Below are 115,343 nucleotides of genomic sequence, written 5' to 3' on the forward strand. Positions count from 1 at the left end.
TGCCCGCGTTACCCTGGAACATGTTCCTGACCGCGGCGGCATCGAAATCCTTTTTCCTTTCCATGAGGGAATTGAAGGCCGAGTGTACGGCAAGCAGCAGTCTCTCCATCTTTTCATTGGTCTCCACCGCTTCCCGGCTCTTGCCGTTCAGCCGGCTCTCACACACATTCCATAACTCGGGGGTACAGGAGAGCTTGCAGCCGAACTGTACCATCGTGCGGTTGAGGGTGATCCGTCCCATGATCGGGGCCTTGCCGGTCTTGTCCGGATCGCTCTTTTTCAAGTAGAGCAGCACCTTGAATTTTTCCACTTTCATAAACGCTCTTTTTTAGGTTGTAAAAATACTACTTTGAAAAGCGTCCTTTGGTATGCAAAACATTGATAAACAGTGAATACAAATCCACTTTGTTCCTATTGGTAAAAATTCGGTTACCTGTCGTCGTTTCCAAAACAGGTGGCTAACAGTCTGGTAACTGAAACGTCGCAATATTTTGTTTTCTTTTACAGGTCAGCCTATTATGCAATTCTCGCAAAATACTTAATTATAAACGTTTTATGTTTAATTATCGCCGCTCTGTTTTTACTGCATTTCTAAATATTACTTATGTGGCATGGAATACATTCGCAACCACAATGATATCTTGATTTATACTGTTGATTATTATAGTCTTACAAAACACAAAATCAAAATAAGGAACGGATTTGAAATGAGCGAACTACTTTGTTCCGCAGTTTTTTTCTATTGTTTCAAATAACTCTTTTGTAAAAATAGAGAAAATATTTTCCAATACATCTATGAATGTTTTTGTTATATTTTCATTATGAAGCAACAAGAAAAATCAGAAGCTACTCGTCAATTAATAATTGATACTGCATATGATCAGTTTTATACAAATGGATTACAGCGAACAAGTATGATTCAATTACCTCTAAAATCGACTTATCTCGTGGTACTTTTTATCTTCATTTCCCATTTTAATTTTGTGCAACACGTTTTCTGAACGATTAAATTTATTCATGAAAAAAGAAAAAGAACCAGGTTACCCATTAAATAAATTCATTACAGAATTAGGGAATGCTAAGCAATATAGTTTTGCATTGATGCCAAATACAATCAAGGGATACCTACGGGTTCTTTCCCGTTTCCTCGAACCGGGCCATCAACACCTGTCTCAAATTGAATGACAAGACGGCATATTTCAATTTCCGACAGGATCAATTCGGGAAAGACCTCGGACAAATGGTATTGTTCCATTTCTTTGGCGGTTACCGCTTCCTTTACATTATGGATTATGTTATTCAGGGCTTCGACACCCAGCATCTCAAGCAGGTTGTTCGTTTCAACCGTCCCATACCGTTGTTTTGCCAACTGTGAAGGTTCGTTTTGAATGGCCGACAGTGAACTTAAAAGGAACACCCTCGAAATCTTGAATTTTATCTTTATAACTATTTTTAGCGCTTTCTATGAAGAAAAAGTATTGTTTTTCTTTCAATTTTAGTGTAATTTATAAATATAAAAATTAGGGAATTAATCAAATTCGCTTTAAATTTGTGTCAGCAAACTGAAAAAACTATATAATGGACAACCGTTTTACCTACAAACCGGCAATCACCGTTGAGACTTCGAGGGAAAAGAACGGTGGGAGATTTACCAAAATCTCCGGTTACGGTAGTCATGTCCCGTCTTCCCGCATTGTAGAAAACAATATGCGTGAAATGAAAACGATCCGAAAAAACATACAGTTGTGGATGCTTGCCCTTCTGTCACCGCCGCCGATGGTACAAGAACAACCCTAAAATTAAATTATAAAAAAGATGAGAAAGAATTGTTTAAAACTGAAGAACATCATTTTGGCAGCATGCTGCCTTACGACAATGACCGCCTTTACGGGCTGTGACGACAACAAAGACAAGGACAGCGAAACAGGCATCCTAAAACCTATTGCCGAGCACATCACCGGCAAGTGGAACATCGAAACCAGTTTCCTGAAACAAGACGGCAAGTGGGTGGAAGACCCCATGCCCGAAGGCCAGGGGCAGACCTACACCATCCGCACGGACGGTACCGTGATGAGCACAATCACGGCAGCCGACGGCTACACCACGCTCAACGCGGGCGAGTGGAAGACCGACGAAGAGGCCAATACGCTGACGCTTGCCACAATGACCGTCAACATATACAGCTTGAATGCCACCTCGTTCGAGATGGGCGAATACGGAAAGCTCACTGACACGGAGACGGGTGAAGAGGTAGAGGGAGATTTCAAGTGGAGACTCACCCGCATGGACGAAACGGTGAAGACCCCTGCCGAAAAGCTGGTAGGCAAGTGGATATTCAAAACCACTTACCAGAAGAAAGACGGAGAGTGGAAAGAATACAACCAGTATGAACCCGACGAGGCTTGGGTGGAATACCGTGAAGATGGCACCGGAACGAACTACTACAAGGCAGGCGACAAAGAATATGAGAGCGGCGGTAGATGGAGCATAAACAACACGACCTGCGAGGTGCGCACCACGAGCGAGGACGGCCAGACAATAAATACCACTCCCGCCATCACCTTCGAGGACGACAATACCTATTCGTTCATCTACCCCGAATGCTACGACCCCGCGACCGGGCAGATTGTGGCGAAAGGCGAGTTCAAGGACGTATATGTACGCTCGCAACAATAAGGGATAAAACACCCGAAGCCACCCCGTGCATCAGGCGTAAAGCACGGAGAAGACGATTACCTCTACGGGACATGGAGCGTGGCTGGACAGGCCGGAAACACCACGCTCCATGAAGCAGAAAAGATATCACAGAAAAGATGATATTCACCAGTGATCAGACTACGGAAAAATAACCAGAGATAGATTCCCTTTTTATAGTAATAAATCACTGATCGTGAACACATACATCCTAATTCGTGACAAAACTATATACATCAACTTAGTTGACTTTATCAACTAAGTTGATTATCTTTGCGCCATGAAACAAGAAGATATTAATAGCATAAGAGCCTTTAATAGGTATTATACAAAGTTATTAGGCGTACTCAACAAGTATTATTTAGGAAGTGAATTTGGACTTCCCGAGATTCGCGTCATTCAAGATATCTATTTGCATCCGGACAGAAGCTCTAAAGATATATCCGGCGAGTTAAACATGGATAAAGGCTTGCTCTCCCGCCTATTAAAGCAACTGGAACAAAAAGGGTATATATATCGAAAAGGAACAGAAAGAGATAATCGCATGGGGTTGATAAATCTTACAGAAAAAGGATGTGAAATTTATCATCATTTAGATGCTACAGCTAACCAGTCTGTAGAAGAAATCTTCGCGCACCTGAATAATGCCCAGCTACAAGACCTCATAAACAGTATGGACTCTATCTATAATATAATGAATGAAATAGAAACAAATATTGCCCCTAAGAATGTTGAGCCAATTATTATACGTTCCATAGAGGAAGAAGATAATATTCCGATTGCCCGTATACTTCGTGCCTCGGTCGAAGAACATGGCGCTCCTAAGATAGGTACTTTTTATGATGATCCGCATACAGATATGATGTTCCAGACCTTTGATATAAAAAACGCGGAGTATTGGGTAGTTGAATGTAGTGGTGAAATATTGGGCGGTGGTGGTTTCTATCCAACTAAAGGTCTGCCCAAAGGGTATGCCGAATTGTCAAAATTCCATTTTAGACCGGAGCTCAGAGGAAAGGGTATTGGAAAACGTTTACTCCGACTAATAGAACAACGGGCAATAAAGGCCGGGTATACACATATGTACATTGTTTCTTACCATCAGTTTGGAAATGCCGTTGCTATGTATGAAAAATATGGATATGAACATATAAACAGGTCATTAGACGAGTCTGGACTGTATCAAGACGCGCCTTTTCATATGGTGAAGAAGTTGCTGAAAAAAGTGTGATCGTGATTTTTCAGGAATCACATAGTTATCAACTGATTAATATTTACTAGAACGATTAAAGCGCTAAGACTATTTGCGGATATGGGAAAAGCTCCCTATATTTGCGTAATCAATTACGTATTCACTTAAATAAAATCGAAAGAATATGGATTTTTTCAATCAAACAGGTAAAATGGCAATTGGCAGCAGGCTACGAATGTTAACCGATAAAATAACTAACGATGCCGAACTTATTCACAAAATGTATGGAATAGATATTCGCGCGAAATGGTTTCCAGTCTTTTTCGTATTAGCACATGGTGAAGCCAAAACAATTACTACCATCGCAAAAGAAATAGGGCATTCACACCCTTCGGTCAGCAACATCGTAAAAGAAATGGTTGCGAGAGGGATTGTAAAGGAGACAAAAGATAAGTCCGACGGAAGAAGAAACTTGATAATGCTATCTCCCAAAGGGAAAAAAATGTCTGAGATTCTCATAGAGGAATGCTCCGATATGACCGTCACCATAGAAAACATCTCATCCGAAACGCATAATGATTTATGGCAAGCCATTGAAGAATGGGAATGTTTATTATCCAGTAAATCATTGCTGGAACGTGTAAAAGAGGTAAAAAAGCAAAGAGAAAGCAAGGACATTAAAATAGTACTTTATGAACCTTGCTATCAAGAAGTTTTCAAATCGCTCAATGAAGAATGGATAAGCAAATACTTCAAAATGGAAGATACCGATTACGCGGCAGTCAATAATCCCCAAGAGCTTATTTTAGATAAAGGAGGAGAAATTTTTGTAGCACTTTACAAAAACGAACCCGTCGGTGTCTGCGCCCTGCTTAAAATGAATGATGAACATTATGATTATGAATTATCCAAACTTGCCGTTAGCCCTAAAGTACAAGGGAAAGGTATCGGGCAACTTTTAGGGCAAGCTGCCATAAATAAAGCGAAAGAATTAGGGGGGAAAAATCTGTACTTAGAAAGCAACACGGTTCTAAAACCGGCAATTCATATATATGAGAAATTAGGTTTTAAAAGAGTTTTCGGGCATAACACATCCTATCAGAGATGTAATATTCAAATGGAATTGGCAATAAACGAATGATAGCGATATATCGTGATGTTCACAAGGATGGAAACAGCCATCCCTGTGAACAGACGATCATCGACGAAACCGATTCTGCCGCACGTCGATTACAAATATCATTTCATCATATAGTGGATTCGCACTTTCACGCAACGGTTCAATTTAGCGTTCAGCCCTCGCGTACTCTTGTCTGTAACGGTGCGGATAGGCCCATTCAAGCTGTTGACCATGAATATCTGGGAGGCTACATCATTTAGGCGTTCATTTTCCTTCAGCCAAGAGATAACCGTGTTCGCACGGTTTTGAGACAAGGCCGTGTTGCGTTCTATACCCACATTCTCGGCATCCGCTCCCGTAAAGTTATCCTGGCTGGTAGCCAGCCCTTCTGCCTGGATCAAGGTGATGACTCCTTCGTCCAATACCCGCTTGATAAATTTCACGGTATTCTCGTCCGTGAATCGTGAGATATAACCCTCGTCGGATTTCATGGCGGCATATACATCAGCAAAACTTACCAGCTTGTCTCCGCTATCCACATCCATATTCTTGCGAATGATTTCCAAGCCACGATGGGCGTTCAACCCGAATGACGCGGTTTCCATGTAGTTGTCGTTACTTATTAGTTGCTGCTTCAAGGTCTCATTGTCGATGCGGTACCGCCAAGTGTGAAGCCCGTCGAAGATAGGAGCATAATAGAATCCCGCCTTCTCACGGAACGCGGTCATCTTCTCTCCGTCCAAACTGAGGGACAGGGGGACATCGGACATTTCATATCCTCGCGGTACATAATCTATCTCGAAATCCCGGTTGGCTTCCTCCGTCGGGATATCCTTGATGGCAAGACCGTTCAGCGAGGCTCCTTTCAAGATCTTATCGGCCACCTCTCCGTTATTGACATATTGCTTTTGGGTGAAGATACCACCGGCCAGATAATCCAGCGCATTGACAGTCGCACCCTGAACTTGCGGCGCATCGTTTCTTCCGGAATAGTTGTTGGGATAGAACACATAGAATGTGACAGTTCCGTATTGTACCGGTTTCTCCTTTACTTTCACGACCATGATCTTGCGTTCACGATAATCCCGCTGGTAGAATTGGGTAGTAGAGCGTCCCCAGCCGTTGGAACGCTGTTTGTCCAGGTAGAAGGTGAAGCCGATGTCTATGCCCAAGTTGCAGTCCCATTTGAAAGCGGCATGGTCGGCCTGTCCGTATTCCAGATCGAAGTTGGTCTGGTAGAAAATGCCACGAGCCTTTATGTCCAGCGAGAAACGTTTCTTGCGGTTGAAGAAACGGCTGTATTGCAGCTCCATATGTCCGCTCCATTCGTTATCCGAACCATGACTGTGTTCATATCCCATATGGTGTACTCCCCCGATTCCCAAATTGAGCATGAACTGGTTCATGCGCTTAGGGCTGTCGTAGCCCTCATACCCCAGGAACAAACGCGAAAGGTTCAGTATGGCGCTCCCGCTTATGTCCCACCATCCTGTCTTCATCTTGCGGTAAGGAGTACCATCTGCCGTGTACAGCAAATCCCCATAGCCATAGTGCCCGTTCTCATAAGCCGTGTATCCGCGTGAATTCGAACGGATAAATTCCATTTTCAGACCGATACCGGGAGTAAACCATTTACCCACACCAATACCCCAATCAGGAGAAAGAGTCCCTTTGAATTTGCCCCAATTGGAATAATCTCCCCTGAAGGAGTGTACTCCACCAGTAGCAAAAACAAACCAGTTCTTGCCGAATCTATTCGTCACCACACGCAAGGGATCCAAGATGGAATCCTTGTATACATTCAACTCTGTAGGAGCCACATAATCGGTGGTGTCACGAAAAACTTCCCTGTAATCCTTGTACTTGTCTTCCTGCGCGAAAACGGATGAACCGCAAGTTGCCATAATCCCGACAACAAGAAAGGCGACAGTTCTGCGTACCAAGTTAGTTAGTTTCATTTCCATACTCATATTTTTACTGTTTATATTATCAAAATGTATTGTTGTTATATTCCGGGACGATTTGTCTCATCCGCAAGAGGATTTTCTCCGAATCGTATGTACGGGCTGTTTCAATCAACTTATCGATCTGCTCGCTTATCACTTTAAAATCATACTCCTGCGCTTTGGCGACCTTTATCCTGCAATAAGATACGGTCTGACTTTCCTCTTCCTTTTTCAATAAATCCTCGTGGAGTTTCTCACCAGGACGAAGCCCCGTATATTCAATCCGGATATTTCTCCTCCCGCTCAATTCGATCATTCTTTTAGCAAGGTCGGCAATGCGTACCGGGTTACCCATGTCAAATACAAAGATTTCTCCCCCATGTCCCGAAACACAGGCCTCCAGTACCAGTTGGCAAGCTTCGGGTATCAGCATGAAATAACGTACCATATCCGGGTGTGTTACCGTCACCGGACCTCCGCGACGTATTTGTTCACGAAAGATGGAGATGACCGAGCCGTTTGAGCCGAGCACATTGCCGAAGCGGGTCGTGATGAATTTGCATCCGCTATTTTCTTTCCCGGATTTGGACAGACTCTGGCAATATATCTCGCAAATACGCTTGGAACATCCCATCACCGAGGTCGGGTTTACCGCTTTATCCGTACTGACCATGATAAATTTATCCACATCATACTTCACGGCCAATAATGCAAGCTTCCGCGTCCCGTCCACATTGTTGAGTATGCTCTCCACCGGATTATCTTCCAGCATAGGCACATGCTTATAAGCCGCGGCATGAAAAACGATTTCCGGACGATAAGTCCTAAAAAGATGTTCCATGCGGTGGCTGTGGCATATATCGGTCACTATGGTATGGCATTTGATGCCGGGATAGATGCGGCTCATGTACATCCGCATCTCATGCATGGAGGTCTCCGCTTGGTCTATCAAGACAAGTTCCCCTACGTCGCAAGCCGCAAGCTCCAGACTCAACTTACTCCCGATACTACCGGCAGCTCCCGTCACCAGAATACGTTTGCCGCATAGTTTTTCCTTGATGGGAACCATGTCCGTATGAATAGGGTCGCGGGGCAGTAAGTCTTTCATCTCCAAATTCAGCAACACATCATTGCTCCAGCCGTATACACCACCGGCATGACGCTTAAGATAGAGACCGTAAAATACTTGTGCCGTAATACGAAGGCCACACATACCTACGATGGAAAGAAGTACTTGAAGGAACAAATCCTGAAACCGGAACGCAGAAAACCGGAAACCTACCGGAAAAAACGACCACAACAGCAGGATAAACGCCATACCAACCAATAATGCCAATACAGAGCGGAGCAAGTCCGGGAATGAGGATTTCCGTATGATACCACTGTACGTGTGGAAAACACGGAATCCTATCAGGAAACAGAATTGGCAGGCAAACAGTGTGCAAAGCAGCCTTTCCCAGTTCAACATACAGTCTGAAAGCCCGTGATTAACGGCGTATGCGACAATCCCTGAAACGAATACGATACAGCAGTCGGTCAGTAACACATACCAATAAGGTAGGGCTTCCCGCGACAGATACCAGCTAATTACTTTCTGATACATTTCCTTATCTCATTTACAATTCGTACAAGGTCCGGCTCACTCACCCAAGGACCGCTAGGGAGGCATAACCCCTTGGCAAACAAATTCTCGCTGATTCCATTGACATAGCACGGCATATCCTTAAAGACCGGTTGCAGATGCAGGGGTTTCCATAACGGACGGCTTTCAATACCTTCCGATTCCAGATGCCTATGTATCTCCACACAGTCTGTTCCTGTTATCTCCGGATCGATGAGAATGGCATTGAGCCAATAATTGCTATCATGCTTGGGGGTAGGATTGCCATGCACGGATATGCCTTTTACGTCTGCCAGTAATTCCTGATAAAGCGCGGCCAGCCTCCTGTGATGCCTTATATGTTCGTGTACCACCTCCATTTGCCCGCACCCGATTCCGGCGCTTACATTGCTCATACGGTAGTTGTATCCGACATGTTCATGCTGGTAGTAAGGAAACGGCTCTTTGGCCTGGGTAGCATAAAACAAAGCCCGTCGCTTGTCTTTTTCCGTCGGAGAGATCAAGGCTCCTCCGCCACCGGTAGTAATCATCTTATTACCATTAAAACTGAAGATCCCATAGTTTCCGAAAGTTCCGCATAATTTCCCGTCGTATTCCGCTCCCAAGGCTTCGGCAGAGTCTTCCACCACCGGAATACCATAACGCCCGGCGACCTCCATAATCCCGTCCATCATGGCAGGCATCCCATAAAGGTGTACCACAATGATGGCTTTAGGCAGATGCCCCGTTATCCGCATACGGTCGTTGACAGCCTGTTCCAGCAACACGGGCGACATGTTCCAGGATTCCGGCTCGCTATCCACAAATACGAGAGTCGCACCCTGATAGACAACAGGGTTCGCGGAGGCGACAAAAGTAAAACTGGGACAAATCACCTCATCCCCGCCCCCTATCCCCAACAGGACGAGCGCCAGATGGATAGCCGCCGTTCCGGATGAAACCGCCGTGACATATTTTTCATTGTCAAGGAACTTTTCCAGTTCTTTCTCGAACGCCTCCACGTTAGGGCCCAATGGGGCGATCCAGTTGCTTTCAAAGGCTTCACGGATATATTTCATCTCTCCTCCCCCCATGTGGGCGAGGCATAAGTGTATTTTTGATTTAGTCATGTAATAAATATAATGTCTTAAGAATAATACGAATATCTCCGATGAATGTGTGATTTTCAAGATATTCCAAATTAATACGCACTTTATCGGGATAAATAACCTCATCATTGTAACGTCGCGGATCTGGCTGGGCCGCTAACAATTCTTCTTCATTCCTGTACTTCAAGGTGGCCTCACAAGTTATACCGGGTCTTAACTTCAAAATCCCACGAGCCTTACCTTGCAGACGATCAGCGTAACCAGGAACATCGGGACGAGGGCCTACAAAACTCATATCCCCAATCAGCACATTCCATAACTCCGGCAATTCATCCAACTTATACTTTCTCAGGACAACCCCTAAAGGAGTAATACGACTTTCGCCGGCAACACTCACCGTTGATCCGTCATACCCCATCTTCATTGTCCGGAATTTCACCAGCGTAAATAGCTTTCCGTACCTGCCCACTCTTTTTTGACGGAACAGGACAGGACCATCCGGCATCTTCATACGGATAAGCAGGGCTATGAACAAAAAAACGGGACTAAGCACCAATAGCCCGATTAAAGCCATCAGGCGGTCAAACAAAAACTTCTTCATGTATCCCGTTTGGATGTACACTCTATTAGCCGATAGTCACCGGGAAGCTCTTCCATGATAGTGATACGGGTCGCTTTGGAAACCGAATGTAACGAGGCTATATTATGAATCGAAACCGAAGTAAACATACGCAGATTCATTGCCCGGCAGATTTCCATTGCTAATGCACACATGGAGGAACCAAGGCCTTGGTTACAAAAATCCTTATCGACCAGAAGCCCTTGAAAGGCCTTCCCCACAAAAAAACAACGTAAGAAGAAATACCCCACGATAGGCCCCTGTATGTTTCTTCGGGTTACCTTCATCATTAAAAAAGCCTTGTTCTCAACCAATCTTCTTAATGTTTTCTCATTGAATGCATGCGGATTGAAATAAGCCAGATGTTCCGCCGGTATACCATTTAAAAATCGGCTAAGAGCCGGAATATCCGTCTCTTCAACAAGGGCATATTTGAAATCCCGCGAACCATGTTCCTTCAGTATCTCCCCGGCCCGAACCGACAAATCCGGATAAAGCATATCGAATAACCAACCGTTCACTTGTTCCACCCATTCCCAAAACCACGGGCAATGGTGCTTGATGTATATTAATAACGATGTCATCGCAAGATTTCTTTATAAAATTCTTTCAGACACAACCACACGTATTTTTGCTCATATCGGGAAGCGATCAACGGACGGGCATTCGCCCCATAACGTCTCACCTCGGACGGATGTCCTATCATCCACTCCATGGCATTGTAAAGAGCTTCTGAATCACGTGCTGGAACAATCATCCCGTTCTCCCCTTCCCTGATAATCTCACGGGAACCATTGATATCGGTCACAATAGATGGTAGTTCCAAGGCACCCGCCTCTATGACCACATTCGGGAAACCTTCACGGAAACTGGGAAAGACCAACGCGTCAGCAACCACATACCATGGACGTACATCCGTCTGCCATTCCACAATATGGATATGGCCGGTTGCAGTGATTCTATCCCGTATCGTTCTCACAAAAAGATCATCCTCTCCTTTTCCTTCGCCAACCAAAATCAGATGGATTTCAGGATGTACAGCTTGTAAACCGCAGAAAGCCTCCACCAGTTCCTTAATCCCTTTTTCGCGCACCAATCTTCCGACAAAAACAAAAGTGAACTGCCTTTCCCGGATATTCAGCCTTTTCCGGATAACGTCAGTCATTGCCATAACTTCCGGAGTACGGGAATACCATTGCAAATCAATACCCCGAACATTACCATTCCCCAATATGCCGATATTTTTCCGGGTGATGCCATGACCGGCCAAGTCTTTTTTCACGCCTTCCCCCTCTGCCAATACGTGAGTGGAGCAGATACAGGTAATTCTGTCGGCCAGCATGAGTAGTCGCCTCTGCCACCCGTAGGCCGTAGGAAACAACAGGCCGGTAAAGGTATGCACACGTACCGGGACTCCCGCTATTCTGGCAGCCAGCATAGAGAGCAAACCTGCTTTGGGAGTGATGGAGTGCACCAACATCGGACTTTCCTTTTTGAAAACCCAGATAAGCCGGACCAGTGAAAGCAGGTCATGCCACGGGGCAATCTGCCGTTTCATCGGAACAGAAACCGTCCGCACTCCTTCACGTCGGGCGATAGCCTCCAACTCCTCCCCCGGAGAAGAAAGAGCTATGACCTCATAGGTTTCCGATAGTTCACGCAACAATCCCCGGCAAAACAGGTCGAGTGACAGGGGAACTGTAGAGATGCGGATTATTTTTCTCATACTGATCAAAAATTGAATGTAAGTGTCATGGCCGCTCCGTCCGGTAAGGCTGCCGGAGTGATATATAAATGCCGTTCTTTGGGCTTTTTGATGACGACATGCCGGCTCCCTTTGGTTACGGCCGCATCAATCAGGTTATAGAGATACAGCCCTCCGGCCAATCCGATACACAGGTTACGCATCTGCCTCCATCCTCTTTCTTTGCTTTTCCAACTGTCCCTAACTTCCCATTGTTCATTGGCTTTCCGACCGCAATAATGCTTCTTCATCTGAAAAGCAATAGTTGAGACTACCAGCGTGGCTTCCGTTCCCAAAATAGTGTAACCTTTTGCTTTCTGTCCTTTGTAGATTTGCCCCATACCGGGAATCAATGACAGGAACAACGCCTTATGGTTATATGTCCGTGTCAATTCAAATTCATCGAAAACAGGTACGGAATCTCTTTCCGAGATAGCGTAGAGCTGGTAATACTCAAACTGATAAGTGTTGTCCACATAGTCCTCAAAAGCTAAGTATTCATCTACTTTCCGGGCATGAACCACCCCTGCCATTCCTAATGTGTCAGTAAACTCAATGCGATAAGTTGTCAGCGTATCATTGCCCACATATAGTACACTGTCCAGCTCCATCTGCTTGAAATTCGCTCCGTAACGTTCACGCACATAAGTCAGCAAAGGCCGGAAGCGTTCGGTCTTCAGCCTGTTCGCATCCACATCGTATGTGTTGAACACTTTAAAATGATAAGTCTCATTAGTTCGTTCCTTGTTCAAGGGTTTCTCTCCTTTTTGAATCCAAAGCGGTTTGGTTTGCTGTGCCATTATCGGCATGGAAATAAACAGGCAAGCCAAAAGCAACAGGCATTCTACCGCTTTCTTAAAACCTTTATTCATATTTTATCTATGTTAGTTATTTATTTGTAGTACAACAGAAAAAATCTTGTCAGATAAATGAATGGATAAAATGCCCGTATATAAGGTGGCCTGCTTTCTCCTCCAAATCTCATCACATAGCATGTATGGGCAAGATGAAGAATGGCGTATAGTTGTGAGGATAAACAACAACAATCCAAATTTTTCACCCAATCTTTAAGAATGATATCTTTGCTTTCCAGTCTTTTATGAAATTGTGTATATGATATTCCATTTGGATTAAATCTATAGTAATGAATATTTTTTTTACATAAAGCAATACGTCTTACACACTTTGCCGCAAAAAAATCCCAATGATTATCTTCATATACAATACCTTCTTTAAAGAATAGCTGATATTCTAATAACCATTTACGTTTAATTAATCTATTCCAAATCCCTATTGGAAGCAAAGAATAACTTAAAATCATTTTTTTTATTTTCCTCCTATCATCATAAAACACGTTTAAATCAATCCGACTTACAATATCTTCCGGAATAGGTCTTTCCGGAATTGCTTTTGACGAACCATATACCATATCTGCTTCAGGATATATTCCGGCTATTTGTGCTAAACAAGACAAACAATAAGGTTCAATGTAATCATCACTATCCAGAAAAAAAAGATAGTCTCCCGTAGCCTGTCTTATTCCAGTATTTCGTGCGGCCGAAAGTCCTTTGTTGGAATGATGCCTGAGTATGGAAATATCCCTTGAACTATTAAAAACCATATTTTCAACCAATTCCATGCTGTTATCTGTTCCGCAATCATCCACAATGATGATTTCCAAATCTTCATAATCTTGCTCCAGTACGGAACGGAGACATTCTTCCACGTATAGAGCTACGTTATAGATGGGTATGATAACGGAGATTTTCATGCGTATATCTTATTTTTAATTGTAAGAATATACTTCACGAAGATTTTATTATATAAAAAGCAAACAGGTTTATAGGTTATAGGAAATTTCATCATCATATTAATGACAAAACGACTTACTCTACATTTAATACCGCTTCCTATGACTCCAAGCGGAAGAAGTTGAAGGGATACAAACTCACTTACAATTTGTTTGTATTCTTTTATGTCGTATTCAGCACACAAAATTTTCTTATACATGTAAAAGGTTAAATCATTGAACATTTTTGTATATCGTCTGAATAAGTCCGAATTGTATTTTTCAAGCTGATACTTTTCAAGCAATCCATACATTTCTTTTACAGAAGAAATGTGATCATTGATACATTTTCTATTATGAGTTCTCTCTCTTGTAGTACAGATACTATTATCGTGTATAACATATCGGTAAAAATTACACGATAGGCACAAAATGAAAGGGTTTAAAAGTAATAAAGAAAAAGTAAATAAAATATCTTCATTTATCATATAATTAGAAAACCTCAAATGATATTTTTCCAAAAAACTCCTTTTTACAAAAAAAGAGTATCCAGAGCTAGGCGGTATTCTATATTTTAGTATAAAGTCCCATGCTTGTCCCTCATACACGATTTCCCCTTCTGGCTTTCCATAGCAAACATATTCTTTCACTATTGTATAGCCGAATGTAATTAAATCAAAATCATGTAGATGAATAAAGTTCCTGCAAATAAAAGACAAGCCATTCGGAATAAGATAGTCATCTCCATCAACCATATAAATATATTCACCTTGTGCTAAGTCTAACCCAAGATTTCTTGCAAGTCCCGGTCCTTTATTGGATTGACTTCTGACCGTGATATTTTGATGTTGTTTTTCGTAATTGCGACAGATTGACAATGAATTATCCGTTGAACCGTCATCAATGATAATTATCTCATATTCATTTGGAGTCAGTCCTTGTTCTAATAAAGAATTAATACATCTTGCTATGTATTTCTCAAGGTTGTAAACAGGAACAACAATGCTTAAAAGATACTCTTTATTCATACTGTTGTTTTTTTATCAGACTTTTAAATAGTCCCATCCATACAGATATAATATACTCTAATGTGTACCTCTCAGACTTTTCTTTAGCAGCTTTTCCCATTTCCATACGTCTGCTTTCATGCTCAATCATATAACTTAGTTTTTCGGCTAATGTCTTTTCATCATTTACCGATACTAAGAAGCCGTCTTTACCATCAGTGATAATATCTTTAGGCCCACACGGACAGGCATAAGATACTACCGGAATACCGCATGACATCGCTTCTACAATAGCAAGTCCGAAACCTTCGAACAAGGACGAAAATACAAAGCAAGAAGCATGTTGTATCTTTTCCTGTACTTGCGAAGTATAACCTCTTAGAAATACGTTAGAGTTTAAATTTAATTGAACTATCATATTTTGCAGTAACCCTCGTTCTTCTCCTTCACCATAGATTTCCAATATCCAGTCCGGATGTCTACCTGCCACTAATCGGAAAGCACGGATCAATGATATATAATTCTTTTGTCGTGATAATCTGCCTACAGCTACGATTCTTTTCTCTTTTAATGGAGCTATCGATGTTCTGGAGAAAGACAGGGGATTAGGAATAACGGATAAACGATTATTTCCATTCCAATTATTTTCTTTATCTTCGTTGGTCAAAACTACAATATGGTCATACTGTTTTATTTTATAGTAATAATCATATAAATCACTACAAAAAGCCATTATTTTATCTTTCAATGAATGAGCATATAACATTCTGTAGTTTTTAGTAAAATGCATTTCCCTTATACTTGCCCAGTCCCCTTTAATAGAAGGTAATAAATACTTTTCAGATTGCCCCACGGATATTACAATATCAGGTTTAATTTGATAAAGCACTTTAGACAATCTCTTTTTATGCACCTTCCTTTTTATAAGAATCTCATGCAGTACATACCAACGGGATTTCCAATCATTTTGATAATAGTTAACATCTAAATCAATCAAGTGTACTTTGGAAGATAACGGATGAACCAAATACCCCTTTTTATTATCAGTTACAATGATATAAATTTCATTTCCTACTATTTCTGCCAGCGCATTCGCTTTCACTATCGTCACTCGCTGGATTCCTCCCAAGTAACGTATGCTATTCAGACAATAAACGATTCTCATAAATCATTCATTTTTATTATTGCACTTTCATAAATCCATTTATAACTTGCGACCATATTCAGAATATCATACCGCATAGCACGCTTTCTGCACCGTTTGGTCACTTGCTGATACAAAATCTTGTCCTCACACACCTGTTGTATCAGTGCAGATAACCGACAAGCATCCCCACATGGAAACAGCATTCCCGCACCACCGACAATCTCGCTCAATGCCGGAACATCACTGGCAATACAAGGTTTGCCCGATGCCATTCCTTCAATGCTTGACAACGAAAATCCCTCATAATGAGAGGACATCACCACAATATCAGCAACAGCAAGCAAAGACGGCACATTTGTACAGTTACCAAGAAATAAAACTCTATCTTTTAACCCTAATGATGCCACCTTCATCTCACATTCATATCTGTTCTCTCCCTCACCGACCAGCCACAATACATACGTTTCGGGAAGTTGTTTCATGGCACATATCAATGTTTTTTGATCTTTCTGTTGACGAAATGCCGCAACCATAATCACAATATGTTTACCCGTATATTGTCTTCGCAAATTTTCATCCGGAACAGCATTGCGGTATCGTTCCAGACTAATGCCATTTGGGATAGTAATAATCCTTTTGCAAATACTATCATCTTGCAGATAATCTATTAGTTTTTCTTCCGTCGATTGACTTACGCAGACAATACGTGCATATTTGCCATACATCCATCTATCAACAGCACTCCACCCTTTCCAAGTGCGGCGGCGGTTAAAAGTATTGTGCTCTGTAGTGACCAACAAAGGTGTTCTTCCACTTGCTATTGCGGCCAATAACTGGCAGGGTGTGTTATGGGTATGCACTACATCATATTTTCGCATAATTCTTTTCAACTGAAACAGATGCAGGGGATTATACATGGAATACATCCCATGTCCTAAAGAATATATTTCAATACCTTGCTCTTCTAATTGTTCATAGAAAGGAGTGTATGTTCCATCAAACAGCAATAAGTCTACTTGATGTCCCGTGCTTTTCAACTTTGGTAATAAATCGACAAGCAGGTGTTCCGCTCCTCCTGCACGCAAGGAAGTTATGACATGCAATATTCTCATAGGTTCAAGATTGTCGTATCACGTAGTTGGGAAGGAAACGGAAGTATGTGCTGTGTACAAAACACCATCCGTCCATCACACCTTTTATATAATGAAAAATGAAACTTCTATTCTTTCCTATTACAGCAGCAAGGCAAACAATGAAAAACAACCAAACCGTTTTTATGCCAAAAGCAAGTAAAGCAAGTACTCGTTCCACCAATGAAGTGTCTCCCGGTTTGTAGCATGTGCGCCACCAAATGACGAATGAAGCCTTCGTACGAATATACATCCATTGCGGACTCTTCCTAAAAGCACTACTTGACGAGCCTCCATTCAAATGTGAGATGCCGGAATCATAAAGAATCCCCAAACGGAAACCGTTTTTATACAGTTTATAGAACCCTAAAACATCATCTCCATAAGCAAATTCTAAATTGTCGAGCCACAGCTCATCTTCCAAGTGAAGCTGGTGGTATATGTTTTTCCTCCATAAAGATGCAGGACCGGCACAACTTTGCGACCAATAGAAAGATTTCACCGGATGATTATTGTAAGAAAATGAGCCATTCTGATGTATTTTGAAAGCCCATTTTCTGCTATAATGCGGAAATACGAGATTTGTTACGGCAACATATAATTTACCTTTAAACGGCATATCCTGATTCCTGAATGTGTCTGCTCCCACACAATCAGCTTTATATGTTTCCATTACAGCCAGCATTCGTTCCGCACTATCCACAGCCAAACAAACATCATCGTCCAGCATCAGGATACAATCACTGGTAATTTCATTATAAGGCAATATGCGTTGTGCCATCATTCCTTTTTTCACCCATATATACTTTTCTTTTCCGATGGTAAAATTAGGACGGGAATAGCCTTCCGCTATATAAATCAGTACCTGTTCGGGCTGTACACTCTGTTTGGTGATAGAAATAAGTTCTTGTCGGAATTTATCACCTCCTGTACCCAAAGTGCGTATGACTATGGAATAAGTCTGCATGCCTTATATTTTGTATATACTGATAACAGCCATCCTAATGGAGCAACTGCAACCGTAATCAATTTATAAGGTGATTTGCTCAACCACTCACCATCTTTAGCCAAAATACAACCAGATACATAATGGATGATACTACGTACCCGGTTTATCCATGTAGAACGTTTCAACTGCATCTCCAATAAACGCATTTTGGCAAAACTGCGGGAACTATCCGCATATTGTCTGAAAATGTTCCTTGACATACTTCCATCTTCCTGATATTCCACAATGCAAAGGTTTTCGTTTAGAACCAGCAGTGGATAATCATCGCACACTTGCAGCAACATATAGACGGGATTGAAGTTCTTCTCACCCGGAAAACCGACCTGCGGGGCTACACTTTGCATCAAATCAGTACGCATCACCAGTTTAGAGTCTCCTACATGTATTCGCTTTGTATAGAGGTCTAGAAAGAAACATTCCGTCATCGTATCCGGAAACCTGCCGCCAATGGGACGGTTGCTTCCATAATAATAATCCAAGCCGATAATACCGACATGGTTTTCACTTCCTCGTTCACGCCATGTTTTTACTATCAACTCTACTGCGTTGTCCGGCATAAAATCGTCACTGTCAATACAAACATTTAGTTCGGTCTGTATATTGGCATAAGCTGTATTATAACCGGTATAAAGCCCTCCATTTTCTTTGTATATGTAACGGACGAGGATTGCCCTTTCGTCTATCCAACCTTGTACCAAACTATAAGTTTCATCCGTAGAACCATCATCTACAACCAGCCATTCAAAGTCCTTGCAAGTCTGTCGGCACAGACTTCGATAGGTACGCTCAAGTGTATGGGAGCGGTTATACGTAGGGGTAAATATGGTCAATGTCTTCATTACCAATAAACCAATTGCATGAACAATGTGAATCCGCAATATGTTAATAGGATAATCCCGGTTTTCCTGTCTTGGTCTTGCCAAACAGGAAGATTCACCAGCGGATATGCTATCAGAATAGGATAAAGGAACCATGACAAATAGGCAAAACGGTTGCTGAACGAGGAACGGATAACCAGTATCCAAAAAGCATTGCACAAGCAATAGGTTACACAAAGCGCATTGTACCAATTGTCTTGAATCTGTCGTTTGCCACATACATACCATGCCATGAGGACAGGCATGGCACTGTAAAGCAGAAAGTCCCAACGAAAACCGGTTTGTGAGAACTGAGACATATTGTTGTCACCAAGGGTGTAACTCGACATTCGGTCATCAAAACCAAGCGATGCTAAAAAAGAAGTGGCGGCATCGCCTGCCACTATAGAAACTCCAATAGAGGCAAACCAAATATAAATAGCTGTTTGTGGATTCTTTATCAAAAAAATCCCTGCCAGCGTAGCCACTATAGGTAACATGACACTGCGATGTATTCCGAATGCTACCAAACAAAGGATGCCTCCTATAACATACTTATCATCATATAAGAAAGAAATAGCAAGCAATATGAAATGGCAAGCCAGCCCGTTCCGCAATCCATTCGTACCGAAAGAGAAAAACATCAGCGACGCCCATACAAAAAGCATTCCCAACATGGGATTGAACGGTAAAAACCGCTTGACGGCCCACAGAGCCGAAAGGATATATCCGGCTTCCACGATGGTAAAGAATACATGCACGCTCATTCCCGTTCCCTTGCACATCATCATCAGCCATTGCCAAATCCACTCGCTATGCCAATCCATTTCTACAATACTTACCTCTTTGTTTATATACTCCCTTGCATAATTAGCTGTATCGCCAAAATAGACTCCACTAATGGGGCGCATTCCTATCCAGAACACAAAAAAGATACTCATGAGAAGAGGCGTAAGAATATTTCCCGGCCTTTCTTGCAACTGATAATCAGGCGAAGACAAATAACCAAAACCTATTATCAAACAGAATATTGCAATGATTGCCAGAAATAGAGGCTGATATAATGAAGCATCCATCAAATATGTATATACTTTTTCAATCTTTGCAAACTATTTATTCCAAAGATCCGATGTACCCACCGAGTCACCCAAATTCGTACCGGCCCGTAGTTGTCACACCAGGTCTTGGCATACCAATGTATGCTACGGGTATTTGGAGTGATGTACAACCGGCCTGTGGCATCATTCAATGGATTAAAGTAATCGTTGGGATATATCCATATACCCGCCACTTGTTGCAGCTCATTTTTCAGAACCAATCCATGCTGTTGCAACAAGTGGGTGGTATGGCTTACAACTGTTCCGGGAAATGGATCTCCATAATTATCTATATAATGCAAACGCTCGTAATATAAGACGACCTCCTTGTAAAATTCACATAAAGGTTCAGTTCCTAAGCCCAATCCCGGATTGACCCCATACAATAATTCCATACCCATAAAAGCACCATGTTCCACAACATCGGTCATAGGACGGATTACCTCCACATCCGTATCAAAATACAAACCGCCATAGTGATACAGAATGTGGAATCTGGCATAGTCGCTTACAAAAGCATACTTTTTCCGTTCGTATGCCTCACGAGTATAAGGAATGCTGTTCACATCGAAATTATCTTCATTCCATTCCTTTATTTCGTAGTCTGGAAAATATTTTTCCCACGAAATAATACACTTTCTGGCAGACTTCGGAAGAGGATTACGACCAAACCAACAATAATGTATTATCTTGGGTATCATTTCTTATTTTAAACAATCAACGAATAAATTTTATCAACCTCCGATTCGTTTCCATAATCATGGGTTGAGAGATAATCCACAATCCTATTTTTAAGTTCCTCATTGTTTAATGCCACAGCCATTTTATCCGCACACATCGAAACGTCCAAAGGAACAATAATTCCATCTATCCCATTCTTCACTTGTGAAGTTGCCGTAGGATACGCCGTGATAATAACCGGTTTCTGTAATATCTGAGCTTCACGTACCACAACCGAATTTCCTTCGTAACGGGATGGCTGTATATACCAATCGCACGCCTTGATATATGGATAAGGATTTGTTCTTTTTCCTAATAGAATTACTTGTTTCTCCATACCTTCTTGTGTAATAACCTTTCGGATATACTCATCACTTTGTCCATAACCTATGATATACCATTTTACTCGTATTCCTTTCTCTGTTAAAAGACGACATATTACAGGAATTTCCTCCATCTTTTTGGGGTAAGAATATCTTCCTATAGTAAGAAGTAATATTTCATTCTGTTCCTTGCGTATCTCTTTGGGTATAGGTTCTACCTCTGCTCGCATCCTGACGAATGTAGGTAGCAGAATATTTTCTATTTCAACAATTTTATCCCTAAGGGCCGGAAATGCTGCACAAAAATTAGTTGTCACACTGGCAGATATACTGGCGATATAATCATATCCGCTCCATACGGGCAGTTCTAATTCCTTATTTACATCAATATGAGAATAATCGGTGTGTATCCAACAGATTTTTTTCTTGGCATTTACCTTGTTTAGGATAATGTTATGAGGAGTCAGGAATGAAATTGCCAAGTCATAATGTCCAAACTTGTTCAATGACGGAAGAACGGGAGTAACATACTTGCCTACATACCCAAAGATCGCACTGCCATCTATCGGACATTTTCGCTTGACGTATCTGTGAAACTTATATTTCGCCCAAAGTCTTGCCTGCACAATACGAAAATAACCTTTCCGTAGAGCTTCGCTTATTGGACGCTCTATCATAGTATATGCAGATATTGAAGGTAATATATTTACCCATTCAGGAATAAACTGCATCATTTCGCCATGATGGTCATTTAGAAATAAATCCACCTCTACCCGTTTCGGATCAAGAGCTTGCAACAGACCGATAAGACTGGTTTCGACACCACCGATTTCGAGATAGTGGAGATTGATGAGTATGCGAAATCTCATAAACGAAACACTATCTTGAAAAAGACTTAGCGATATTTAACGGAACTCGTTCATTCAAGTTCAAGTAACCAAATGAATGCAAAGATCCCCGTTCACTAACAGGCAAAGGAGTCATGTAATCTCCATAAACTCGCGTAAGATATTTGTCAATTCCTATTGGTAATCTTACTTGAAAATCTTCGAATGGAACATAATAATAATCATTGAACCATTCCCTTTTTGAAATACCGTTTATTCCTTTATTTGTTCCAAAATAAGCTACATATTCAGATGTTTCATAAGGATATCTCATAAGATAGTTATCACATTTTATATATATATCATTATCTTTGTGCAATAGATGATAAAAATGACTATATATTTGACTCTTAATACCTATTATGTCCATATGATAAATAGCTCCAAGTAAATCTCGAAATGAATAATGTGTATTAATCGCCTCAGCTATTCTACGCATCTGGTAATAAGTAAGAAAATAGTCTATACGTCCCCGCTCATTGGTATCAGGCATTCCGTCCATTGGAAAAATATCAATAAACGCTCCTAATACACAATCATACCTCCATGAATCCAAATATGATGTATTAGCATCACACATCTTGCAGATGGATTGATGAAAAGATTTATTCATACGATGTTCAAAAATATCATATTGCGAAGATAACTCTTTTTTGGATAGCATTAAAAAGCGTTCATAGTCTGGGCGAGGCATAACAAAATCAATATCATCATCCCACGGTATCATTCCGTGATGCCTTAACGCACCAATAGCTGTTCCACCAATAGCAAAATATCGTAATCCATGTTTTGAACAAAAATTATCAAAATACTTAGCTATCTCCAATATTTTTTCCACATAAAGTTCCTTTTGCTCTATAGATAATACCATAATAATTATAATATCAATTTCTTAATACGCTCACGCAAGATAGAGGATGATATATCTTGAGTATAAGGGAAATAAATAACATCCACTCCTTGCATTCTCAGAAAAGTTTCCGTTTCCTCAAACAATTTACTGCCACGCCAATCATCCCCCACAAACATTACATCAAATAAGATTCGCTGGTATGCTTCAATCTTATTCCTATTTACTTGAGGAACCACTTCATCTACATATCGGCAAGCCCGAAGGAGCTCAATACGTTCCTCATAAGGAATAATTGGAAGTTTATGCTTATATTCTTTTACCAAATCATCAGTACTTACACCAACTATCAAATGTTCACACATCATTTTAGCCTGTCTCAATATGTTCAAATGTCCTATATGAAACATATCAAATACACCGGTAGTATATCCTATTTTATACATCTGTTTCATTTTTTACTATGCTTATATATCCACCAAGACATGATTTTCAATAAAAAAATGATTTCAATATGCCGATGCCATTTCAACAAGATTTTGAGTAATTGGAAGCTATAAGGTCTTACCAAATAGCTATTCAAACAGGCAGAATATAATTCCTTGGAATGGAGAATATTTGCCAACTTTTTTCTGTATTGATTATCACTATATACTACAAAGAGCAAATAGTAAAAGACTTTTGTAATCCATTGTGTATTGAATGATTTATCATCAATCCGAAGCCTATACTTTTCTATGATATGATGCCATATATTCCTATTCTCAATCCATAATTCAAATTGTTCTGGTAAATAAGCAGTCATGGCACTATCCGCATGCCTCACGTATATATAAAGCGGTAACGGAAGATAATATATATTCCTTATACGTTGGAACAGCTTGATATTCAACAACCAATCTTCGCCACGCCTACGGTTCTCAAACCGAATGTCATTATTCAGAAAGACTTTTCTTCTATACAATTTTGCACATACGGAATTTAGATTACAACCTCCGTTAAACCATAAAGGGTATAATCCATTCATAATAAAATCATGTTGCAACACCCGATAAGTAGGGATGTTAAGTTTTATATCAGAAGAAGTTGTTACCCCACATAATACAACATCTATATTATATATTTCTGCCGGATACAACATCTTTTCTAATATATTCTCTGCCACATAATCATCTGCATCAATGAACATGAGATACTTCCCTTTAGCCAGTTCTATTCCCTGATTTCTTGCAGAACTTACTCCTTGATTGACTTGGTGGAAAACCCTGATTCTATTGTTCCTACTCGCATATAAATCACAAATAGTGCCAGAGCCATCTTTACTACCATCATTTATAAGTAATAGTTCCCAATCTGAGAATGTTTGATTAAGAATACTATCTATGCAACATGAAAGATAACTCTCCACATTATAAACAGGAACAATTATGCTTATTATTGGAGTTCTCATTATTGTTTTATTTATCAGTTTATCAGATTTCCAAGTACGATAACATCTTATCATACTATCATACAGATACCATATTTTACACCACGAAATAAATTTTAAGATACCATAACAGTAGCCATTGGCATATTTGATTAGATTTTAATCCTGTTGTTCATATAAATACCAACCTTTTCATTTAACTGTCGATCTACCAACCAATCTTTAGGTGCAATCACTACTATAGTGCACATAATCACCTCGGCGCACATGTATTGCAACGGATATTTTTTTACTTAAAATTTCATCTTTCAACACTTGGCTATCCGAAGAGATAGCTCTTTTCAGTCTGAAATCATTCAATAAGAAGTCTCTATACTTATTGAAATAGTTAGGATTCTGAAAAAAAACACTTACATACAAAGAATGAGTTGCTGGCTTTAAAAGGAACGCATTATAAATATAGGAGTCCTTAATATCGGTTACATCTTTACATACCACTGTACCTAATTTTCTTAAGAGAAAGCCGACAATATGTTCTATACCATTGCGGTAATGAAAAGCACAACGATTAAATACATTTAGAGGTATCTCATTTAAATGCAACTGAAAGGCATCTAAAAACATATCGCACTTCGTTCCTGATTGCAGACTCCTATCTCGTGCCTTATACGTATCAAGCATGACAGGGATTCCTGTCTTATGTTGATAAGCAATACCAAAAGCATATTGAAACATCTGATTACCAAGTCCTCCCATAATATTTATAATGTATTTTTTCTTAAATCCATTCATGCTACACCTCATATCAAACAGTCTCAAGTCCCATAAATCCTTCTTCATTCAATCTTAATGGTCTACCATAATTTTCTTGATAACCATCAATATGTATTTCTGCGCAATGAGGGGCCTTCAACTGGTACTCCACCATAGGATGGTGAAGATACAGGTCTATAAAATAATCACCTGTACTTATATATTTCGGAAACTTAATCGTTCTTTCTATTTTAAATTTCCCTTTGGGAATTCTTTCTATGATACCTCGGCAATGCCCATCAGCCAAAGCAGCTACAGGAATTTCATTACGGGTTTTAAAAATCAACATTACATCTGTCATCATATCTTCGGAAATTTCGCCTTCAATAATGACGTTCATTGTCTGCTGGCCGGAAGAGACAACAGAATAACACTTTTCGGTATGATTTAATTCTATCCGTGATATATTTATTCCGCTTTTTTTATAGCGTATGCCGTTGATGATGTATTTATCATCTTTCAAGGTAGAAGATTGGAGGTAATGGTCTATGGTTTCGTTGGCACTGCCTTTAAATACAAGTATTCCGTTTTCCAACACAACACCTCTATTGCATAAACTCTTCACTGCCGCCATATTATGGCTGACAAACAGTACCGTCCTTCCTTCACCTCTCGATACATCCTGCATCTTACCGATGGCTTTCTTTTGAAATTCGGCATCGCCCACAGCCAATACCTCATCCACTACTAATATCTCCGGTTCCAAAAATGCGGCAACGGCAAATCCTAAACGGACGGTCATACCACTGGAATATCGTTTTACGGGAGTATCCAGATAACGCTCTATTCCCGCAAAATCAACAATGGCATCCAACTTTCCGGAAATCTCATGTCGGGTCATTCCCATGATGGAACCGTTCATGTATATATTTTCACGTCCGGTCATTTCGGGATGAAATCCGGTTCCCACTTCAAGCAATGAGGCGATTCGCCCCCGTGCACGAATGACACCCGTTGTAGGCGAGGTTATACGTGAAAGGAGTTTAAGCAGAGTGGACTTTCCGGCACCGTTTTTACCTATTATTCCGACCACATCACCCTGTTGTACATCAAAAGTAATATTTTTCAATGCCCAAACATAATCACTTTCTCCTTTCTTGCTGCGGTCATTGGTAGCTCCTATTCGTAAATAAGGGTCTTCCTGACGAAGTATGGCGGTCTTCCACCAGCGGTTCAAGTCGTGTGATAGAGTTCCCGTACCGACTGTCCCCAGCCTGTATAGTTTTCCTACACTGTCAAATTGAATGGCTATATCACTCATTTCTTTTATTACTTAAATGGTGTCCATAAAATTGCGTTCCACACGGGTGAAAATAATCACGGCAAGAAACATTGAGACTAACATGAACACAGTACTGTACAGCAAGCCTCCCCAATCTAAAGTACCACACCCCATACAACTATACTTGAATGCTTCGAAAATCGAAGTCAATGGATTAAGTAATAATATATCATGGTATTTAGCCGGAGTGGCACTTAATGGATAAATAACCGGTGTGGCATACATGAACAACTGGATACCAAAAGTTACCAATAAGGTCAAGTCACGATACTTCACTGTCAAAGCTGAAACAATCAATCCTCCGGCCATAGCATGAAAAGCTATCAGAATTACTAAAAGAGGGAACAAACAAATACTCCAATTCATGCTCAGAGATACACCTTGAAAATAAAAATAAAGATAGATGGTTGCAAACAAAAATAACTGGATTCCCAATTTTATCAAATTAGAGGTTATTCCGGAAAGAGGAACTACAAGACGAGGGAAATAGACTTTACCAAACACTCCTGCATTCTTTATAAATACATTAGATGATTCTGTAAACGCTGAATTGAAATAGTTCCACAACATAATTCCTGACATATAAAACAGCGGTTGTGGTACACCATCGGTGGATATGCCGGCAAGACCGCCGAATACAAACATATACATGATGGTAGTGAGTATAGGTTGTACCAAAAACCACAACGGACCTAATATAGTTTGCTTATAAACTATGACAATATCACGCTTCACATACATATAATAAAGGTCGCGGTATTGCCAAAGTCCTTTCAGATCTATATCCAGCCACTTTTTCTTTGGCTTTATTTCTATCGTCCAGTTTTCTTTCATCTAATCGAGTTTATGACAATGACTAATATTTTGAAAACCACTCCTCCTTACTTTTATTGGAATGTCCCCATTCAACACCTTTTTTCTTTGGATTGCAATAGCGGCAAAATGGCCTGGGCTGAGTGACAAACTCAAAGAAAATCTTTCTATTCAATTTATTAATATTAATAAAATCGCCCTTTGCATATTCAAAATTTAATCCAAAAGCATTGTTTATTTTTTCGATATAAGCTATTCTTGCACAAGAATACAATCTACCATTCCTTAATTGTAAACAAACTCCTCCATAGGAACAATTCTCATAACTTTTCAATGGATTTTGCCTTCCGGAAGGATCAAGAGGATAGTGAAAGAAATGTGAAATCTCAGAAGAAGAGGTATATCGTATAGACCATTTATCCATAATGTCATACACTTGCTTATGATGTATATTTATAGGATATTTAGATATACTGATTTGAATAGAGTTAATAGAACATACCTTCCAAAAATTTTCCTGCATAGACCGTAACTTTATACCATTGGTAAAAAGCACTATTTTCATTTTAGGGAAATAAAGCCTTGTTAAAATCAGAATCTTCTCTATATCCGGATGAAGTAGTGGCTCTCCTCCCAACAAATATATTCGATTGAAAAAGCGATGAGCAATCGGGCTAAGAAGTTTAAAGTCCTCTTCTAACTTCTGTAAATCGACAAAATACGGTTCTGATAAAGGAGAAAAATGATCACAACTCCGGCAATCTAAATTACAATGGTCGGTTACATGAACTTCAAAGGTATTTAAATTCGTCAAGCCTTTTATATAACGAAAACGCTTTATATTCATGAAAGAGAAAAATCTTCTCTTTACATTTTGTACAAATCTATCCATTTTAAACTCCTATTTTACACATTTTTATTTTACATACCCATTCCCATGAGAATACCCATATTTATGGTGTCTGTAATATCCTGAAAAACCTTTTGTTGCATTCAATATGATAGACAAATTATTATATCTCTTTTCATCATACCAGCTTTCTACATCAGATAAAAGGTTACGTTCAAACATTCCGGCACGAATGATAAAGAGTGTCTGGTCCGCATACCGATTGACGATAGCGGCATCAGCTACAATCTCCACAGGAGGGCAATCGACAAACACATAGTCATACTCCTGTCGAACTTCTTCCATCATTTGCTGGAAGCGAGGCACAAACAACAACTCCGTAGGATTAGGTGGAAGAGTGCCACAAGGCAGAATGTCTACACAATTTTGTCTGATAACCAATTTCCGATAATCAGCCTCCTGACCACTCAAATAATTAGATACTCCATGCTGAGGGCTATCAACATATTCCGACAAAGTTCCTTTGCGCAAATCAAGGTCAATGGCCAAAACTTTTTTATCCTTGATACCCAATGCATTTGAAAGGTTAGCCGTAATAAATGTCTTTCCGCTGCCCGGATTGATGGAAGTCAGCATAATCACACGGTGGGAATCCTCAAATCCCAACACGAACTCCAAATTGGTACGTACCACACGGAAAGCCTCATTTATAAGGTCTCTATTCTCCTTTTCCACCAATATATGAGGAGAAACAGCCTTTTGCTTTACGCTCTTCGTGGGCCATTGTACCTTTTTCCTCTTGTCGACAAACGGAATTTCCCCGATAAACGGAATACGGAGGTTCTTCAAATCATCACGTCTGCGCACAGAGGTATTGAAGTATTCTTTACCGAATAATATACATATCGGCAACCCTAAACCAAAACAAAAAGCGTAAAATAAAATAACACTACCAATCGGTTCCGTGGGAGCCATACTACCATGAGGCGGTTCTATTAACCGTGTATTATAGGCGGTAAAAGCCTGTGAAAGCTCGTTTTCTTCGCGTTTCTGTAACAGAAAGAGATAAAGAGACTCCTTTACTTTCTGCTGACGTTCCACAGAAAGCAGGTATTTGGCTTGTTGGGGGTTAGAAGCAATCTTCGCCACCGCATGGTCATAGTTGGAACGTATATTTTGCTGTTGGACATTGAGAATGGCCAATTCATTGTCCAACGACTGAATGATGGTATGGCGTAGAGTAGCCAAGTGTTGGTTTAAATCCATGACCAACGGATTCTGAAGAGAGGAGTTGGCCAGATGATTGTTACGACGTAGCAGTATTTCATTGTATTCCTCGATTTGCCTGCCGATGGTGGAGCTACCGACACCTGAATTGGAAGGCAATAATTGATTCTCATGTCGTCCGTCCATCAGATAACTTCGGATGTAACGTACCATGTAAATCTGATTACTGAGCGTATTAGACTCCTGTTCGGCTGTATTGGCTTGAGTCATTGCAAGACTTCCCACTTGCTGAACATCGGGCATCAGATTCTCGGACTTATAATTGGATATATCTTGTTCCACACTTCCCAGTTCCTGCTCTATCACTTCCAAACGGTCTTTGATGAACTCGTTGGTGCTGACGGTTATCTGATTACGATCTTTTATCCAATTCTCATTATATACGGAAACGAGCGTGTTAAGCACGTCTTCCGCACGGGCAATAGATACATCCCGGTAACTGATGTCTATGATGGTAGAGTTTTTATCGCGCAGTTGGGCTGAAATGCGCTTTTTGACAGAATTTGCCGCATCATCTATGCCAGAGCGGGTTATCTTGACCCGTCCGTCTTTATAGTAGGGAGTAGGCAGTACGGTTATGTTTCCGCATGGAGTCTTCCGGCTTTCTCCCAGTTTCATTTCGATGATAGTTTCGTATGCCTTGTCGTTACGCCGCAAGTCACTCAGTGTAACGGTACTGTCTGAAGTTGACGTTACCGACAGGGAAGCGGTTTCATTGTCATTCAACTCCGTGAAGATAACGCTAATTGGCCGGTCAATGCCATAAAGGACTTCATCATGAAAAGAGTTTTCATGCAAATAATTTATCTCCAGATTCAGCCGACGAACAATTTCCCTAGCCACGACCGTATTTTGCAAAGATAGTATCTCATTGGTTATATTTGAGGAGTTTTGCATGATACCCAGTTCTTTTAACTGCTGTTCCGACGCATTTCCACTGTCATCCTTTGCCTTGATAAGGATGGAAGTCGTACGTGTATATACCTTAGGTGTCATTTTTAAGTATAAGACCGCTCCCCCCATTGAAATAAGGAGTGATAAGGCAAACCATTTCCAATGATTTACACACAGGAAAAACCAATCTTGTACATCTAATTTGCTATTGTTGGATGCCGGTTGTCGTTTATCTGTGGCAGGAATGTATCTTTCCATTTTTCTTGTAGGCTATTTGATGAAAAGTAAGATGATGGATAACAAAAAAGAGGATGTGCTAAACCAAAAGCTGGGTGTGCGCAATGTGTTTGCGTTAAGGCGGGATTGGTTGGCACGCATCTCATTAGGTTCCACATAAATCAAATCATTCTGTTGCAGGTAATATACCGGTGAACCGTATAGACTTTCCGTCTGTGTTATATCTACCCGATAAGGTGTCTGTTTACCGTCTTCCGTACGCAAGACAAGGATATTGTCGCGGCGTCCCTGGATGGTGAGATCTCCGGCCTGCGAGAGAGCTTCGAGCAACGTGATCTGGTCACGGTCTATCAGCTGGCGACCGGGATTGCCCACCTCTCCCATAACGAAATAACTAATGCCGGCATACTCTACCGTGACGGTCGGATCACGCACCAGCTTTCCGGATAACAACCTGAATTTTATCAAGTCGGCTACTTCCAGCCGGGTAAGTCCTTCCACACTAATAAGCCCCAGAACCGGCATATCGATCTTTCCATCCTTATTGACTGTATAGTATGAATTTTGATTGTTATGGTCGACAGTTGACATATTGAAATTATTGAGATTGAACATCTGTACAAGTTCCCGGTCACGACTATATACCACGATACGTAACCTGTCACCGGGTTTCAACGTTATCTCTTTTGCCTCCTGCAATGCAACGGTCACATTGGGCTGTACATCCTGCAAATACACGACTTTGGTAGGCGTAGCACAGCCTGACAGAATGAATACGCACGTAACCAACACGAATACATGGTATATGAAAAATTTTTTTAACTGTATCATGATTGTCTGTTGTTTATGATTCGTTTATTAAAGAACGTAAGGAATCCAACACGCTTTTCCTTACCGGTATGCCAACCATTCGAGCAAAGTTTTCCGGGTGATGTAAATCACTGCCGAGCATGGAATAATAACCTTTCTTCAGCAGGGTATGGGCTTTGGCCTGTACCTCCGTCCCGTATGCACCCACAACGGAAGTAAGGTTTAACTGGAATTTGATTCCCCTGTCATGTAAATCCCGGTAGTCACTCATCGACATATAACGATAGCGTTCCGGATGTGCAAGTATAGGCATGTATCCCTTATATGCTATTTGGTCAAGTAAATTTTCAAACCCGAACGGGGGATTGCAACAAAAGGTCTCAACCAGTATTTGACGCCCGTCTATAATGGGAAGTAGATCGCCTTCGTCAAGACGTTGAAAGAACAAGGAGTCCAACATATTCTCGGATGCCAGATGCAATGTAACCGGACGCTCTCCACAGTTGTTCCTATACGCAGCAGAAAAAGCAGAAAATTCCCGTTGCAAATCCGTTGTTTGATTGGGATAATCTTCCATGATATGAGGAGTCAGCCATAAATCCCGTACTCCGATTTTCTCGTAAAAATTTAATGTATGGAGAGCTTTCTCCAAAGTCACAATTCCATCATCTACCCCAGGGAGGACATGGGAATGATAATCTGTCATTCCGTCCATTATACCACTTTCCAACAAAGTTTGACGTGAAAATAGAGTCCACATGAAATTAAATCATAAATTACGTGAAACTACGATAATTTTAGAAGAAACCTTATCTTCCGATCTCACAGTAACTGGACAAACTCCGGTTTCACTTCCACGGACACTGCCAACAAAGTCGGCAATTCCACCAGCAGACGCTTTACCCTCGAACCGCGCACGGTGAGTAGGAAGCCCTCATAACCGTCTAAGTTGCCGCCCACGATGCGTATCCTATGACGGAGCATGTCCTGGGTAATCTCGTCGGGGCGGTAGAAACGGGGAAACTTGGTGGATTCTACCGCCCGGACGAACCGTTTCATGTCGACCTCACGCACGGTCATAGGTACGCGCCTCTTCAGGTAACGGTATTGGAAGGTGCGTACATTTTCCACGATGGGATCAAGGGCTGAACGGCTTTCATGCACGAATACCAAATCCTGTATGTAGGGTGCTTTTTCTTTTTCTCGCCTCCCGTTGCGAATAACCAATTTCTGTACCATAGGTGTAAAGTAATCCATTTCCAGTTCTTCCAATATCTTCCAAGCAGGTTCCTTGGCATTAGAACGGCTCAGGTCGCGCATCACAAACCATTGTGCCATGTCATCCCCCGTCACTTCAGGTACAGGAACGTACACCGTTCCTTTGTTGTCTGACGCATATGTCTCCATTTTCAGTAAAGGCAAAATTTTCTAATCCTGCAAGCATCTGTATCTATCAGAAAAACATGCAGTTACAAACATATCATCTAAAAGTTCGGGCTTTATCCCCGTCATCTTCTTATACATATTTGCCGTCAAAAGATTCAATGTACCATCCGTCGCTTCCAGTCGAAAGGTATATCATCTCCGTAAGAGATAAATAATACGACATATATGAACAAAACAGCTCGACAATAAAGACTTCGATTTTTTTATCAAGTCTTGTTTGCTCAATAAATAGCTTTACGGTTTCAAGAATTATTCCATTTTGTAATTATTTTTTACTCATTTTTGTAGTCGCTTTTTATGTAATTTACACCATGTTATTCATCTCTTACGGAGAGACTATAATTTCCGCTCCACATTATTATCATCTTTGAGCACTCTTACATCTAAGATTATTCCTTAAAATAAGTCTTCCTTATCAGGAAAATTCTTTTTTGTACTTCTCTTCTCAAGAGATAGGTTATCTTGTTATTTTTAATCTAATCATTTAATTATCAAAATACTTTTTGTTTCATTCTATTTAATAGAATCCATTTTTACTCAACAAATATTTCTTTTCGCTCAACTGTTTTTGAGCGTGAAACATATTTTTTGTCATTTATTGGGTGATTTTCTATATTTTGTATAATTTTGTAACGAAAAATTCATCTCTTGAGAAGAGAGCATACATTCGCTCAATATGTTAGACTCCGTATAAAGATCTTAAAATCAACCTGTTTGCTTTATCAATAGTAGTAGTATCTAATGAAGCCAGATAGATTCTTGTAGTAGTTTCCGAGCCATGTCCCATACCTTCGCTGATTACTGAAATCGGAATATTTTTACTTCGGGCTGCACTGGCCCAAGAATGGCGGGCGACGTAATGAGTCAAAGGAACCGACAAGCCCAGTTCTTTCCCTATGGCTCTCAAACATCTGTTAATACGATGGGAAGCATTGATATATTGCTTTCTTTCCTCCACACCCGGTCTGACAATGATGGGAAGAAGGTATGGGGATTCGGAGATATTATAACGATCCACGATCTCTTGCATGCATGGCTCCCATTTTACAAAAAGTTGTTGCCCGGTTTTCTTTCGCCGGTATGAAAGGATACCGTTGTCAATATCCTTCTTTCTTAAAAATGCCATATCGATCATGGACATCCCCCTTGTATAAAAACTGAAAAGCAACATGTCCCTCGCAAGTCTTCTAGCCGGATGAAGTGACAGGTCCAGTATTCTGAGCTGTTTTATCACATGCAAGGGAAGGGCCCGTTTCGCTGTCTTCTCGACTCCTGTGTAAACATGTTTGAAAGGGAAACGCTGGACAACAAATCCTTTCTCCACGGCACGGTTATAGGTAGCACGCAAAATACGCATGTAAAAGGATATCGTGTTCATGGAGATTTCTTTAGACTTCAGCCATGCCTCGTATGCGATCATCAGGTCGGAATCCATTTCTTCGAGCGGTACGTCCTTTCCATCCATAAATCGCATGAAACTACTTAGCGTGGAGCTATAGGTCTCGACAGTCCGTATCTTCCCCAGACGTTTCAAACCATCTATAACCTCCCGCATGAAAACAAAAAAGAAAAGGCCGCAATGCTTACCGTGAAAAGCGGAAGTCACATCATCGGTGGTGAAAACACCTCCCCTCTGTTCTAGAGCAGCGATGACATTCTTTAACCTTTCAGTATCTTCCGCTATTTTCCTCTCTAATAGCAATAGATATTGCCGCCTGTCCTCATCCGGCGATGTGATGACAATCCGGGAACGCAGCTTACTCCACTCGGCAGGAAATAGTTTGTAGGAAGTGTTGATCTGTCTTACCACACGTCCGTGAATTACTTGATAATAAACCGTACCTTCTCTACCATCCACGGAGGAAGGTCTGAACTTAATTTTTACTGTAGCCATAAACTCTCTGATTTAAAATTTTACAGGATGCAAAATTATCAGATACATATGCTTATTAGTTTACACAAAACATTGTATTTCAGAGAATAAGAATCTTATGATGACTAAATATAAAAAAGAAGGAAATGCTACGTTGCTTTTTGCCGGAAAAGAGTGTTTTTTTCATAAGATAGGGAGGTCATGAAATCAGACTTTCTTTTTATATGTCTGATTTTAAGATATTTAAGCAGCATAAAACACTTGCTTTTATCGCTAGTAAAACGTATATTCGCAAAGGAAAAATCGTTCTTTGACTAATGCAAAAGAAAACCGAATATAGCAATTCGATCGTTTTTAAATCGAGCATTCTAAAAGCAAGATTGCAACGATCAATGTAACTCTCTAAATCACACGTGTAAACATCCTAATTCCTCAGTTTGCTACTAAGTGACAAAATGCAAAATATAGCGGACATATGCAGACTTTCCGTTACGAATATATTACCTGTCTATCGTAAAAGGGAATACTCTTTTCGTCCTGATACGTGACTGTCATACAACTGTTTGACAAGATCATCAGGTGTTTTATAAAGAACAGGCAAAAATAATAATCTGACGAATTGCACTTAATAAACCATGAGCTTCATCAAATAAAATTATACAATCTTCTTCTACCACAGCTTCAAATAGGGATGTTATATTTTTTCCGTATTTCTTTGAAGACTGCCCATCAGACTGGAGTATGAAACTTGAATAACACGTTTGCCCATAGCTTTTGTTATTGCTTCTGTAGCAATACTTTTTCCTGTTCCAGGCAATCCCTAAAAGTTAATGGAAATGCAATTACCAGCATCTTTAAGAAATCTATGAAGTCCCCATTCCTCTACGGTTCTAGGTTTATTGAGACAAAATGAAATGACATCCTTTAATGTGTTGCGCAATTTTTTAGATAAGATTATTCCGTCAAGACTCCATTCCGGTTCTATTGGATAGAATGAAACAGATTGTTTTCTCTTTCCTTATTTTGGATGTATGGTCGGGTAGGTCAGCACCCTTACGGGTGCTTTCCCCCCTAAGAACCGTGCGTGAAAGTTTCCCCTCACACGGCTCAAGCAAACAATATTCCTTTTTAAATAGAAATACGCTCATACTTACTTCTTCTTTTTATGTGTAACACCTTGATAACAGCCATCATGAACTAAGCAGAGGTGTTTTTTCCCATTCTTCTGCTGGCTCATGATGTGCCATGAGGTTTCTGCTGTTATCGGCTGTCCGCATAACATGCAGTTACGATTTTGTCTTTCCCACATTGAGATAAGTGACCTCTTGCCTTTCAAGCTCATTCTCATTTTGGCAGTTCTCCTTTTTTCAAGGTATTGCTTCCATTCAGGGTCAAAAGGATTGACATCACATTTCAGTTGGGGGTATCTTTCAATCTTCGTATTGAACAGAATAGTGATTGGAATAAAATATTCCTCATGCTTTTCGTTCTTCCTTTTAACTGCAAATACCCAGTCACGACCATCAATTCTATGGAAATATCGGTTCTTAATCCACCCTTTGCATTTGTTACCATGCCTGCGGAGTGCCCACCGCCATAATTTCTTATAGATTTGATAATCTGTTTTACGAAAGACATTTGAGGCTGCACTATATTTGTAATAGTTAGCCCATCCGTTAAGTATCGGGTTCAATCGCATAATCAGTTCATGTTGAGCATCGCCACGAAACCGTTTGATTTCATCTTTGACTTTACTCAACATTCGTTTTTTCCTATCTTTAGAAGGTTGTGTCAGCAGGGTATCTCCAAATTTCCGTACATTGAAACCAAGAAAATCGAAACCATCCGTTATACGTGTGATTTTAGTTTTCTCTTCGGATAGTGTCAGTCCTCTTTCTGCGAGGAAATCAGCTACCAAAGGTTTTACACTATGTTCCAATATTTCTTTAGTATCACCTGTTATAATGAAGTCGTCTGCGTAACGTACCAATCTAACTTTCGGGCAGTACCATCCTGATTTTCCTGATACTCGTTCCCACGGGAAATGAGTTTCCAATAGGTTCTGTAAACCGTCAAGCGTCATATTGGCAAGTGTCGGTGATATGATACCTCCTTGCGGTGTACCTTCTTCTGTCGGGAAAAGTTCTCTGTTATATACGTATCCACATTTCAGCCATTTTTGTAAGATGGATTTATCCATAGGGATATTCTTCATCAACCATTCGTGGCTTATGTGGTCGAAACAGCCTTTAATATCTCCCTCCAATATCCATCGGGCGGATGTTTTCTTGGACAGAAGCGAATGGCAACGAGCCATAGCGTCTGCCGTGCTGCGGTCTTTCCTGAAACCGAAGGAATAGTTGTCTGCTGTAGTTTCAGACACTGGTTCCAGTGCCATCAGATAAAGTGCTTGCATGACTCTGTCTTTCATTGTCGGTATTCCCAACGGGCGAAGTTTGCCATTACTTTTCTTGATGTTTACTCTTTTTAACGGTTGAGGTTTGTAGCCTCTTCTTCTTAGTGTCACAACGGCTTTGAACTTCGATTGCGGAGTTGACCAAAGAATTTTATCAACCCCTGAAGTCTTCTTTCCATTATTGGAAGTAACTCGCTTGACTGCCAATGCTTTGGCATAAAACGAGTGGGTAAGTGTCCATTGCAAGGCTTTTACCTTGCCGAACTTACCTGCTTTCTGAGCTTTTACAATACGCGCTTGCAGCTTATTGACCGCCTGCTCGCACTTGTTCCAGTCTATGCTTTCCCAAGTCCGACCATTGCGGTCAGAAGACGCACACGATTTTTTGTTTTCGTACATTTGCTTTTCTTCTTTCATAAGTTCTAAAAGTTATCTTGTAAAACGTCACCATACCGGAAGTCTGCTCGTTTTCACGTAGGATAATGTTGTCAAAAACAATTCATGGTTTCGGCTCAATCCCTATCCACCCGATTACAGGATGGCATTCGCTTTCTCCGGTTCTCCTTTACCCACATATCCGTCAGATTACCTTGCGGTTCTCCTACCCTCATGGGAGATATATGGGCTTACCGTGTTTTACACCAGTACCGGGAATGGGTTAGGTCTTGCCTCTTCGCCGATGGCTCTATTGTTCACGTGTCCCCAAAATTCACAGGGACAGCCAGCCATTTTACCTTTTGGTTCAAGCCTGATAGCATTAGTAGGCTTGTTCGACTTAACGACGTTTATTAGCAATTCACTTGCGTTGACCATACCTTCCGAGCCAAGCTCCCCGACCGCATAATGCTTGCGACCTTTGAACTTCCCTCACGGTTCGTTCTTACCCTTTCGGGAGGGCTACCTTGTCCGAGCAGCTTGATACCCTTGTACAAGCGCACCTGCTCGTAGGCTACTATTGGTGAAACAATAGGTCTGTTCTATCGGGAAACGATTGACAGACAGCTACTGGCGTAACTTTTCACGTCACACAAATTTAAAATCAAAAGATGTATTTCCTATAATTATTTTTTTGTTTCAGTATTATACATGTGAATTTTGAAAATCTTACAATTTTCTTGTTTTATATATAATGAGATTAACCCCTCATCATTCTATCGCCTTACAATAAAATATGTTTCTCAAAAGACTCTACTAATTTGAGTAAATCAAAAGTTTCAACTTTTTTATGAATATAGTCCCTATTTGAGAACGCTTTGATTTCACATTCTCTGTTACGGGAATATCTATGCCTAATAAGCTACAACAGTTACTTCTGAAAATATTATATGCATTCTCTTTTTGTTGTTTTGTTAATAACGGAGATGTAGACAACAACAGATCTAAATGTTCTTTAAATTTTTTCGAAGCTAGTAATTCTTCATTTATAGCCTCTAATACAACTTTATTGTATTCTTGAGAAAAAAGACCGGATTTTTACCACACCCCTCCGTAATATGCAATATGGTGAGACTACTGAGTATTCCAATACTGTTTACAAGCGGCTTCCAGTTGTATGTCCATATCCGTATATACCGCTTCATTTAACCGATTACAGTTCAATGGGATTAATATAACATAAAGAGTAATGCTTTTTGTCCCATTAAAAAAGGTTCCAAAAGATTCTCCACACATTACAAACGGCAAGACTTTCAGAGGCCACTTTTTCATGGCAATTTCTGTAGAGTATTGCTAGGCTGGGGGCTGGTACTCTCGGCGGCGCTAAGCAGCCTGGGAAAAACATACGGCATACTCTTTTAGCGACCCCGGAACCCAGGGAAAAATCCATGAAACAGCCCTAAACTCACTAGAAAAGATATGGATATCCCTGGTACTAAAAAAAACACCGGAGCTAAACAGTTGTTGAAAATTATACGTACTTTTGTAAAAAAAACGGATGAAGCTGTTAATCTACCTAGATGTAGCCTTATTTACCTTCATAGCCTTTTTCATAGGCTATGACCTATTTTTCACACTTACCTCTTTCTTCACGAGAAAGCGGCGGAAACCACATAACAAACGCTTCCTGAAGTTTGCCATCGTTTTCGCCGCTTACAAGGAAGACGATGTCATCGTGGATTCCGTAGAGCATATCCTCCGGCAAGACTACCCCAAAGACAAATACCGTGTCATCGTGGTATCGGACCATATGCGGGAGGAGACGAACCAAGCGCTCGCCAAGCTCCCGATCGAGCTCCTCACGCCGGATTTCGAGCGTAGCATGAAGCATAAGTCCATCACCTACGCCTTGGAATACCTGAAAGAGGGAATCGATAAAGTCGTCATCCTTGATGCCGACAACCTCACGGATACGGATTTCCTGACCCGGGTCAACGATATCACGCAAGGCAACGTCGCCCTGCAAGCGCACCGTACCCTTAAGAACGACAATACGCCGATAGCGGTATGGGACGGTATCTCCGAGGAGATCAACAACACCATCTTCCGCAAGGGGCGGGTCAACGCCGGGCTCTCCTCCTCCTTGATAGGCTCCGGCATGGTATTCGACTTCGGATGGCTGAAATCGCGTATGCCCCGATGCGGCACTTTCGCCGAGGACAAAGAGCTGGAGATCTATCTCGCCACCGAGAATATCTTTGTAGACTACGCCGAGGACATCCTCGTGTACGACGAGAAGACCTCGCGCCAAGAGGTCATGGCACGGCAAAGATCCCGCTGGTTCCACGCCCAGCTGCTGGCCTTCTCGCTGATCATACGCCATCTCGACCTCCATGCCGTTAACTGGAACTATATAGACAAGGCGATCCAATGGTTCCCGTTCCCGAGGATATTAAAACTGATCATCCCGCTCATCCTCGCCTTGACATGGGGCTTCACGTCCCTCCCTATCGCCCTAAAATGGTACGGGCTTATATTGGCCGGTACCCTGACGTATACGCTGGCTATCCCCCGGAAGATGCGTACCCGGAAGTTCTATATGAACCTGCCGAGACTCCCTTTCCTCTTTCTCATCTTGATAAAAGGATATATAGCCTCCTTGCGCCGGGTGAAGGAGAAAGACACCAGCTTCCAGAGTACCCCTCACGGCATAACGACAAAAAAAGAGAAACATGGCTAGACAGGTATCCATTATCACGATCAATTACAACGGGCTGAAAGATACCGGCGAGATGATCGAGGCTTTCAAGGCACACGAGACTTTCCCTTACGAGATAATCGTGGTAGACAACGCCTCCAGGGACCCGGAGGAATATGCCATCCTGAAAGAGAGGCATCCCGCCGTACGGGTGATCCGTAGCGAGAGAAACCTAGGATTCGCCGGGGGCAACAATCTCGGTATATCCCATGCCAGCGGAGATTACCTGCTTTTCCTCAATAACGACACGCTTATAGACCGGCCGGTATTAGAGAACCTGGTGAAAGTATTGGACCTAAACCCAAGGATCGGGGGCGTATCTCCCAAGATAGCTTGCTGGCCCGATAAAAAAAGACTGCAATACGCAGGCTCCACACCGATGAGCCCGGTCTGCCTCCGCAACGAGAGCATCGGGTTCGGCCAGATAGACAAAGGCCTATTCGACCGATCCCGCGAGACAGCGTTCACCCACGGGGCAGCCATGATGATACGTACCTCGGATCTCAAGAAATTCGGGAAGATGCCGGAATTTTATTTCCTTTACTACGAGGAGCTGGACTGGTGCGTGCAAATAAAGCGGGCCGGGTTGGCGATCTGGTATGAGGCCACCGCCACCGTCTACCATAAAGAAAGCATGAGCGTAGGGAAACAAAGCCCGCTCCAAGTCTATTACCATACCCGCAACCGCCTTTTATTCGCCAAACGATCGATTGATAAAAGGGATGAAAGGATTTACTCGTACATCTACCAAACCCTGGTGGCTTTCCCCAAGCGCTTCCTGGCCTATCTCCGGAAAGGCCGGTTCCAGTTGCTCGGGGCGCTAAGCAAGGGGTTAATAAACGGATTAGTCGCAATCAATAAAGACATGGATTATGGAAAAGAGCTACCAAGTTACTGAGATCCTCTTCTGGATCGGCGTCGGGATCGTTTTCTATACATATCTCGGATATGGGATATTGCTATACCTCATGGTCAAGATCAAGGAAATATTTGTCAAGCCGAGAACGTTACGGCTGCCCGAGCCGCTGCCGGAAGCCACGTTATTGATAGCCGCCTACAACGAGGAGGCGATCGTGGCAAGCAAGATGGAGAATTGCGAGGACCTGGACTATCCGGAGGATAAGCTGAGACTGGTCTGGATTACCGATGGAAGCAAAGACAACACGAACGAGATATTAAAAGAGTACCCGGAAACCACCGTACTATACCAACCGCGGCGGCAAGGGAAGACCGCCGCCTTGAACCGGGCCCTTCCCTACGTCGAGACCCCCTACGTGATCTTCACCGACGCCAACACGATGCTGAACAAGGACGCCATCAGGGAAATCGTACGCCAGTTCAGCGACCCGCGGGTAGGCTGCGTGGCGGGAGAGAAACGGGTGGAGATACAGGCCGAGCAGGGAGCCACCGCCGGGGAAGGCATATACTGGAAATACGAGTCTGCCCTCAAGCGGCTGGATTACCGCCTATACTCCGCCGTCGGGGCGGCGGGCGAGCTGTTCGCCATCCGTACCTCCCTCTTCGAGCAGATGCCCCCGGACACCTTGCTGGACGATTTCATCCTCTCCCTGCGCATAGCGATGAAAGGCTACAAGATCGCCTACAGCAAAGAGGCGTACGCCCTCGAGAGCGCCTCCTTGAACATGCGGGAGGAGGAGAAACGGAAAGTGCGCATAGCGGCCGGCGGATTGCAATCGGTATGGCGGCTACGGGGATTATTGAACATTTTCCGGTACGGGACACTGAGCTTCCAATACATCAGCCACCGGGTATTACGATGGACACTGACACCGGTCGCTCTTTTCGCCCTCTTGCCTCTCAACCTATTCCTGGCCTGTACCGGGCATATCCTCTATACGGCCATACTATTCCTGCAACTCGTATTTTACCTGATGGGATACGTGGGGTATAAAATGGAACGGAGGAATCTCCGCAACAAGCTACTATTCGTTCCCTACTACTTTTTATTCATGAATATCAACGTTATACGAGGATATAGCTATCTCTCTAAACACAAAGGCACAGGTACCTGGGAAAAAGCCAGGCGGAAAGCGGGATAAAAAAATAAAAAATAGATGAGCAAATAGTATATAATATCGACTTTAATTAATACTTTTGTGTTATTGATATTATTTGAATATCAATAATACTAGAATACAATTTAGATACAATGGATAAATTGGCCTCAGAGTATAAAATTCTTATCGTAGATGATGTCCCTACAAACGTCATGCTAGTACAAGCCATACTAAAGAAAGAGGGATATATGCTTTTGACGTGCGACAACGGCAAGAAAGCGTTACAGATAGCTAACGAGAAACACCCCAATCTGATACTACTTGATATCATGATGCCGGAGATGGACGGATACGAAGTCCTCCAGCGCCTGAAAAGCAACCCCGATACCACGGATATACCCGTGATTATCATGTCTGCCCTAAGCGATATGCAAAGTATCGTGAAAGGTTACCAACTAGGCGCTACCGAATACGTCACCAAGCCGTTCCAACGCGAAGAACTGGTAAAAAGGGTAGCTCACCGTTTCGAGCTCTACAGTATCAAACGCATCAAAGCCGAGTTGGAGAATACGATCGAATCCAGGGATACGCTATACTCCGTCATCGCGCATGACCTGCGCTCTCCGCTAGGCTCGTTGAAAATGATGAACAACGCCATCTTGATGATGGTAAATAAAGAACGAGTAGGTGACGAGGTATATGAGATGATCCAGATGATGAATAAGACCTCGGAAGAAATCTTCTTGCTGCTCGACAATCTGCTGAAATGGGCCAAGAACCGGTTGAACAAGCAACATGTGTACAAGCAGCAGACCGACATAAACAGTATCATCGACAGTACCGCCGAGATGTATATCCCGATGGCGGCGCAAAAAGGCGTGAGCATCATCCTAGAGAATCTGGACAAGGAACTGTTAGGCTTGGTCGATATCGATATGCTCAAGACGATTATCCGTAACCTGATCTCCAACGCCATGAAATTCAGTTTCGAGGGGGGTACGATCACTTTATCTTCACGATCCGAAGGGGATTTCGTGATTGTCAGCGTGAAAGATACCGGAAAAGGGATCAAGAAAGAGGATCAAGATAAGCTCTTGAAACAAGACTCGCATTTCACTACCTACGGGACGAAGAACGAGAAAGGCTCGGGATTGGGATTGATGCTTTGCAAGGATTTCGTGGAACTTCATGGAGGAAAGCTTTGGTTCGAGTCTGAGGGCGAGGGCAAAGGAACTACTTTCTTGTTCTCGATGAAAGCGCTGAATCAAGAGGTATAGTCCTATAGGATCATACAAATTATTCAACATTGCCGATCGTAACAAGCACCGTACAAATAAACCAAATATTTTATATCTTCGCGTCCCGGATAAATATCCGGGATTTTTTTATGTGCCGAGGTGACATTAGGTACATCATTATTTATCGTATAAAACAAATATTTTATCGTATGTACACCGTCATTAAACGTATGGAGATCTCCGCTTCCCACAGCTTGAGATTGTCCTACCCCAGCAAATGTGAGAATCTACATGGTCACAATTGGATGATCACGGTTTATTGCCGCTCCACGGAATTAAACGCCGATGGCATGGTGATAGATTTCAGCCATATCAAGAAAGAGGTGGAATCCAGATTGGATCACCAGAACTTAAACGATATCCTGCCCTTCAACCCGACAGCGGAGAACATAGCCCGTTGGGTATGCGAGCAGATCCCGTCTTGTTTCAAGGTAGAGGTAAAAGAGTCTGAGGGAAACACGGCGATCTATGAGGAAGATTAACGAGATTTTTTATAGCTTGCAAGGTGAGGGGTTCCATACGGGAACTCCCGCCGTATTCGTCCGCTTCTCCGGATGTAACCTAAGATGCAGCTTTTGCGACACCCGCCACGAGGAGGGCGTGATGATGACGGACGAGGAGATCGTGGAGAAGGTATCTTCCTTCCCCGCACGGATGGTGATCCTGACGGGAGGAGAACCTAGCCTGTGGATCGACGAGGCGCTTATATCCCGCTTGCGTGAGACGGGGAAACGGATCTGTATCGAGACGAACGGCACACGCCCCCTGCCTGACGGCATCGACTGGGTGACTTGCTCGCCCAAGGAGAACGCCCCGGTGGTATTGGAAAGGATCGATGAGATAAAGGTGGTTTATACCGGGCAAGACCTGTCTGCCTATGCGGAAATCCCCGCACGGTATCATTTCCTGCAACCCTGCTCCTGCCGGAATACCGAAGAGGTGGTGGATTACATCCTACGGCATCCCGGGTGGAGGCTAAGTCTGCAAACCCATAAACTGATCGATATCCAATAGATAGGAGAAGGCGTATCACAATTCACGGTATGGTACACCAATTGAGCGGATAACCACAGATAACTTATTTATATTCAATATATATGATCTGTGATTATCTGCTAGACCTGTATCCTCTGTGTGCCATTTGGTATTTTGACACATTTCCTACCGCTATAGATAACGGACTTCCTTGCCTCTCACGGCATCATTCACCTCGCCGTCGCCATAGGCCAGCTCGCCATTCACAAAAGTCTTCCATACGCCATGATGGAAGGTATAGCCCTCGAAAGGAGACCAACCGCATTTGTACAAGATATTCTCTTTCGATACCGTCCAAGCCCGCTCCGGATCGATCAATACGATATCCGCGTAGTATCCGGGACGGATGTATCCTCTCCTATCAATATGGAACAAGTCTGCCGGCATATGCGCCATCTTCTCGACCACCTTCTCGTAGGTGAAACGGCCCTCCATCGCCAATTCTAACATAACGATCAAGGAATGCTGGATAAGCGGACCTCCGGAAGCCGCCTTCAGGCAAGAGCCTTGCTTCTCCTCCGGCAGATGCGGGGCATGGTCGGTAGCTACGATATCGATCGTATCGTTATTGACCGCCTCACGCAGCGCCGCCCGGTCCTCGATCGTCTTGATAGCGGGGTTCCACTTGATGCGGTTGCCGAATTGGGCGTAATCACCGTCGTGAAACCATAGATGGTGCACGCAGACCTCGCCGGTTATCTTTTTCTCGCTCAAGGGAATATTATTACTGAGCAACGACAATTCTTTCTCCGTGGAGAGATGCAGGATATGCAAACGGGAATTTAGGCGGGCAGCCAACTCGACCGCCTCGGCCGAGCATTGGTAGCAGGCCTCCTCGCTACGGATCTTGCTATGGAAAGAGATGTCCAGATCCTCGCCATACAGGTTCGTGTAATACTGGATATTACGCCGGATCACCTCCTCTTTCTCCGCGTGGATGGCGATCAGCATACCGGCCTCGCCGAAGATGCGTTCCAGGGTGTCTTTCTTGTCTACCAGCATATTCCCCGTAGACGAGCCGAGGAACAGTTTCAGCCCCGGCACACGGCTACGGTCCAGCTTGCGTATCTCGTCCATATTATCGTTCGTACCACCGAAGAAGAAGGAGTAATTCGCACGGGAGACCTCGGCGGCACGGTTGAGTTTCCATTCCAGATCGGCGATCGTCGTGGTCTGTGGCTTCGTGTTCGGCATATCCATGAAGGTCGTCACGCCACCGGCCACGGCCGCACGGCTCTCGGTCCCGATATCTCCCTTATGGGTAAGCCCGGGGTCCCGGAAATGCACCTGATCGTCGATAACGCCCGGGATCAGCCATTTCCCCGTAGCGTCGATCACTTGGTTCGCCCCGGCACGCACGTCCCCGGGAACCTCTCCCTCGAACACCGCCGCTATCTTATCCCCCTCCACCAACACCGAGCCGACAAAAGAACGGCCCTCGTTGATGATTCTCGGATTTTGGATTAATATTTTATTCATCTTTCTTATTCTTTGAAATTGTCAAACTCTGTTCTTATAGGATATGGCTCGCATGTTTCTTCGGATACTTCCTGAAGAAACTCCACCATTTCAGTTGAAGGACGCCGAATAAGGCTTCCCCGAATATAGAAGAGTTCATCTTGGAGACGCCCAAGGCACGGTTGATAAAGATGATCGGCACCTCCACGAGCTTGAAGCCGCATTTATAAGCCGTAAACTTCATCTCTACCTGAAAGGCGTATCCCTTGAAATGAACACGGTCCAGATCGATCGTCTCCAGCACCTCACGACGGTAGCATTTGAAGCCCGCCGTCGTATCCTGTATCTTCATACCCGTGACGATACGGACATACACCGAGGCGAAATAAGACATCAGCACACGGCCCAGCGGCCAGTTCACCACATTCACCCCGTTACAATACCTCGACCCGATGGCCACGTCTGCTCCTTGCCCGGTACAAGCGGCGTACAGTTTCGGCAGGTCATTGGGGTTATGGCTGAAATCGGCGTCCATCTCGAAAATAAAATCATATTTATGCTCGATAGCCCATTTAAAACCACGGATATAAGCGGTACCCAGTCCCAGCTTCCCCTTACGCTCCACGATAAACAGACGCTCCGGGAACTCTTTCTGCAAGCCCTTCACGATAGCCGCCGTCCCATCCGGAGAGCCATCATCGATCACCAGGATATGAAACGCTTTCTCCAGCCCAAACACGGCACGAATGATATTCTCAATATTCTCCTTCTCGTTGTATGTAGGAATAATGACGATACTGTCTGACATAATCTTTAATTAATTATTGGGACGAAGGTACATATTTTAATTGATTTAGGAGAACACGGCTTATTTTTTTATACAAAAAGGTTACCTTCGCGGAAACAAGATATCGCTTTGGAAGTACAAGAATTATTGAAACTATATGCCGCTCACCCGCAGGTGACGGCGCTGGACACCCTACTGAAAAACGATACGTCCCGCAATATATTCCTAAAGGGACTGAACGGCTCGGGTCCGGCGATGACGATCGCCTCTCTTTTCACGAAAGGAAGGGGAAGCTATGTGTGTGTGTTGAACGACCAAGAGGAAGCCGGTTATTTCTATCATGACCTGATGCAGCTTACCGCCAACGATGAGGTATACTTCTTCCCGTCCGCTTACCGGAGGGCCATCAAGTACGGGCATGTCGATCCGGCGAACGAGATCCTGCGTACCGAGGTGCTCAGCCGGTTGCAAGACCCGGACGCTTCCTTCGTGATCGTCACGTATCCGGACGCCTTGGCAGAACGGGTCGTGGCCCGTGAGGTATTGAAGGAGAATACCTTGAAGATCAGCGTGGGCGAGAAGCTGGATAATATGTTTGTCTCCGACGTGCTGGACGAGTATGGCTTCGAGCAGGTCGATTATGTATATGAGCCGGGGCAATACGCCCTCCGGGGCAGTATCCTCGACGTTTTCTCCTTCTCCTACGAGTTTCCCTACCGCATCGACTTTTTCGGCGACGAGGTGGAGACCATCCGTACGTTCGACGTGGAGACGCAACTCAGCAAGGAGAAACTAGACAGCATCTATATCGTCCCGGAGATGAGCAAGAGCGCCAAGGACAGCACATCCCTGTTAGGCTCCCTACCCCGGAACACCTGTATAGCGGCGAGAGATCTCGCATGGTGCAAGGAGCGTATCGGAAGCGTATGGAACGACGATCCGGTGGTTGCCGACGAGGAATCCTTCGCCGATATCGACCAGATGCGGAAGAAATTAGTCCAGGCGGACGACTTTCTTCGGGAGATCCTGGATTTCCGTCGTATTCATTTCGGGGCACGGCCGATGGGGACGGCAGACGCTACCATCCATTTCTCCACGCAAACACAGCCGATCTATCATAAAAATTTCGACCGGGTGAGCGAGTCGTTCCATAAATACCTCGACGAGGGCTATGCGTTATACATATTGAGCGACCAAGAGAAACAAGCCAACCGTATCCGGATGATTTTCGAGGACCGGGACGACAATATCCCTTTCACCGCCGTGAACCGCACGATACACGAGGGATTCGCCGACGATACGCTACGCATCTGCTTTTTCACCGACCATCAATTGTTCGACCGTTTCCATAAGTTCAACCTGAAGAGCGATAAGGCACGAAGCGGAAAGATCACCCTTTCGCTCAAGGAACTGAACCAATTCTCGCAAGGGGATTATATCGTACATATCGATCATGGCGTAGGACAGTTCGGAGGCTTGGTACGCACCGAGGTGAACGGTAAGATGCAAGAGGCCATCAAATTGATTTATCAGAATAACGATATCATCTTCGTCAGCATCCATTCCTTGCATAAATTATCGAAATACAAGGGGAAAGAGAGCGGCGAGCCGCCTAAGTTGAGCAAGCTCGGCACGGGCGCTTGGGAGAAGATGAAGGAACGTACCAAGGCGAAGGTGAAGGATATCGCCCGAGACTTGATCCTCCTTTATTCCAAACGCAAGCAGGAGACGGGGTTTGCCTACTCCCCCGACAGTTTCATGCAGCACGAGCTGGAAGCCAGCTTCATCTACGAGGACACGCCGGACCAGATGAAGGCGACCGCCGAGGTCAAGGTGGATATGGAAAGTACCCGTCCGATGGACCGGTTGATTTGTGGAGACGTTGGTTTCGGAAAGACCGAGGTTGCCATCCGAGCGGCATTCAAGGCGGTATCGGACAACAAGCAGGTGGCCGTGTTGGTACCCACTACCGTACTGGCTTTCCAGCATTACCAGACGTTTTGCGAGCGTTTGAAGAATTTCCCTTGCAAGATCGATTACGTCAGCCGTGCCCGTACGGCCGCACAAATCAAGGCTACGTTGAAAGAGCTGAAAGAGGGCGAGGTGAATATCCTGATCGGCACGCACCGGATTGTCGGCAAGGACGTGCGCTTCAAGGATCTGGGCTTGCTTATCATCGACGAGGAACAGAAGTTCGGGGTGTCCACGAAAGAGAAACTCCGGCAACTGAAAGTGAACGTAGACACCTTGACAATGACGGCCACCCCGATCCCCCGTACCTTGCAGTTCTCCCTGATGGGAGCCCGAGACCTTTCCAGCATCACCACGCCTCCCCCCAACCGCTATCCCGTGCAGACGGAGGTAGAGCGTTTCAATCCCGATATCATCCGGGAAGCGATCAATTTCGAGATGAGCCGGAACGGGCAGGTATTCTTCATCAACAACCGTATCCAGAATATTTACGAGATGGAGGCCTTGGTACGGCGGGAAGTCCCCGACGCGCGGGTAGCCGTGGGGCACGGGCAGATGGAGCCGGAGAAGCTGGAGAAGATCATCCTCGATTTCGTGAATTATGAATACGACGTATTGATCGCCACCAGCATCGTGGAGAGCGGTATCGACGTACCCAACGCCAATACGATCATCATCAATAACGCCCAGCAATTCGGGCTCAGCGATCTCCATCAGCTACGCGGACGGGTAGGACGAAGCAACCGGAAAGCCTTCTGCTACCTCCTCTCCCCACCCCTCAGCTCGCTGACGCAGGAGGCACGGCGCAGGTTACAGGCGATCGAGAACTTCTCCGAGCTGGGTAGCGGCATCCATATCGCCATGCAAGACCTCGACATCCGGGGAGCCGGGAATATGCTGGGCGCCGAGCAGAGCGGTTTCATCGCCGACTTGGGCTATGAGACCTACCAGAAGATCTTGGAGGAGGCGGTAGACGAGTTGAAGAGCGAGGAATTCGCCGACCTTTACGCCGTGGGCGACGAAGGGCACCGGGATACGGGTAGCGAGTACGTCCGGGAGACGTATATCGAGAGTGATCTGGAATTGATGTTCCCACCCACCTACATCCCCAACGACTCGGAACGTATCTCCCTATACCGGGAGCTGGATAATATGGAGGAGGAACGTGATATCCTCGCCTTCACGGAACGCCTGAAAGACCGCTTCGGCAAGGTACCGAAGGAGGGTAAGGAGTTGATCCGGATCGTACGCCTCCGTCGTATGGCCAAGAAACTGGGTATGGAGAAGGTGATCTTGAAGAAAGGGCAGATGAGCCTCTTCTTGGTGAATAACCCGGATAGCCCGTATTACCAGAGCGAGGCGTTCGGCAAGCTGCTAGGTTTCATCCAGAAGCATCCCCGCGAATGCAACCTCCGTGAGCAGAACGGCAAACGGAGTATCGTGATCAAGAACGTCCCCACGGTGGAAGCGGCATGCGGCTACCTGCAAGAGATGGAAAAAATAAACTCATAAGAGAGTGCGTCAAATCGAATAGACCAGACGCAGACAACACAGAACACATCCTCCTACAAATACGAAAAGATATGGAAAAGAAAACGATTATAGACCTTTTTGAGAGTTCAGTCAAGCGCTTCCCCGGTAATCCCTTCTTATGGGAGAAGACGGGCAAGCGGTTCGAGCCGACCACTTACTCCGAGGTTCGAGACCTCGTCTATGAGGAAGGCGCCGGCCTCGTATCATTGGGTGTACGGAAAGGGGATAATATGGCCTTGCTGAGCGAGGGCCGCAACGCATGGATCATCGGAGAGCTGGCCATGTTTTACGCCGGGGCCACCAATGTACCCCTATCTATCAAGCTGGAGGAGGCGAACGACCTCTTATTCCGTCTCGTCCACGCCGACGTGAAATATATCATGGTATCCGGACAGCAACTCGGGAAGATACGGGCGATCAGGGATAAACTACCCGCCGTACGGAAAATCATCGTACTCGACGAGCAAGCGGAATACCAAGACCGTGAGATACCGTTGTCCGAGATACACCGGATGGGAAAAATCTACCTGGGTATCCATCCGCTAGAGGAGTTCTTGGCGATCGGGCAATCGCTGGGCAACAACGATTACGCCACCATCACCTACACCTCCGGCACGACCGCCGATCCGAAAGGCGTGATCCTTACCCACCGTAACTATACGGCGAACGTGGAGCAAGCGCTCACCTGCGTGGACATAGACGATACGTGGCGTACGTTGGTGATCCTCCCGCTGGACCACTGCTTCGCCCACGTGGTAGGATTCTACATCTTCATGTCGAAGGGAGCCTCGGTAGCTACCGTACAGGTAGGGCGTACCGGTATGGAGACCTTGAAGAATATCCCTATTAACATAAAAGAGTTCAAGCCGTACCTGATACTGAGCGTACCGGCCTTGGCGAAGAACTTCAAGAAGAATATCGAGCAGGGTATCCGTGCGCAAGGGAAGAACGTCACCCGCCTTTTCAACCTAGCCTTACGGATCGGTTATATCTATAACGGGGATAGCGATAAGGAGGAAGGAAAAGGCTTCCGTATCCTCTTGAAGCCACTGGTACGTTTGTTCGACAAGCTATTGTTCACGAAAGTCCGAGAGAACTTCGGGGGCGAGCTGAAGTTCTTTATCGGAGGAGGTGCCTTGCTGGATAAGGACCTGCAACGGTTCTTCTACGCCTTGGGAATCCCGATGTATCAGGGATACGGGCTGAGCGAGGCGACACCGATCATCTCGACCAACGGCCCCCGCCGCCATACCTTCGGCAGTAGCGGCGTATTGGTGCAGCCCCTCGACCTGAAGATCTGCGACATGGACGGCAACGTACTTCCTCCGGGAGAGAAAGGCGAGATCGTCATCCGGGGAGAGAACGTGATGGCCGGCTATTGGAAAAACCCCGCGTCGACGGCCGATACCGTGAAGGAAGGCTGGCTGTACACCGGGGATATGGGATATATGCGTGACGGGCTTCTTTATGTGCTGGGTCGTTTCAAGAGCCTGCTGATCGGAAGCGACGGGGAGAAATACAGTCCGGAAGGTATAGAGGAAGCCTTGGTAGAGCATTCCTCTTGCATCGACCAGTTGATCCTGTATAACAACCAGAGTCCGTACACGACCGCCCTGCTGGTTCCTGCCAAGGAGCGGTTACGGAAACATCTGGCCTATCAAAACCTGGACCTCTCGAGCGACCAAGGCCGGGAAGAGGCCATCCGTATCATCCAGCGCCAGATCGACCGTTTCCGCAAGGGAGGCGACCTGTCTAGTATGTTCCCGGATCGTTGGTTGCCGACAACCTTCGCCATCCTCCCCGAGCCTTTCACCGAGCAAAACGGCATGGTAAACAGCACCATGAAGATCGTACGGGGGAAGGTGGAGAAAGCCTACGCCGACCGTATCGCCCAGCTCTATACCCCCGAAGGAAAGAACCCGCTGAACAAGTGGAACAAGGAGGCGTTGTAGAGACGCGGCGTGCCGCGTCTCATCCCCTTTAAACGGCAACTTAAAAATGCGATCAGACGGTATTGAGACGCGGCACGCCGCGTCTCTACAACTGGGGATTAATGATTATTAATAGCCTCTCTTTCCTTCCTCCCGCGAAAAAAGCATACCTTTGCCTGTTGTATTATCCGTGAAGGAATAACGAGACATTTACATGGTAAGATCTATTCGCTATATCACTTTGCTAGTCCTGTTACAATTCGTGACTGGCATTTCTATCCTATACGCTCAAAGCATAACTTCTGCATCAGGAATCGTAAGAGACTCGGTCAGCGGGGAACCCCTATCCTACGTATCCGTCATGTTCGAGAACTCGACGATCGGGACGATGACCGATGACGACGGGGCTTTCAGCCTCCAGAACGACAAAGGGCTCACCAAACTGGTCGTATCCTCGCTTGGATACGACAATAAGGTCGTAAGCCTAAAGGCCGGGCAGAAGAACAACGCCCTCAACGTGCTCCTCCGGCCTACCTCGTTCGAGATAGCCGAGGTAGTTGTCAAGCCTAAGCGTGAGAAATATTCCCGCAAGGATAATCCCGCCGTGGAGCTGATCAAGAAAGTCATAGAGCATAAGGACGATAATCGTATCGAGGCGAAAGACGAATACCAAAGCGAGGTGTACGAGAAGCTCAGCATGTCGCTGGACGACTTCAACCCCAATCTCGAGAAGAATAAGTTCCTGAAGAAATTCAAATTCATCAAGAACTACCTAGACACCTCGGAATTCAACGGAAAACCAATTTTGACGATCTCCGTCCGCGAGACAATCTCCGATCAATACTACCGCAAACATCCTAAGTCAGAGAAGACGATCACCAAGGCTAAACGCCAACAAGGTATTGACAAGACCTTGGATGATGGTGGCGCCATCACCTCCAACCTGGAGGAAATATTCAAGGGTGTAAACATCTTCGACAACAATATCAATATCTTGTTGAACCGCTTCGTAAGCCCGTTATCCTCTACGCTAGCAGTCTCCTATTACAAGTATTATATCATGGATACGGTAGACGTGGCCGGAGACCGGTGCGTAGACCTCGCTTTCGTACCCGTAAACAGTCAGAGCTACGGATTCACGGGACGTTTGTACATCACCCTGGATGGCAACTATGCCGTCAAGAAATTCCTCTTGAACACCCCGGCGAACATCAACCTCAATTGGGTGGACAAACTCCGGATCGAGCAAGAATTCAAGCGTATGCCGGATAGTACCTGGGTGCTCGCCAACGAGAATACTTATGTCAATTTCTATATCGTAAAAGGGGCTCAACAGCTCTATGCCCACCAGTTAAGGAATTTCGACAAGTATCAATTCGACGTGCAGAACGCCGACTCGATCTTCGGTCTTCTTGGTCCGATCCACGAGCTTCCGGAAGCGACCGCCCAAACCGACACATTCTGGATAAACAACCGCCACGTCCCCTTGAAAGAGAAAGAAAGCGCATTGGATGACTTGTTGGCACAACTCCGCAAGGTACCGGCCTTCAACGTAATTATCAAGACCGCCGAGATATTAATCACCGGTTATATCCCGACCACGGCAGACAAGGAGAAGAGCAAGTTCGATTTCGGCCCGATGAACACCACTTTCAGCGCCAATCATCTGGAGGGCTTCCGCATGCGTGTGGGAGGTATGACAACAGCGAACCTAAACCCGCATTGGTTCGCCAGCGGCTATCTGGCCTATGGCGTAAATGACCGCAAGTTGAAATATAACGCGAAATTGACGTATAGCATAGACAAGAAGAAATATCACGAGGGAGAAAGCCCGGTAAATAATATCTCCGCTATCCAGGAATACGACGTATATACACCTGGTCAAGATTTCCTTTTTACCAGCAAGGATAATATGTTCGTAGCATGGAAAGTGGGCGAGCCTGTCACCATGATGCAATACATCCGTAAGACCATGCTCCAATACCAGAAGGAATGGCTGAATGGCTTGACCTTTACCACTTGGGCACGCAACGAGAACAACGAGGCAGCCGGAACGCTCCGCTACGACCGTTACAACGCCGACGGAACATTGACGAACCTGAAGAGTTTCACCAATACCGAGCTAGGGGCCCAGCTTCGTTTCGCCCCGGGCGAGCGTGCCTATAACGGACGGGAAGGTAAAAACTCGCTTTTCAACCTCTCGAAAGACGCTCCCGTATTCAAGCTCTCCCATCAGATGGGTTTGAAGAACGTGTTGGGGGGCGATTTCAACTACAACCATACGGAACTCAGCGCCGAGAAACGGATCTGGCTCTCTTCCTTCGGGCATATCGATGCCTTGGTGACGGCGGGCAAGGTATGGGACAAGGTTCCTTTCCCCTTGCTCATCATGCCGAATACCAACCAATCCATCACCATCCAGCCGCAAGCCTTCAATATGATGCGTGCGTTGGAGTTCGTTAGCGACCAGTATGTCTCGTTCTACTTCACGTATTATATGAAGGGATGGATCTTAAACCGCATTCCGGGTGTGAAGTGGCTACGTTTGCGTGAGGTGATATCGTTCAGCGGTTTCTACGGAGGACTGACCGATAAGAATAACCCGGCCTTGGACCCGACGGGGTTGTACCGCTTCCCCGAGGGAACCTCGCCGATGGGCCGTACGCCTTACCTAGAGGCCAGTGTCGGTCTGGAAAACATCTTCAAGATACTACGAATTGATTATTACCGCCGGTTGACGTATCTGGATCAACCGAATATCAAGAAGGGGGGCGTACGTATAGCGTTGCGGTTCTCCTTTTGAGAATTAAAATCGTGAATTGAAAATTGAAAATTAAATGGGGGAGTTGGAACGTAGACCGAATGCTTGGGCGTTGACACCGCTGGTGGTATTCTTATTGACTTATTTGGTGGTATCTATCGTGGCGGGAGATTTCTATAAGATGCCGATAACGGTAGCCTTCGTTATCTCCTCGATCGTAGCGATAGCGATCTCCAAGGGAGGCAAATTAAGCAACCGTATCGAGCAGTTCTGCCGGGGGGCGGCCAATAGCAATATCATGCTGATGGTATTGATCTTTATCCTCGCCGGGGCTTTCGCGCAGACCGCCAAGGCGATGGGTGCCGTAGACGCTACCGTGAACTTGGCGATGTCCATCCTGCCCGGAAACCTGTTGGCGGCCGGAATCTTCCTGGCTGCTTGTTTCATATCCATCTCGGTCGGGACGTCGGTCGGAACGATCGTGGCCTTGGCTCCGGTAGCCGTCGGTATAGCGGACAAGACAGGGATGCCGGATGCCCTTATGCTGGGTGTCGTGGTGAGTGGCGCCATGTTCGGCGATAACCTGTCGTTCATATCCGATACGACCATCGTGGCTACCCGCACGCAGGGTTGCCAGATGTCCGATAAGTTCAAGGTGAATATCCGCATCGCCCTACCGATAGCGATACTGACCGGATTGATATACGTGCTGGTGGGAAGCGGCGTGGAGAACGCTTATACCCCAGACCCGATCGAATGGATCAAGGTGATTCCTTACCTGGTGGTGTTGGTAACCGCCGTTTGCGGGATCAATGTCATGCTGGTGCTATTCATCGGGATCGTCCTGTCCGGAATAGTCGGCCTGTGGACCGGCAGCTTCGATATCTGGGGCTGGAACGCCTCCATGGGACTAGGTATCACGAATATGGGCGAACTGATTATCGTGACGCTTCTGGCAGGAGGCATGTTGGAGATGATCCGCTATAACGGGGGTATCGACTGGATCATCCGCAAGCTTACCTCCCGCATTCATTCCTCCAAGGGGGCCGAGGCGAGTATAGCGGCCTTGGTAAGCTTCGCCAACCTTTGCACGGCCAACAATACGATCGCCCTGATCATGGCCGGACCGATCGCCAAGGACATAGCGGACCGTTTCAAGGTAGATCCCCGCCGCAGCGCCAGCCTATTGGATATCTTCTCCTGCTTCGTGCAGGGAATCATTCCCTACGGTGCCCAGATGCTGATGGCCGCCGGACTCGGGCACGTCTCTCCTATCGAGATCATGCAATACCTTTACTATCCGTATCTATTGGGGGCAGGTACCTTGTTGGCGATCTTATTCAATTATCCGAGGAAATATACACTCGTATAGACTACCCGTCCTTACGAAAAAAACACAATAGTATCCAACGCAAAAAGACTACTGTGTCTGGATTTGAATACTATCGTGTTCACTGATGAATACTACTGTGTTCAGGTAGAAACACAATAGTGTCTGGGAGCGATGGAAGTACGGCTGTCGGGAGTTAACCGAACAAATCCAGCGTAAGTTGCTTCTTCTCGGCTTCCAGTTTACGGAGATGGCGCTTGCCTTGAGGGGTGACGATCTCCATCTTATCGAAACGGGTACGGATCACCGTAGTCACGGTATAGCTCACGTTGACCACCTCTCCTAGCTCCGACAGGCGGCGGGCGATCTCCAAGACACAATCGATGCACATGCCGCTCGTGAACGAGATCTTGTCCTCAAACATCTGCTTCTTGAAATCCTCGTCCTGCATATAGAAATCGATCGTCTCGCCTCCCTTGTTGTAGATACCTTTCCAGCGATACTTACTATCCTTCAGTACCGGCGATATGATCTCTATCGTAGCCTTATTATCCTTGACCGTAGGCAGGTCGTCGCTACGCAAGATAAAGTAATCGAACTGGTCCCGTCTCACCTCCAGCGAACCGGAACGGCTGCGATCCTTCTCGTTCAGCTCACGCACCGAGATTTTCGTCACCTTCGGATACCCTTTCAAGGCCTCGTAGAAATTAGACTTGCACTTGCAGAAGCGAGGCGAGGCGTTCAGCAGGTCGATCAAGCGGTGGGAAGGTGTCGCCCCCGGAGTCTTCAACCGCAACTCCCGGCGAAGCTTGGACAACTCACGCTGCATCTCTTCCTCATCCGCAGGCGTACGATCCATCAACGGTTGTCCGCCCACCGACAACGAAGGACGGGTCAATACCTGCATCACCAGGTTCAACACGATGGAAATAGAGCGGCTATTCTCCCCGGCCACGCCCAGCTTCTCACGGAAACCACCCTCCTTGTCGTAAGGCTCATTGTAGACTGTCATCTTCACGTCCAACATATCTGCCAGCGAACGTATCAAGGTAAGAATCTCCTTCTCACACCGGTGCTTGATCATGGCATCTATATAATTGGATTTATTATTGAAGGAGTAACGTAGCTCCAGCTTATTCGCGAATTTTAGAATAGAGTCACTCATTTGTTCTAGTTTTTCGGTTCTTCTTTCGGTTTACGATCAAAAAAAGGATTCTTCGACGAAGCGCTGACCGGTATTGCCATCACACATTTGCAGTTCCCCAGCAATCCCAGTCGCTGGGCCGCCAAACCTGCGCTAAACATGACACGGGTATCCACACGCAAGTCTGCCGCCGTAGCGCAAGCCGATCCGATAGCGATACCCAGATCCACGGAATTAATAGCGCACGGAACCAGTTCCGGCTTCTCCACGCAGGTATCGAAACCACAATGGGCGCAGTTCAAGCCCTGCACTTTCTGGGAAGTACCGATAATCACCACGGCATCCGCACTCTTTATATTCTCGGCATCACGGAGCAAGAACTTGAATCCGGTCTCTCCGGCGATACGGATCATCTCATCGGATACACGCAAGATATCCCCATCCGTCACCATCGCTATCTCTATGATATCAATACCCTTGCCTTTAGGAGCAGTGCGGGCGGCTGTCATCATACGGCGTGCGGCCTGTAACACAAGCTCATGCCTGATCTCTCTTTCGTTCTGTATCATATCCTTCTAAATTCAGTGAAACAAAATTAAGCAAAATATACGAAACCAAGGCAAACACATGAAAATAGAATTCATAATTCGTAAGTTATTATAAAATCCCCCCCCCACCTCATATATCTGTACCCAGTTGTAGAGACGGGGCGTGCCCCGTCTCAGCACCGACTGATAGTATCTTTAAGTTACCATTTTGCTGGGTAGAGACGGGGCACGCCCCGTCTCTACAACTAGGTATATGGTTATACGAACCGAAGGTACACAGCTATACAGACCGAAGGCACACGGCTACACGAACCGAAGGTATACGGCCATACGAACCGAAGGTACACGGTTATACGAACCGAAGATATACGGTTATACCAACCGAAGGTACACGGCTATACGGACCGAAGACACACGGCTATACGAACCGAAGGTACACAGTTATACGAACCGAAGATACACGGCTATACGAACCGAAGGCACACGGCTATACAGACCGAAGGCACACGGCTACACGAACCGAAGGCACACGGCTACACGAACCGAAGGTATACGGCCATACGAACCGAAGGCAAACGGCTATACGAACCAAAGACACACGGCTATACAGACTGAAGGTACACGGCTATACGAACCGAAGGCACACGGCTATACAGACTGAAGGCACACGGCTATACGAACCGAAGATATACGGTTATACCAACCGAAGGCAAACGGCTATACAGACCAAAGGTACACAGTTATACGAACCGAAGATATACGGCTACACGAACCGAAGGTACACGGTTATACGAACCAAAGATATACGGCTACACGAACCGAAGGCACACGACTACACAAACCGAAGGCACACGACTATACGGACCAAAGGCATACGGCTATACAGACCAAAGGCATACGGTTATACAAACCGAAGATATACGGCCATACGAACTAAAGGTACACAGCTACACGAACCCAAAACACACGAATGTATGAACCGAGGAAATGGATTCATTCTTTCGTAGTTCTGAATTGTCTGTCTGATAATTCAAGATTAGTCATTCGGGCCGTGGCCTTAAAGGGATAAGCCGGGTATTCATAAATACTGAAACGAGGCTCGGTCTCTCCCTCGCAGTAATTCCAGATCGTCCGATACTCATTGACATCCTCTCCCATCTCTTTCAACTGTCGCAGATAAGCGGCCACTGATTTATTCTCCACGATATAAACCTCGCCCATCCGGTCAATAATCGGACTATGCAGACGGCTCCCGTCGTGATCGAACTTAAGAATCCGCTTTCCCTCGGAAGTCAGGCCTATGGTACGGAAAGTCATGCTCTTGCCAATAGCAGGCAGGTTTAACACGTTACGATCCGTCCCGGCAAACAACAGCCCGTTCTCCTTCAAGAAACGAGCCAAGCGCTTACCTAAAGGACGCCGGTTACGGATCATATCATACAACTCCGCTTGTTTCTCCCCCGGAACCCGGCCAAAGATTTTCTCTTCATGAGCCTCTTGCAACGAACGGCAGTTCGGGGTATAAACCGCATAATTCTCCCGGAACCCTTTCACGGAAAACGTATAATAGCAAACCACCCCAAGGGCGTTTAAAGTCTGCCGTAATTTCGCCGTATGCCCCCTACGGGAAGCCGAGACCGTATAAACCAACTGGTTCGTGATCGTCCAGCCTGCCGCCAAGATCGCCTCTATAGCGTGTCTCGCCTCCGGTGTTACCTCCAACGGAGACTGGAAATGCGTTTGTATATAGAACTGGCTCACACCAACAGCGGAAGCCTTCTCCCTGAACTCCCTTAATATATCGACCAACTCGCCGGTCACACGCAACGGAAGGTAAGCCAACAACCGGGAACCTAGCCGTACCCGTTGCAACTCGGCGTACTTCTCGCCATCCGGACGGCTCTCGTTCGCCTTCCGTTTCCGCACCGCCATCTTATATACCGCCTCCAATATCTTACGCAAGGTAGCGTTCTGGCTCATCAAGGCATCCCCGCCCGTTATCAGGATATCCCGCAGCTGGGCGTCTTCCTCGAAGTAACGCATCAAACGGCGTAACTTCCGGTCCCAACTCTCCTTGGGCTTCAGGGCCTCGAAATCGAAATTCAAACGCTCGCTCTGGAAGTCGTACATACGCTGGCAAGAAGCGCATAATCCACCACAAGCACGCCCCATCGAATCGGGGATCAAGATCGCCACCTCCGGATATCTCCGGTGAATATTATGTCCCTCCGGCAACAGCCAGCCCGCGGCGTTCGGCTCCTCGGCAACCACTATATCTTCCTTCTCCCACGCCTTGATACTTCCATACGTATCTACCAGCTCATTCGAGTACAGGATATACGACCGTACCGTAGCATCGTCGTACCCCTCATGTTCTATATTTAGCAGGGATAAGTAATAGGGAGTCACGAAAAAGGGCATCCCCTTCTTCTTGGCACGGGCCAATAAACCCATTGTCTCGTCCGAGAGAGAATATCCCAAAAAGAAATTCAACTCCGTAGGGCTCTTGATCGCCATCGATAAATGGAAACGGGCGGTATTCCACCACTCACGCACCTGGACCTCTTTCTCCTCATAGGTGATACCCTCCGCAAACTGAAAACGTGATGAAGGGCTATGGCGTCTCTCGATCTTCTTGATCAAACAAGCGATAATACGCTCCTTATTCCTCTCACGGATAGCGATCACCTCCGGATCAAGTCCGGTAGGCCAACGCCCCATCTGCCTTTTCACCAACGCCCGGTCCGGCAGGATCTCTACCGGATGCTCCAACAAATCAAACTGGTGGTACAGATCAATAAATAAATCGGGAGAGAGCTCATTCCCTAAACGACCCGTCAGGAATTGCCAAAGGTAAGAGACCGTCCGTACCGGAAGACGCTCACCCGTAGACAACTCATCCACGAAAGTATCATCATGCTCGATCAAAAGAAGGATACGCCTCGCCACCGCTATTCCTATACTACCCCGGGGATTCTCTTTTTCCGTGAGCCGGGATGAAATAAGAGAACGCAAAGCATCCTTAAAATACTTTGCGTTCTCGCTTTCTTCCGCCAAGGTAACCAACCAAGGGAAGCTCTGGTTATATACTTTTCTCAGTTTAGAAATATCGGCTACAAGATGTTCTTTTTTTATCATAAGCATGTCATTTTTGTAGATATCCTTACCATACGATCGATGGGCAATACTGCGATATCGTACTTTTCAATATCTTCAGATTGATCGGCTTCGTAATAAAACCGGAAGCCCCGGCTTCTTTGGCGGCTTCCATATCAGAGTCGAATACATAAGCCGATTGCATGATCACGGGGATATCTTTCGATAGCTTCCGGATTTCTTTCAAGGATTCGATACCCGTCATCTCTGGCATCTTTATATCCATCAAGATCAAGTCCACCTTGTTTTCCTTGAAGAGAGCTAAAGCTTCCAAGCCTGTCTTAGCACGGATCAAATTACAATATTTATGTAAAATGGTCTTCAGAAGTAAATAATTACTTTCCTCATCCTCCGCGATTAGCAACGTGGGCCTACCTCCACCCAAATCATTTCTCACATCCATATCATATAGTGTTTTATTCTTTAAAGCGAAACTTACTAAACTCCGATGAAGCAAAGATAAAACAAATATCAGAAAGTATACATAAAATTCAAGGAGATATGAGCATTCAAGGGTGTTCTTTTTCCACTCGTGTTAGAAAGTAACATCTATCCCTCCCATGAATATCGCCTTCGGCATCGGGAATCCCTCGTTGATGGAATACCGGGTAGCCGTCAGGTTCTCTCCTTTGACAAATAGGTTCAAGCCTTTATCACGTGTACCGAAACGGTAAGCTACTTTTGCGTTCAAGGTAGTAAAATCTTCCTTCTCCGTACAACCTTCATTGGTATATAGATCAAAGATAGATTGTACATTTACATTTAAAGTAAAACGTCCCGGTTTATAAACAGCCCCTACATAAAATTTTTGACCGGGGGCACCCGGAATAGGCTTACTCATATGCAGATAACTATAATTCAGGTTCATACTTAAATTCTCACAAATTTGATAACGAGTTTCAAACTCAATACCTTTATTCGTAAATGTACCCGTATTCAGGTTCTTGAAAGGAGGCTGATTATCTCCATTCACGCTCACCGAATATATCATATCTTTTCCATCAATAAAAAACGCGGTTAACTCAGTATATAAATCACCGCCCAAAAAAGATTGTCCGACAGCTACCTCATAATTCACCATGCTCTCCGGTTTCAAATCAGGATTTGCGGCTCCCCACATATACATTTCACGAATATTAGGGCTACGAAAACCTTTAGATACAGAAGCCCGGATCGTATTTCCCTCAAACGGACGGACAGTCACTCCCCCTTGAGGAACCCATTCTCCACCATAAGTGCTGCTGTGCTCGTAACGGACACCTGCATTCAAGCTTAACATATCAAACAAATCCTGTTGCATAATGACATATCCGGCCGTTTCATTCACGGTTTTGTCGACCAATTCTTGTTTAGAGCCATCGTTATTATCATTCCAAGCATGTCCACCCCAGTTTTTATAATCAATACCTACGGTAAAGTTATTCCCTTTAAACAAACGAAAAGACTCATATAATAAGACACCGACATTGTGGTCATTAGATCGGAATAGATAAGTCAATGGTTCCTCTCCCGGATCATAACCATCATTAATCTTATGATTTCCCCAATTGTAAAACACACGTAAAGCACCACTCATTTTCCCATAATTATTTTCTAAAGCCATAGATGCCGTACCACGCAGGATATCCATCTTATTATCTAATACAGGAGCCGAGATCTTCCCTGGATTTTGAAATTTAGATTTGGCCAAGCTAACATCTCCTGTCATCTTATAATGTTCATTGAATGTATATCCCAAATTAGCGAAACCATTGGTAATGTTAAAATCCGAATTCGGACGATGTCCGTCGGTACGATCATGGTTAATTGAGACAAAGCTACTGAACTTCCCAACGTTAAAACCATTATTCACCATATATTTTTGTGTGTTATAAGAACCATACATCACACGGGCCTGCGTACGCCTTCCCTCTTGTTTATGATGACGAGTGATAATATTGACAACTCCTCCCATAGCGTTCGAGCCATATAATAAAGAACCCGGTCCACGGATAACTTCCACCCGCTCAACATCCGATGCAACATATGTATCTGGTAACGCATGTCCGAACACACCCGCCCATTGCGGTTGTCCATCAAACAACATCAAAACCTTATTTCCACTCCCTACACCACGAATATTCACGGTTCCGGCCGCACCTTCCGAAACTCCAAATCCTGTGATTCCTTTTTGTGTCACAAATAATCCCGGCACATGTTCCGACAATACAGGAAGCAACGCCGATTCACTGCTAGCCTCAATCTCCTCCCGCTCTATGACCGAGATAGATAACGGCACACTGTTCCGGTTCACCTGGATCTTATTGGCGGAAACAACCACCCCTTTCAAGTTGATCAGACTGTCAATCTCTGCCGGATCTATCGCGAATGCCATGGAGCCTATCAATAGTCCGGAAACTAGTAAAAGTTCTTTTCTCATATACTACTTATATCTATTATCATTTTAAACATCCTATAGTAACACGACTACAAAAAAACGTGTTACCAAACCCGCAAAAAAAAGGATTAATCCGCCCGGCTCATCACCAACTTGCCATGCTTAATGCCTTTGATCGTCGTCAGCTTATCCGACAATTCCGTCAAGCGGTGGGCCGTTCCCATCACCGTCACTATATGCAAGCAAAAATTCTGATTGATATAATATTGGGAAGACGACAAGATCACGTCCTTATAGTTTTGCTGGATACTCGTAATCTTCAACGAGATCTCTTTCTTGACCTGGTCATACATGATCACGATCGTCCCCGCCACGATATGGTTGCATTGCCATTTACGTTCGGCTACATTCTTCTCTATCAGAAAACGAATCGCTTGCGAACGATTGGCGAAGCCATTCTCATTCACATATTGATCCAATGACTCCAACAGATTGTCTTCCAAAGAGACACCGAAACGTTTTAAAGACATAAACCCTTTTTTTATAATTTTCGATGTCAAAGGTAGTATTTTTTCAAAAATCCCGGTATTCTATCGGCGGGAAGAGGAAAAATTAGTCGCTAATCACGAAAATTCACTCCGGTATCCCACCATAAACGGGTACCTCCGGTATCCGGGCCTCCCAGATACTCACATAAGGCGGAATACTGAGCCGGGTTACCGGAAATAATGCTAACCGGGAAATTCAAGCGACGAATCATCGTTCGCGTATCGATCTTCCCATTACTTTTATTCACCAGAACCGGAAACAAACGGGGATAACCGGTACGCCTCTGCTCTGCCCAAGCCTCGCAGCCCTCGGGATAACAAGCGATCCATTTTTGGGTAATGATCTTCTCCAGCTTGATCTCCCTAGAGGCTTCCTCATCCCATGCCGGAGACACCAAGCAAAGCGCTCTCGCCGAATACTCGGGAGTAAACGTATCCACGAAATCGGCGGCTATAAGATCACTTCGTAAATAAGCGCTCGCCTCTCCCACCCTCCATTGGTTGAATGATGATCGTACGCCTCGCGCATAGCAAGTCCCGGCGTCCTCCCCGGACCAGCCCCGCAAGGCAGCCTCCGCACGTAAGAACCAAACTTCCGCAGGTGTCATTAATATAGCGTCCGTTCTCTGGGTAATCATGCTTCTCGAATGCTCACTATAGCGGGAATGATTAAATCCCGTCCCTTGCCGGATTCCCCGGTACTCCCCGGAATATCCCTGTCCGGTAGCAGGCTCAAAATAACGGGATAACCGGGGGTCCTTATATCCCTTAAGGATCGATTCCATATTAGCGTTCATGAAAACCTCTCCCCACGCCTTATTGATCTCCCCCAGCGGGTTCGAGTAGCCGGTTCCGGCGGTAGCGACCGCGACCACCTCGTAATCATCCTCCAGCAAACCGGCTGGATGCGTCAACGATTCATGCGCCTCGTCTCTTGCCTTATCAGAGTCAGCCGTGGCGATACGAATCGCCAAGCGCAAACGTAATGAGTTGGCGAAACGTACCCATTCCCCAAACGTCCTGTAATTCTCCGGCATAATCATATCGAAACGGGAAAAGGTTTCCTCCCCGTCATATTCGGACAACAGGCGGATAGCCTCCCCCAAGTCCCGGAAAAAAGCATAATAAGCGTCTTTCTGGGAATCCGGCATTACCCCGGCATCCGACTCCCCGAACTTCGTATACACGATCGGGCCATAATAATCCGAGATCCGATGCATGATCTCTACCTTCAGTATCTTGGCGATCGCATAGAAAGCCGGATATTTATCACGGGAATGATCTTCCGTCTGCTTTATCTCCGTCATGATATATCCATACGTATTATCCCACATCGTGCCATTCCAACCATCCTGCAAATTATAGACCGTATTCCCCAATCCGGCGTTGAAGGGCTTAAAATCATGCATATAGCCGGAAAACATATCCGCGTTCAGGTTTTGCATCGTCTGGAAATGCCAGTTCTTGCCGCTTCCCCAGTCATAATTAAAATAAATCCCCATCTGGACTACTTTTAGCCTGACACCAAACGTATTATAATCATACGTTTTCTGCTCATCGGTAAAACCCGTATTATCGGTATTATACTCCTCGAACTTACCCGTACAGGAAAAAAGGAGTAATACGGCCAACAGCCCTGCCATCTCATTCAGAAATCTCGTTTTCATACGCCTAGAATGAAAGTTTCACATTAAAGCCGACACTTCTCGTAGTCGGTATCCCGAATATATCGATCCCTTGATTGCTATTGCTCGCCGAAAGCACGGCATCCGGATCAAATGGAGCCTTTTTATAAATAAAGAACAGATTCCGGGCGACAAAAGACAACTCCGCCTTTTTGACAAATTGTTTCCTCCCCAACAACCTCCTCGGAAGCGTATATCCCAACGACAACTCCCGCAGACGGACATTGGTGGCATCGTACATATAATATTCGGTCACGCCGTTTCGTCCTCCCACTTGCTCATAAAATCCTTTTATGTTATAAATATGATACCCTTCCAAATCCACGTACCCCATCGTACGGGCCTCTCCGGAAACCTCGCTCACTCCCGTTTGGTCAAGCACCGCCTGAGTCTGGGCCAGCACGTCTCCCCCAAAGTGCCCGTCAATCAAGAAATAGAACGAGAAATCCTTATACGTCAAACTATTCCCCCACCCCAATAAGAACGCCGGATTGCAATTACCCACCTTAGCCGTATTCCCGCTACCGATCTCTTGAGGCAAGCCGTCCCGACCGTACACGATCGCGCCATATTTGTCCCGCTCAAAAGCTTTCCCGTAGATATCACCGAACGAGCCGCCTTCCACCAAGCGCATCGTATAGCTTGAGGAGAAGCCCTCGTCTCCTTGAATGAAGCTGGCCAAATCATCATGCAGTTTCTTCACCTCATTTTTATTCCGGGAAAAGTTGAGTACCGTATTCCATTTAAACTGATTCATTAAGACGGGAACCGCACCGAGCGTCAGTTCCACTCCCATATTCTGTATATTTCCCGCGTTCACAAAATAATACTTGTAAGCGGCGCCGGCGGAAGAAGGCAAAGAGAAGAGTTGATTTTTCGTATTGGTCTTATAGAACGTAAGATCCACGTCCATCCGATAATCAAAGAATTTCCATTCGGTACCTATCTCAAAAGAGCTGCTCATCTCCGGCTTCAAGGTACCGAACGGGGCCGTATCATTCGGCTGGGGAATCCCTCCGGCGGCGATATGGCCTACCGTATTACTGACGAATAAGGGTATATCATTACCCACCTTACTCCAAGAAGCCCGTACTTTTCCAAAAGATATCAAGGAAGGTATCAAAAAGGATTTAGGGATAATCCAGGAAAGACCGACAGAAGGATAGAAAAAACCTCTTGATTTACGTTCCGTAAACGCAAGGGTAGACGACCAATCATTACGGGCGGTCACATCCAGGTAAAAGCTTCCCTTATACCCTAACTGCGCCATCGCAAAAAGGGATTGTATTTGCCGGCGTACATCATCCGATTCCTCGATGTAGGCATTGGAGGACATATTGATATTAGTGATCGTAAAGACATTCGGATAATACAAGGAAGCTGTTTTCGAATCCAGCCTCAACGCACTGACACGTGTGTCTGTTATGCTCGTACCGATAGCGGCGTTCAAGGAGAAATCATCCCAGTTTTTATTCAACTTAGCCATCAAGTCCCCATAGACCAATGTAGTCTGATAGGTACAATAAATATAACGCCCATTCTCACCGGCGATGCCCGGAGAGGTAGAAGCATAGATTTTCTGCTGATACTTATCGTTCACATAATCGATATTTCCACGGCCCTGTAACGTAAGCCAATCAGTCACCTTGAAACCAGCGGAAGCCAATGCCAGCACACGGGCACGCTTGTCCTCGTTTTCCGTACGGTTGACCAACCAATAAGGATTCTGCTCAAAATCGGTAATCGTTGTATACCAGTTCTGGACGTTCATATTCCGTTTCTCGTTATATACCTCAAAATTCTCCTTATAAGGTGTCATATCCATCCCTCGAGGAAACGTATACAAACCTTGTAACGGGTTCATATAAAATCCTCCGACCGTAGGTTTTCCTTTGACCGTTTGAAGTATCAAATTCACCTGTCCATCCAAGATCAAACGATCCTCAAAGAAAGAAGAGCTTTCACGGAGATTAAAATTATGCTTGCTTAAGTTGTTTTTAGGAACGATGCCCCTCGCAGTCGTATTGGCATACGAGAAATAATTTTGCACATGGCTATTTCCTGCCGTAAATACCAATGAATTAATAGCGGTAATACCTGTTCGGAAGAAATCACCTACGGAGTCATAAACCGGAAGGGAAGCCCGATCCCCCCAACAAGTTTCCGCTCCATCCGTCCGTCCGAACTCATTCTGGAACCTAGGGAGACTGATCGCTTGATCGACAGTCAGCGACGAGGAGAAATGAATATTCCGCATCCCGGCCCTGCCTTTTTTCGTCTTGATCAAAATCACACCGTTCGCCGCTTGTCCACCATATAAAGCCGAGGCCGAAGCTCCTTTCAAGACGCTCAAGCTCTCTATATCATCAGGATTTAGATTAGAGATACCATCCCCCGCGTCCCGGTTACCGGCATCGGCCGTACCTCCGATCGTTGTCAAGGCTTGCTCGCTGCTAATGCTCAAGATCGGAACACCATCTATCACATACAAAGGCTGGTTATTCCCGGACGCCGAACGACTGCCCCGGATAATCACCCGGGAAGAGTTACCCAGGCCGGCAGAAGTCCGGTTAATCTGGAGTCCGGCCATCTTTCCGGAAAGCGTACTCATAAAATTAAAATCCCTAACCCTTACCAACTCCTCTCCAGCAACCAATTGAGTGGCATAAGGCAAGGAAGCTCCTTTCTTCTCGATACCCAGGGCCGTAACGACCACCTCTTCCAAAATCTGGGCGTCATCCTCCAATCGCACATCCAACGACAATTGCCCCTCATACTCAATTTCCCGTGAACGATAACCTATATAAGAAAAAACCAGAGTAGCCTCCTCGGGAAGCTCCAACACAAAGGTACCATCCATATCCGTAATCGTACCGTTTCTCGTTCCTTTTTCCACCACATTTACGCAAGCGATAGGTTCTCCCTTAGAATCGATCACGATACCTTTTACCTTACCATCCTGCTTTTGTTGTATCTGGATTATCACCTCTTTCTTATTCAGGATGATCTGGTCATTCATAACCGTATAAACAATCTCCGTGTCCTTAAATAATAAATTTAAGATCTCGAAAACCGTACGTCCGGATAGAGGTTTACGCACTTTCTCAGACAAATTGATCACCTGGGCATCATAAATAAAAGAATAGTCGGTTTGGCTCTCGATCTCATCCAAAGCACCAGCCAAGCTAACCGAGGCAGAGATACGAATATAAGATTCCGGATGTTCTTGTTGGGCATCCAACCGGAATATACAGAATAATAATAGAATAAAGATATAAATATACAATCTCATAATTTACACACACACTATTTACCACAAGTAAACACAACAATTATTAATCAAAACTATTCAAATATAACAAAATTCTCGTTTAGAGTACTGTTCTTCACAGATAAGTATCTCCAAACGAGAACAACCATCAGCTTCTGTTAAAGCCCAATGTAATCAATCTCAATCTGTTTGTCTATTTTAAGGATGTGCAATAATTAGAACTCTTATCCCACCACAGCGGAGTAGATACGATATCACCTTTACCGCCCAACATAGATTTGCCTTTCTCATACTCAACCGCATTAATCAAACTTTCCTTTGTCGGATACTTCATTCGTTTGATAAAATTAGCTGATTTCAAGATATCTGTATCGTTGTTGTTGTAAACGGCTTGGTCACGATAGACAGCGACATCCAAACGAGGTAAGTTCAAACGACGCTTATCACTCCAGCCTTCTTGCGCCAAATCGGGTATACCTGCGATATATTTCTGGGTAATGATCTTTTCCAGAGCCGTATTTCCTGCGCCTTGCTGATCATCATATTTAGCGCTTGTACCAGCCTCATTCTTCTCCGTGGAAGCTAAATAGTCATCTGCCTCAGAAGCAACTCCCCAAGTAGTGAAAGAAGCACGGACACCTGCCTCATATTCCGATTTAGCGTCACCAGCGATAAAACCACGGGCATATAACTCAGCCTTCAAGAAATGAACCTCTTCGGAAAGGAGTAAATCATACGGGCGAGATTTATAGGGAGCGCCATCCTTGATAATAAAGCCTAGCTCGGCGCATTGTTTCGATTGATAAATACCGGTATTGGCTTCCTCGGCTTTAGGTCCGTATACCAAACCTTTCCAATCTCCATTCTCTATACCCGGCTGGAAAATCTTCGGGGCACGAGGGTCTACCTTTTCCGGATGTACGCTAGAGACAGCGACTCCGGATGTCTGGTTCACCACACCTTGAGGCCAAGCCACGCCACCAATATTCGTCACCAGCTTCTCAACCGATTTAGACATACAGATCGGACCGCTCCATGTGATCTGGAACATCGTATAATTGTAATCCTGTCCCCAAGAACCATCAGCCTTCGGCGGCATATAAGCGTTATCAGCCTTATCCGAGATCAAACCTGCCGGTGAAGAAATAGCGGCATTCGCCTCAGCGATACATTTCTCCCGATCCACCTCCGTCAAACGGACAGCCAAGCGAAGACGCAAGGAGTTGGCAAAACGTTTCCACTTCGATACATCATTCTTATAAACCAAGTCGATACCCGCATCGGAGAAAATAGGTTGCGCGCTATCGCTAAAGCCATTTACGGCAGCATCAAGTTCCTCGAAGTACTCATCATAGATATCCTTCAGCGATTTATAAGGAGGATTCGCCTCAACAGTCTCATAAGCCGGGAAAGGCATCGGGCCAAACTTGTCGGCAGCCAGCGTATGTACATATACACGCCAGATCCGGGCGAAAGCGATCGTATTCGCATAAGTATCCTTATCTTTTTCCGTCAGGCTACGGATCACGATATTGAGAGAAGCGATTTGTTTCAAATATTCCTCCCATGTGAGGTTATTCCATTCATCGTTCTGGATATAGTTCTTGGTACTCCATCCACCGCCATCGATTGTCATCTGGGAATAGAAATCAAGCTGCAACGGTTTCAGACGTTGTTCCACGTTACCATCAATGATCACGCCACCACGCAATGTAGAGGCCAGACGGGGTTCGTTCATATTATAGTTCACGTCGTCCGTTGGTTTATCCGGGTTCTCATTTATACCCGTCAGGTCGCAACTAGTCACACCTAGCATCATTAACGAACAAGCTGTCAATATCTTTATACTCTTCATAATAATTCCATTTTTAGATTTATGTTTCCTTAAAAAGCTAGATTAATGTTGAAACCTAAGCTTCTCATTGTCGGCATAGAACCGTACTCAATTCCTTGGGCGTTACCGGATGTATAAGCAGCTTCCGGATCAAAGCCTTTAGTCTTACTATAGATCATGAATAAGTTACGAGCCACGAAGCTCAAGCGGGCAGAGGTAAACGGAGTCTTAGCCAACATGGTTCTCGGGAAGTTATAGCCCAAACTCAATTCACGTAAACGAATGTTTGTAGCGTCGTACATATAAGCCTCTGTCACGTTATTACTTGAAAGGCCGTTCCAATAGGCCTGAGAGGTTATTTTCTTCGTATTCGGGGTACCGTCTGCCAATACACCCGGTACTATCATACCGTCACGACCATCCAACGTCATCTCCAAGTTACCCGATGAAGCGCCCGCACGGATAGAACCCATGTAAACATCGCCACCGTAACGCATATCAAACATAAAATTCAATACGAAATTCTTATAAGACAAGGTATTGCTCCAACCCATCATCCATTTCGGCTGGTTATTGCCCAACAGCTCCATATCACTCGTACGCAAAGGCACGCCATCCTCGCCGATGATAACATTACCACGATCATCACGTTGATAAGCATATCCATAGATATCGCCGTAAGCGCCTCCTTCATGAGCCACGATCTTCAAGAAAGTAACCGAACCATCGCTCAGGATTTGCTCTTTCGTATCATCCGTCAATGAAACTACCTTATTATTATTCTTCGACCAGTTCAATTGTGTATCCCATTGGAAGCCCGTTTCCGAGATATACGGGGTAGCGTTGATCGCGATCTCGACACCCTTATTCTCGATATTACCGGCGTTGATCATCTTCTTCTTGAATCCGGTAGCGGACGGAACATCGATCTTTAAGATCTGGTCCTTGGCATTCTTCTTATAGTAAGCGACATCGACACCGACCCGGTTATCGAAAGCCTTCAACTCAAGACCCAGCTCCCATGAATTGATCGTCTCGTTCTTCAAGTTCGGATTGGCCATCCAGTCCTCATTGTTCGCGCTGAAAATACCGCCCTTGATATCGTAATCTATCTTATAGTAATCACGCAACATATAAGCGTCCGTATCATTACCTACCTGAGCCCAAGACGCACGGACCTTACCGAAAGATAGAATACCGGTGTTATGCCCCATCTTATTCAACATCTGGGTGAAAATCCAGCTAACACCTACCGACGGATAGAAATAAGAGTCATTGTTTTTCGGAAGTGTTGAAGACCAGTCGTTACGAGCCGTTAAGTCCAAATACAAATAGTCGTCCCAAGACAATGAGGCCGTAGCGTATAGCGAGTTGATTTGTTTACGGTTGCGAGTATACTCACCACCATGTGTCTTTCCGTTGGCGATCGCATGGAAATCCGGGATCACGAACTCACCGGATGATTCCTTGTACCATGTAGAATTACGGTACATCATATTGCCACCTACCGTACCTACGATACCGAATCGATTCCAGTTACCTTTAGCGGTCAATAAGAAATCGGAGTTGATCTCGGTGAATTTCTCCATATTGGCAGTCATGCTACCATTATTCTCCCAATACGGGTTACCTGTCGCACGAATCGTCTCATATTGGATCGTATAATTATCCATACCGGAACGAAGTTTCAAGCTCAGCCAATCCGTAAACGTGAAATCCAAAGCGGCGAAACCGATAAAACGGTCTTTCTTATCTTTGTTCGTATTGCGGTACGCGGACCAATACGGGTTATTAGCGTTAGCCCCGGTGTCGATCAGATAACCAGCGGGCTTTCCATCCGCACGTTTCCAATCGTTATCCTTATAAGTGTCATAATCAGAAAATCCCACACTTCGGGGCATACTTAAATAATTAAGGAAGATATTATCCGGGTCGCCCGCTAATTTCACACGGTTGTTCGTATGCTGGCTTACATAGTTCACCTTCACGTCGGCCGATAACCATTTAGACAATTTAGCCGTAGAACGCAAGTTGATAGACGTACGGTCCATTCCGCTATTCGGAACAACTCCCTTATTATCCAAGCGTGTCACGCCGGCGCGGAAAGTGATATCCTCGGAACTCTTGCTCAAATCCACGCTGTTCGTCCAAGTGGAACCTGTACGCAAGAAGTCCTTATACAGATTATTATCTCTCGCCGCATAGGGATAAACCCCCATCGCCATATCCTTAGAAGAACCGTCCATAGCGGCACCCCAGCTCGTCGCTTTATTATTATCGAAAGCGCCGTCGATACCTTGTCCGTATACATCTTGGAACTTCGGGGTTTGCATCGGGTTCTCAGCCGTGAAATTCGAGTTGATACTTACGCCCCAGCCTTTACTCTGGCTACCTTTCTTGGTCGTGATCATCACGACACCGTTACCCGCACGGCTACCATACAACGCAGCGGCCGCCGGGCCTTTCAAGACAGACATACTCTCGATATCATCCGGGGAGATATCAGAGATACCGGAACCCTTATCCACGTTACCGTTACCCCAATAGTCATCCGTACCACCGCTAAAGTTATCGATAGGTACACCGTCTACGACGATCAACGGCTGGTTATTACCCGTAATAGAGTTATTACCACGGATCACGATACGGGAGGACCCCCCCACGCCGGTACCATTTTGCTTGATCTGCAAACCAGCCACCTTACCGGCCAAGGCATTGGCCACGTTCGCATCACGAGTTTGCGTCAGAGACTCTCCTTTCAATTCGGACATAGAATACCCCAAGGCCTTTTTCTCACGTTTGATACCCAAGGCGGTTACCACAACCTCATCCAAGGCTTGCGTATCATCTGCCAACTGAACCTCGATAGAAGGTTGTCCGGTAAAGGCGATCTCTTGTGTATTAAAGCCGATATAGGAAATTTGTAAAATCGCGTTATCAGGAACATCCAGCTCGAAACGGCCATCCATATCCGTGATGGTACCATTGGTAGTTCCTTTGATAATCACGTTAGCGCCGATAATAGCCTCGCCCGTTTTATCCGTAACGATACCGACCGCTTTTCGTGTTTGTTGTTGAGCATTTAAAACAGTGGCTTCATGCGTGTTCTCCGCGAAAGCTATGGCTGGTATCAAACAGAATGCGCATACCCCCATATTGATCATTAACGGAATTTTTCGAAAAAGAGAATAACTATTCCCCCCTAAAGCATTTAAGGTTACAATTTTATTCATATTTTTGTAGTATTACTATTTATAATAAAGTTATTTCATAGCTGTGCCAACAGCTTTTTTTGACTTTTCGTACGGGAGAATACGCCAATATTCTTCCGTATGTTTTTATCCTTATTTATCGTTCTCTCATGGGCAGACATATTTTAGACGGTTACACATTATTTATCATTTTGATATTTCTATGACAGAGATTCCCGGCCCGCCGCTTTTGGCGGTAGGTTTATGTACCGCATACTGGATTCCCGACGCCAACCTCAGATATTCCAGCACTTGTGGCAGTTGCTCGTCCTTGAAACGGGCTGTTATTATAGACTTGAGTATATCGTTATCTTTCACGTCGAACACGACATGATAATGACGTTCCAGCGTTTTCAAGACCTTATTCATCGGATGGTTCCTGAAAATGATCTCCCCGTTCTTCCAGGCCGTGTCATATTCGGTATTCACGTCAACCACCTTTATCTTACCCGTTCCCTTCCGGTATTTAGCTTTCTCATTAGGCCTCAGCATTTGCGTCATCTGTTTTCCTCCGGACAAGACGTTCAATTTTACCGTACCCTCTACTAAAGTAGTCTCTATCATGTTCTCATCTTTATAAGCGGATATGTTAAAAGAAGTACCTAACACCTCCACTGAATAATTTTTATCCACCGTTACGATAAAAGGTTTATGCGCATCCTTCGTCACCTCGAAATATCCTTGTCCCGTTAATTCCACCCTACGGGTATCCGCATCGAAGTCCGACGGATATCTCAATTCACTGTTGGCATTCAGCCAGACTTTAGAACCGTCAGGTAAATCGAAAGCCGAAACGACTCCTGGATTCGTGCGTACGGTTAGCATACGCACGTTCCCTTGACTCTGCTGTATGAACAAATAAACGGATAAAAGGAAAAAAGGAATGAATAGCATGGCCGCAAGTTGCTGAATGCTATTTAACGCTCTTCTTAAAGCTAATTTTCTCTTTTTCTTATGGATTCTTGATTTGAAGCGAGACAACGCCTCGTCCAAGTTCACGGTCTGCATAACTCTTAGGCGGCACGCCACTTGAGTCGTGAAATAGACTTGTTCCAGCATTTTCTCGTTTGCCGGAGAAACGGCACGCCAGTCTTTTATCTCCACGGCTTCCTCCTCTGTCAACATCCCATCAATATACCGAATCAATATGTCTTCGTTTATTTCCATTTTTCTTGTTTCTATAATTAATACAGTTGAGACAAAGGATATACTAAACAAAAAATGATTTTAAAATTAAATAATGGAAAAATACCGTTCTTGAAGGAAGGCTCAACAATATCCTTCCGTCCTCTGTTTTATCAAGAAATGAGAATCTTAAAAGTAAAAAGAGCAATGAAAAGTATCGTATTGCTTCGCCACGGCGAAAGTGTATGGAATAAAGAGAATCGATTCACTGGTTGGACCGATGTGGATTTAACAGAAAAAGGCGTAGCCGAGGCTTATAGGGCCGGCAGTCTGTTGAAAGAAAAAGGATATGTGTTCGATAAAGCCTATACCTCCTACCTGAAACGGGCTGTCAAGACCTTAAACTGTGTGCTGGATCGCATGGATCAAGATTGGGTCCCGGTGGAAAAGAGTTGGAGATTGAACGAGAAACATTATGGCTCGCTACAAGGGTTGAACAAAAGCGAGACCGCCCGGAAGTACGGAGACGAGCAAGTATTGATCTGGCGCCGCAGTTACGATATAGCTCCTCTTCCCCTATCGGAAGACGATCCTCGTAACCCTCGCTTCGATATCCGTTACGGAGACGTGCCGGATAAAGAGTTGCCCCGTACGGAATCCTTGAAAGATACGGTAGAGCGAATTCTCCCTTATTGGAAAGAGGTTATCTTCCCGACGCTTCGCACAGCCGACCATATTCTTGTAGCCGCCCATGGAAACAGTTTGCGGGGAATCATTAAATACTTAAAAAACATCTCCGACGAAGAGATCGTTCATCTGAATCTCCCGACAGCCGTCCCATACGTGTTCGAGTTTGATGATCGCTTAAGGCTCGCAAACGATTATTTCCTCGGCGACCCGGAAGAAATCAAGAAGCTCATGGAGGCCGTAGCCAACCAAGGAAAGAAAAAGTAACGAGATTAATGCTCCTTATCCGGATTTATTCGCTAAGTTTGCAACCAAACAAACTTAAACACTTGTGGACGAGAACGCAGAACGAATTTCACTAGAGCTTATCACTGGAGACGAACAAGCGTTCGACACCGTGTATAAACAATATTACCGGGGATTGTGCGCCTTCGCTTCCCAATATGTAACGATACCAGAATCAGAGGAAATCGTACAAGACGTGATGATGTGGCTGTGGGAAAACCGAAAATCCCTAGTGGTGGACATGTCCTTGAAATCCCTCCTTTTCACGATCGTCCGTAATAAATGCCTCAATACGATCAGCCACGTGCAAGTCAAGCAGCAAGTACACGAGAAACTGTACGCCAAGTTTCAAGAGCAATTCGAGAATCCGGATTTTTATATAGGAGAACTGATGGCCTTGGCCTCCAAGGCCATCCGGGAGCTCCCGGATGAATATCGTAAAGCATTCGAGATGAATCGCTTCGATGGTATGACCTACAACGAGATCGCCGAGCGGACAGGTGTATCCCCCAAGACGATCGCATACAGAATTTCACAAGCGCTCAAAATATTACGGACGGAATTAAAAGACTATATCCCGTTGTTGGTATGGTTGCTTTACGAGCAAACACACTCATAACGGAAAAGATGTCCCATCGTTATGAGCGTGTTTCTTTATACAAGGCCTCGCTTAACGGCGAGGCTTGATATCCAATTTCACGGGCTTGATCATATTCTCCGGGCTTAAGATCGTATCCAGTTCCTCCTTGGTCAAGATACCATGATCCAACACCAATTGATAAACGCTAACACCGGTCTCCAACGCTTCCTTGGCGATCTTGGTCGAGTTTTTATAACCGATTACCGGATTCAAGGCTGTCACCACGCCGATGCTATGGTGCACTTCCTCACGGCAACGATCCTCGTTTGCGATAATACCGTCCACGCAACGGGTGCGCAACGTATCGAAACCGTTGATCAGCAGATCCACGGACTCAAAGCAGCATTGTGCCATCACCGGCTCCATAGCGTTCAGCTCCATCTGGGCGGCTTCTCCGGCCATGGTCACGCATAACTCATTCCCCATTACCTTGTAAGCGATCTGGTTCATCACCTCCGGGATCACCGGATTCACCTTACCCGGCATGATAGACGAACCCGGTTGCATAGCGGGCAAGTTAAACTCACCCAAGCCGCAACGAGGACCGCTTGCCAACAGGCGAAGGTCATTACAGATCTTATTCATTTTCACGCAAACCCGTTTCATGGCGGAAGCGTAGCCTACCAAGCAAGAAGTATCCGAGGTAGCTCCTATCAAATCGGAGGAAAGACGGATATCCCATCCGGTTATCTCACGTAAGGCCACGATACATTTCTCGGCGTATCCCGGCTCGGCGCAAATCCCCGTACCGATGGCGGTAGCCCCCATGTTAACCACCAGGAAGTCGGCGGCCGCCTCATTCAAGTGAGCGACCTCATCCTGCAAGATACTGGCGAAGCCATTGAAGGTTTGCCCCAACGTCATAGGTACGGCATCCTCCAACTGCGTACGTCCCATCTTGATAATCCGCGAGAACTCCTCTCCTTTCTTACGGAAAGAGGCAATCAATTCCTCCAGATGGGGAAGCAATTGAAGGTGCTTAAAATACATACCGATATGGATAGCGGTCGGATATGCGTCGTTCGTGGATTGCGAGCAGTTCACATGGTCGTTCGGCGAACAGTATTGGTATTCGCCCCGCTCATGCCCCATCAACTCCAAGGCACGGTTGGCGATTACCTCATTCGCGTTCATATTTGTAGTAGTACCCGCCCCGCCTTGGATCATATCCACCGGGAACTGGTCGTGATGCTTGCCATCGATGATCTCACCGCAAGCGGCGATGATAGCCTCTTTTTGCTCTACGGTAAGCAAGCCTAACTCAAAGTTAGCCTTGGCAGCCGCCATCTTTGTTATAGCTAATCCTTTAATGAATAAAGGATATTCGCTCAAACGGAATTTACTGATCGAGAAATTCTCGATTCCTCTCAAGGTTTGAACTCCGTACAATGCTTCGGCGGGAATTTCACGAGCGCCGATCAAATCGCTCTCTATGCGAGTTTTTCCAGTTAATTTAGTATCCATGTCAAAAATATTAATCGTTCTTTATTGTTCCCACAAAGGTAGAAACTATTATTTTGAAAGCAAATTATTCTTTGAAATAATAAAAACTAATACCAAAAACGTCCATACAAGCTAAAATAAGAGCGAACGAATTACATTTTGTCAATAAAACAGTTTTCATCGGTCTTCTGATCTTTTTTATCTCATTTATAAAAAAAGTACGATTTCATTTGCTGTTTGTCAAAGATTCCCTATATTTGCCGCCGTAATAACAAAACAGAGTCATGAGAACATTCGTAGTAAATACATATTGGTGGTGGCGCTCCGTACAACTCAAAAGGTCGTAAGGGACGAAGACTCATATGTATATATAAACACTACATAAAGATATAAAGAGGTCTGTCGCACTTGCGGCGGGCCTCTTTTCTTTTTATGGCAAATTCAAAACGGAAACAACTAAAATAGATAAAAGATAAAAGATGAAAACGTATCAAGTTGACAAGAATGGTTACTATGGAGAGTTCGGCGGGGCTTATGTTCCCGAGATCCTTCATCAATGCGTGGAAGATTTACAGAATACCTACCTGAAAGTATTGGAAAGCGATAGTTTCAAGGAAGAGTTCAATCAGTTATTGCGTGATTACGTAGGTCGCCCCTCTCCTCTTTACCTAGCGAAACGGCTGAGCGAGAAATACGGATGCAAGATCTACTTGAAACGGGAGGACTTGAATCATACCGGAGCGCATAAGATCAACAACACGATCGGACAGATCCTTCTGGCCCGCCGCGTGGGGAAGACCCGTATCATCGCCGAGACTGGCGCCGGACAGCATGGAGTGGCTACGGCTACGGTATGCGCCTTGATGAATATGGAATGTATCGTTTACATGGGTAAGACAGACGTGGAACGCCAACATGCCAACGTGCAGAAGATGGAGATGCTGGGAGCTACCGTCGTGCCCGTGACCTCGGGAAACATGACCTTGAAAGATGCCACGAACGAGGCGATCCGCGACTGGTGTTGCCATCCTTCGGATACGTATTATATTATCGGTTCTACGGTAGGGCCTCATCCTTATCCGGATATGGTAGCCCGGCTGCAATCCGTTATCAGCGAGGAGATCAAGAAGCAACTGCTGGAGAAGGAAGGAAGGGATCACCCGGATTACCTGATCGCTTGCGTAGGCGGGGGAAGTAACGCCGCCGGTACGATCTATCATTTCGTGGACGACGAGCGGGTGAAGATCGTCTTGGCCGAGGCCGGCGGTAAGGGCATCCACTCCGGCATGAGTGCCGCCACGATTCAATTGGGTAAAGAGGGCATTATCCACGGGGCACGTACCTTGGTCATGCAGAACGAGGACGGGCAGATCGAGGAACCTTATTCTGTTTCCGCCGGCTTGGATTACCCGGGCATCGGCCCGATTCACGCGAACCTCTCCGTAGAGCACCGTGCGCAAATCCTGGCTGTCGATGATGACGAGGCGTTGGATGCCGCTTTCGAGCTGACCCGTCTGGAAGGAATCATCCCGGCCTTGGAAAGCGCCCATGCCTTGGGAGCCTTGGCCAAGGTGGACTTCAAGCCGGAAGACGTGGTGGTACTGACTGTATCGGGCCGAGGCGATAAAGATATGGACACCTATATTAAATATAAATTGAGAATTGAGAATTATTAGTTCTCAGGTTTCAGGTTTCAACTTTTGATTTTCAAGTTCTAATTTCTTATTATTATGAATTATTCTTTTAAAACGATAAGCAAGAAGGTGATGGGCGACCTTCATACACCTGTAAGTATCTATCTGAAGGTGCGGGATATTTATCCGGAATCGGCTTTGTTGGAAAGCTCGGATTTTCATGGAAACGAGAACAGCCTTTCTTTTATAGCGCTTCGCCCTTTGGCGAGCATCGGTATCAACAACGGGGAATGCACGGCGACCTTCCCGGACGAGCCCCGGGAGGTTACCCCGCTTTCCGAAACCTACAACGTACCCGAGGCGATGAACGCTTTCCTCGGTCGTTTCAAGGTGGAGGGAGCGGATAAGAAGGTTTGCGGATTATTCGGCTACACGGCTTTCGATGCCGTCCGTTATTTCGAGAACATCCCGGTCATGGAAGTTCACCACGAGGAGAACGATGCTCCCGATATGCTATACCTATTATATAAGTATGTCCTTGTCTTCGATCATTTCAAGAATGAACTGACACTGGTGGAGATGGTTCAAGACGGCGAGGATAGCGGGTTGGAAGAGATTCTTACGCTGATAGAGAACCGTAACTTCGCTTCCTATAATTTCCAGACGGCAGGTCCCGAGACCTCCTCGATCTCCGGCGAGGAATATAAGGCGATGGTTCGCCAAGGTATCAAGCACTGCCTGCGGGGGGATGTCTTCCAGATCGTATTAAGCCGTCGCTTCGAGCAGCCGTTCAAGGGTGACGACTTCAAGGTGTACCGGGCTCTCCGCAGCATCAACCCTTCTCCTTATTTGTTTTATTTCGATTTCGGAGGTTTCCGTATCTTCGGTTCTTCCCCCGAGACGCATTGCAAGGTAACGGGCAGACATGCCAGTATCGACCCGATCGCCGGGACCGCTTTCCGTACCGGGAATATCGAGGTAGATAAACAACGTACCGAGGCTCTGCTAGCCGATCCCAAGGAGAACGCCGAGCATGTGATGCTGGTAGATCTCGCCCGTAACGACCTAAGCCGTAACGCCCACAACGTACAGGTGGATTTCTATAAAGAGGTACAATATTATAGCCATGTCATCCACCTCGTATCTCGTGTGAGTGGTGAGATCAATGCCGATAGTAACCCGGTAAAGACCTACGTCGATACCTTCCCCGCCGGTACGCTGAGCGGGGCTCCCAAAGTACGGGCCATGCAACTGATCACCGACATCGAGCATCATAACCGGGGTGCTTACGGTGGCTGTATCGGTTTCATCGGTCTGGACGGCGACTTGAACCAAGCGATCACGATCCGTACCTTCGTCAGCCGCGGCAACGTACTTTATTACCAAGCAGGAGCCGGAATCGTAGCCAAAAGTAACGATGAACGTGAATTGCAAGAAGTAAACAATAAACTGGGAGCCTTGAAGAAGGCGATAGATTTAGCGGAGAAATTAATTAATTGATGCCTGGTTGCAGAATTAATTGATTAATTGTCCGGTTACAGAATTAATTGATTAATTATCTGGTTGTAAAATCAATTGATTAATTATCCAGTTGCAAAATTAATTGATTAATTATTCGGTCGCAAAATCAATTGATTAATTATCTGGTTGCAAAATTAATTGATTAATTACCCAGTTGTAGAGACGGGGCGTGCCCCGTCTCCCACAGTCTGATAGTATTTTAAGTTACCATTTTGAGGGGATGAGACGGGGCACGCCCCGTCTCTACAACAACAACAACAACAAAAATAAAACATACATATAAAATGAAGATATTATTATTCGATAATTACGATTCCTTCACCTATAATTTGCTACATATATTGAAGGAACTGGGAGCGGACGTAGAGGTACACCGCAACGACAAGATCTCCCTGGAAGACATAAACCGTTTCGATAAGATCTTGCTATCCCCAGGGCCGGGCATCCCCGAGGAAGCCGGCATCCTCCTTCCCTTGATCCGTACATACGCCCCGACAAAGAGCATCCTAGGTGTCTGCCTAGGCGAACAGGCCATCGGCGAGGCTTTCGGCGCCACACTGATAAACCTTACCGACGTACATCACGGCGTTTGCTCCGATATACGGATCATCGCTAAAGATCCTATCTTCGAGGGGCTGGAACCGGGTATACGTGTAGGGCGTTATCATTCTTGGGCGGTCTCCAAGGAAAACTTCCCGGATTGCCTGGAAATCACGGCAGTCGATACGGAAGAAGGACAGATCATGGGCTTGCGCCATCGTGAATACGACGTACGAGGTATCCAGTTCCATCCGGAATCCGTATTGACCCCCAAAGGGAAAACGATCATAGAGAACTGGCTAAAACACTGACGCTTCCTAAAGGAATTCTAAATTCCTCCGGAAAGTACTCCAGTTTCTTAAGCAAGGTACCAGAGTTTCTCTTAGAGGAAACTCTAGTTTCCTCTAAGAGAAACTAAAGTTTCCCAAGCAAGAAACTACAGCTTCCTGTACATTAACGTTTTTAGTTGACTACTTAGCGTCTTATTTATAAAGCAGGTTTACAGGTTTACGACTTAGTAATATACGACTTAGTAATAAAAGAGGTTGACCATGTTCTATCTTATTCATGAACGAGGTTAACCCGGACAAAAATCATTACAATCATGAAGCAAATATTATACAGATTATTCGAACACCAATATTTAGGCAGGGAAGAAGCCCGGAATATCCTTCAAAATATAGCGGAGGGGCGCTACAACGATTCCCAGATCGCCAGTCTGATCACCGTATTCTTGATGCGCAGCATCTCCGTAGAGGAACTAACCGGATTCCGGGAAGCATTGCTGGAGATGCGTGTACCAGTAGATTTAAGCGAATACAAACCGATCGATATCGTAGGTACCGGAGGCGATGGGAAAAACACGTTCAACATCAGCACTTGCTCTTGTTTCGTAGTGGCCGGTGCCGGTTACAATGTCGTAAAGCACGGTAACTACGGGGCGACCTCGGTAAGCGGCGCCAGCAACGTGATGGAGCAACACGGCGTGAAGTTCACGAACGATATCGATAAACTACGTACCTCCATGGATACCTGCCATATCGCCTACCTCCACGCCCCCTTGTTCAACCCGGCGCTGAAAGCGGTAGCCCCGGTACGGAAGAGCCTCGGCGTACGCAGCTTCTTCAATATGCTCGGCCCGCTAGTCAATCCGGTCATGCCTACTTACCAATTGCTAGGTGTATATAACCTCCCGCTACTACGTCTATATAATTATACATACCAAGAGAGCGGCACCCGTTTCGCCGTGGTACATAGCTTAGACGGTTACGATGAGATCTCTCTCACGGCCGATTTCAAGGTCGCCATGCCGGAGAAAGAGAAACTTTATACCCCGGAGATGCTCGGATTCAAACGTTGCACGGAAACGGACCTCGACGGCGGTGAGACCCCGGAGGAAGCGGCCCGTATCTTCGACGCCGTATTAAGAAATACGGCTACCGAAGCCCAAAAGAGCTGCGTGATCGCCAACTCAGCCTTCGCTATCCAAGTGATCTGTCCCGAGAAGAAGATCGAGACGTGTATCGCCGAGGCATGCGAATCATTGGAAAGCGGAAAAGCGTTGGCTACATTCCGTAAATTTATATCTTTGAATAATTAATCAATGTGACAATCGAACAATGTACCAACGTACCGACTTTGACGGTACATCTTCTATTGATACATTAATTAATGTAACGCATTATTCAATTGACACATTATCTAATTGGCACATTATTTATGAAAGACATCTTACAAGATATCATCGCCAATAAGCGTATCGAGGTAGCCCGGCAAAAACAGGCCGTGAGCTTGCAAACCTTATTGGCTTTAGGTAGCGACCGTATGGAGTGTGACACACGTTCCATGCGTGCGGCGTTGGAATCATCCCCTTCCGGTATTATCGCCGAGTTCAAACGTAAAAGTCCCTCCAAAGGCTGGCTGCATCCGGGAGCGAATATCGCCGACGTGGTACCCGCTTACGAGGCCGGAGGCGCTTCTGCCTGCTCGATCCTTACGGACGGGGATTTCTTCGGAGGTTCCTTGGGCGACTTGCAAAAGGCCCGTAGGCTGGTGGATCTCCCGTTACTTCGCAAGGATTTTATCATCGATACCTACCAGCTTTTCCAAGCACGGGTGATGGGGGCCGACGCTGTCTTATTGATCGCCGCCGCCCTTACGGAAGAGGAATGCCGGATACTTGCCGAGACCGCCCATAGCCTGCAATTGGAGGTCTTGCTGGAAGTTCATAGCGAAGACGAGCTCAAATACCTGAACCCGGATATCGATATGCTCGGCGTGAACAACCGTAATCTCGGCTCCTTCCATACGGACGTAAACAACTCATTCAAGTTGATCGATAAGATGCGAGGCTTCTCCCCTCTTTTGGTATCCGAGAGCGGGATCTCCGAAACCGATACCGTACGCCGATTGCGTGAGGCCGGTTTCCGTGGCTTCCTGATCGGAGAGACTTTCATGAAAACCGAGAGGCCGGGCGATACCTTGGCCCACTTTATAGGAGGACTGGCATGATCATCAAAGTCTGCGGAATGCGGGAACCCCGGAATATCCGGGAAGTAGCCGCCCTAGCCATCAACTGGATCGGCTTTATCTTCTACGAACGCTCCAAACGTTTTGTCGGGCAAAGCCCGGCGAGGCAGCAGGCAGCGGACAGCGAACAACAGACAGTTAATACCGACGCAAAGCAACTATCAACTGTCACTGGCCAACTGTCTACTAAGAAAGTGGGCGTTTTCGTCAACGCTACCATCGAATCCATGATGGAGAAAGCCTCTGCCTACAAGCTAGACTATCTCCAACTTCACGGTAACGAGTCGCCGGAAACCTGCCACACCCTACAGAAAAGAGGATACTCCTTAATCAAGGCCTTCCCGATCGCCTCCAAAGAGGATTTCGAGAAGACTAAAGAGTACGAGGGGCGAGTGGATTATTTCCTTTTCGATACCAAATGTGAAAGCTTCGGAGGCTCGGGCCGGCAATTCGACTGGTCTATGCTGGCCGACTATAAAGGCGAGACCCCTTTCCTCCTCAGCGGAGGCATCCATCCGGAAAGCGTGGAGGCAATACGCAAATTCCAGCATCCCCGTTTCGCGGGCATCGACCTAAACAGCGGCTTCGAGATCGAGCCGGGATTGAAAGACATTGATAAACTAAAAAAATTCATCCAGCAAATACAAACCTAAATTTGTTTCATCATACGGATATAAATGTAGGTTTGTATCCCGCTAGTTGTAGAGACGGGGCGTGCCCCGTCTCCCACCGTCTGATAGTATTTTTAAGTTACCATTTTGAGGGGATGAGACGGGGCACGCCCCGTCTCTACAGCCTTAAATTATAAAATAGAATTCAAAATGAATCGCATCACAAACTTATTCCAGACCCAGAAAGACGGGATACTCTCCGTCTATTTCACCGCCGGTTATCCGAACTTAAACGATACGGCAAACATCTTAAAGGCTTTACAGGCTAAAGGTATCCACATGGTAGAGGTAGGAATCCCCTTCTCCGATCCGATGGCAGACGGTCCTGTCATCCAAGAGGCCGCCACGCAAGCGTTGCGTAACGGGATGTCGCTGCATCTCCTGTTCGACCAATTGAAAGAGATCCGGAGAGAAGTACAGATCCCGATCATCCTGATGGGCTATCTGAACCCTGTCATGCAATACGGCTTCGAGAAATTCTGCGAGAGTTGCGTAGAGGTCGGCGTAGACGGAATGATCATCCCCGACCTGCCTTACGCCGATTATATCGCCGACTACAAGGAGATCGCCGACCGGCACGACCTGAAAATGATCATGCTGATCACCCCCGAGACCTCCGAGGAGCGTATCCGGCTGATCGACGCCCATACCAGCGGGTTTATCTATATGGTATCCAGCGCCGCCACGACCGGGGCCCAGCAAAGCTTCAACGAGCAGAAGCAAGCCTATTTCCGGCGTATCAACGCCATGAATCTGAACAATCCCCGCTTGGTAGGTTTCGGTATCAGCAATAAAGCTACTTTCGAGGCCGCGGCAGCCAATTCTTCCGGTGCTATCATCGGCAGTAAGTTCGTACAATTGCTAAAGAGCGAACCTACTCCCGCCGAGGCGGTCGATAAGTTGCTGGATGCCCTGAAACAATAGGAACTTTATTTGTGTTCTATCGCGGTAAAGATCCCGGACTTATCGTATCTTTACCGCGAACATAAAAACATGAATAGTCCTATGAATAATTTCACTTTTCACAACCCTACCCGTTTATTATTCGGTAAGGGCATGATTGAGAAACTGAGTACGGCCATCCCGATGGTACATCGCATCATGATTACCTTCGGAGGAGGCAGCGTAAAGAAAAACGGTGTGTACGACCAAGTAATCAAGGCGCTAAAGGATCGCGATTATATCGAGTTCTGGGGTATCGAGCCTAACCCCACGATCGAGACCTTGCGAGAAGCTATCCGGATAGCGAAAGACAAGCAAGTGGATTTTCTACTGGCGGTAGGCGGTGGTTCCGTAATAGACGGAACAAAGCTGATCTCCGCCGGTATCCAGTATGACGGTGATCCTTGGGAACTGGTACAGAAAGGGGGCTACTATCATACCGTGCCGATGGGTACCGTATTGACCTTGCCCGCCACGGGTTCCGAGATGAATAACGGGGCGGTGATCTCCCGGAAAGAGACGCAAGAGAAATATCCCTTCTACAGTAATTTCCCCGTATTCTCCATCTTAGACCCGGAAACAACTTTCAGCCTGCCTCCCTATCAAGTGGCTTGCGGTATCGCCGACACCTTCGTACATGTGATGGAGCAATATATGACTACGACCGGCCAATCCCGCTTGATGGATCATTGGGCGGAAAGTATCTTAAGTACCTTGATCGAGATCGCCCCAAAGATCAAGGAAAATCCGGGGGATTACGATCTGATGGCAGATTTCATGTTATCTGCCACGATGGGCTTGAACGGTTTTATCGCTATGGGCGTAACGCAAGACTGGGCTACCCATATGATCGGACACGAGCTGACCGCCCTTCACGGATTGACGCATGGAGCGACCTTGGCGATCGTCTTCCCGGGGACCTTACGTACTCTTCGCAAGCAGAAAGAGGGGAAGATCCTGCAATATGGCGAACGGGTATGGGGTATCAATAGCGGAACGACGGAGGAACGTATAGAGCAAACCATCGAGAAGACCGAGCAATTTTTCCAAAGCCTCGGTTTATCCACCCGCCTCAGCCAAGAGAAGATTGGCGATGCGACGATCACCGAGATCGAGAATCGCTTCAATGAGCGTAACGTTGCTTTTGGAGAGGCGAAGAATGTAACGGGTAGCGTGGCACGGGAAATATTGGAGAGTTGTAAATAGACATTCAAGGCATTCACGGCCCTAAATAGAAAATTATCGTATAAAGCTTGTATTGTACAAGTTGCCTGTCGTATAATTTGTCTGTTATATGGCTAGGTATCATACATTGTCTATGTCTATCATACATTGTCTTGTAGAGACGGGGCGTGCCCCGTCTCATCCCCTCAAAATGGTAACTTAAAAATACTATCAGACGGTGGGAGACGGGGCACGCCCCGTCTCTACAACAAATGGGGTATGGGGTTTATTTTAACAGGACTACTACTTGGATTGGGCCATGCGCCCCGAATACTAGGGCTTGTTCGATATCGGCGGTCTTTGAGGGGCCGGACATGAAGACACCATAATCATAATCCATAGAGGCGGTACGACGGTAAGCCTCATTCATCGTATGAACCAATTGAGTCTTGTCCAACAAGATCACCAAAGCGTTCGAGATAAAGTACAGGCCTTTATAACGTACCTGACGAGGCAACCAGACAGCGGCATTCTCCACCACGCCGAAACTACCTTCCACCACAGATACGTCCGTCCCGTTCAACTCCCGGGGATCAGTCAGCTCATCCGGGTTAAAGGTAGCGCAAGTAATCTCCTTCAAATTCGAGGCGATACGTTTCGCCTCCGGAAACTCACGACGGATCACCTCATTCACATCCTCGCCGGGCCTCAACTCAATGGCCTTGCCACCCGCCCCGGCCAGCACCTCCGAGAACGTAGCCAACTTATCCGCATAAGTAATCGCCTCCAACGTAAGCTCGGGCATCTCGTGGCGTACACCCGTATGACGACGGATACTCGCCAATATAGAATCTCTACTACTCATTATCTCACCTTATTTTTCTTCCACATATCATTAAACGACTCCTTGGCGAAAGCCGGAAGCTCACGTCCTTTACCCCAAGCGTTCAAGCCATTGTAGACCATGAAACGGGGCAAATGATTCACTACCGGAGCAAACTTCAACGCCGTATTGAACAATCCCGGACGTTCCATCAGGAACTTCATGCCGAAAGACATCACCTTCTTCTCCTTGCTCGCCTTACCGATCTTATCCAAATCTTGCCGCCAACGGTAAATCTGCTCGCCCAAGTCGATCTTTACCGGACAGACGTTCGAGCAAGAAAGGCATAAGGAGCAAGCCGATACGTTATCCGAATATTCCTCCGGATTCCTCAGCATACCTAAGTTGATCCCGATCGGTCCCGGAATGAAATACGTATACGAGTAACCACCACTCCTGCGATACACCGGACAGGTATTCATGCACTCGCCGCAACGGATGCAATTCAACGTACGGATATGATCCGGTTTCGCCAAGATATCGCTACGCCCGTTATCCACGATAATGATATGGAACTCTTGTCCCTCGGGCGGACGGCGGTAATGAGAAGTATAAGATGTGACGGGTTGCCCCGTACCCGAACGAGCCAGCAAACGAGTGAATACGCCCAACGCCTCCAGATTCGGAACGATCTTCTCCATCCCCATCGTAGCGATATGCACCTTCGGGAAGGAGGTTCCCATATCGGCGTTTCCTTCATTGGTACAAACCACGATCTCACCCGTAGAGGCGACGGCGAAGTTTACGCCTGTCATCGCCACGTCGGCATGCAGGAATTTCTCACGCAGGTTCTTACGGGCGGCGTGCGTCAGGTAGGTAGGGTCGATATTCCCTTTCTCCGTCCCCATCTCACGCTCCATCATCTCGCTGATCTGCTCCCGTTTGATATGGATCGCCGGCATCACGATATGGCTGGGGGCCAGATGCATCAATTGCAAGATACGCTCGCCCAAATCACTCTCCACCACATCGATCCCTTTCGACATCAAGAACTCGTTCATATGACATTCCTCCGTCAACATCGATTTACTCTTGATCAGGTTCCGGGCCTCATGCTGCCGCAAGATCCGCAAGACGATCTCGTTATGCTCCTCTGCGTCTTTCGCCCAGTGCACGATAGCTCCGTTGGCGATCGCGTTTTTCTCGAACTCCTCCAGAAGCGTGTCCAGATGGCTGTTGGAGTAAAGCTTGATCTCCGAGGCCAATTCCCTCAATCGTTCCCACTCGGGAAGCGAATGGCTCATCTTATCCCGTTTGGTACGTACCATCCAAAGCGTATGGTCGTGCCAAGCCTCATTTTCCTTATTCTTCAGGAAACGGGCCGCTGCTATAGTATGCTTCGTACTCATAATCCGGCCGCTAATATTTGAACGATGTGAATAGTCTTGATCGGAAGTTTCTCCCGCTTGATAACCCCTTCCATATGCATCAGGCAAGAGCTATCCGCGCCGGTGATATACTCGGCGCCGGTACTCATATGATCCCTTACCTTATCCTGTCCCATGCAAGTAGAGACCTCGGGCTCCTCGATGGCGAACATACCGCCAAAACCGCAACATTCGTCCACCCGCTTCGGCTCGAATACCTCGATACCTTTCACCAAGGAAAGGAGATCACGCAATTTGGAATAATACGGGATATTACGCTCGCTAGGCGACGAGAGATGTAACTCACGCACCCCGTGGCAACTATTATGGATACTCACCTTATGCGGGAAAACGGCCGGAAGGGATTCCGGTCTCACCACGTCGTGCAAGAACTCGCAGATATCATAAATCTTCTTACTGTTCATACAAGCGTGATCCCGCTTCTCCAAGATATGGGGATGGTTCTCTTTTACGAAGGCTACGCAACTGGCCGAGGGGCCTACCACGTAGTCATAGTTCTTAAACTGTTCCTCCATCCGGAGGGCCAGGCGAGCCGCCTCATCCTCGAAGCCGGCGTTCGCCATGGGTTGCCCGCAGCAGGTCTGGTCTATCGGATAATCGACCTCCACACCCACATGCTTCAATAATTTATACGAGGCGACACCCACTTCGGGATACACCGCGTTAATGTAACATGGGATAAACAATCCTACCTTCATACTAATTATATCTTTATAACCTTATATACGACACCGTATATAACTAACACCTACAAGGTCTATCATAACTGCATATTCGCCCTGACCCGGCTCAACGTCTCAGGGGTCATCAGCAAATAAGAGGCGATATGAGACAAGGGGGCACGCTGTACGATCTCAGGGTGTTCTTTCAATAAGCGGGCATAACGCTCGTTAGCGGTCTCGAAACGCAGGAAGTCCGCCTTCCGTTGAGACAGGATCAGCGAATTCTCCAACAGGCGGCGATACATGACCTCGATCTCGTAATCCTCGGCGCACAACGCCAACAAGGGATCATGGGGGATACCATACAGCACCGTATTCTCCAAGGCCTCCACCAACAGATTTGCGGGACGCTGGCGCAAGAAGCTCTCGATACAAATAAAGACATTATCTTCGCTGGCGAAATGCTCGGTCAGCTCTTTCTTATTCTTAAAGTAAAATTGGCGAACCATTCCCTTATAGACATAACCGAGTTGCGTACAAACCTCTCCCTCCTTAAAAAACAAAGCGCCTTTTTTCAATTCTGTCCGGATTAGGATAGAGGCCAGTTTCTGGGCGGCTTCCTCACTGAGTAGAATCGATTGCGCCGCGATCCTGCGAGCTATAAATATCGCTGTATCCATATCAATGGTCATTTTTGTTTGTTTCCGCGAACTTACGAAATAAATGCCACTTGATTTACGTCAAGCCCCCATTTATTTCATCCAATAGGTTGTAGAGACGGGGCGTGCCCCGTCTCCCACCGACTGATAGTATTTTTAAGTTACCATTTTGAGGGGATGAGACGGGGCACGCCCCGTCTCTACAACTGGATGTTATTTATATTCTTGCCAGCTTTTGATGTGGATATCATCTATGTGCAAGGTACAGAAGGCTTGAATGAAAGCGCTTGCCAGACGGGCATTCGTGATCAACGGGATATTCAGGTCGATGGCGGCACGGCGGATCTTATAGCCGTTGTCAAGCTCGCCGGCAGAAAGGTCACGGGGGATATTCACCACCATGTCGATCTTCTTCTCGTGGAGCATCTTGAGGGCCTGCGGTTCCCCCTGCTCGCTCGGCCAGTACACTTTCGTACTCGGAATGCCATTCTCCTCCAAGAAACGGTGCGTACCTCCCGTAGCGAATAGGTTGTAGCCTTTCGCCGCCAACATCTTAGCGGCATCCAGCATGGCTACCTTCTGCTTCGGCGTACCGGTAGACAGGAGGATGTTCTTCTCCGGAACCCGTTGCCCGACAGCGAGCATACTCGTCAATACCGCCTCGGATACATCGTCGCCCAGACAGCCCACCTCACCCGTGGAAGCCATATCGACCCCTAATACCGGATCGGCTTTCTGCAAGCGGTTGAACGAGAATTGAGAAGCCTTGATACCCACGTAATCCAGATCAAACTCGTTCTTATTCGGTTTCTCTACCGGCAAGCCCAGCATGACACGGGTGGCCAACTCAATGAAGTTTATCTTCAATACCTTGCTCACGAACGGGAAGGAACGGCTGGCACGAAGGTTACACTCGATCACCTTGATCTCATTGCCCTTCGCCAGATATTGGATATTGAACGGGCCGGAGATATTCAGCTCCTTAGCGATCCGCTTACTGATGCGCTTGATACGACGAACCGTCTCCACATATAATTTCTGGGCCGGGAACTGGATCGTAGCGTCGCCGGAATGAACCCCGGCAAACTCGATATGCTCGCTGATGGCATACATCACGATCTCGCCATGATCGGCCACGGCATCCATCTCCACCTCTTTCGCATGCTCGATGAACTGGCTTACCACCACCGGATGCTTTTGGCTGACATTGGCGGCCAATTTCAAGAAACGTTCCAATTCCTCTTGATTCGAGCAGACATTCATGGCTGCGCCACTCAATACATAACTCGGGCGAACCAATACGGGGAAGCCAACCTCTGCCACGAAACCGTTGATATCCTCCATGGAAGAAAGCTCTTTCCAACGGGGTTGATCCACGCCGATACGGTCCAACATAGCGGAGAACTTCTCACGATCCTCGGCATTATCGATGCTCTTGGCAGATGTACCCAAGATATTCACATGTTGCTCGTCCAGACGCATCGCCAAATTATTCGGGATCTGGCCGCCGGTAGAGACGATCACGCCGTGCGGGTTCTCCAGCTCGAGGATATCCATCACACGCTCGAAGGTAAGTTCGTCGAAGTAAAGGCGGTCGCACATATCGTAGTCGGTAGACACCGTCTCGGGATTATAGTTGATCATCACGGAGCGGTAACCCTCCTTACGGATCGTATTCAAGGCCTGCACGCCACACCAGTCGAACTCCACCGAGCTACCGATGCGGTAAGCGCCGGAACCCAGCACGACAATCGAGCGATGATCGCCCAAGTACGTCACGTCGTTTTCCGTACCGCTATACGTCAGGTACAGGTAATTCGTCTGCGCCGGATACTCGGCGGCCAAGGTATCGATCTGTTTCACTACCGGAAGGATACCGTGCTCCTTGCGGAATTGGCGAACCAACATCATGCCCTTCTCCACATCCCCGTCGAGACCGATCGCACGAGCGATCTGGAAATCGGAGAAACCTTGCCGTTTCGCACGGCGAAGCAGGTCAATTGAAAATGGAGAATTGAAAATTGAAAATTGCTTCGCACTTGTATTCATTTTCAACTCTCCATTTTCAATTTGCAATTTGTGTAGTTCCTTGGAGGTACACATGATTCCGTATAGTTTCTGTAGGAACCATCGGTCTATCTTGGTCAGCTCATGAATCTGGTCTACCGTATAACCGGCACGGAAAGCCTTCGAGATAACGAAGATACGGCGGTCGGTCGGCTCGTGCAACGCCTTATCGATATCCTCGATCACCAACTCCTTATTCTCCACGAAACCATGCATACCCTGCCCGATCATACGCAATCCTTTCTGGATAGCCTCCTCGAAGGTACGCCCGATCGCCATCACCTCGCCGACCGACTTCATGCTGGAACCCAACTCACGAGCCACGCCGTGGAACTTACCCAAGTCCCAGCGGGGGATCTTACATACCACGTAATCGAGAGCCGGCTCAAAGAAAGCACTGGTCGTTTTCGTCACGGAGTTTTTCAAGTCGAACAAACCGTACCCCAAGCCCAATTTAGCGGCCACGAAAGCCAACGGATAACCGGTCGCCTTAGAAGCCAAGGCCGAAGAACGGCTCAGGCGGGCATTCACCTCGATCACCCGGTAATCCTCGCTCTCGGGATCGTAAGCATATTGCACGTTACACTCGCCCACGATACCGATATGACGGATGATACGGATCGCCAACTCACGTAACTTATGATAATCCGTATTGCTCAAGGTCTGCGAGGGAGCGATCACGATAGACTCTCCCGTATGGATTCCCAGCGGGTCGAAATTTTCCATGTTACATACCGTGATGCAGTTATCGAAACGGTCACGTACCACCTCGTACTCCACCTCTTTCCAGCCCTTCAAGCTTTTCTCCACCAATACTTGCGGAGAGAAGGAGAAAGCCTTCTCGACCAACACGTTCAATTCCTCCTCATTGTCGCAAAAACCGGAACCCAAGCCTCCCAACGCATAAGCGGCACGGACGATGACCGGATAACCCAGTTCGGCAGCCGCACGGCGAGCATCAGCGACGTTCTCCACGGCCTCGCTCCTGATCGTTTTCACGTCGATCTCATCCAGCTTGCGTACGAACAACTCCCGGTCCTCGGTATCCATGATAGCCTGTACCGGAGTACCCAACACCTTCACGCCATACTTCTCCAACACGCCGTTTTGGTAAAGGGCCACGCCACAGTTCAACGCCGTCTGCCCGCCGAAAGCGAGCAAGATTCCTTCCGGACGCTCTTTCTCGATCACCTTTTCCACAAAAAAAGGAGTAACGGGCAGGAAATAAACCGTGTCCGCGACTCCTTCCGAGGTCTGTACCGTAGCGATATTCGGATTGATCAATACCGTTTGGATCCCCTCTTCCTTAATCGCCTTCAGGGCTTGGCTGCCTGAATAATCAAACTCGCCCGCCTCACCGATCTTCAAGGCTCCGGAACCGAGTATCAGGACTTTCTTTATATCTTCTTTCATCGTATAAACATTCTTTTGTCATTAACATTCTCAGGCGGGGAAAGCCACGGTCTCGTACAAAAAACGCTAAGAGTTTGTACTGGGTACAACCACATCCCCACACAGGGCCGTACCCTTCCCGCTACAGCAAATCCACGAACTTATCGAACATGAACTCCGTATCCAGCGGCCCGCTGCACGCTTCCGGATGGAACTGGGAAGAGAAGAAAGGCTTTGTCTTATGCTTGATCCCTTCGTTCGTCCCGTCATTCATATTGACAAACAGCGGTTCCCATTCCTCGCCCAGCGTATCATTATCCACGGCATAACCATGATTCTGCGAGGTAATAAAGCATTTCTCCGTACCTACCATACGTACCGGCTGGTTATGGCTACGATGGCCATACTTCAACTTATAGATAGAAGCCCCGCCAGCTTTCGCCAACAACTGGTTCCCCATACAAATACCACAAATCGGTTTATCCCCCGAAAGCGCCTTACGGATATTCCGGACAGCGGCATCGCAGGTATCCGGATCGCCCGGGCCGTTACTGATAAACAAACCATCGTATTCCAAATGATTGAAGTCGTAATCCCAAGGTACACGAATCACCGCCACGTTACGCCTCAACAAACAACGAATGATATTATGTTTCACGCCGCAATCCAAAAGCACGACGTGCTTTTGGGATTGAGAATTGAGAATTGAAAATTGAAAATCGGGGGCTTCTGATAAAGAACAGGTCTGACTCGTACCATCGGGCAGGTAACAAATAATCTCCTTACACGACACCCGATCCACATAGTTCACATTTTCATAATTTTCAATTCTCAATTCTCCATTTTCAACTCCGTTATCGGCATCGCCGATAACGATGCGTCCCATCATCACACCATGCTCACGTAATTTCTTTGTCAGCGCACGGGTATCGATACCGTATATGCCCGGTATCTTCTCCTCCTTCAACCAGTCGCCCAAGCTACACTCGGCATTCCAATGGCTATACTCATGACTATAGTCGCTGACGATAATCGCCTCGGCATGTATCTTCTCGCTTTCCATAAACGTAGCGATCCCGTTCGACCCGAACGTACGGGGCGGAACTCCGTAATTACCAACGAGCGGATAAGTCAACACCATCAACTGGCCCGCATACGAAGGATCTGTCAAACTCTCCGGATATCCGGTCATAGCGGTATTGAACACGACTTCGCCCGCCACCGGTTTCTCATAGCCGAAAGAGTAGCCACGGAAGACGGAACCATCGTCTAACATCAAAGTTGCTGTCCTCATAAAAAACTTCGTTTTATAATATAAAAGGAGCATCGGAAATTAAGCTGAACAAGCTATCGCCCGTCATAATTTTCAATTCTCCATTTTCAATTTTCAATTAATTAAGTATTCTTCTTCCATATAGTGAATAAAAGCCTCGTTCACTAACCGAGTCCCGCCCGGTGTCGGGTAATCGCCGGAGAAATACCAGTCACCCGGATAATCCGGGCAAGAGGCGTGCAAACCCTCCAAGGTCTGGTAAACGATCTCTACCTTCGCCCGTGTCCCTGCCGGGGTAAGCAACTCCACCATCTTAGCGGATATCTCCTCGTCCGTAAACGGGGCGTACACCTCCTTTACGTAATTGACCGTTGATAACGGACTGCCGACTGCCGAGTCAAGAGGTCTTTTAACCGCCAACTGTCCGCTGTCAACCGCCAACTCTTTCCTCGCCTTTCGATAAGCGTCCAAGATCACGTATTCCATCCCCCGGTCACGCAACAGGGCCACCGCCGCCTTGAAAGCGATAAACTCGTTCATCCGAGACATATCGATACCATAATAATCCGGATAACGTACCTGCGGAGAAGAACTTACGATCACGATCTTTTTCGGATGCAGGCGGTCCAAGATTCCAATAATACTCTGGCGCAAGGTAGTACCCCGCACGATACTGTCATCTATCACAACCAGATTATCGACAAAAGGTTCTATACTCCCGTAAGTAATATCATATACGTGCGCCGCCAGGTCATTCCGGCTATTACCCTCGGCGATAAAGGTGCGCAACTTTATATCTTTTATCGCTACCTTCTCCGAGCGTATCCGCATGGAGAGGATTTGTTCCAGCTCCTCTTCCCTGAGCAGGTGGCTACGATCGGCGATCCATTCTTTTTTCAGCTTGTTCAAGTAGTTGTTCAACCCCTCCTGCATTCCGAAATAAGCAACCTCGGCCGTATTCGGGATAAAGGAGAAGACGGTATGGTTCAAGTCGTAATCCACCGCTTTCAGGATCGGATGTACGAGGTTTTCCCCCAAGCGTTTTCTTTCCCGGTAGATATCCACGTCGCTACCTCGCGAGAAGTAGATGCGCTCGAAAGAGCAGGCCTTGTTCTCCTTCGGCTCCACGATCCGGGAGGTATGCCATTCGCCTTTTTTGTTGACGAATATCGCTTCTCCCCGGCTCAATTCCCGGATATCCTCTACCTGTACGTTCATCACGGTCTGTATAACCGGACGCTCGGATGCCAGCACGATGATCTCATCATCCACATAATAGAAGGCCGGACGGATTCCCCACGGGTCTCGCACGCTGAACGACTCTCCACTGCCGGTGATGCCGCAAATCACGAAACCTCCATCCCACCCCGGCACACAGCGTTTCAATACGTTCGACAAATCGATTTGATCCTCGATGGCATGCGTGATATCCATCCCTTCTAATCCTTCCGCTTCACACTTCCGGTAGAGGCGCTCCACCTCCCGGTCCAGCCGATGCCCCAACTGCTCCAGCATGATATAGGTATCGGAATATCTCCGGGGATGCTGTCCGATCGCCGTGATCTCCTCAAATATATCATGAACATTTGTGAGATTGAAATTCCCGCATACGGCGAGGTTCTTGGCACGCCAGTTGTTGCGTCGTAAAAAAGGATGGATATAAGAGATTCCGGATTTCCCGGTGGTACTGTAACGGAGGTGACCCATGTAAAGTTCTCCGGCGAAAGGTAGGTTGGCTTTGGCGAATAGCGGATCGTTGAGTTGTTCGGGGGGTAAGTCTTTGTAGGATTCGTGAACGGCGGCAAATATCTCGGTAATAGCTCCAGTTCCGACGGCCCGTTCACGAAACATATATTCCTCTCCGGCATTTGCCTCTAGCTTCACGCAGGCTAAACCCGCTCCTTCCTGCCCTCGGTTATGCTGCTTTTCCATCAGCAAATAGAGTTTGTTCAGTCCATACATCCAGCTACCGTACTTCTGGTGATAATATTCCAAGGGTTTCAGTAACCGGACCATGGCAACACCACACTCATGCTTCAATACTTCCATTATAGAATCAACTTTTTGATTTTGCCGCAAAGATACAGACAATCCCTAACATATTGTTTAAACAAACCTGAAATATTTGACACTTTCACGGAAAATATGTTTTTATCGGACGTTTAGTTAAGAAAGCTTTCGTTTTATAAGCAAAAGGGAGAGTTTATTTTCAATCCATAATGAGGGAAACTTATGGGTTGACTTATTCCACCACCACTACCTAAAAACAAAATAATCACCCCAGTCACTCATTACCTCCCGAAAGGGTAATGAATGTCCAAGATGATTATTTTTTAGGCATATAAGGTTTACCCCCTATGCCACATATGCGTGCTGTTGTTTTACAATATAAAATATCTGTTATTGTATTCCTATACACTCATAGGAAAAACCGGCTTCATGAAGTTCATGGGCATCGTAAATATTGCGGCCATCGATCAATAATGGATCACGCATAAGTTTTTTTAGTACAGCCCAGCTAGGGATACGGAATTCCTTCCATTCCGTAACCAGTAACAACGCATCCGCATCCACCGTAGCGTCATACATATCACTCGCATAGAAGACCTTGTCGCCAAGCCTACGCATGCACTCCGTCATGGCGATCGGATCATACACCTTGACCGTAGCACCCGCTTTCGTCAGCAAATCAACCAAGACCAAAGAGGTAGCCTCGCGCATATCATCCGTCTCCGGTTTAAAAGCCAAGCCCCACAGGGCCACCGTCTTACCGGATAAGTCCGGGATATGTTTTTGAAGTTTATGAAACAACACACTCTTTTGCCTCTCATTCACCTCCTCGACCGCTCTCAATACATTCATCGTATAGCCATTCTTTTCCGCCGTCTTGATCAACGCCTTTACGTCTTTCGGGAAGCAAGAGCCGCCATAGCCGCATCCCGGGTACAAGAACTTACTACCGATACGACTATCCGAGCCTATCCCCTTACGCACCATGTTCACGTCAGCACCCACCAGCTCACAGAGATTGGCGATGTCATTCATAAAACTGATACGGGTAGCCAACATGGAATTAGCGGCGTATTTGATCATCTCGGCAGAAGGCACATCCGTAAAGATCAAACGATAGTTATTCATCATGAATGGCTTATACAACTTCTCCATCAACTTCCGTGCCCGATCCGATTCCACGCCGACCACCACACGATCCGGTTTCATGAAATCGTCCACCGCATTTCCCTCTTTCAGGAACTCCGGATTACTGGCCACGTCAAACTCAACAGACACACCCCGTTTATCCAGTTCCTCTTGGATAGCGGCCTTCACCTTACGGGCCGTACCCACCGGTACCGTACTTTTAGTCACCACTAACGTATATTTATTGATATGTCGCCCTACCGTGCGGGCCACCTCCAGCACATAGCGCAGATCAGCGCTGCCATCCTCATCCGGAGGCGTACCCACCGCACTGAACACCACCTCCACATCATCCAGCACAGAGGCAAGATCCGTCGTGAATCTCAAACGTCCGGCATTATAATTCTTATGGACCATATCCTCCAAGCCCGGCTCGTAAATCGGGATGACACCCTTCTTCAAGTTCTCGATCTTCCCGGCCATCACATCCACGCACGTAACGTCCACACCCATCTCCGAAAAACAGGTACCCGTTACCAAACCGACATATCCTGTTCCGACAATCGCTATCTTCATACCGTAGAATTTATTTTTATAGATTATAATATGATTTGAACCACGCCACGGTTCGATTAACACCCTCTTGAATATCCGTTGAGGGCTTAAAACCCACCGCCCGTTGAAGCAACGTAGTATCGGCGTTCGTCTGGTACACGTCCCCCGGTTGCATCGGAAGGAAATCCTTCACCGCCTCTTTTCCGCAAGCGATCTCAATAGCTTGTATAAAATCCATCAACCTGACAGGCCGGGAATTGCCTATATTATAAATACGATAGGGCGCAGAAGAGGAACTGGGATCCGGGTATTCCGGGTTCCAACCCGGATTCGGTGTAGCCGGCCGGTCCAAGACCCGTATCATCCCCTCCACGATATCATCGATATACGTGAAGTCACGTAGCATATCCCCGTTGTTGAACACCTTGATCGGACGATCGTGCAGAATAGCGTCGGCAAACAAGAAAGGAGACATATCCGGTCTCCCCCACGGCCCATACACCGTAAAGAAACGCAAACCCGTGGTAGGAATCCCATACAATTGGCTATACGCATGTGCCATCAACTCGTTAGATTTCTTGGATGCGGCATACAAGCTCACGGGATGGGCGATACTCGTTTTCTCGGAGAAGGGCACATCCGCATTCAGCCCATACACGCTGCTGGAGCTGGCATACACCAGATGCCTCACCTGATGATGCCTACATCCCTCCAGCACATTGATAAAGCCATCCAAGTTCGATTCCACATACGCATACGGATTCGTGATCGAGTAACGTACGCCCGCTTGGGCGGCCAAGTTAATCACAGCGTCAAACCCCTCGTTGGCGAAAAGCATCCGCATCGCTTGCCGATCCTCCAGGTTCATCCGGATAAAACGGTATTTCTCATACGTATGGCTCGGAGTCAATTTATACCAATCCACCTCCTCTTCCCCTATACCCGCCTCTTTCAAGCGGCCATACTTCAAGGCCGTATCATAATATCCATTGATATTATCCAACCCCACGACCTCGTCTCCCCGCCCCAGCAAACGCCGTGCGACGAACGAGGCGATAAAGCCGGCAGAACCAGTCAGTAAAACCTTCATAAATACGTAAATTGAAAAAAGATTTGTGTAAGAAAGCCTGTTACAGGCAGAAAATAAAGCTTTGATGACTATTTAGAACAACGAGGAGAAAGACTTCTATAAATATTCAGTCCTTCTTTATTTGTTCGATAAATAATAGTATCTATAAAATAAAATTTCCCATCTATACCATAAAGGACATTATTTGGCACCGCATCAAAGATATCATACCCTCCATTCGTATAATATTCTCCTCCAAGCTCAGAGGTAAAGCCATAAGATAACAATGAAGCACAGATCTCATCTTCCGCAGCCTCTCGTTCAGACCGGACGAACGGTTGTGTCAACACAGCACAAATACTTTTTGATGAATTTAAGGCAAAACCTATTAAATCATAGGCGCAATCAGGAATATAAAGATCATGGACGTCTATTCTTTCAAAAAAGGAATTTAAATTATCATCTGCATATCTAAAATCATTCAATTCAAAAAGAAACTCTGAATCAAAAGAAGAATAAACCTCATTCCCAGATCCCCTATCTGAGAAAACACCAAGAACAGAAATATCAGAAATCCAACATCCTGTATTTACAGTAAATTATCGGAGAGCCCCAATTTGGACTCCCTTGCAATACGCTGTTCCCGCAAGCACTTGAATTGAATCAAACGTTCAAGAGATAGCGGCTGCCTCTGCCAAGACGCTATGGAACGTTTCTTGGCCTCTATATCCGAAAGGTGATGCTCGTTCAATTTGCTCATTGTCATTCTTTATCAATTTTATATTGATACAGACATAACTTTCTCATTTGAGATAAGCAAACATACCCAATAAGAAAATCTAATCTTTAATGCATCAACCTATCATAAATCACCAAATGCTTTACGATGACATCATCCAAGGAAAAGTCCCGTTCCGCTATTTGTCGGGAATTAAGTCCCATTCGTTTCCGTAAATCTGCGTCATCAATCAAGACCCTCAATTTTTCCGCTAGCGCCTTGCTATCTTTAATAGGCACCAAAAATCCATTCACCCCATCCTCTACCGTATCCTTACACCCGATAGAGTTTGTCGTGGCGATAGGCCGCCCAATAGCTGTGGCCTCAATCAACGATTTCGGTACCCCCTCTCGGTAATAGCTAGGAAAAGCTACGATATGAGAAGACCTCAACAAATCCGGAACATCCGACCGATATCCCAACCATTGTATATAATTTCCATCGCAACGATCATTCAACTCCTCCTCCTTGATCGCTTTTGGATTCGATGATAGACCACCACACAAGAGGAAGCATATACGCCCCTCGTATTCTTTTCGGAGTAATTCCGCAGCATTCACCAATACCCAAACCCCTTTCTCTTCCACCATCCGCGCCGTGAACAGTATCCGAATTTTATCCGAGACAGGTTCCGAAGTATATGTGTATGTCTTTAGATCCACTCCCGATCCTTTGATGAACCGGATTTGATCGTTAGTTACCACTCCATTCTCGACAAACAACCGTTCATCCTCATGATTTTGAAAGATCTCAATCAAATTTTTTCGACGATGCGAGAAACGAAGGACACTCAATATCAAGCCCGTCAACCGGGATTCTTTCTCTAATGAGAACATCACCCCCAATCCGCTGACAGCGTTCACAACCCCCTTCACACCGGCCAACTTAGCAGCCAATCCACCCCAAAGGATGGTTTTCAATCCCACATGATGCACGATATCTGGCTTCTCCCGTTTATAAAGCCGATAAAGAAACCAAAAAGTCTTCAATTCCCCTATAGGATTCTTCCCCGTAGGATAAATGGGCAATTCCAGCATCTCCAAACCCAACGCTTCCACCTGTTCCTTACGCCCGGTATTCTTAGCCACGATCGTCACGTCATAACCGGCCTCTTGCGCACGCACGGCAAGATCCTTACGGTGCGTAAGAAGGAAATAGTCCTCGTTGAGGACGATAAATAATTTTGACATACAAATTAAATGCAGACTCCTCAATATTCCGTGAAATATTTCCCCAGTTCAAAGTCAAAAGAATCCGGCTTATAACCTTCATAGCCACTTCCTGGGTAAAATGTCAATTCCCCAAAATATATTTTACCATGAATATTATATAGATCTACACGAACGAATGGAAAATCCTTTCCAAGGATTTCTGCAATCTGAATCATTTCCTCAAAATTAATCGGCTTAGGACTCACAGAAACACTGGGATATGTACAAATAACGTCTAATAATTCCCACTTTTTCGTATATAAATTTCGTTTATGTAGACCGTATCTTCCTGTATCTTCCTGTATGCAACATACTTTTCCATTAAAACAAAAGAACTTATAATCTTCTATAGAACCATCTTCATTACGTTCATCTACTAATAATTCCTCGATAACTATTTTGGGATACTCTATTCCAGAATAGGCCCATTCTCTTCCACACGCATCTAATCTTCCTTTAAGCCATACATTCAATTTTTGCTTGAAATCTTTCTCATCCAGATGATTCTTATCTCGCACGATAATTACGTTTTGCCCACCTCCACCATTTGTCGTTTTTGCCACAAATTGGTTGGGAAGTCCATTCAATTCGATATCCTCCGCACGATCATACACACCATAACATATGTTCAATATATCACTGAGGCCTTTACTTTCCACATATTTTCGTACCTCATACTTATCGACACAACGACAAAGTCTTTCATCCCGATACTTCATTTTATATAGCTGTAATTTCTCGGTGAACCTTTTTGGCTTGTTGAAATCTAGCCAACACCCCATTTTTATATAATACTGCATACTCAGCATGAAACGGTCTGGCACAAATTGCAGCAAACGTAAAATCATAAAACGAAGTTGTTGATTTCTAAATATTCTTTTATAATTCATCTATACATACTTTTAATATCAGTCAGACATCAATAAATTATTTTGACTTGCTCCACTTGATGGCATGAGCAATATTCTATTATTTCTTCTGTATAATCACCCAAAGCATCAACGGCATTGTACAAAAACAACCAATAAGAATAGCCGGAACAGTTATATTCCAACAACTTAGGATTTCCTTCTTTATCCAAGCAAATATCCAAGGCCAAAAGCCTAAGATGATGATTCTTACGAGCCACCTCACAAGCAAAAGAAAGAATACTACTCCACTTTGGTATAACAAATTTTTCTTTAGTAAAATCAACCGAATTCCACTTCTCATAGCGATTTCCATATTGATCAGTGGCATAATGATTAACTTCACCCGTTTTAGGATTAACACCAACTCCAGCACCTCCCGCATGGCCATTATCACAATAAGCTCCCTCTTTACCTATACGCATCATAGAAGCAACAACATGGGGTAACTCATCTTTTGGAGAACGATAAACAGCTATACGTAATGTATTAACCGCCGTTGAACAAAATCGGGCCATAAAAGCATGCTGTTCAACAGCCTCTTGTAATATCCAATCATTACCGTATTTCTCTAAATCTATCACAGTAAATGGCTCACGATCCACTGTTTCCCATCCATTACCTTTCCTAAATAATTTTGTAACCCCCTTTCCGCTATCAGTGTCTACGGAGAGCTTTAGAATAAGTGCTTTAATATATGTTGGGATACAAAGAAAAGGATCACCCACAAACAAAGAATAATCACTGTCGAGAATTTTACCTCCATTGATCCTACGAGCAATAGTCTCAGGCAAAAACTCTTTGGGAAGATACTGAGCATACAAATTCTTATCAGAATAATACGCACGATATCTAATTGGATTAAGTACCGGTTCTATAAACGTACGCCCCACCGCTTCTGGAACAATATTTTCATTTTGTCCTATATATCGTAAGAATAAACGATAACTATAAGGTTCAACCTTATTCGATAGTCTCTCCCATTTTCTTATATATGCATCTTCACCCGGTTGTCTCTCTGCTGAATTATAACCAAGAGATCTCAATCTATTCTTAAATTGTTTAGAATATATATGATTGTTTATTATGATAAACACATATCCAAGTATGTGCTCTATTAAACAAAGTATTCCACGAATACCTACTCTATACTTTAAAATACTCATAATTTGATATAAAATAAATCATTTTACTTCTTGTATAAAATCCAAAGAATACTAACTATCAGTATCAAAACGATACTTATACGTATCCCCATAAGGTCCTAACTTTCTCATAAAACCATCTACAATTCCTTGAATTCCATATTTTAGATATTCCATTCCATTTTTGACCAGAATAACATGCAACCCTATTCTTACCAATACACGAGCAAAAGTTTTCGTTATAACTCTAAACCGATATCTTTTATAAACAGGATTATAAAGTTGTACAATATTGTTCCGAGCATGATAATAGAGCCTATAAGGATGATGTATATGCATCGTTCTTCCTCCTATATTCTTAGAAGAGTCACCCACATTATGAAACAGTCTCGCTCCCGCTGTCACAAAAACCTCATATCCCTTAGCTTTGGCACGATATCCCCATTCCGTATCAATCATATCAACAAAAAAATGAGGATTCATTTTACCAATTGTATGAAATACTTCGGTGCGAAAAAGAGAACCCGAAGCCATCACCCAAAGTACGGAAAATTCTCCTTCTTGCGGAAAAACTTGCCGTTTACACCATCTTTCATGTAATGTCACCCCGCAAATTTTACCAGATCCTTCCTCAATAGCTGTAGGTGCTACTACACCTACTCTCTTTCCTTGAGACAATAGTTTCGTTTCCACTTTCAACATTTTTGATATAAACCCCTGCTCCGGAGTGGAATCCTGATCAAAAAAGACAACATGATCAATGCCATTAGCCATAGCTATATCTATCCCTTGGTTTTGTGCAGCTCCTAAACCTATATTTTTTTTATTATATACTACGATAATTATATCTTGAACCTTCTTCACCTTTTCTATGAATCTCTTTATATCAGATAAATTTCTGGATCCGTTATCAATATAGACAAGTGCATCCACTTGTAAACATAAAGCGTGAAACTGTTTCTCTAAAAGCTTAAGATCAGGATTATAGGTTACAATAATAGAGTAAATCATTACTATTTACAAATTAAATTATTTCTAAAAACGCATCATATACACCTTTCAAACCATTCTTGAAATATTCTTTTCTACCAGTTACGAATGATTTAAGAACTCTAAGAGGAATCAGTACACAACGACGAATCTTAAAGCCCAAAGGTATATAGTTCAATTTCAGCAAAAGGAATCCATTTCTACAAATGTAATACTCTCTCATAGGGGAATGAGATGTAATTCTATCCATCTCTCCATTTCCCAATCTATGAAGCAATCTAGCCTTAGGAGATAAAAAAATCTTATAATCTTTGGACCTTGCTCGCATACACCATTCTAGATCTAAAAAATCAATAAACATATATTCGTTCATCAACCCTATATCCTCAAGTACAGACTTATGAATCAGTGTACCGGAAGCGATACAATAACTCACTTCTAAAGGAATATCTTTTAAAGCTAAAGTCTTAATATGAATACCATCAATCAATATACCCAAAACTGGAGAAGACTCGTCAAAAGCATTCACTATCCCAGGAGCCACGGCACCTACTTTTTCACCCTTTGAGAGGCAGAATAAATAAGTATCCTTCAAATCTTGAATCATAGAAGGAAAAAGTTCCGAATCTTGATCTAATAATAATATGAAATCAGCCCCCAATTCCAAGGCTTTTTTTATTCCTTGATTTTGAGCATATCCTAAGCCTTCGTTTCTATTGTTTAGGATGTAGTATATTCCATCTTCTTCCGGTAAGGCAAGCGGTAATGCAAGAGACGTTGAGTGATTGTCTACGTAGATGATTCCTGACACTTGCCCCCGGATGGATTCGTACTGCCGTCTCAAAAGGTCATGTTCAGGATTGTAGGTGACTATGATTACAAATACAGACATAAATAATACTTATTGGTCAATACACGAAATGATTTTTCCACATGTTCTCTCTTACGACATCTCTTTGTGGATTAAAAATTGAATAGTATGGAATCCATTGGTTATATGTTCGCCCCCTTGCAGCTGGAAGCATATATAAAATTGAAAAATAGGTTATGACAACCCAAAGCCAAACATGAGACATAGTTAACCTCACTACTTTCCTTTTATAAATAACCGGACTGATACATTCTGTTAAAAGTAGTAATAAAAAAGGAGTGGTATAGTTTGAAAACCGAGTGAAAATCAACTGAAAAAATAGAATTCCGATTCCCATTATTATTCGGACGCACAGGAAGCCCTCATACATTTCCGTATCCTTTTTTTTCATGTGCTTAGTGTACCAAAGTAACAACAAAGGTAATATTGCCACTGGGAACATCTGAAAAAGCGTCCATTTCAGATTGAATCGTTCCAGCCCTTGATAAGAGGAGATTTTTTCGCTAGCCACCTCACTCATCCCTATAACCAAATTTCCCTGCTCATAAATACGAAACAATGCCGAAAACACAACTACGGACATCGCTGCATACAGGATGAACTTCTTATCGAATTTTAAGTTCCTGACAAGTGGAAAAAGGAATAATATCGATGCCGACAAATGGAACATTAAGCTGACAAATGCCCCTATGTAGTATTTGCCCCATTTCCGCTCCCGATAGTATGGAAAGATTAAGAGGAAAACAGCAACGCTAATACCTTCTTTCATTATCTCAAAATTGAAATAAGTATAATAAGTACAAAGGTAGAGGAATATATACAGGAATGGATAATTTGAATATTTCTTTGCAAACCAGAAGAATGCACAATTAACGAGAATGGCTTGTATGAGTTGAAGAACATAAAAATCCGATGAAATGCTTTTTGCTAATACACAAAGTAGCAAATAAAAAGGCTGATAGCTAAAGTTGTAGAAATCGTCTACAGAGAAAGTGTTCCATGTGGGAATATCTGAATAAAACAGCATGTAATTCAGCGTATCTAGCCCTACACGATACCTCAGCCCTGATAAGAGTATGGAATACCACAATAATGTGTTGAACAAAAACTTTTTGTACCTTTTGTCACAAAACAAGGCACATAGGGCGAAGAAGAAAAGTATAAGATAGGGATACATAAACATTGAGACTTTACTTTTTCATACCCAAATAAAACAACAGATTCAAGTAACTTCGCTTTGCTTGGTATGAAAGCCAACTTTTATCTTGCCTATTATCATCCCTAATACATACTTGTCGATAATCGACATTTAGTTTATATTGACGACAGTATACATTCAAAAGCCGTTCTGCCATGAACCCAAAGACACGAGCTTGATAAGGATAGCCAGATAGAGGGATTCTTTTTTCTACGGCAAACAGTATATCGAACAACCACTCACAATAGCTTTGAAAAAGCTCTCTGTTGGTCATAAACATATTATACGGTGAAATACGGTTTGTCTTCTCCATTACAAAATCATATGCGGAAACAAAATCTGGATACTTTTCTATCAAAACAGCACGAAGCATATCCAGATCTTCTTTTATGTGCTGTATACAGTATTGCTTTTTTACGGAACATGAATATACATCCGGTTTCGCCAAAATGATATCTTTCCGCAACAACATTGTTTTTATTAGAGAAGGAGATACTGCCGCTTTGTCCCATGAATTGACAATATGCGTACATTTTCTTCCCCATCCATGAGTTTGTAGGTTAAAAAAACGTCGATAATGACAAAGTCCAACATAATCTATATCTTTCAAATTCTTCCAAGCCCAATACATGGCAGTCAGTTCACAATAATTGGAATTCTTCGCACTGATATTATCTCTCATATCATCCCCTTGAATACCCAAATCTATATTACTGACAGCTTTACCACACTGAATGGGCATATAAACATCGTTGTCAAGCCAAATACCCGGCTTATGGCAACAGACCAAGATTTTGACTTGTGAATCTCTATTCTTTTCTTTTTCCATATCATTCAATTTTCAAATCCAACACTTTTTCTATCACCTGATGCATATCGTAGTACTTGTACTCCGCCAGCCTACCTCCGAAAATCACACTTTCCTTGTCTGTCAGTTCCTTGTACCGGGCGTAAAGCCCGGTGTTCCGGACATCATTCACGGGGTAGTAAGGCTCTATGCCGTCATGCCACTCGATAGAGTATTCGCGTGAGATTATGGTGTAGGGAAGTTTGTAAACTTCTTCACCGAACATCTCAAAATGCTTGTGTTCGATAATACGTGTATAAGGAATATCTCGCTCCGTATAATTCACTACCGCATTACCCTGATAATTACAGTGCTCATGGATCTCCTCCTCAAAGCGTACCGTGCGATATTCCAACTTACCGAAACGATAATCATAAAACTCATCAATCTTACCAGTAAAAACAATCTTATCAGCCAAAGACTCCCAATGGCTGCGATCCGCAAAGAAATCAACGTTCGTCCGGGTTTCCACTCCCTCCAGCAAACCTTCGATCAATTTATTGTAGCCTCCCATCGGAATCCCTTGATAAGTATCATTGAAATAATTATTGTCAAACACAAAACGCACGGGTAGACGCTTGATGATAAAGGCGGGAAGCTCCGAGCATCTACGTCCCCATTGTTTCTCCGTATATCCCTTGATCAACTTCTCGTAAATATCCTTACCGATCAACGTCAAGGCCTGCTCTTCCAGATTGCGAGGCTCCGATACACCTGCGACACGCATCTGAGTCACAGCCTCCAACTTCTGTTCCTCTATCCTCGCCTTCGCCTCTTCCGGAGTTCTCACGCCCCACATTTGGTAGAAAGTATTCATATTGAAAGGCAGGTTATAGAGTTTCCCTTGATAATTGGCGACCGGACTGTTCGTATAACGATTGAAATCCACGATGGAATTCACGAAATCCCATACTTCTTTATTAGAGGTATGAAAGATATGTGCCCCATATTTATGCACGTTTATCCCCTCTATCCTCTCACAATACAGATTTCCCCCCAAATACGGACGTCTATCTATGACCAAACAACGCTTACCTTTCTTTCGGGCAAGACAAGCGTATGTGGAACCAAACAAACCGGCCCCAACAATCAAATAATCATATGGTTTCATTTTATTTTTTGATTAGTTTAGTCGCATAGCTAAAGACCTCCATAAATAAGACATCCCGCTTGATCCATAAGATCCCGGCATACACCAAAACTCCTGTCATCACACAAGAGGATACAAGATAGAAAGTATTAGAGATCCATAATGTTTGTCCGTAAAGTATCATCGCCATCGCCCCGGAGGCCCAAAGATAATTCAAGTAATCCCGCTCATAAAATCGGAACGGTAAATATTTACATCCTACAACAACCTGAATAAATAACACAATAAACTCAGCTCCAAAAGTCGAGATGGCAGCTCCTACCGCACCATAGGGAGGTATCAGCCACAGGTTTAGCAGAAGATTCAACACCGCTCCACCCACCGTACTCCAAATCACGATGCTCTCCTTTCCCAATGGATACAAGATCTGTAAACCGATCACGTTGCTCAGCCCGATGAACAAGATAACAGGTGCAGTCCAACAAAGTACGGGAACCGCCTCCAAGAACTCATCTCCGCAAAAGATACGTATAACAGGTATCGCCAATACGATCAACCCTACGATGCTGGGTAAAGATACCCCTACGACCAGCCGATAGGATTTGCTCGTCACTTTAGAGAAAGCCTCCATCTGCCCTGTCTCTATCAGATTGGAACAACGAGGTAATAAGACTACACCCAAAGAGGCGACCACACTCAATACCACATGCGACAATTTATTGCCAGCCGTATAGAATCCTACAGCGTCATCACCCCGCATAAAACCAAGCATCACCGTATTTAAATTTAAATAAATGCTAGTTACCAAGTTGAATACGAAAATACGCAACGAAGGGCGTAAATGCCGCCAAATGTGCAGCTCATCCCAACAAATAGAGCGTACCAGCATCCATTTCCGCAAATGGATGAAGTTGATTAAATTGTTACCTACCGTAGTACCCACCAAGACAAACGCATATATCAACAAATCCTCTTTACCCTTGACAAACAAAAAAAGAGCCAACGTTGCCAATAGACGAAAGCACAACGCCCTAATAGTAATAAACTTAAAATCTTCAATCGCTTGATAGAACCAATTCACGCCCAAACTGGTGAACAAAATCGTCAGACTTAAGGCATAGAATACACCTAATTGTGCAGATATTTGCGGCACATAAACACCCAATACAGCAACTACCACGTATCCAAACAAACAAAGAATAACGCTCAGCAGCAATATCTCTACCGTAATCCGGTTACGAATAACTATATCATCCCGATATTTGGCAACCTCTCGAACCGCATACATCGGTATTCCCAAACTGGTCAACAAAACAATATAGGCAACTATCGATTGCAAGAAATTCACGGAGCCAATACCTTCCGGCAGCAACACACGTGCCGCATAAGGGAAAGTAATGACAGGAAATATAATTCCCGTAACCGTATTAATAAAATTAAGGATGATATTTGTCTTTAATGTTGACATAAAGATGAGTACACAAACCACTCCCCTCTCGCCCGATAAACCAGTAGGACAAAAACTAAAAGTCGTGATTTAAAAAGAGTTTAAACTATATTTAGATAAGTTACCGAGACAAATTCCTCAACATAATACAAGTAGCAGAGTACAAATCCAGGGCCTCGTTACAGGAAGGAATACCTAAAACTACTCACAAATAACATCACTTCCCATACTCCCAAGAAGAGGTATTATTTATAGAGTATATTCCGTTTTTCCATAAATAATATTTACCGGAGGCAATGAATGCAATGTGAGCTTCTTATCCTCATCATAGGTTTGCGCGTTGATTCTATATTTTACCAAAATAGCAATTACCGCATAGTAACAAGCATAATACAACCTATTGACAGCCACATTATAGTACTGCCCCCCAATTAACAGATCAGCCTCTGTCAATGTTTCCTTGGCCCTCGCAATACGATAGGCTACCAGTTGTTAAATATTATATTCATCTAATTACTGTCTCATAGCCTTAATATCCTCATTCACCACATTCACATAAAAAGGTGTCTTGAAAGGTCTCTCTTCCCACTATTTTTTTGTATAGATCAAGGGGCTGATCGTAACATTTTCCAGCAGTTCCAAGTCATAAAGCGGGTAAGTGATCCCCACTACATCTTGATAAATGAGTTTGTCCTTATCCACTAAAATCAACAAGTCAACGTCCGAATCCATCTCCACATCTCCTCTGGCTTGCGACCCATAGAGGATAATCCCCGCTTGCGGAACTATCTCGTGAAGCAAATTCCCTATCTTACGTATTAACTGAGATCTAGTCATAGACAAATTATTTATAACAAGGTAAATATAGGAAAGAATCGTAAATTATGATTTATGATTTACAAATTATTAGCAAGGGTTGTATAGCATTTATTTACTATACATCCCCTCATAATACCTCTGATACTCCCCACTGGTCACCTGATCCATCCACCCTTGATTATCCAAATACCAACGCACCGTCTTCTCTATCCCCTCCTCGAATTGTAAGCTGGGCTCCCAACCGAGTTCCTTTTGCAACTTGGTTGAGTCGATGGCATAGCGTGCGTCATGGCCGAGGCGGTCGGTCACGTAGGTGATCAGATCCATGTCCTCGTCCTCTTTGCGGCCTAACAGACGGTCAACCGTATTGATCACCACCTTGATGATGTCGATATTCTTCCACTCATTGAAACCACCTATATTGTAGGTCTCGGCGATCTTGCCATTGTGGAAAATCAGGTCTATCGCACGGGCATGATCCTCCACGAACAACCAGTCGCGCACGTTCTCACCCCTGCCATAGACCGGAAGCGGCTTACGGTGACGGATATTGTTGATGAACAGGGGTATCAGTTTCTCCGGGAATTGATAGGGGCCGTAATTATTCGAGCAGTTTGTAACAATGGTCGGCATGCCGTAGGTATCGTGATAGGCACGGACAAAATGGTCTGAGCTTGCCTTGCTCGCCGAATAGGGCGAATGAGGATTGTATTTCGTTGTCTCATAGAAGAAATCATCCCCATATGCCAAGTGATGCCCACCGGAGGATGCCGCTGTCGTGAACGGTGGCTCAATTCCTCCCGGATGGTTCATGACCAACGCTCCATAAACCTCATCGGTAGAGATATGATAGAAGCGTTTACCCTCATACTTCTCTGGTAGGCTTTCCCAATACAACTTAGCGGCTTGAAGCAAAGCCAAAGTACCCATTACGTTTGTCTGGGCGAATGTAAACGGATCCTTGATACTTCGATCTACATGGCTCTCCGCAGCCAAATGAATGATGCCATCGATCCGTTCCTCTTGCATCAGTTTATAGAACGCCTCGAAGTCGCAAATATCCATCCTCACAAACTTATAGTTTGGTTTGTCCTCCACATCCTTCAGGTTTGCCAAGTTGCCGGCGTAGGTCAACTTGTCTAAATTAATGATGTTATACTCTGGATATTTGTTTACAAACAGACGTACAACGTGAGAACCGATGAAGCCCGCACCACCAGTGATTACTATATTTCGTTTTACCATGATTCTTACGGTTATTTTTTTAATTAGCGATACATTGTTTTAAGGATTCCGTCCAATATGGAATATCAATCCCGAATGTTTCTTTTATCTTGGTTTTGTCCAACACGGAGTAGGATGGACGTTTTACGGGGTGGGGAACTCGTCGCTATGACAGGGCTGAACATCACAAGCCGCCATACCATTGTATTCGGCTATCATCTTAGTGAAGTCAAACCAAGAGCAAACTCCTCCATTGGAATAATGATATATGCCACTCTTACCATAAATATCGCAGGCCATGTCCGTCGCATAATCATGCAATACAATCTCTATGGCTTTCGCCAGATCGTAAGCGTATGTCGGTGTCCCCACCTGATCGAATACCACATTAAGTCGTGGTTTGGTAGCGGTAAGATTCATCATCGTCTTGCAAAAGTTTTTCCCAAACTCACTGTACAGCCAAGCGGTACGGATAATCATATGCTTACAACCGACAGCGATGATCTTCTGCTCGCCACGCAATTTAGTCATACCATAAACACCTGTAGGCGTACCCTTCTGATCCTTTTTACAAGGTATGTTGTACGTTTCTTTACCAAAAACATAGTCTGTCGATATCTGTATCAACAAACCATTTATCTCCTTCATCGCCTTTGCCAAATTCTCAGGAGCACCAGCGTTCAACTTTTCCACCAATTTCTCATTACTTTCAGCCGCATCCACATTGGTATAGGCGGCACAATTCACGATAGCGTCTATGCGCTGCCCCACAACTATTTTCTTCACAGCCTCCAAATCCATAATATCCCAAAAGGCAGTCTCTACCTCTTCCTCTTGATTCACATCTGTGAATACATAGTGGTCGTCACTTCCCCGAGCGATGATACGCATCTCGTTTCCCTACTGCCCGTTGGCTCCAGTCACCAATATATTCATCTTATTAAAATTCAGAGTATAAGTTTACATGATAATCAAACGGTGAGTCGAAATCCTCCAAGCATAGATGCTTGATGTCCTTCTCCGAAAGAAGGGCCTTGTCCACCGGTATCTGCCAATCTATTCCCAGACTTTCATCCTTTATACTGATGCCCCCATCCGCTTGCGGAGCATAGAAATTATCGCATTTGTATTGGAAAACGGCAGTCTCGCTCAACACAGCGAAACCATGGGCAAACCCTCTGGGCACGAAAAACTGGCGGTGGTTGTCCTCACTCAATTCAACGGCTACATGTTTACCATATGTCGGACTTCCTTTGCGAATATCCACGGCTATATCAAGTACGCATCCCTTCACGCAACGTTCCAACTTGCTTTGAGTAAAGGGAGGTCTCAGGAAATGCAAGCCACGCATCACCCCGTATGAGGACATACTCTCATTATCCTGTACGAAATTTATCTTACGAACCTTCTCCTCAAACTCACGTTGCGAGAAACTCTCGAAAAAATATCCCCGAGCGTCATTAAACACCATCGGCTCAATAATCACCACGCCCTCTATATCTGTCTTAAATACCTCCATCTTAACCTAAATTCGGATCTCCTGTCTCCTTCAATTCCTCAATTACTTTTAGTAGATATTGCCCATATTGGTTCTTAAGCATGGGCTGCGCCAACTCTCGCATTTGTTTCTCTATATCTTAAGACCAAGGAGTTAAAATTTCCTTCTGAAGGCTTCCTCCCTCTCCTTCCGTTCCCGATTCCGAGTGACAAACCTATTGATCGACAGATGGAGGATAGACCATAAAACCAAGTTCAAGAACAAGAGGCAGGTGACGCTTACTTTCATGGCCAATAAGACATTCAACACGATGAAAAAAAACGATACGCACAGAATCGTCACCATCACCATCCGTACACGCATACCCGTACGGAGCAGCTTATGATGGAAATGATTCTTATCGGGTAAGAACGGGTTCCTATGATTACGAAGGCGATGAAACACCACACGGATTACATCGAGTAAAGGAACCAATACCGTGGAGAAAGCGATTACCATATAAGGATTTGGCAACTTTGGCGAGACTTGGTTCGACACACACAGATGGATGATCAGGAAACTGATCACGTAGCCCAGCGTAAGGCTACCGGCATCGCCCATGAAAAGCTTATGGCCACGGTTTGCGTTGCCAAAAACGTTGTAACACCAAAAAGGCATGAGGACTCCCAGCGTACAAATGGCCAACAAAGCGTACACATACTGCATGCAGATAAAGAAGATCACGCTCAAGACCGATAAGGCAATACAACACAGGCCCGAGGCCAAGCCATCGATACCATCTATTAAGTTAATGGCGTTCGTGATATACACCACGATAAAGACCGTGACGGGGATACCCACCCAAGCGGGAACCGAGTATACACCGAACAAGCCTCCCAAGGAGTCGAACCAATTACCGGACAATACCAATAATAACGCCGACACGATCTGGACGGCGAACTTATAACGGTAGCCAACACCCACAAGATCGTCGCAGACACCCACAAGATAA

The 115,343-nt window shown here is 45.1% G+C and carries 95 protein-coding genes and 3 pseudogenes (1 of these 98 running past the window's edge); 25 read left to right on the plus strand and 73 right to left on the minus strand.

Annotated features, from left to right (window positions below; genetic code table 11):
• A partial coding sequence (locus Q0110_RS00005) for an Arm DNA-binding domain-containing protein (RefSeq protein WP_297900424.1) occupies positions 1-316 on the minus strand: 316 nt, incomplete at its 3' end.
• Between the two features lie 798 nt (positions 317-1,114).
• The gene (locus tag Q0110_RS00010) at positions 1,115-1,369 is read right to left on the minus strand and encodes a hypothetical protein (RefSeq protein ID WP_297900427.1); all 255 of its coding nucleotides are present in this window, start codon (positions 1,367-1,369) and stop codon (positions 1,115-1,117) included.
• A 446-nt stretch (positions 1,370-1,815) separates the two neighbouring features.
• Here Q0110_RS00010 and Q0110_RS00015 point away from each other — a divergent pair, with 446 nt between their 5' ends.
• From Q0110_RS00015 to Q0110_RS00025, 3 genes are all read left to right on the plus strand, one after another.
• Positions 1,816-2,676 (plus strand): hypothetical protein, encoded by an 861-nt coding sequence (locus tag Q0110_RS00015; RefSeq protein ID WP_297900430.1) that lies wholly within the window; start codon positions 1,816-1,818, stop codon positions 2,674-2,676.
• A gap of 298 nt (positions 2,677-2,974) precedes the next feature.
• The gene (locus Q0110_RS00020; protein WP_297900433.1) at positions 2,975-3,925 is read left to right on the plus strand and encodes a helix-turn-helix domain-containing GNAT family N-acetyltransferase; all 951 of its coding nucleotides are present in this window, start codon (positions 2,975-2,977) and stop codon (positions 3,923-3,925) included.
• A 145-nt stretch (positions 3,926-4,070) separates the two neighbouring features.
• On the plus strand, positions 4,071-5,027 hold the full coding sequence (locus Q0110_RS00025) for a GNAT family N-acetyltransferase (protein ID WP_297900436.1): 957 nt from the start codon (positions 4,071-4,073) through the stop codon (positions 5,025-5,027).
• Between the two features lie 98 nt (positions 5,028-5,125).
• On the opposite strand, the gene Q0110_RS00030 is transcribed toward Q0110_RS00025, so the two are convergent.
• The 30 genes from Q0110_RS00030 to ltrA all read right to left on the minus strand — a co-directional run bounded on the left by Q0110_RS00030 (position 5,126) and on the right by ltrA (position 37,389).
• A complete protein-coding gene (locus Q0110_RS00030) occupies positions 5,126-6,970 on the minus strand; it encodes a hypothetical protein (RefSeq protein ID WP_297900439.1) in 1,845 nt (614 codons plus the stop codon).
• A 25-nt stretch (positions 6,971-6,995) separates the two neighbouring features.
• Positions 6,996-8,555, minus strand: a complete 1,560-nt coding sequence (locus Q0110_RS00035) for a polysaccharide biosynthesis protein (RefSeq protein ID WP_297900442.1) — start codon at positions 8,553-8,555, stop codon at positions 6,996-6,998.
• Positions 8,540-9,682 (minus strand): DegT/DnrJ/EryC1/StrS family aminotransferase, encoded by a 1,143-nt coding sequence (locus Q0110_RS00040; RefSeq protein ID WP_297900445.1) that lies wholly within the window; start codon positions 9,680-9,682, stop codon positions 8,540-8,542. Before Q0110_RS00040 ends, Q0110_RS00035 begins: the two co-directional genes overlap by 16 nt.
• Positions 9,675-10,262, minus strand: a complete 588-nt coding sequence (locus Q0110_RS00045; protein ID WP_297900448.1) for a sugar transferase — start codon at positions 10,260-10,262, stop codon at positions 9,675-9,677. The genes Q0110_RS00040 and Q0110_RS00045 overlap by 8 nt, the downstream gene beginning before the upstream one ends.
• A complete protein-coding gene (locus Q0110_RS00050; protein WP_297900450.1) occupies positions 10,259-10,864 on the minus strand; it encodes a hypothetical protein in 606 nt (201 codons plus the stop codon). Before Q0110_RS00050 ends, Q0110_RS00045 begins: the two co-directional genes overlap by 4 nt.
• Positions 10,861-12,006: a glycosyltransferase family 4 protein gene (locus tag Q0110_RS00055; RefSeq protein WP_297900453.1), complete on the minus strand. Its 1,146-nt coding sequence runs from the start codon at positions 12,004-12,006 to the stop codon at positions 10,861-10,863. The genes Q0110_RS00050 and Q0110_RS00055 overlap by 4 nt, the downstream gene beginning before the upstream one ends.
• Positions 12,007-12,011: 5 nt before the next feature.
• Positions 12,012-12,896, minus strand: coding sequence for a DUF5683 domain-containing protein (locus Q0110_RS00060; RefSeq protein WP_297900456.1), 885 nt, complete (start codon positions 12,894-12,896; stop codon positions 12,012-12,014).
• A gap of 20 nt (positions 12,897-12,916) precedes the next feature.
• Positions 12,917-13,795, minus strand: a complete 879-nt coding sequence (locus Q0110_RS00065; protein ID WP_297900460.1) for a glycosyltransferase family A protein — start codon at positions 13,793-13,795, stop codon at positions 12,917-12,919.
• A complete protein-coding gene (locus Q0110_RS00070) occupies positions 13,792-14,841 on the minus strand; it encodes a glycosyltransferase (RefSeq protein ID WP_297900462.1) in 1,050 nt (349 codons plus the stop codon). The genes Q0110_RS00065 and Q0110_RS00070 overlap by 4 nt, the downstream gene beginning before the upstream one ends.
• Positions 14,834-15,985 (minus strand): glycosyltransferase family 4 protein, encoded by a 1,152-nt coding sequence (locus Q0110_RS00075; protein ID WP_297900465.1) that lies wholly within the window; start codon positions 15,983-15,985, stop codon positions 14,834-14,836. Before Q0110_RS00075 ends, Q0110_RS00070 begins: the two co-directional genes overlap by 8 nt.
• Positions 15,982-17,079, minus strand: a complete 1,098-nt coding sequence (locus Q0110_RS00080; protein WP_297900468.1) for a glycosyltransferase — start codon at positions 17,077-17,079, stop codon at positions 15,982-15,984. The genes Q0110_RS00075 and Q0110_RS00080 overlap by 4 nt, the downstream gene beginning before the upstream one ends.
• A gap of 4 nt (positions 17,080-17,083) precedes the next feature.
• The gene (locus Q0110_RS00085; protein ID WP_297900471.1) at positions 17,084-18,064 is read right to left on the minus strand and encodes a hypothetical protein; all 981 of its coding nucleotides are present in this window, start codon (positions 18,062-18,064) and stop codon (positions 17,084-17,086) included.
• On the minus strand, positions 18,046-18,945 hold the full coding sequence (locus Q0110_RS00090) for a glycosyltransferase family A protein (protein WP_297900474.1): 900 nt from the start codon (positions 18,943-18,945) through the stop codon (positions 18,046-18,048). Before Q0110_RS00090 ends, Q0110_RS00085 begins: the two co-directional genes overlap by 19 nt.
• Positions 18,945-19,904 (minus strand): EpsG family protein, encoded by a 960-nt coding sequence (locus Q0110_RS00095; RefSeq protein ID WP_297900477.1) that lies wholly within the window; start codon positions 19,902-19,904, stop codon positions 18,945-18,947. Before Q0110_RS00095 ends, Q0110_RS00090 begins: the two co-directional genes overlap by 1 nt.
• A 134-nt stretch (positions 19,905-20,038) precedes the next feature.
• The gene (locus tag Q0110_RS00100) at positions 20,039-20,761 is read right to left on the minus strand and encodes a glycosyltransferase (RefSeq protein ID WP_297900480.1); all 723 of its coding nucleotides are present in this window, start codon (positions 20,759-20,761) and stop codon (positions 20,039-20,041) included.
• 8 nt (positions 20,762-20,769) lie between these two features.
• A complete protein-coding gene (locus Q0110_RS00105) occupies positions 20,770-21,972 on the minus strand; it encodes a glycosyltransferase (RefSeq protein WP_297900483.1) in 1,203 nt (400 codons plus the stop codon).
• A 10-nt stretch (positions 21,973-21,982) separates the two neighbouring features.
• Positions 21,983-22,861, minus strand: coding sequence for a LicD family protein (locus Q0110_RS00110; protein WP_297900486.1), 879 nt, complete (start codon positions 22,859-22,861; stop codon positions 21,983-21,985).
• A gap of 5 nt (positions 22,862-22,866) precedes the next feature.
• Complete coding sequence (locus tag Q0110_RS00115; protein WP_297900488.1) at positions 22,867-23,286, minus strand: adenylyltransferase/cytidyltransferase family protein; 420 nt, start codon at positions 23,284-23,286, stop codon at positions 22,867-22,869.
• A gap of 5 nt (positions 23,287-23,291) precedes the next feature.
• Positions 23,292-24,290 carry a glycosyltransferase gene (locus Q0110_RS00120; RefSeq protein WP_297900490.1) on the minus strand — a complete coding sequence of 333 codons (999 nt, stop codon included), beginning with the start codon at positions 24,288-24,290 and terminating at the stop codon, positions 23,292-23,294.
• Between the two features lie 201 nt (positions 24,291-24,491).
• Positions 24,492-25,061 carry an alpha-1,2-fucosyltransferase gene (locus Q0110_RS00125; protein WP_297900493.1) on the minus strand — a complete coding sequence of 190 codons (570 nt, stop codon included), beginning with the start codon at positions 25,059-25,061 and terminating at the stop codon, positions 24,492-24,494.
• A 13-nt stretch (positions 25,062-25,074) separates the two neighbouring features.
• On the minus strand, positions 25,075-26,343 hold the full coding sequence (locus Q0110_RS00130; protein WP_297900495.1) for an ABC transporter ATP-binding protein: 1,269 nt from the start codon (positions 26,341-26,343) through the stop codon (positions 25,075-25,077).
• 12 nt (positions 26,344-26,355) lie between these two features.
• Positions 26,356-27,198, minus strand: coding sequence for an ABC transporter permease (locus Q0110_RS00135; RefSeq protein ID WP_297900496.1), 843 nt, complete (start codon positions 27,196-27,198; stop codon positions 26,356-26,358).
• Between the two features lie 22 nt (positions 27,199-27,220).
• Entirely contained in the window at positions 27,221-28,069 is an 849-nt protein-coding gene (locus Q0110_RS00140) for a radical SAM protein (RefSeq protein WP_297900499.1), read from the minus strand.
• Between the two features lie 24 nt (positions 28,070-28,093).
• Positions 28,094-30,466 carry a polysaccharide biosynthesis tyrosine autokinase gene (locus Q0110_RS00145; RefSeq protein WP_297900503.1) on the minus strand — a complete coding sequence of 791 codons (2,373 nt, stop codon included), beginning with the start codon at positions 30,464-30,466 and terminating at the stop codon, positions 28,094-28,096.
• 12 nt (positions 30,467-30,478) lie between these two features.
• Positions 30,479-31,276, minus strand: a complete 798-nt coding sequence (locus tag Q0110_RS00150; RefSeq protein ID WP_297900505.1) for a polysaccharide biosynthesis/export family protein — start codon at positions 31,274-31,276, stop codon at positions 30,479-30,481.
• A gap of 13 nt (positions 31,277-31,289) precedes the next feature.
• Entirely contained in the window at positions 31,290-31,970 is a 681-nt protein-coding gene (locus Q0110_RS00155; RefSeq protein WP_297900508.1) for a CpsB/CapC family capsule biosynthesis tyrosine phosphatase, read from the minus strand.
• A gap of 107 nt (positions 31,971-32,077) precedes the next feature.
• Entirely contained in the window at positions 32,078-32,662 is a 585-nt protein-coding gene (locus Q0110_RS00160; protein WP_297900511.1) for a UpxY family transcription antiterminator, read from the minus strand.
• 718 nt (positions 32,663-33,380) lie between these two features.
• Complete coding sequence (locus Q0110_RS00165) at positions 33,381-34,595, minus strand: site-specific integrase (RefSeq protein WP_297900516.1); 1,215 nt, start codon at positions 34,593-34,595, stop codon at positions 33,381-33,383.
• A gap of 673 nt (positions 34,596-35,268) precedes the next feature.
• Entirely contained in the window at positions 35,269-35,391 is a 123-nt protein-coding gene (locus Q0110_RS18240) for an AAA family ATPase (protein WP_366139615.1), read from the minus strand.
• A gap of 333 nt (positions 35,392-35,724) precedes the next feature.
• Positions 35,725-37,389, minus strand: a complete 1,665-nt coding sequence (ltrA, locus tag Q0110_RS00170) for a group II intron reverse transcriptase/maturase (protein WP_297901342.1) — start codon at positions 37,387-37,389, stop codon at positions 35,725-35,727.
• Between the two features lie 139 nt (positions 37,390-37,528).
• On the opposite strand from ltrA, the gene Q0110_RS00175 reads away from it, so the two are divergent.
• The 7 genes from Q0110_RS00175 to Q0110_RS00205 all read left to right on the plus strand — a co-directional run bounded on the left by Q0110_RS00175 (position 37,529) and on the right by Q0110_RS00205 (position 44,453).
• Entirely contained in the window at positions 37,529-37,834 is a 306-nt protein-coding gene (locus tag Q0110_RS00175) for a hypothetical protein (RefSeq protein WP_297900519.1), read from the plus strand.
• A gap of 1,089 nt (positions 37,835-38,923) precedes the next feature.
• Positions 38,924-40,105, plus strand: coding sequence for a glycosyltransferase (locus Q0110_RS00180; protein ID WP_297900522.1), 1,182 nt, complete (start codon positions 38,924-38,926; stop codon positions 40,103-40,105).
• A complete protein-coding gene (locus Q0110_RS00185; protein WP_297900525.1) occupies positions 40,098-41,021 on the plus strand; it encodes a glycosyltransferase family 2 protein in 924 nt (307 codons plus the stop codon). Before Q0110_RS00180 ends, Q0110_RS00185 begins: the two co-directional genes overlap by 8 nt.
• Positions 40,996-42,183, plus strand: a complete 1,188-nt coding sequence (locus Q0110_RS00190) for a glycosyltransferase family 2 protein (RefSeq protein ID WP_297900528.1) — start codon at positions 40,996-40,998, stop codon at positions 42,181-42,183. Before Q0110_RS00185 ends, Q0110_RS00190 begins: the two co-directional genes overlap by 26 nt.
• A gap of 110 nt (positions 42,184-42,293) precedes the next feature.
• Complete coding sequence (locus tag Q0110_RS00195) at positions 42,294-43,418, plus strand: hybrid sensor histidine kinase/response regulator (protein ID WP_297900531.1); 1,125 nt, start codon at positions 42,294-42,296, stop codon at positions 43,416-43,418.
• A 170-nt stretch (positions 43,419-43,588) separates the two neighbouring features.
• Entirely contained in the window at positions 43,589-43,921 is a 333-nt protein-coding gene (gene queD, locus Q0110_RS00200; protein WP_297900534.1) for a 6-carboxytetrahydropterin synthase QueD, read from the plus strand.
• Positions 43,908-44,453 carry a radical SAM protein gene (locus Q0110_RS00205; RefSeq protein ID WP_297900537.1) on the plus strand — a complete coding sequence of 182 codons (546 nt, stop codon included), beginning with the start codon at positions 43,908-43,910 and terminating at the stop codon, positions 44,451-44,453. Before queD ends, Q0110_RS00205 begins: the two co-directional genes overlap by 14 nt.
• A 153-nt stretch (positions 44,454-44,606) precedes the next feature.
• Here Q0110_RS00205 and Q0110_RS00210 read toward each other — a convergent pair whose 3' ends face one another.
• Positions 44,607-45,953, minus strand: coding sequence for a dihydroorotase (locus tag Q0110_RS00210; protein WP_297900540.1), 1,347 nt, complete (start codon positions 45,951-45,953; stop codon positions 44,607-44,609).
• A 34-nt stretch (positions 45,954-45,987) separates the two neighbouring features.
• The gene (locus tag Q0110_RS00215) at positions 45,988-46,740 is read right to left on the minus strand and encodes a polyprenol monophosphomannose synthase (protein ID WP_297900543.1); all 753 of its coding nucleotides are present in this window, start codon (positions 46,738-46,740) and stop codon (positions 45,988-45,990) included.
• 108 nt (positions 46,741-46,848) lie between these two features.
• Here Q0110_RS00215 and mfd point away from each other — a divergent pair, with 108 nt between their 5' ends.
• The 4 genes from mfd to Q0110_RS00235 all read left to right on the plus strand — a co-directional run bounded on the left by mfd (position 46,849) and on the right by Q0110_RS00235 (position 56,287).
• Positions 46,849-50,202: a transcription-repair coupling factor gene (mfd, locus tag Q0110_RS00220; RefSeq protein ID WP_297900546.1), complete on the plus strand. Its 3,354-nt coding sequence runs from the start codon at positions 46,849-46,851 to the stop codon at positions 50,200-50,202.
• 71 nt (positions 50,203-50,273) lie between these two features.
• A complete protein-coding gene (locus Q0110_RS00225; RefSeq protein ID WP_297900549.1) occupies positions 50,274-52,175 on the plus strand; it encodes an AMP-binding protein in 1,902 nt (633 codons plus the stop codon).
• A 193-nt stretch (positions 52,176-52,368) separates the two neighbouring features.
• Positions 52,369-54,957 carry a DUF5686 and carboxypeptidase-like regulatory domain-containing protein gene (locus tag Q0110_RS00230; protein WP_297900551.1) on the plus strand — a complete coding sequence of 863 codons (2,589 nt, stop codon included), beginning with the start codon at positions 52,369-52,371 and terminating at the stop codon, positions 54,955-54,957.
• A gap of 34 nt (positions 54,958-54,991) precedes the next feature.
• Positions 54,992-56,287: a Na+/H+ antiporter NhaC family protein gene (locus tag Q0110_RS00235; protein WP_297900554.1), complete on the plus strand. Its 1,296-nt coding sequence runs from the start codon at positions 54,992-54,994 to the stop codon at positions 56,285-56,287.
• Between the two features lie 154 nt (positions 56,288-56,441).
• Here Q0110_RS00235 and Q0110_RS00240 read toward each other — a convergent pair whose 3' ends face one another.
• Together Q0110_RS00240 and Q0110_RS00245 are read right to left on the minus strand one after the other, a co-directional pair.
• Positions 56,442-57,410, minus strand: coding sequence for a hypothetical protein (locus Q0110_RS00240; RefSeq protein WP_297900557.1), 969 nt, complete (start codon positions 57,408-57,410; stop codon positions 56,442-56,444).
• 5 nt (positions 57,411-57,415) lie between these two features.
• Complete coding sequence (locus tag Q0110_RS00245) at positions 57,416-57,958, minus strand: DUF2148 domain-containing protein (protein ID WP_297900561.1); 543 nt, start codon at positions 57,956-57,958, stop codon at positions 57,416-57,418.
• A gap of 232 nt (positions 57,959-58,190) precedes the next feature.
• On the opposite strand from Q0110_RS00245, the gene Q0110_RS00250 reads away from it, so the two are divergent.
• Positions 58,191-58,598: a hypothetical protein gene (locus tag Q0110_RS00250; RefSeq protein ID WP_297900566.1), complete on the plus strand. Its 408-nt coding sequence runs from the start codon at positions 58,191-58,193 to the stop codon at positions 58,596-58,598.
• Positions 58,599-58,930: 332 nt separating this feature from the next.
• Here Q0110_RS00250 and Q0110_RS00255 read toward each other — a convergent pair whose 3' ends face one another.
• The 9 genes from Q0110_RS00255 to Q0110_RS00295 all read right to left on the minus strand — a co-directional run bounded on the left by Q0110_RS00255 (position 58,931) and on the right by Q0110_RS00295 (position 75,226).
• On the minus strand, positions 58,931-61,075 hold the full coding sequence (locus tag Q0110_RS00255) for a KamA family protein (RefSeq protein WP_297900569.1): 2,145 nt from the start codon (positions 61,073-61,075) through the stop codon (positions 58,931-58,933).
• 25 nt (positions 61,076-61,100) lie between these two features.
• Positions 61,101-61,496 carry a response regulator gene (locus Q0110_RS00260; RefSeq protein WP_297900572.1) on the minus strand — a complete coding sequence of 132 codons (396 nt, stop codon included), beginning with the start codon at positions 61,494-61,496 and terminating at the stop codon, positions 61,101-61,103.
• A 132-nt stretch (positions 61,497-61,628) separates the two neighbouring features.
• The gene (locus tag Q0110_RS00265) at positions 61,629-63,512 is read right to left on the minus strand and encodes a TonB-dependent receptor (protein ID WP_297900575.1); all 1,884 of its coding nucleotides are present in this window, start codon (positions 63,510-63,512) and stop codon (positions 61,629-61,631) included.
• Positions 63,513-63,598: 86 nt separating this feature from the next.
• Positions 63,599-64,000: a nickel-responsive transcriptional regulator NikR gene (gene nikR / locus Q0110_RS00270; protein WP_057326478.1), complete on the minus strand. Its 402-nt coding sequence runs from the start codon at positions 63,998-64,000 to the stop codon at positions 63,599-63,601.
• Between the two features lie 89 nt (positions 64,001-64,089).
• Entirely contained in the window at positions 64,090-65,685 is a 1,596-nt protein-coding gene (locus Q0110_RS00275; protein WP_297900581.1) for a SusD/RagB family nutrient-binding outer membrane lipoprotein, read from the minus strand.
• 4 nt (positions 65,686-65,689) lie between these two features.
• Positions 65,690-68,995, minus strand: a complete 3,306-nt coding sequence (locus tag Q0110_RS00280; protein ID WP_297900584.1) for a SusC/RagA family TonB-linked outer membrane protein — start codon at positions 68,993-68,995, stop codon at positions 65,690-65,692.
• 172 nt (positions 68,996-69,167) lie between these two features.
• Positions 69,168-70,829: a SusD/RagB family nutrient-binding outer membrane lipoprotein gene (locus Q0110_RS00285; protein ID WP_297900587.1), complete on the minus strand. Its 1,662-nt coding sequence runs from the start codon at positions 70,827-70,829 to the stop codon at positions 69,168-69,170.
• 29 nt (positions 70,830-70,858) lie between these two features.
• Positions 70,859-74,041, minus strand: a complete 3,183-nt coding sequence (locus Q0110_RS00290; RefSeq protein WP_297900590.1) for a TonB-dependent receptor — start codon at positions 74,039-74,041, stop codon at positions 70,859-70,861.
• A gap of 165 nt (positions 74,042-74,206) precedes the next feature.
• Positions 74,207-75,226 carry a FecR family protein gene (locus Q0110_RS00295; RefSeq protein WP_297900593.1) on the minus strand — a complete coding sequence of 340 codons (1,020 nt, stop codon included), beginning with the start codon at positions 75,224-75,226 and terminating at the stop codon, positions 74,207-74,209.
• 165 nt (positions 75,227-75,391) lie between these two features.
• Here Q0110_RS00295 and gpmA point away from each other — a divergent pair, with 165 nt between their 5' ends.
• Together gpmA and Q0110_RS00305 are read left to right on the plus strand one after the other, a co-directional pair.
• On the plus strand, positions 75,392-76,138 hold the full coding sequence (gene gpmA, locus Q0110_RS00300) for a 2,3-diphosphoglycerate-dependent phosphoglycerate mutase (protein ID WP_297900596.1): 747 nt from the start codon (positions 75,392-75,394) through the stop codon (positions 76,136-76,138).
• Between the two features lie 64 nt (positions 76,139-76,202).
• A complete protein-coding gene (locus Q0110_RS00305; protein WP_297900599.1) occupies positions 76,203-76,775 on the plus strand; it encodes an RNA polymerase sigma-70 factor in 573 nt (190 codons plus the stop codon).
• Between the two features lie 51 nt (positions 76,776-76,826).
• Here the strand turns inward: Q0110_RS00305 and Q0110_RS00310 are convergent, their stop codons facing one another.
• Positions 76,827-78,260, minus strand: coding sequence for an aspartate ammonia-lyase (locus tag Q0110_RS00310; protein ID WP_297900602.1), 1,434 nt, complete (start codon positions 78,258-78,260; stop codon positions 76,827-76,829).
• Positions 78,261-78,718: 458 nt separating this feature from the next.
• Between Q0110_RS00310 and trpB the strand changes: the two genes are divergently transcribed.
• The 8 genes from trpB (at position 78,719) to Q0110_RS00350 (ending at position 87,282) form a co-directional block, all read left to right on the plus strand.
• Entirely contained in the window at positions 78,719-79,915 is a 1,197-nt protein-coding gene (gene trpB / locus Q0110_RS00315; RefSeq protein WP_297900605.1) for a tryptophan synthase subunit beta, read from the plus strand.
• 54 nt (positions 79,916-79,969) lie between these two features.
• Positions 79,970-81,373, plus strand: a complete 1,404-nt coding sequence (locus Q0110_RS00320; protein WP_297900608.1) for a chorismate-binding protein — start codon at positions 79,970-79,972, stop codon at positions 81,371-81,373.
• Positions 81,374-81,678: 305 nt separating this feature from the next.
• A complete protein-coding gene (locus Q0110_RS00325; protein ID WP_297900611.1) occupies positions 81,679-82,245 on the plus strand; it encodes an aminodeoxychorismate/anthranilate synthase component II in 567 nt (188 codons plus the stop codon).
• 293 nt (positions 82,246-82,538) lie between these two features.
• On the plus strand, positions 82,539-83,534 hold the full coding sequence (gene trpD / locus Q0110_RS00330; protein WP_297900613.1) for an anthranilate phosphoribosyltransferase: 996 nt from the start codon (positions 82,539-82,541) through the stop codon (positions 83,532-83,534).
• 119 nt (positions 83,535-83,653) lie between these two features.
• Positions 83,654-84,445 carry an indole-3-glycerol phosphate synthase TrpC gene (gene trpC / locus Q0110_RS00335; RefSeq protein WP_297900615.1) on the plus strand — a complete coding sequence of 264 codons (792 nt, stop codon included), beginning with the start codon at positions 83,654-83,656 and terminating at the stop codon, positions 84,443-84,445.
• Complete coding sequence (locus Q0110_RS00340; RefSeq protein WP_297900618.1) at positions 84,442-85,116, plus strand: phosphoribosylanthranilate isomerase; 675 nt, start codon at positions 84,442-84,444, stop codon at positions 85,114-85,116. Before trpC ends, Q0110_RS00340 begins: the two co-directional genes overlap by 4 nt.
• Before the next feature lie 168 nt (positions 85,117-85,284).
• Positions 85,285-86,058 (plus strand): tryptophan synthase subunit alpha, encoded by a 774-nt coding sequence (gene trpA, locus Q0110_RS00345; protein ID WP_297900621.1) that lies wholly within the window; start codon positions 85,285-85,287, stop codon positions 86,056-86,058.
• Between the two features lie 81 nt (positions 86,059-86,139).
• Complete coding sequence (locus Q0110_RS00350) at positions 86,140-87,282, plus strand: iron-containing alcohol dehydrogenase (protein ID WP_297900624.1); 1,143 nt, start codon at positions 86,140-86,142, stop codon at positions 87,280-87,282.
• Positions 87,283-87,526: 244 nt separating this feature from the next.
• Here Q0110_RS00350 and Q0110_RS00355 read toward each other — a convergent pair whose 3' ends face one another.
• From Q0110_RS00355 to Q0110_RS00480, 27 genes and pseudogenes are all read right to left on the minus strand, one after another.
• Positions 87,527-88,105 carry an LUD domain-containing protein gene (locus tag Q0110_RS00355; protein ID WP_297900627.1) on the minus strand — a complete coding sequence of 193 codons (579 nt, stop codon included), beginning with the start codon at positions 88,103-88,105 and terminating at the stop codon, positions 87,527-87,529.
• On the minus strand, positions 88,105-89,472 hold the full coding sequence (locus tag Q0110_RS00360; RefSeq protein WP_297900629.1) for a lactate utilization protein B: 1,368 nt from the start codon (positions 89,470-89,472) through the stop codon (positions 88,105-88,107). The genes Q0110_RS00355 and Q0110_RS00360 overlap by 1 nt, the downstream gene beginning before the upstream one ends.
• Positions 89,469-90,209 carry a (Fe-S)-binding protein gene (locus tag Q0110_RS00365; protein ID WP_297900630.1) on the minus strand — a complete coding sequence of 247 codons (741 nt, stop codon included), beginning with the start codon at positions 90,207-90,209 and terminating at the stop codon, positions 89,469-89,471. Before Q0110_RS00365 ends, Q0110_RS00360 begins: the two co-directional genes overlap by 4 nt.
• 62 nt (positions 90,210-90,271) lie before the next feature.
• Positions 90,272-90,853: a Crp/Fnr family transcriptional regulator gene (locus Q0110_RS00370; protein WP_297900631.1), complete on the minus strand. Its 582-nt coding sequence runs from the start codon at positions 90,851-90,853 to the stop codon at positions 90,272-90,274.
• A gap of 192 nt (positions 90,854-91,045) precedes the next feature.
• Positions 91,046-94,312, minus strand: a complete 3,267-nt coding sequence (gene carB / locus Q0110_RS00375) for a carbamoyl-phosphate synthase (glutamine-hydrolyzing) large subunit (protein WP_297900633.1) — start codon at positions 94,310-94,312, stop codon at positions 91,046-91,048.
• A gap of 121 nt (positions 94,313-94,433) precedes the next feature.
• Positions 94,434-95,585, minus strand: a complete 1,152-nt coding sequence (gene carA, locus Q0110_RS00380) for a glutamine-hydrolyzing carbamoyl-phosphate synthase small subunit (protein WP_297900635.1) — start codon at positions 95,583-95,585, stop codon at positions 94,434-94,436.
• A 93-nt stretch (positions 95,586-95,678) separates the two neighbouring features.
• Positions 95,679-97,613, minus strand: coding sequence for an amidophosphoribosyltransferase (locus tag Q0110_RS00385; RefSeq protein ID WP_297900638.1), 1,935 nt, complete (start codon positions 97,611-97,613; stop codon positions 95,679-95,681).
• A gap of 351 nt (positions 97,614-97,964) precedes the next feature.
• A complete protein-coding gene (locus Q0110_RS00390) occupies positions 97,965-99,278 on the minus strand; it encodes a UDP-glucose/GDP-mannose dehydrogenase family protein (protein ID WP_297900641.1) in 1,314 nt (437 codons plus the stop codon).
• A 16-nt stretch (positions 99,279-99,294) separates the two neighbouring features.
• Positions 99,295-100,347 carry an NAD-dependent epimerase gene (locus Q0110_RS00395; RefSeq protein WP_297900644.1) on the minus strand — a complete coding sequence of 351 codons (1,053 nt, stop codon included), beginning with the start codon at positions 100,345-100,347 and terminating at the stop codon, positions 99,295-99,297.
• A 68-nt stretch (positions 100,348-100,415) separates the two neighbouring features.
• A pseudogene (locus Q0110_RS00400) lies at positions 100,416-100,904 on the minus strand (hypothetical protein); the annotation flags it as partial.
• A gap of 11 nt (positions 100,905-100,915) precedes the next feature.
• Complete coding sequence (locus Q0110_RS00405; RefSeq protein WP_297900646.1) at positions 100,916-101,092, minus strand: hypothetical protein; 177 nt, start codon at positions 101,090-101,092, stop codon at positions 100,916-100,918.
• 80 nt (positions 101,093-101,172) lie between these two features.
• The gene (locus Q0110_RS00410) at positions 101,173-102,294 is read right to left on the minus strand and encodes a glycosyltransferase family 4 protein (RefSeq protein ID WP_297900649.1); all 1,122 of its coding nucleotides are present in this window, start codon (positions 102,292-102,294) and stop codon (positions 101,173-101,175) included.
• Between the two features lie 20 nt (positions 102,295-102,314).
• Positions 102,315-103,205 (minus strand): ATP-grasp fold amidoligase family protein, encoded by an 891-nt coding sequence (locus Q0110_RS00415; protein WP_297900652.1) that lies wholly within the window; start codon positions 103,203-103,205, stop codon positions 102,315-102,317.
• A gap of 29 nt (positions 103,206-103,234) precedes the next feature.
• Positions 103,235-104,389, minus strand: coding sequence for a sugar-transfer associated ATP-grasp domain-containing protein (locus Q0110_RS00420; RefSeq protein WP_297900655.1), 1,155 nt, complete (start codon positions 104,387-104,389; stop codon positions 103,235-103,237).
• Positions 104,390-104,440: 51 nt separating this feature from the next.
• Positions 104,441-105,379 (minus strand): glycosyltransferase family 2 protein, encoded by a 939-nt coding sequence (locus tag Q0110_RS00425; protein ID WP_297900657.1) that lies wholly within the window; start codon positions 105,377-105,379, stop codon positions 104,441-104,443.
• Between the two features lie 13 nt (positions 105,380-105,392).
• Positions 105,393-106,250: a glycosyltransferase family 2 protein gene (locus tag Q0110_RS00430; RefSeq protein WP_297900660.1), complete on the minus strand. Its 858-nt coding sequence runs from the start codon at positions 106,248-106,250 to the stop codon at positions 105,393-105,395.
• Positions 106,251-106,266: 16 nt separating this feature from the next.
• Positions 106,267-107,412: an EpsG family protein gene (locus tag Q0110_RS00435; protein ID WP_366139617.1), complete on the minus strand. Its 1,146-nt coding sequence runs from the start codon at positions 107,410-107,412 to the stop codon at positions 106,267-106,269.
• Between the two features lie 7 nt (positions 107,413-107,419).
• On the minus strand, positions 107,420-108,256 hold the full coding sequence (locus Q0110_RS00440; protein WP_297900663.1) for a DUF4422 domain-containing protein: 837 nt from the start codon (positions 108,254-108,256) through the stop codon (positions 107,420-107,422).
• Position 108,257: 1 nt separating this feature from the next.
• Positions 108,258-109,385, minus strand: coding sequence for a UDP-galactopyranose mutase (gene glf / locus Q0110_RS00445; RefSeq protein WP_297900667.1), 1,128 nt, complete (start codon positions 109,383-109,385; stop codon positions 108,258-108,260).
• A gap of 1 nt (position 109,386) precedes the next feature.
• Complete coding sequence (locus tag Q0110_RS00450; protein ID WP_297900670.1) at positions 109,387-110,832, minus strand: flippase; 1,446 nt, start codon at positions 110,830-110,832, stop codon at positions 109,387-109,389.
• A gap of 228 nt (positions 110,833-111,060) precedes the next feature.
• Complete coding sequence (locus Q0110_RS18245) at positions 111,061-111,300, minus strand: HEPN domain-containing protein (protein WP_366139624.1); 240 nt, start codon at positions 111,298-111,300, stop codon at positions 111,061-111,063.
• A gap of 99 nt (positions 111,301-111,399) precedes the next feature.
• Positions 111,400-111,648 carry a nucleotidyltransferase domain-containing protein gene (locus Q0110_RS00455; RefSeq protein ID WP_297900673.1) on the minus strand — a complete coding sequence of 83 codons (249 nt, stop codon included), beginning with the start codon at positions 111,646-111,648 and terminating at the stop codon, positions 111,400-111,402.
• 90 nt (positions 111,649-111,738) lie between these two features.
• A complete protein-coding gene (locus Q0110_RS00460; RefSeq protein ID WP_297900676.1) occupies positions 111,739-112,875 on the minus strand; it encodes a dTDP-glucose 4,6-dehydratase in 1,137 nt (378 codons plus the stop codon).
• Positions 112,876-112,894: 19 nt separating this feature from the next.
• Positions 112,895-113,745: pseudogene (rfbD, locus tag Q0110_RS00465) on the minus strand (dTDP-4-dehydrorhamnose reductase).
• A gap of 49 nt (positions 113,746-113,794) precedes the next feature.
• Complete coding sequence (gene rfbC / locus Q0110_RS00470) at positions 113,795-114,373, minus strand: dTDP-4-dehydrorhamnose 3,5-epimerase (protein ID WP_297900679.1); 579 nt, start codon at positions 114,371-114,373, stop codon at positions 113,795-113,797.
• Position 114,374: 1 nt separating this feature from the next.
• Positions 114,375-114,485, minus strand: a pseudogene (locus Q0110_RS00475) (glucose-1-phosphate thymidylyltransferase); the annotation flags it as partial.
• Positions 114,486-114,505: 20 nt separating this feature from the next.
• Positions 114,506-115,343, minus strand: partial view of an MraY family glycosyltransferase gene (locus Q0110_RS00480; protein ID WP_297900681.1) — the 3' portion only. 299 nt of this gene lie beyond the right edge of the window; 838 of the gene's 1,137 nt are visible here — the last part of the coding sequence; its start codon lies beyond the right edge, outside the window; it ends in the stop codon at positions 114,506-114,508.

This window comes from uncultured Parabacteroides sp. (assembly GCF_947855115.1).
Lineage (GTDB): Bacteria > Bacteroidota > Bacteroidia > Bacteroidales > Tannerellaceae > Parabacteroides.

Coding starts and splice junctions, on each gene's coding strand:
- Q0110_RS00015 (WP_297900430.1), top strand. CDS start 1,816: ATGAGAAAGAATTGTTTAAAACTGAAGAACATCATTTTGGCAGCATGC.
- Q0110_RS00020 (WP_297900433.1), top strand. CDS start 2,975: ATGAAACAAGAAGATATTAATAGCATAAGAGCCTTTAATAGGTATTAT.
- Q0110_RS00025 (WP_297900436.1), top strand. CDS start 4,071: ATGGATTTTTTCAATCAAACAGGTAAAATGGCAATTGGCAGCAGGCTA.
- Q0110_RS00030 (WP_297900439.1), bottom strand. CDS start 6,970: ATGGAAATGAAACTAACTAACTTGGTACGCAGAACTGTCGCCTTTCTT.
- Q0110_RS00035 (WP_297900442.1), bottom strand. CDS start 8,555: ATGTATCAGAAAGTAATTAGCTGGTATCTGTCGCGGGAAGCCCTACCT.
- Q0110_RS00040 (WP_297900445.1), bottom strand. CDS start 9,682: ATGACTAAATCAAAAATACACTTATGCCTCGCCCACATGGGGGGAGGA.
- Q0110_RS00045 (WP_297900448.1), bottom strand. CDS start 10,262: ATGAAGAAGTTTTTGTTTGACCGCCTGATGGCTTTAATCGGGCTATTG.
- Q0110_RS00050 (WP_297900450.1), bottom strand. CDS start 10,864: ATGACATCGTTATTAATATACATCAAGCACCATTGCCCGTGGTTTTGG.
- Q0110_RS00055 (WP_297900453.1), bottom strand. CDS start 12,006: ATGAGAAAAATAATCCGCATCTCTACAGTTCCCCTGTCACTCGACCTG.
- Q0110_RS00060 (WP_297900456.1), bottom strand. CDS start 12,896: ATGAATAAAGGTTTTAAGAAAGCGGTAGAATGCCTGTTGCTTTTGGCT.
- Q0110_RS00065 (WP_297900460.1), bottom strand. CDS start 13,795: ATGAAAATCTCCGTTATCATACCCATCTATAACGTAGCTCTATACGTG.
- Q0110_RS00070 (WP_297900462.1), bottom strand. CDS start 14,841: ATGAATAAAGAGTATCTTTTAAGCATTGTTGTTCCTGTTTACAACCTT.
- Q0110_RS00075 (WP_297900465.1), bottom strand. CDS start 15,985: ATGAGAATCGTTTATTGTCTGAATAGCATACGTTACTTGGGAGGAATC.
- Q0110_RS00080 (WP_297900468.1), bottom strand. CDS start 17,079: ATGAGAATATTGCATGTCATAACTTCCTTGCGTGCAGGAGGAGCGGAA.
- Q0110_RS00085 (WP_297900471.1), bottom strand. CDS start 18,064: ATGCAGACTTATTCCATAGTCATACGCACTTTGGGTACAGGAGGTGAT.
- Q0110_RS00090 (WP_297900474.1), bottom strand. CDS start 18,945: ATGAAGACATTGACCATATTTACCCCTACGTATAACCGCTCCCATACA.
- Q0110_RS00095 (WP_297900477.1), bottom strand. CDS start 19,904: ATGAGTATCTTTTTTGTGTTCTGGATAGGAATGCGCCCCATTAGTGGA.
- Q0110_RS00100 (WP_297900480.1), bottom strand. CDS start 20,761: ATGATACCCAAGATAATACATTATTGTTGGTTTGGTCGTAATCCTCTT.
- Q0110_RS00105 (WP_297900483.1), bottom strand. CDS start 21,972: ATGAGATTTCGCATACTCATCAATCTCCACTATCTCGAAATCGGTGGT.
- Q0110_RS00110 (WP_297900486.1), bottom strand. CDS start 22,861: ATGGTATTATCTATAGAGCAAAAGGAACTTTATGTGGAAAAAATATTG.
- Q0110_RS00115 (WP_297900488.1), bottom strand. CDS start 23,286: ATGTATAAAATAGGATATACTACCGGTGTATTTGATATGTTTCATATA.
- Q0110_RS00120 (WP_297900490.1), bottom strand. CDS start 24,290: ATGAGAACTCCAATAATAAGCATAATTGTTCCTGTTTATAATGTGGAG.
- Q0110_RS00125 (WP_297900493.1), bottom strand. CDS start 25,061: ATGAATGGATTTAAGAAAAAATACATTATAAATATTATGGGAGGACTT.
- Q0110_RS00130 (WP_297900495.1), bottom strand. CDS start 26,343: ATGAGTGATATAGCCATTCAATTTGACAGTGTAGGAAAACTATACAGG.
- Q0110_RS00135 (WP_297900496.1), bottom strand. CDS start 27,198: ATGAAAGAAAACTGGACGATAGAAATAAAGCCAAAGAAAAAGTGGCTG.
- Q0110_RS00140 (WP_297900499.1), bottom strand. CDS start 28,069: ATGGATAGATTTGTACAAAATGTAAAGAGAAGATTTTTCTCTTTCATG.
- Q0110_RS00145 (WP_297900503.1), bottom strand. CDS start 30,466: ATGGAAAGATACATTCCTGCCACAGATAAACGACAACCGGCATCCAAC.
- Q0110_RS00150 (WP_297900505.1), bottom strand. CDS start 31,276: ATGATACAGTTAAAAAAATTTTTCATATACCATGTATTCGTGTTGGTT.
- Q0110_RS00155 (WP_297900508.1), bottom strand. CDS start 31,970: ATGGACGGAATGACAGATTATCATTCCCATGTCCTCCCTGGGGTAGAT.
- Q0110_RS00160 (WP_297900511.1), bottom strand. CDS start 32,662: ATGGAGACATATGCGTCAGACAACAAAGGAACGGTGTACGTTCCTGTA.
- Q0110_RS00165 (WP_297900516.1), bottom strand. CDS start 34,595: ATGGCTACAGTAAAAATTAAGTTCAGACCTTCCTCCGTGGATGGTAGA.
- ltrA (WP_297901342.1), bottom strand. CDS start 37,389: ATGTACGAAAACAAAAAATCGTGTGCGTCTTCTGACCGCAATGGTCGG.
- Q0110_RS00175 (WP_297900519.1), top strand. CDS start 37,529: ATGGCATTCGCTTTCTCCGGTTCTCCTTTACCCACATATCCGTCAGAT.
- Q0110_RS00180 (WP_297900522.1), top strand. CDS start 38,924: ATGAAGCTGTTAATCTACCTAGATGTAGCCTTATTTACCTTCATAGCC.
- Q0110_RS00185 (WP_297900525.1), top strand. CDS start 40,098: ATGGCTAGACAGGTATCCATTATCACGATCAATTACAACGGGCTGAAA.
- Q0110_RS00190 (WP_297900528.1), top strand. CDS start 40,996: ATGGAAAAGAGCTACCAAGTTACTGAGATCCTCTTCTGGATCGGCGTC.
- Q0110_RS00195 (WP_297900531.1), top strand. CDS start 42,294: ATGGATAAATTGGCCTCAGAGTATAAAATTCTTATCGTAGATGATGTC.
- queD (WP_297900534.1), top strand. CDS start 43,589: ATGTACACCGTCATTAAACGTATGGAGATCTCCGCTTCCCACAGCTTG.
- Q0110_RS00205 (WP_297900537.1), top strand. CDS start 43,908: ATGAGGAAGATTAACGAGATTTTTTATAGCTTGCAAGGTGAGGGGTTC.
- Q0110_RS00210 (WP_297900540.1), bottom strand. CDS start 45,953: ATGAATAAAATATTAATCCAAAATCCGAGAATCATCAACGAGGGCCGT.
- Q0110_RS00215 (WP_297900543.1), bottom strand. CDS start 46,740: ATGTCAGACAGTATCGTCATTATTCCTACATACAACGAGAAGGAGAAT.
- Q0110_RS00225 (WP_297900549.1), top strand. CDS start 50,274: ATGGAAAAGAAAACGATTATAGACCTTTTTGAGAGTTCAGTCAAGCGC.
- Q0110_RS00230 (WP_297900551.1), top strand. CDS start 52,369: ATGGTAAGATCTATTCGCTATATCACTTTGCTAGTCCTGTTACAATTC.
- Q0110_RS00235 (WP_297900554.1), top strand. CDS start 54,992: ATGGGGGAGTTGGAACGTAGACCGAATGCTTGGGCGTTGACACCGCTG.
- Q0110_RS00240 (WP_297900557.1), bottom strand. CDS start 57,410: ATGAGTGACTCTATTCTAAAATTCGCGAATAAGCTGGAGCTACGTTAC.
- Q0110_RS00245 (WP_297900561.1), bottom strand. CDS start 57,958: ATGATACAGAACGAAAGAGAGATCAGGCATGAGCTTGTGTTACAGGCC.
- Q0110_RS00250 (WP_297900566.1), top strand. CDS start 58,191: ATGGTTATACGAACCGAAGGTACACAGCTATACAGACCGAAGGCACAC.
- Q0110_RS00255 (WP_297900569.1), bottom strand. CDS start 61,075: ATGATAAAAAAAGAACATCTTGTAGCCGATATTTCTAAACTGAGAAAA.
- Q0110_RS00260 (WP_297900572.1), bottom strand. CDS start 61,496: ATGGATGTGAGAAATGATTTGGGTGGAGGTAGGCCCACGTTGCTAATC.
- Q0110_RS00265 (WP_297900575.1), bottom strand. CDS start 63,512: ATGAGAAAAGAACTTTTACTAGTTTCCGGACTATTGATAGGCTCCATG.
- nikR (WP_057326478.1), bottom strand. CDS start 64,000: ATGTCTTTAAAACGTTTCGGTGTCTCTTTGGAAGACAATCTGTTGGAG.
- Q0110_RS00275 (WP_297900581.1), bottom strand. CDS start 65,685: ATGAAAACGAGATTTCTGAATGAGATGGCAGGGCTGTTGGCCGTATTA.
- Q0110_RS00280 (WP_297900584.1), bottom strand. CDS start 68,995: ATGAGATTGTATATTTATATCTTTATTCTATTATTATTCTGTATATTC.
- Q0110_RS00285 (WP_297900587.1), bottom strand. CDS start 70,829: ATGAAGAGTATAAAGATATTGACAGCTTGTTCGTTAATGATGCTAGGT.
- Q0110_RS00290 (WP_297900590.1), bottom strand. CDS start 74,041: ATGAATAAAATTGTAACCTTAAATGCTTTAGGGGGGAATAGTTATTCT.
- Q0110_RS00295 (WP_297900593.1), bottom strand. CDS start 75,226: ATGGAAATAAACGAAGACATATTGATTCGGTATATTGATGGGATGTTG.
- gpmA (WP_297900596.1), top strand. CDS start 75,392: ATGAAAAGTATCGTATTGCTTCGCCACGGCGAAAGTGTATGGAATAAA.
- Q0110_RS00310 (WP_297900602.1), bottom strand. CDS start 78,260: ATGGATACTAAATTAACTGGAAAAACTCGCATAGAGAGCGATTTGATC.
- trpB (WP_297900605.1), top strand. CDS start 78,719: ATGAAAACGTATCAAGTTGACAAGAATGGTTACTATGGAGAGTTCGGC.
- Q0110_RS00320 (WP_297900608.1), top strand. CDS start 79,970: ATGAATTATTCTTTTAAAACGATAAGCAAGAAGGTGATGGGCGACCTT.
- Q0110_RS00325 (WP_297900611.1), top strand. CDS start 81,679: ATGAAGATATTATTATTCGATAATTACGATTCCTTCACCTATAATTTG.
- trpD (WP_297900613.1), top strand. CDS start 82,539: ATGAAGCAAATATTATACAGATTATTCGAACACCAATATTTAGGCAGG.
- trpC (WP_297900615.1), top strand. CDS start 83,654: ATGAAAGACATCTTACAAGATATCATCGCCAATAAGCGTATCGAGGTA.
- Q0110_RS00340 (WP_297900618.1), top strand. CDS start 84,442: ATGATCATCAAAGTCTGCGGAATGCGGGAACCCCGGAATATCCGGGAA.
- trpA (WP_297900621.1), top strand. CDS start 85,285: ATGAATCGCATCACAAACTTATTCCAGACCCAGAAAGACGGGATACTC.
- Q0110_RS00350 (WP_297900624.1), top strand. CDS start 86,140: ATGAATAATTTCACTTTTCACAACCCTACCCGTTTATTATTCGGTAAG.
- Q0110_RS00355 (WP_297900627.1), bottom strand. CDS start 88,105: ATGAGTAGTAGAGATTCTATATTGGCGAGTATCCGTCGTCATACGGGT.
- Q0110_RS00360 (WP_297900629.1), bottom strand. CDS start 89,472: ATGAGTACGAAGCATACTATAGCAGCGGCCCGTTTCCTGAAGAATAAG.
- Q0110_RS00365 (WP_297900630.1), bottom strand. CDS start 90,209: ATGAAGGTAGGATTGTTTATCCCATGTTACATTAACGCGGTGTATCCC.
- Q0110_RS00370 (WP_297900631.1), bottom strand. CDS start 90,853: ATGGATACAGCGATATTTATAGCTCGCAGGATCGCGGCGCAATCGATT.
- carB (WP_297900633.1), bottom strand. CDS start 94,312: ATGAAAGAAGATATAAAGAAAGTCCTGATACTCGGTTCCGGAGCCTTG.
- carA (WP_297900635.1), bottom strand. CDS start 95,585: ATGAGGACAGCAACTTTGATGTTAGACGATGGTTCCGTCTTCCGTGGC.
- Q0110_RS00385 (WP_297900638.1), bottom strand. CDS start 97,613: ATGGAAGTATTGAAGCATGAGTGTGGTGTTGCCATGGTCCGGTTACTG.
- Q0110_RS00390 (WP_297900641.1), bottom strand. CDS start 99,278: ATGAAGATAGCGATTGTCGGAACAGGATATGTCGGTTTGGTAACGGGT.
- Q0110_RS00395 (WP_297900644.1), bottom strand. CDS start 100,347: ATGAAGGTTTTACTGACTGGTTCTGCCGGCTTTATCGCCTCGTTCGTC.
- Q0110_RS00405 (WP_297900646.1), bottom strand. CDS start 101,092: ATGACAATGAGCAAATTGAACGAGCATCACCTTTCGGATATAGAGGCC.
- Q0110_RS00410 (WP_297900649.1), bottom strand. CDS start 102,294: ATGTCAAAATTATTTATCGTCCTCAACGAGGACTATTTCCTTCTTACG.
- Q0110_RS00415 (WP_297900652.1), bottom strand. CDS start 103,205: ATGAATTATAAAAGAATATTTAGAAATCAACAACTTCGTTTTATGATT.
- Q0110_RS00420 (WP_297900655.1), bottom strand. CDS start 104,389: ATGAGTATTTTAAAGTATAGAGTAGGTATTCGTGGAATACTTTGTTTA.
- Q0110_RS00425 (WP_297900657.1), bottom strand. CDS start 105,379: ATGATTTACTCTATTATTGTAACCTATAATCCTGATCTTAAGCTTTTA.
- Q0110_RS00430 (WP_297900660.1), bottom strand. CDS start 106,250: ATGTCTGTATTTGTAATCATAGTCACCTACAATCCTGAACATGACCTT.
- Q0110_RS00435 (WP_366139617.1), bottom strand. CDS start 107,412: ATGTTTATGTATCCCTATCTTATACTTTTCTTCTTCGCCCTATGTGCC.
- Q0110_RS00440 (WP_297900663.1), bottom strand. CDS start 108,256: ATGGAAAAAGAAAAGAATAGAGATTCACAAGTCAAAATCTTGGTCTGT.
- glf (WP_297900667.1), bottom strand. CDS start 109,385: ATGAAACCATATGATTATTTGATTGTTGGGGCCGGTTTGTTTGGTTCC.
- Q0110_RS00450 (WP_297900670.1), bottom strand. CDS start 110,832: ATGTCAACATTAAAGACAAATATCATCCTTAATTTTATTAATACGGTT.
- Q0110_RS00455 (WP_297900673.1), bottom strand. CDS start 111,648: ATGACTAGATCTCAGTTAATACGTAAGATAGGGAATTTGCTTCACGAG.
- Q0110_RS00460 (WP_297900676.1), bottom strand. CDS start 112,875: ATGGTAAAACGAAATATAGTAATCACTGGTGGTGCGGGCTTCATCGGT.
- rfbC (WP_297900679.1), bottom strand. CDS start 114,373: ATGGAGGTATTTAAGACAGATATAGAGGGCGTGGTGATTATTGAGCCG.